General features: G+C 65.1%; 105 protein-coding genes, 2 other RNA genes and 1 pseudogene (2 of these 108 only partly in view). 63 read left to right on the forward strand and 45 right to left on the reverse strand.

Annotated elements, in window-relative coordinates; genetic code table 11:
- A protein-coding gene (locus tag HAP47_RS12275) for an ABC transporter ATP-binding protein (RefSeq protein ID WP_173638016.1) crosses the window boundary here: on the forward strand, positions 1-308 show its 3' end. It extends 1492 nt beyond the left edge of the window; the window shows 308 of its 1800 coding nt (coding positions 1493-1800); the start codon falls outside the window, past its left edge; the stop codon is at positions 306-308.
- A 51-nt stretch (positions 309-359) separates the two neighbouring features.
- Here HAP47_RS12275 and HAP47_RS12280 read toward each other — a convergent pair whose 3' ends face one another.
- Positions 360-1103, reverse strand: a complete 744-nt coding sequence (locus tag HAP47_RS12280; protein WP_173638015.1) for a sulfite exporter TauE/SafE family protein — start codon at positions 1101-1103, stop codon at positions 360-362.
- A 105-nt stretch (positions 1104-1208) separates the two neighbouring features.
- Here HAP47_RS12280 and HAP47_RS12285 point away from each other — a divergent pair, with 105 nt between their 5' ends.
- Entirely contained in the window at positions 1209-1940 is a 732-nt protein-coding gene (locus HAP47_RS12285; protein ID WP_173638014.1) for an alpha/beta fold hydrolase, read from the forward strand.
- A gap of 26 nt (positions 1941-1966) precedes the next feature.
- Here the strand turns inward: HAP47_RS12285 and HAP47_RS12290 are convergent, their stop codons facing one another.
- From HAP47_RS12290 to rnpB, 3 genes are all read right to left on the reverse strand, one after another.
- Positions 1967-2140 (reverse strand): hypothetical protein, encoded by a 174-nt coding sequence (locus HAP47_RS12290; protein WP_173638013.1) that lies wholly within the window; start codon positions 2138-2140, stop codon positions 1967-1969.
- Positions 2141-2247: 107 nt separating this feature from the next.
- Positions 2248-2490, reverse strand: a complete 243-nt coding sequence (locus HAP47_RS12295) for a hypothetical protein (RefSeq protein ID WP_173638012.1) — start codon at positions 2488-2490, stop codon at positions 2248-2250.
- Positions 2491-2656: 166 nt separating this feature from the next.
- Positions 2657-3071: RNase P RNA component class A (rnpB, locus tag HAP47_RS12300), an RNA gene on the reverse strand.
- A 147-nt stretch (positions 3072-3218) separates the two neighbouring features.
- Here rnpB and HAP47_RS12305 point away from each other — a divergent pair.
- Positions 3219-3578: a YciI family protein gene (locus HAP47_RS12305; protein WP_173638011.1), complete on the forward strand. Its 360-nt coding sequence runs from the start codon at positions 3219-3221 to the stop codon at positions 3576-3578.
- A 69-nt stretch (positions 3579-3647) separates the two neighbouring features.
- On the forward strand, positions 3648-4883 hold the full coding sequence (locus tag HAP47_RS12310; RefSeq protein WP_173640533.1) for an RNA polymerase sigma factor: 1236 nt from the start codon (positions 3648-3650) through the stop codon (positions 4881-4883).
- A gap of 2 nt (positions 4884-4885) precedes the next feature.
- Here the strand turns inward: HAP47_RS12310 and HAP47_RS12315 are convergent, their stop codons facing one another.
- The gene (locus HAP47_RS12315; RefSeq protein WP_231168847.1) at positions 4886-5188 is read right to left on the reverse strand and encodes a hypothetical protein; all 303 of its coding nucleotides are present in this window, start codon (positions 5186-5188) and stop codon (positions 4886-4888) included.
- A gap of 186 nt (positions 5189-5374) precedes the next feature.
- Entirely contained in the window at positions 5375-6226 is an 852-nt protein-coding gene (locus HAP47_RS12320) for an N-acetylmuramoyl-L-alanine amidase (RefSeq protein ID WP_173638010.1), read from the reverse strand.
- A 478-nt stretch (positions 6227-6704) separates the two neighbouring features.
- Between HAP47_RS12320 and rsmH the strand changes: the two genes are divergently transcribed.
- From rsmH to ligA, 21 genes and pseudogenes are all read left to right on the forward strand, one after another.
- The gene (gene rsmH / locus HAP47_RS12325) at positions 6705-7700 is read left to right on the forward strand and encodes a 16S rRNA (cytosine(1402)-N(4))-methyltransferase RsmH (protein ID WP_173638009.1); all 996 of its coding nucleotides are present in this window, start codon (positions 6705-6707) and stop codon (positions 7698-7700) included.
- A 2-nt stretch (positions 7701-7702) separates the two neighbouring features.
- Positions 7703-8155 (forward strand): cell division protein FtsL, encoded by a 453-nt coding sequence (ftsL, locus tag HAP47_RS12330; RefSeq protein WP_173638008.1) that lies wholly within the window; start codon positions 7703-7705, stop codon positions 8153-8155.
- Between the two features lie 11 nt (positions 8156-8166).
- Positions 8167-9924 carry a peptidoglycan D,D-transpeptidase FtsI family protein gene (locus HAP47_RS12335; RefSeq protein ID WP_173640532.1) on the forward strand — a complete coding sequence of 586 codons (1758 nt, stop codon included), beginning with the start codon at positions 8167-8169 and terminating at the stop codon, positions 9922-9924.
- Between the two features lie 49 nt (positions 9925-9973).
- On the forward strand, positions 9974-11431 hold the full coding sequence (locus HAP47_RS12340) for a UDP-N-acetylmuramoyl-L-alanyl-D-glutamate--2,6-diaminopimelate ligase (RefSeq protein ID WP_173638007.1): 1458 nt from the start codon (positions 9974-9976) through the stop codon (positions 11429-11431).
- Positions 11428-12861, forward strand: a complete 1434-nt coding sequence (locus HAP47_RS12345) for a UDP-N-acetylmuramoylalanyl-D-glutamyl-2,6-diaminopimelate--D-alanyl-D-alanine ligase (RefSeq protein WP_173638006.1) — start codon at positions 11428-11430, stop codon at positions 12859-12861. The genes HAP47_RS12340 and HAP47_RS12345 overlap by 4 nt, the downstream gene beginning before the upstream one ends.
- A gap of 10 nt (positions 12862-12871) precedes the next feature.
- Positions 12872-13978: a phospho-N-acetylmuramoyl-pentapeptide-transferase gene (gene mraY / locus HAP47_RS12350; protein WP_028332550.1), complete on the forward strand. Its 1107-nt coding sequence runs from the start codon at positions 12872-12874 to the stop codon at positions 13976-13978.
- An 8-nt stretch (positions 13979-13986) separates the two neighbouring features.
- Entirely contained in the window at positions 13987-15387 is a 1401-nt protein-coding gene (gene murD / locus HAP47_RS12355) for a UDP-N-acetylmuramoyl-L-alanine--D-glutamate ligase (RefSeq protein ID WP_173638005.1), read from the forward strand.
- Positions 15388-15902: 515 nt separating this feature from the next.
- Complete coding sequence (gene ftsW, locus HAP47_RS12360; protein ID WP_173638004.1) at positions 15903-17054, forward strand: putative lipid II flippase FtsW; 1152 nt, start codon at positions 15903-15905, stop codon at positions 17052-17054.
- Positions 17055-17158: 104 nt separating this feature from the next.
- Positions 17159-18259 carry an undecaprenyldiphospho-muramoylpentapeptide beta-N-acetylglucosaminyltransferase gene (gene murG, locus HAP47_RS12365; RefSeq protein ID WP_173638003.1) on the forward strand — a complete coding sequence of 367 codons (1101 nt, stop codon included), beginning with the start codon at positions 17159-17161 and terminating at the stop codon, positions 18257-18259.
- A gap of 37 nt (positions 18260-18296) precedes the next feature.
- A complete protein-coding gene (locus tag HAP47_RS12370; RefSeq protein WP_173638002.1) occupies positions 18297-19136 on the forward strand; it encodes a class I SAM-dependent methyltransferase in 840 nt (279 codons plus the stop codon).
- A 186-nt stretch (positions 19137-19322) separates the two neighbouring features.
- Positions 19323-20726, forward strand: a complete 1404-nt coding sequence (murC, locus tag HAP47_RS12375; RefSeq protein WP_173638001.1) for a UDP-N-acetylmuramate--L-alanine ligase — start codon at positions 19323-19325, stop codon at positions 20724-20726.
- 271 nt (positions 20727-20997) lie between these two features.
- Positions 20998-21915 (forward strand): UDP-N-acetylmuramate dehydrogenase, encoded by a 918-nt coding sequence (gene murB, locus HAP47_RS12380; protein ID WP_173638000.1) that lies wholly within the window; start codon positions 20998-21000, stop codon positions 21913-21915.
- Positions 21915-22901: a D-alanine--D-alanine ligase family protein gene (locus tag HAP47_RS12385; RefSeq protein WP_173637999.1), complete on the forward strand. Its 987-nt coding sequence runs from the start codon at positions 21915-21917 to the stop codon at positions 22899-22901. The genes murB and HAP47_RS12385 overlap by 1 nt, the downstream gene beginning before the upstream one ends.
- A 125-nt stretch (positions 22902-23026) precedes the next feature.
- Positions 23027-23295: pseudogene (locus tag HAP47_RS12390) on the forward strand (hypothetical protein); the annotation flags it as partial.
- On the forward strand, positions 23235-24242 hold the full coding sequence (locus tag HAP47_RS12395) for a cell division protein FtsQ/DivIB (protein WP_173637998.1): 1008 nt from the start codon (positions 23235-23237) through the stop codon (positions 24240-24242). The pseudogene HAP47_RS12390 and the gene HAP47_RS12395, both read left to right, overlap by 61 nt.
- The gene (ftsA, locus tag HAP47_RS12400; protein WP_173637997.1) at positions 24239-25555 is read left to right on the forward strand and encodes a cell division protein FtsA; all 1317 of its coding nucleotides are present in this window, start codon (positions 24239-24241) and stop codon (positions 25553-25555) included. Before HAP47_RS12395 ends, ftsA begins: the two co-directional genes overlap by 4 nt.
- A gap of 89 nt (positions 25556-25644) precedes the next feature.
- Positions 25645-27429 (forward strand): cell division protein FtsZ, encoded by a 1785-nt coding sequence (ftsZ, locus tag HAP47_RS12405; RefSeq protein ID WP_173637996.1) that lies wholly within the window; start codon positions 25645-25647, stop codon positions 27427-27429.
- A gap of 351 nt (positions 27430-27780) precedes the next feature.
- Entirely contained in the window at positions 27781-28743 is a 963-nt protein-coding gene (gene lpxC, locus HAP47_RS12410; protein ID WP_173637995.1) for a UDP-3-O-acyl-N-acetylglucosamine deacetylase, read from the forward strand.
- A 244-nt stretch (positions 28744-28987) separates the two neighbouring features.
- Positions 28988-29896, forward strand: coding sequence for an outer membrane protein assembly factor BamD (locus HAP47_RS12415; RefSeq protein WP_371821762.1), 909 nt, complete (start codon positions 28988-28990; stop codon positions 29894-29896).
- Positions 29897-29909: 13 nt separating this feature from the next.
- A complete protein-coding gene (recN, locus tag HAP47_RS12420) occupies positions 29910-31580 on the forward strand; it encodes a DNA repair protein RecN (protein ID WP_173637993.1) in 1671 nt (556 codons plus the stop codon).
- A 7-nt stretch (positions 31581-31587) separates the two neighbouring features.
- The gene (gene ligA, locus HAP47_RS12425; RefSeq protein WP_173637992.1) at positions 31588-33735 is read left to right on the forward strand and encodes an NAD-dependent DNA ligase LigA; all 2148 of its coding nucleotides are present in this window, start codon (positions 31588-31590) and stop codon (positions 33733-33735) included.
- Positions 33736-33890: 155 nt separating this feature from the next.
- Here the strand turns inward: ligA and HAP47_RS12430 are convergent, their stop codons facing one another.
- Positions 33891-35183 (reverse strand): multidrug effflux MFS transporter, encoded by a 1293-nt coding sequence (locus HAP47_RS12430; RefSeq protein ID WP_173637991.1) that lies wholly within the window; start codon positions 35181-35183, stop codon positions 33891-33893.
- Between the two features lie 281 nt (positions 35184-35464).
- Positions 35465-37294 carry an aminopeptidase P family protein gene (locus HAP47_RS12435; protein WP_173637990.1) on the reverse strand — a complete coding sequence of 610 codons (1830 nt, stop codon included), beginning with the start codon at positions 37292-37294 and terminating at the stop codon, positions 35465-35467.
- A gap of 187 nt (positions 37295-37481) precedes the next feature.
- Between HAP47_RS12435 and HAP47_RS12440 the strand changes: the two genes are divergently transcribed.
- Complete coding sequence (locus HAP47_RS12440; protein WP_173637989.1) at positions 37482-37667, forward strand: hypothetical protein; 186 nt, start codon at positions 37482-37484, stop codon at positions 37665-37667.
- 18 nt (positions 37668-37685) lie between these two features.
- Here HAP47_RS12440 and HAP47_RS12445 read toward each other — a convergent pair whose 3' ends face one another.
- Entirely contained in the window at positions 37686-38192 is a 507-nt protein-coding gene (locus HAP47_RS12445; protein ID WP_176396218.1) for a hypothetical protein, read from the reverse strand.
- Between the two features lies 1 nt (position 38193).
- Positions 38194-39081 (reverse strand): 50S ribosomal protein L11 methyltransferase, encoded by an 888-nt coding sequence (locus HAP47_RS12450; protein WP_173637988.1) that lies wholly within the window; start codon positions 39079-39081, stop codon positions 38194-38196.
- 171 nt (positions 39082-39252) lie between these two features.
- Here HAP47_RS12450 and HAP47_RS12455 point away from each other — a divergent pair, with 171 nt between their 5' ends.
- Entirely contained in the window at positions 39253-39417 is a 165-nt protein-coding gene (locus tag HAP47_RS12455) for a Flp family type IVb pilin (protein ID WP_173637987.1), read from the forward strand.
- 273 nt (positions 39418-39690) lie between these two features.
- Here the strand turns inward: HAP47_RS12455 and HAP47_RS12460 are convergent, their stop codons facing one another.
- Positions 39691-41292: a phytoene desaturase family protein gene (locus HAP47_RS12460; RefSeq protein WP_173637986.1), complete on the reverse strand. Its 1602-nt coding sequence runs from the start codon at positions 41290-41292 to the stop codon at positions 39691-39693.
- A gap of 177 nt (positions 41293-41469) precedes the next feature.
- Between HAP47_RS12460 and HAP47_RS12465 the strand changes: the two genes are divergently transcribed.
- The gene (locus HAP47_RS12465) at positions 41470-43734 is read left to right on the forward strand and encodes a spermidine synthase (RefSeq protein WP_173637985.1); all 2265 of its coding nucleotides are present in this window, start codon (positions 41470-41472) and stop codon (positions 43732-43734) included.
- Between the two features lie 113 nt (positions 43735-43847).
- On the opposite strand, the gene HAP47_RS12470 is transcribed toward HAP47_RS12465, so the two are convergent.
- Together HAP47_RS12470 and HAP47_RS12475 are read right to left on the reverse strand one after the other, a co-directional pair.
- Positions 43848-44702, reverse strand: a complete 855-nt coding sequence (locus HAP47_RS12470; protein WP_231168848.1) for an alpha/beta hydrolase — start codon at positions 44700-44702, stop codon at positions 43848-43850.
- A gap of 257 nt (positions 44703-44959) precedes the next feature.
- Positions 44960-45751 (reverse strand): L,D-transpeptidase, encoded by a 792-nt coding sequence (locus HAP47_RS12475; RefSeq protein ID WP_173637984.1) that lies wholly within the window; start codon positions 45749-45751, stop codon positions 44960-44962.
- A 346-nt stretch (positions 45752-46097) separates the two neighbouring features.
- On the opposite strand from HAP47_RS12475, the gene HAP47_RS12480 reads away from it, so the two are divergent.
- Positions 46098-46427, forward strand: coding sequence for a hypothetical protein (locus HAP47_RS12480; RefSeq protein WP_173637983.1), 330 nt, complete (start codon positions 46098-46100; stop codon positions 46425-46427).
- 60 nt (positions 46428-46487) lie between these two features.
- Here the strand turns inward: HAP47_RS12480 and HAP47_RS12485 are convergent, their stop codons facing one another.
- From HAP47_RS12485 to HAP47_RS12505, 5 genes are all read right to left on the reverse strand, one after another.
- Positions 46488-47249, reverse strand: a complete 762-nt coding sequence (locus HAP47_RS12485) for an ABC transporter permease (protein WP_092115897.1) — start codon at positions 47247-47249, stop codon at positions 46488-46490.
- Entirely contained in the window at positions 47246-48169 is a 924-nt protein-coding gene (locus HAP47_RS12490) for an ABC transporter ATP-binding protein (RefSeq protein WP_173637982.1), read from the reverse strand. Before HAP47_RS12490 ends, HAP47_RS12485 begins: the two co-directional genes overlap by 4 nt.
- A gap of 439 nt (positions 48170-48608) precedes the next feature.
- On the reverse strand, positions 48609-49301 hold the full coding sequence (locus HAP47_RS12495) for an OmpA family protein (protein ID WP_173637981.1): 693 nt from the start codon (positions 49299-49301) through the stop codon (positions 48609-48611).
- Entirely contained in the window at positions 49298-49711 is a 414-nt protein-coding gene (locus tag HAP47_RS12500; protein WP_173637980.1) for a hypothetical protein, read from the reverse strand. The genes HAP47_RS12495 and HAP47_RS12500 overlap by 4 nt, the downstream gene beginning before the upstream one ends.
- Before the next feature lie 76 nt (positions 49712-49787).
- Entirely contained in the window at positions 49788-52373 is a 2586-nt protein-coding gene (locus HAP47_RS12505) for an ATP-dependent helicase (RefSeq protein ID WP_173637979.1), read from the reverse strand.
- A gap of 293 nt (positions 52374-52666) precedes the next feature.
- On the opposite strand from HAP47_RS12505, the gene HAP47_RS12510 reads away from it, so the two are divergent.
- Positions 52667-52840 carry a DUF1328 domain-containing protein gene (locus HAP47_RS12510; protein WP_024580088.1) on the forward strand — a complete coding sequence of 58 codons (174 nt, stop codon included), beginning with the start codon at positions 52667-52669 and terminating at the stop codon, positions 52838-52840.
- Positions 52841-52868: 28 nt separating this feature from the next.
- On the opposite strand, the gene HAP47_RS12515 is transcribed toward HAP47_RS12510, so the two are convergent.
- Positions 52869-53357: a thioesterase family protein gene (locus tag HAP47_RS12515; protein ID WP_173640530.1), complete on the reverse strand. Its 489-nt coding sequence runs from the start codon at positions 53355-53357 to the stop codon at positions 52869-52871.
- Between the two features lie 160 nt (positions 53358-53517).
- Between HAP47_RS12515 and HAP47_RS12520 the strand changes: the two genes are divergently transcribed.
- A complete protein-coding gene (locus HAP47_RS12520) occupies positions 53518-54942 on the forward strand; it encodes an FAD-binding oxidoreductase (RefSeq protein ID WP_173637978.1) in 1425 nt (474 codons plus the stop codon).
- 247 nt (positions 54943-55189) lie between these two features.
- On the opposite strand, the gene HAP47_RS12525 is transcribed toward HAP47_RS12520, so the two are convergent.
- From HAP47_RS12525 to HAP47_RS12565, 9 genes are all read right to left on the reverse strand, one after another.
- Positions 55190-56878 (reverse strand): SulP family inorganic anion transporter, encoded by a 1689-nt coding sequence (locus HAP47_RS12525; RefSeq protein ID WP_173637977.1) that lies wholly within the window; start codon positions 56876-56878, stop codon positions 55190-55192.
- Positions 56879-56975: 97 nt separating this feature from the next.
- Positions 56976-57965: a hypothetical protein gene (locus HAP47_RS12530; protein ID WP_231168849.1), complete on the reverse strand. Its 990-nt coding sequence runs from the start codon at positions 57963-57965 to the stop codon at positions 56976-56978.
- A 22-nt stretch (positions 57966-57987) separates the two neighbouring features.
- The gene (locus tag HAP47_RS12535; RefSeq protein ID WP_173637976.1) at positions 57988-58770 is read right to left on the reverse strand and encodes an HvfC/BufC N-terminal domain-containing protein; all 783 of its coding nucleotides are present in this window, start codon (positions 58768-58770) and stop codon (positions 57988-57990) included.
- Complete coding sequence (bufB, locus tag HAP47_RS12540; protein ID WP_173637975.1) at positions 58767-59666, reverse strand: MNIO family bufferin maturase; 900 nt, start codon at positions 59664-59666, stop codon at positions 58767-58769. Before bufB ends, HAP47_RS12535 begins: the two co-directional genes overlap by 4 nt.
- Before the next feature lie 102 nt (positions 59667-59768).
- Positions 59769-60026 carry a BufA2 family periplasmic bufferin-type metallophore gene (gene bufA2 / locus HAP47_RS12545; protein ID WP_021077200.1) on the reverse strand — a complete coding sequence of 86 codons (258 nt, stop codon included), beginning with the start codon at positions 60024-60026 and terminating at the stop codon, positions 59769-59771.
- A gap of 182 nt (positions 60027-60208) precedes the next feature.
- On the reverse strand, positions 60209-60472 hold the full coding sequence (gene bufA2 / locus HAP47_RS12550; RefSeq protein WP_173637974.1) for a BufA2 family periplasmic bufferin-type metallophore: 264 nt from the start codon (positions 60470-60472) through the stop codon (positions 60209-60211).
- Between the two features lie 322 nt (positions 60473-60794).
- A complete protein-coding gene (locus HAP47_RS12555) occupies positions 60795-62585 on the reverse strand; it encodes a thioredoxin domain-containing protein (protein WP_173637973.1) in 1791 nt (596 codons plus the stop codon).
- Positions 62586-62682: 97 nt separating this feature from the next.
- Complete coding sequence (locus HAP47_RS12560; protein WP_173637972.1) at positions 62683-63147, reverse strand: DoxX family protein; 465 nt, start codon at positions 63145-63147, stop codon at positions 62683-62685.
- 134 nt (positions 63148-63281) lie between these two features.
- Entirely contained in the window at positions 63282-64013 is a 732-nt protein-coding gene (locus tag HAP47_RS12565; protein ID WP_173637971.1) for a cytochrome c biogenesis CcdA family protein, read from the reverse strand.
- A 190-nt stretch (positions 64014-64203) separates the two neighbouring features.
- Here HAP47_RS12565 and HAP47_RS12570 point away from each other — a divergent pair, with 190 nt between their 5' ends.
- Positions 64204-66249, forward strand: coding sequence for an adenylate/guanylate cyclase domain-containing protein (locus HAP47_RS12570; RefSeq protein ID WP_173637970.1), 2046 nt, complete (start codon positions 64204-64206; stop codon positions 66247-66249).
- Positions 66250-66498: 249 nt separating this feature from the next.
- On the opposite strand, the gene HAP47_RS12575 is transcribed toward HAP47_RS12570, so the two are convergent.
- Genes HAP47_RS12575 through HAP47_RS12585 form a run of 3 tightly spaced genes read right to left on the reverse strand, consistent with a single transcriptional unit; the run spans position 66499 to position 70239 of the window.
- Complete coding sequence (locus HAP47_RS12575) at positions 66499-67536, reverse strand: A4/G1 family peptidase (RefSeq protein ID WP_173637969.1); 1038 nt, start codon at positions 67534-67536, stop codon at positions 66499-66501.
- Entirely contained in the window at positions 67533-68423 is an 891-nt protein-coding gene (locus tag HAP47_RS12580) for a phosphatase PAP2 family protein (RefSeq protein WP_173637968.1), read from the reverse strand. Before HAP47_RS12580 ends, HAP47_RS12575 begins: the two co-directional genes overlap by 4 nt.
- 43 nt (positions 68424-68466) lie before the next feature.
- Positions 68467-70239 carry an adenylate/guanylate cyclase domain-containing protein gene (locus HAP47_RS12585; protein ID WP_173637967.1) on the reverse strand — a complete coding sequence of 591 codons (1773 nt, stop codon included), beginning with the start codon at positions 70237-70239 and terminating at the stop codon, positions 68467-68469.
- Between the two features lie 699 nt (positions 70240-70938).
- Between HAP47_RS12585 and HAP47_RS12590 the strand changes: the two genes are divergently transcribed.
- Positions 70939-72231, forward strand: a complete 1293-nt coding sequence (locus HAP47_RS12590) for an MFS transporter (RefSeq protein WP_173637966.1) — start codon at positions 70939-70941, stop codon at positions 72229-72231.
- A gap of 4 nt (positions 72232-72235) precedes the next feature.
- On the opposite strand, the gene HAP47_RS12595 is transcribed toward HAP47_RS12590, so the two are convergent.
- Positions 72236-72847 (reverse strand): TetR/AcrR family transcriptional regulator, encoded by a 612-nt coding sequence (locus HAP47_RS12595; protein ID WP_173637965.1) that lies wholly within the window; start codon positions 72845-72847, stop codon positions 72236-72238.
- A 172-nt stretch (positions 72848-73019) separates the two neighbouring features.
- Here HAP47_RS12595 and HAP47_RS12600 point away from each other — a divergent pair, with 172 nt between their 5' ends.
- A complete protein-coding gene (locus HAP47_RS12600; RefSeq protein ID WP_173637964.1) occupies positions 73020-74252 on the forward strand; it encodes a cytochrome P450 in 1233 nt (410 codons plus the stop codon).
- Positions 74253-74440: 188 nt separating this feature from the next.
- Complete coding sequence (locus tag HAP47_RS12605) at positions 74441-78196, forward strand: AsmA family protein (protein ID WP_173637963.1); 3756 nt, start codon at positions 74441-74443, stop codon at positions 78194-78196.
- Positions 78197-78264: 68 nt separating this feature from the next.
- On the opposite strand, the gene HAP47_RS12610 is transcribed toward HAP47_RS12605, so the two are convergent.
- From HAP47_RS12610 to ssrA, 6 genes are all read right to left on the reverse strand, one after another.
- Positions 78265-78618 (reverse strand): VOC family protein, encoded by a 354-nt coding sequence (locus HAP47_RS12610; RefSeq protein WP_173637962.1) that lies wholly within the window; start codon positions 78616-78618, stop codon positions 78265-78267.
- Between the two features lie 55 nt (positions 78619-78673).
- Positions 78674-78949 (reverse strand): ribbon-helix-helix domain-containing protein, encoded by a 276-nt coding sequence (locus tag HAP47_RS12615; protein ID WP_173637961.1) that lies wholly within the window; start codon positions 78947-78949, stop codon positions 78674-78676.
- Positions 78946-79134 (reverse strand): DUF4169 family protein, encoded by a 189-nt coding sequence (locus HAP47_RS12620; RefSeq protein WP_173637960.1) that lies wholly within the window; start codon positions 79132-79134, stop codon positions 78946-78948. The genes HAP47_RS12615 and HAP47_RS12620 overlap by 4 nt, the downstream gene beginning before the upstream one ends.
- Positions 79135-79409: 275 nt before the next feature.
- The gene (fumC, locus tag HAP47_RS12625) at positions 79410-80825 is read right to left on the reverse strand and encodes a class II fumarate hydratase (RefSeq protein WP_231168850.1); all 1416 of its coding nucleotides are present in this window, start codon (positions 80823-80825) and stop codon (positions 79410-79412) included.
- Between the two features lie 176 nt (positions 80826-81001).
- A complete protein-coding gene (locus tag HAP47_RS12630) occupies positions 81002-81523 on the reverse strand; it encodes an SspB family protein (protein ID WP_173637958.1) in 522 nt (173 codons plus the stop codon).
- Positions 81524-81666: 143 nt separating this feature from the next.
- Positions 81667-82033, reverse strand: a transfer-messenger RNA (tmRNA) gene (ssrA, locus tag HAP47_RS12635).
- 101 nt (positions 82034-82134) lie between these two features.
- Between ssrA and HAP47_RS12640 the strand changes: the two genes are divergently transcribed.
- The 12 genes from HAP47_RS12640 to HAP47_RS12695 all read left to right on the forward strand — a co-directional run bounded on the left by HAP47_RS12640 (position 82135) and on the right by HAP47_RS12695 (position 92697).
- Positions 82135-82746 carry a chromate transporter gene (locus HAP47_RS12640; protein ID WP_173637957.1) on the forward strand — a complete coding sequence of 204 codons (612 nt, stop codon included), beginning with the start codon at positions 82135-82137 and terminating at the stop codon, positions 82744-82746.
- Positions 82743-83276 (forward strand): chromate transporter, encoded by a 534-nt coding sequence (locus HAP47_RS12645; protein ID WP_173637956.1) that lies wholly within the window; start codon positions 82743-82745, stop codon positions 83274-83276. The genes HAP47_RS12640 and HAP47_RS12645 overlap by 4 nt, the downstream gene beginning before the upstream one ends.
- A gap of 93 nt (positions 83277-83369) precedes the next feature.
- Positions 83370-83870, forward strand: a complete 501-nt coding sequence (locus HAP47_RS12650; RefSeq protein ID WP_173637955.1) for a tripartite tricarboxylate transporter TctB family protein — start codon at positions 83370-83372, stop codon at positions 83868-83870.
- Between the two features lie 7 nt (positions 83871-83877).
- Complete coding sequence (locus HAP47_RS12655; protein WP_210285226.1) at positions 83878-85392, forward strand: tripartite tricarboxylate transporter permease; 1515 nt, start codon at positions 83878-83880, stop codon at positions 85390-85392.
- A 186-nt stretch (positions 85393-85578) separates the two neighbouring features.
- A complete protein-coding gene (locus tag HAP47_RS12660) occupies positions 85579-86559 on the forward strand; it encodes a tripartite tricarboxylate transporter substrate-binding protein (protein WP_173637953.1) in 981 nt (326 codons plus the stop codon).
- 177 nt (positions 86560-86736) lie between these two features.
- The gene (locus tag HAP47_RS12665) at positions 86737-87531 is read left to right on the forward strand and encodes a thymidylate synthase (protein ID WP_173637952.1); all 795 of its coding nucleotides are present in this window, start codon (positions 86737-86739) and stop codon (positions 87529-87531) included.
- A gap of 8 nt (positions 87532-87539) precedes the next feature.
- Positions 87540-88025, forward strand: coding sequence for a GNAT family N-acetyltransferase (locus HAP47_RS12670; RefSeq protein ID WP_173637951.1), 486 nt, complete (start codon positions 87540-87542; stop codon positions 88023-88025).
- Positions 88025-88537 (forward strand): dihydrofolate reductase, encoded by a 513-nt coding sequence (locus tag HAP47_RS12675; RefSeq protein WP_173637950.1) that lies wholly within the window; start codon positions 88025-88027, stop codon positions 88535-88537. Before HAP47_RS12670 ends, HAP47_RS12675 begins: the two co-directional genes overlap by 1 nt.
- 144 nt (positions 88538-88681) lie before the next feature.
- On the forward strand, positions 88682-89824 hold the full coding sequence (hflK, locus tag HAP47_RS12680) for an FtsH protease activity modulator HflK (protein ID WP_173637949.1): 1143 nt from the start codon (positions 88682-88684) through the stop codon (positions 89822-89824).
- On the forward strand, positions 89821-90720 hold the full coding sequence (hflC, locus tag HAP47_RS12685) for a protease modulator HflC (protein WP_092115851.1): 900 nt from the start codon (positions 89821-89823) through the stop codon (positions 90718-90720). Before hflK ends, hflC begins: the two co-directional genes overlap by 4 nt.
- Positions 90721-90812: 92 nt before the next feature.
- The gene (locus HAP47_RS12690; protein WP_092115850.1) at positions 90813-91013 is read left to right on the forward strand and encodes a DUF2065 domain-containing protein; all 201 of its coding nucleotides are present in this window, start codon (positions 90813-90815) and stop codon (positions 91011-91013) included.
- A gap of 187 nt (positions 91014-91200) precedes the next feature.
- Positions 91201-92697, forward strand: coding sequence for a Do family serine endopeptidase (locus HAP47_RS12695; RefSeq protein ID WP_173637948.1), 1497 nt, complete (start codon positions 91201-91203; stop codon positions 92695-92697).
- 159 nt (positions 92698-92856) lie between these two features.
- On the opposite strand, the gene serB is transcribed toward HAP47_RS12695, so the two are convergent.
- On the reverse strand, positions 92857-93774 hold the full coding sequence (gene serB / locus HAP47_RS12700) for a phosphoserine phosphatase SerB (RefSeq protein WP_173637947.1): 918 nt from the start codon (positions 93772-93774) through the stop codon (positions 92857-92859).
- Here serB and miaA point away from each other — a divergent pair.
- From miaA to ilvC, 8 genes are all read left to right on the forward strand, one after another.
- A complete protein-coding gene (gene miaA, locus HAP47_RS12705; RefSeq protein WP_173640528.1) occupies positions 93773-94702 on the forward strand; it encodes a tRNA (adenosine(37)-N6)-dimethylallyltransferase MiaA in 930 nt (309 codons plus the stop codon). The genes serB and miaA overlap by 2 nt on opposite strands.
- Before the next feature lie 357 nt (positions 94703-95059).
- Positions 95060-96835, forward strand: coding sequence for an acetolactate synthase 3 large subunit (locus tag HAP47_RS12710; protein WP_173637946.1), 1776 nt, complete (start codon positions 95060-95062; stop codon positions 96833-96835).
- Between the two features lie 153 nt (positions 96836-96988).
- Complete coding sequence (locus HAP47_RS12715) at positions 96989-97975, forward strand: threonine dehydratase (protein WP_173637945.1); 987 nt, start codon at positions 96989-96991, stop codon at positions 97973-97975.
- 21 nt (positions 97976-97996) lie between these two features.
- Entirely contained in the window at positions 97997-98539 is a 543-nt protein-coding gene (gene ilvN / locus HAP47_RS12720) for an acetolactate synthase small subunit (RefSeq protein ID WP_016841057.1), read from the forward strand.
- 3 nt (positions 98540-98542) lie between these two features.
- Positions 98543-99238, forward strand: coding sequence for a class I SAM-dependent methyltransferase (locus tag HAP47_RS12725; RefSeq protein WP_050628421.1), 696 nt, complete (start codon positions 98543-98545; stop codon positions 99236-99238).
- A gap of 43 nt (positions 99239-99281) precedes the next feature.
- Positions 99282-100160, forward strand: a complete 879-nt coding sequence (locus HAP47_RS12730) for an EamA family transporter (protein ID WP_173637944.1) — start codon at positions 99282-99284, stop codon at positions 100158-100160.
- Between the two features lie 7 nt (positions 100161-100167).
- The gene (locus HAP47_RS12735; RefSeq protein ID WP_173637943.1) at positions 100168-100776 is read left to right on the forward strand and encodes a LysE family translocator; all 609 of its coding nucleotides are present in this window, start codon (positions 100168-100170) and stop codon (positions 100774-100776) included.
- 150 nt (positions 100777-100926) lie between these two features.
- Entirely contained in the window at positions 100927-101946 is a 1020-nt protein-coding gene (ilvC, locus tag HAP47_RS12740) for a ketol-acid reductoisomerase (protein ID WP_173637942.1), read from the forward strand.
- Between the two features lie 170 nt (positions 101947-102116).
- Here the strand turns inward: ilvC and HAP47_RS12745 are convergent, their stop codons facing one another.
- Positions 102117-103223 (reverse strand): DUF2336 domain-containing protein, encoded by a 1107-nt coding sequence (locus HAP47_RS12745; RefSeq protein ID WP_173637941.1) that lies wholly within the window; start codon positions 103221-103223, stop codon positions 102117-102119.
- A gap of 180 nt (positions 103224-103403) precedes the next feature.
- Complete coding sequence (locus HAP47_RS12750) at positions 103404-104423, reverse strand: adenylate/guanylate cyclase domain-containing protein (protein ID WP_173637940.1); 1020 nt, start codon at positions 104421-104423, stop codon at positions 103404-103406.
- 134 nt (positions 104424-104557) lie between these two features.
- Here HAP47_RS12750 and HAP47_RS12755 point away from each other — a divergent pair, with 134 nt between their 5' ends.
- Together HAP47_RS12755 and HAP47_RS12760 are read left to right on the forward strand one after the other, a co-directional pair.
- Positions 104558-104956, forward strand: coding sequence for a lysozyme inhibitor LprI family protein (locus HAP47_RS12755; protein WP_224924529.1), 399 nt, complete (start codon positions 104558-104560; stop codon positions 104954-104956).
- Between the two features lie 27 nt (positions 104957-104983).
- Positions 104984-105217 (forward strand): hypothetical protein, encoded by a 234-nt coding sequence (locus HAP47_RS12760; RefSeq protein WP_173637939.1) that lies wholly within the window; start codon positions 104984-104986, stop codon positions 105215-105217.
- Between the two features lie 22 nt (positions 105218-105239).
- Here the strand turns inward: HAP47_RS12760 and HAP47_RS12765 are convergent, their stop codons facing one another.
- Positions 105240-105860, reverse strand: coding sequence for a hypothetical protein (locus HAP47_RS12765; RefSeq protein ID WP_173637938.1), 621 nt, complete (start codon positions 105858-105860; stop codon positions 105240-105242).
- Between the two features lie 110 nt (positions 105861-105970).
- On the opposite strand from HAP47_RS12765, the gene HAP47_RS12770 reads away from it, so the two are divergent.
- Both HAP47_RS12770 and HAP47_RS12775 read left to right on the forward strand, forming a co-directional pair.
- Positions 105971-106672, forward strand: coding sequence for a TetR/AcrR family transcriptional regulator (locus HAP47_RS12770; protein WP_173637937.1), 702 nt, complete (start codon positions 105971-105973; stop codon positions 106670-106672).
- Positions 106673-106836: 164 nt separating this feature from the next.
- Positions 106837-108549, forward strand: a complete 1713-nt coding sequence (locus HAP47_RS12775) for a sulfatase-like hydrolase/transferase (RefSeq protein ID WP_173637936.1) — start codon at positions 106837-106839, stop codon at positions 108547-108549.
- Positions 108550-108663: 114 nt separating this feature from the next.
- On the opposite strand, the gene HAP47_RS12780 is transcribed toward HAP47_RS12775, so the two are convergent.
- The 3 genes from HAP47_RS12780 to HAP47_RS12790 form a co-directional block, all read right to left on the reverse strand.
- On the reverse strand, positions 108664-110214 hold the full coding sequence (locus tag HAP47_RS12780; protein WP_173637935.1) for an ABC transporter permease/substrate-binding protein: 1551 nt from the start codon (positions 110212-110214) through the stop codon (positions 108664-108666).
- Positions 110211-110999 (reverse strand): ATP-binding cassette domain-containing protein, encoded by a 789-nt coding sequence (locus HAP47_RS12785; protein ID WP_173637934.1) that lies wholly within the window; start codon positions 110997-110999, stop codon positions 110211-110213. The genes HAP47_RS12780 and HAP47_RS12785 overlap by 4 nt, the downstream gene beginning before the upstream one ends.
- A 168-nt stretch (positions 111000-111167) precedes the next feature.
- Positions 111168-111383 (reverse strand): hypothetical protein, encoded by a 216-nt coding sequence (locus HAP47_RS12790; protein ID WP_074131807.1) that lies wholly within the window; start codon positions 111381-111383, stop codon positions 111168-111170.
- A gap of 225 nt (positions 111384-111608) precedes the next feature.
- On the opposite strand from HAP47_RS12790, the gene HAP47_RS12795 reads away from it, so the two are divergent.
- The 4 genes from HAP47_RS12795 to HAP47_RS12810 form a co-directional block, all read left to right on the forward strand.
- A complete protein-coding gene (locus tag HAP47_RS12795; protein ID WP_173637933.1) occupies positions 111609-112445 on the forward strand; it encodes a metal-dependent phosphohydrolase in 837 nt (278 codons plus the stop codon).
- Positions 112446-112646: 201 nt separating this feature from the next.
- Positions 112647-113279 carry a hypothetical protein gene (locus tag HAP47_RS12800; protein ID WP_231168851.1) on the forward strand — a complete coding sequence of 211 codons (633 nt, stop codon included), beginning with the start codon at positions 112647-112649 and terminating at the stop codon, positions 113277-113279.
- 41 nt (positions 113280-113320) lie between these two features.
- The gene (locus HAP47_RS12805) at positions 113321-113593 is read left to right on the forward strand and encodes a DUF3551 domain-containing protein (protein ID WP_173637932.1); all 273 of its coding nucleotides are present in this window, start codon (positions 113321-113323) and stop codon (positions 113591-113593) included.
- A 77-nt stretch (positions 113594-113670) separates the two neighbouring features.
- Positions 113671-113755, forward strand: partial view of a DUF3551 domain-containing protein gene (locus HAP47_RS12810; protein WP_173637931.1) — the 5' end (the start) only. The gene runs 179 nt beyond the window's last position; only the first 85 of its 264 coding nucleotides appear in the window; the start codon lies at positions 113671-113673; its stop codon lies off the right edge, out of view.

The following is a 113755-nucleotide window of genomic DNA, read 5'->3' on the forward strand; positions in this document are numbered from 1 at the left end:
TGGCGCTGGCACGCGCCTTCCTGGCCGATGCGCCGATCCTGATCCTGGACGAGGCGACCTCGAGCCTCGATTCGGAATCCGAGGCGCTGATCCAGCAGGCGATGGAGCGGCTGATGAAGGGCCGCACCTCGATCGTGATCGCACACCGGCTGTCGACCGTGCGCAGCATGGATCGCATCCTGGTGTTCGATCGCGGCGAGATCGTCGAGCAGGGCACGCACGACATGCTTGCGGCACGGCAGGGCGGCATTTACCGCGGCCTGTTCGAGCGGCAGGCGACCGAGTTCGGCCAGGCCGCGGCGGAGTAAGGCAGTGGCGCGTGGCTGATGGACCGATGTCCGTCAGCCGCGCGCTGTCGGTTATTTCGGCGCCAGCCCGTTCCACACCAGCGCCACGCCGGACAGGAACAGCAGCACCAGCACGACGTCGGAGAAATTGCGGTCGCTGAGTGCGTGATACAGCCGCGCGCCGAGCCAGGCGCCGAGCAGCGTTCCCGGAAACGCGCAGGCCACGAGCCAAATCAATTCGGGCTTCACCAGGCCGCTTGCGATCTGGACCAGGAGCGCGGCCGCCAGGATCGTGAAGTTGAAGATCTGAAACACGCCGCGGCGCTGCTGCTTGCCCCAGCCGCGCAGGCTCGCCCACAGGATCGGAAGCGGACCGGACAATCCGGCGAGGCCGCCGAGGATGCCGCCGGCAAATCCGATCGCGCCGTCGGCCCATTTGCCGCCGAAGGCGATCGACATCGGCTTGCGCTGCAGGAACAGCAGGGTCGGGAACATCAGCAGGAAGACGCCGATCGTCAGCTTGAAGACCTCGGGGTCGGCGCGGGCGATCAGTAAAATGCCGATCGGCACGCCGGCGAGGCCCGCGATGACGAACGGCCAGACCAGGCGGAAATCGATGGTCTTCCAGATCGACGGCAGCGTCGACACCTGCGCGATCACCGAACAGACCAGCACCAGCGGCACCGCAAGCGTCGGCGGCAGCACATAGAGCCAGATACCGAGCGCCATCAGCGCGGTGCCGAAGCCGGCAAGACCGGAAACGAAACCGCCGGCAAGCGCGCCGAAGAACAGGACCGCGTAGCTTGCCGGGTTCATCCTCGTCTCGTTGTTTTGTTCATTGCCGCGACGTTTACACGACGCGGGTGGCGGGTACACTTCAAAATCGAGGCTCATCAACGATAATCGGAATGGAGCATCCCCATGACTGCGAGTGTGTCGACTGCGCGTTCGTCCAAAACCTTTCTGGTCTGTCACGGCGCCTGGTCGGCCGGATGGGCGTGGAGGAAAATGCATCCCCTGATGCAGGCCGCCGGGCACCGGCTCGTGACCCCGAGCTACACGGGGCTCGGCGAGCGCGCGCACCTTGCGCATCAAGGGCTCGACCTCGAGGCGCATATCCAGGACGTGCTCGGCGTCATCTCCTACGAAGATCTGCACGACATCGTGCTGGTCGGCCATTCCTATGGCGGCATGGTCGCGACCGGCGTCGCCGACCGGGTGCGCGAGCGCATCGCGCAGCTGATCTATATCGACGCCTTCGTACCGCGCGACGGCCAATCCCTATTCGACCTCAACGAGCCGGCCATCGAGACCATGCGCGAGCTCGCGCGCGACGCCGACGGCTGGCGCATCCCGCCGATGCCGACGCCGCCGGATACGTCTCCCGCAGATGTCGAATGGCTCACCGCGCGCCGCGTCGACATGCCGATCAAATGCTTCGAGCAGAAGCTGAAGCTGCAACATGGCGAGACGAATTTGCCGCGCAGCTACATCTACGCCACGCGCACCACCCAGGCCGATACGTTCGGCCAGTTCGCCAGGCGCATCAAGAATGAAGCCGGCTGGCGCTATTTCGAGATCGACGCCAGCCACTCGCCGAACGTCACGGCGCCCGAGGCATTGATGGCGCTGCTGCAGGAGATCGTGGCCTGACGTCCGAGCAGTTGCGGCGCCTAGTCTTATGCGTCGTCATCCTTGAGCCGAATGCCTTCGGCCCGCAGAGCCGTAAGCAGAGCCGCGATATCATCGGACTCCATGCTGGTCGGGCACAGACCGTTGAGTTGTTCGGTGGTGATCGTGCCGGTGCTCTTGGCGATGTCTCGTGCCTTCGCCATGATCTTCTGAAGGTCCATCTGCGATCCTCCGCGAGGGAACATTCTAGGAAATGGGATGCTCTGGTGGTGGCGCAATTGACGCTAGCGGTCGCATTTGGGCGGCGACAACGGCTTTCGTGCCGGCGCTACTTTGGCCTGAATCTCAATGTTGCGGCGCCGAACCGCGCGGTCGTCTCGACGGATACTGGTGAGGGGGCTGGCCTACGCATCAAGCGAACGACATCAACATACTTAGTGTCCTTGCGATGCTGTTCGAGGTTCTTACACAGCGCGTCTACCTTCGCAGGTTCAAAGTCGATTTCAGCCGGATCAAGCTGCAAATCCGTTTCCACCACGAGGACTATCGTTTTTCCGGTTTCGTCGAGCATGTACTCAATCCAACACGAGTGTGCGTTTTGATCAGTGATCATCGGTCGCCCCAGATTTCGCGCTGAATGGTCGGCTTTGGCAATGCAGTTACTTCGCGTCGTATTGTGTGCGAGGTCAATATGGCGAAGGGCCCGGCGTGTTACGCCGAGCCCTTCATACTCCAAAAATATCAGCCGGCCTGTAAGCCGGGTTCTGTAGGGCACCATTCTTGCGAATGGTACGCGACGGCCATTCCTCTGGGACAAGGTTTGCACCTCGCCTCAAGCAACCTACCCGGACAGCGGGCCTGACATCGCCCTGCGGTGTTATCGCGCGTGCGCGAACTAACCGCGTTGCCGTCCCTATTCGGTTTTGCTCCCGGTGTGGTTTGCCATGCCGTCTCCGTTGCCGGAAACGCGGTGCGCTCTTACCGCACCTTTTCACCCTTGCTTCCTCCGAGGAGGGAGCGGTTCGTTCTCTGTGGCACTTTCCCTGGGGTCGCCCCCGCCGGACGTTATCCGGCACCGCATGTCGATGGAGCCCGGACTTTCCTCCCCCGCGGCCTTTCGGCACCAGCGGGAGCGGCCGTCCGGCCGACTGACTCCCACGGCATGGGCGTTTCCGCCCGATCCGTCAAGCGGATAACGGCGGCCAGGGCGGACAAAATAATTTATCCTGAAGATGTCGTTTGACCTGTCGCCCGTTCGACTGGGTGTCGGCGATCCAGCCGATCAAGAGGAGAGACGAGATGCAATATTTGCTGCTGATCTACCGGAGCGACGCGCAGTACGCCCACATGACCGCTGACGACCGCAAGGCATTGACGGCGGAGTACGGCGCCTACACCCAGTCCATCATCCAGAGCGGGCACTTCAAGGCCGGCGACGGGCTGCAGCCGGTGTCGACGGCAACCACCGTGCGGGTTCGTGACGGCAAGACGCTGACCACCGATGGGCCGTTCGCGGAAACCCGCGAGCAGCTCGGCGGCTACTATCTGGTCGAGGCCAAGGATCTCGACACCGCGCTCGGCCTCGCGGCGCGGATTCCCGGCGCCAGGGATGGCTCGATCGAGGTCAGGCCGGTGATGATCTACGACAACCCGCGATGACCCCAGTTTCGCAACATGAATGCAGCGGCCGCGTCACCTGGCGCGGCCGCTGAGCGACAATTGATGGCCATGACACCCAGCCAGATCGAGAAAATTTTCCGCGACGAGGCGGGCCGGGCGCTCGCAACGCTGATCCGTCTCGTCGGCGATTTCGATCTCGCCGAGGATTCCCTGCAGGATGCCTTCGCGGTCGCGCTGCAGCGCTGGCCGATTGGCGAATTCCCTGCCAACCCGCGCGCCTGGCTGGTCAATGTCGGCCGCAACAAGGCGATCGACCGCGTCCGCCGCGCGGTTTCGTTCCGCGGCAAGCAGCAGGAATTGACGCATCACTTGTTGTTGGATGCGGAGGCGTCGCCCGAGCCGGCCGATGCGACGCTCGACGACGACATGCTGAGGCTGATCTTCACCTGCTGCCATCCGTCGTTTGCCGCCGAGGTCCAGGTTGCGCTGACCTTGCGCACGGTGTGCGGCTTGACCAGGGCGCAGGTCGCGCGCGCGTTCCTGGTGAGCGAGGACGCGATGGCGCAGCGGCTGTTGCGCGCCAAGCAGAAGATCAAGCTCGCAGGCATTCCCTATGAGGTGCCGGAGCGCGAGGCGCTGGAGCCGCGCCTCACGGGCGTGCTTGCCGTGATCTATCTCGTCTTCACCGAGGGCTATGCCGCGACCGCCGGCGAGGATCTGATGCGGCCCGATCTTGCGCGCGAGGCGATCCGGCTGGCGCGGCTGCTCGATCGGCTGATTCCGGCGCGCGGCGAGATCAAGGGCCTGCTGGCATTGATGCTGCTGCACGATGCGCGCCGCGCCGGCCGCCAGACCGCAGGCGGCGACATCGTGCTGCTCGAGGAGCAGGACCGTTCGCTGTGGGATTTCCAGCAGATCGCCGAAGGTGTGAGGCTGGTCGAGGAGGCGCTGCAGATGCCGGGCCGGCCGCAATCCTACGCGGTGCAGGCCGCGATCGCCGCGCTGCATGCGCGGGCGCCCAGCTACAAGGATACCGACTGGCCGCAGATCGCCGGTCTCTACGAGGTGCTGCTCCGCATCAGCCCGTCACCGGTGATCGAACTCAATCATGCCGCTGCGGTGTCGATGGTCGACGGCCCGGCGCGTGCGCTCGATCTTATCGACGCTCTGGACGCGCGCGGCAGCCTGAGGGGATACGACCAGCTGCCCGCGGTGCGCGCCGATCTGCTGCGCCGCCTCGGCCGCAAGGACGAAGCGCGGCAGGCCTATCTTGCCGCCGCCGCTGCGACGCAGCTTGAGCCGCTGCGGCGGCTCTACGCGCGCCGCATCGCCGAGATGAGTTGACATCACCTCATCGCGTGCGTGGTCCGTGAGGGCGCGCCGTTCACGTCAACGATCGTTAGCGTGCCGCGCGGCGTTGAACGCTCAGTACCTGTCTTGGCCTTGGCACCCGTGGATTGCCCTGTCGTCGTTCCACTCGACATGCCGGTCGTGGTGCCGGGCGCCATCATCTTCTTCTGCGCATGATGGACCTTGTGGGTCTTGTGATGGGTCGACATGGACTTGTCCTGGGTCGACATCGCACCTGCGGCAACTGGAGCTGCGATGAGGCCGATGGCGACAGCTCCGCTGATGAGTGCTTTGAACATGGACGGATCTCCACTCAGACCGCCCCAAATAAGAAGACGGGACCCGGAAAAAAAGTTCCAGTTTGCGCGTGAGGATTTGGCCGGTAGCGTCATTACGAGCGGAGCGAAGCAATCCATCGCGCCGCACGCCGAAACGTGGATTACTTCGTCGCTTCGCGCCTCGCAATGACGATGGAAAGACCGAGCCTACCTCGCCGCATCCGGCGGCAGGCTCTCGAGTAGCGCGTGCAGCGTCGCCATGGTGGAGAGGTCGGCGATTCCATCGACGCGCTCGGGGCGGAAGTGACGCTGGAAGGCGGTGACGACCTCCATGGTCGGGCCGTCGAACTTGCCGTTGGTTGGGATGTTGTAGCCGTAGCGCCGGAACGCGGCCTGCATGGCGGAGACGCTGTCGCTGATCGCACCGAGCTGCAGCGCGTCGCCGCGCACGATCGGCGCCGGCTGCACCCAATGCCCGACGCCGGAATTGGCCAGCGAGTGCCAGGGGAACTTCTCGCCGGGATCCTTCTTGCGCCCAGGCGCCACGTCGGAATGGCCGAGCACGCGATGCGAGACCACCTTGCGGCGAAGCATGATGCCGCGGCACAGCGCGATGACGGCCGCGATCTGCCGCAGCGGGAAGTCGGGATAGCCCCAATCGTGGCCGCGATTGACGATCTCGACGCCGATCGAACAGGAATTGATGTCGTCCTCGCCGGCCCAGGCGGCGACGCCGGCGTGCCAGGCGCGCTTGCTCTCCGGCACGCATTGCACGATGCGGCCGTCCTCGAGCACGATGTAATGCGCCGAGACCTCGGTGCCTGCCGTGCAGAGCTGGGTGATCGCGCCCTCGACATCGGGCATGCCGGTGTAGTGCAGCACGATCATGTCGGGCTGACGGTTGTTGGCGCGATCGCCGAAATTCACCGACGGGATCACGTCGGAGGCGATCGAGGAATCCGGCGTGAACGTCTCCACGTCGGCCACGCCCTTCGGAACAGGAAGGACGCGCTGACGCTTCGAATCAGCGTTGCCGGACGAGGACGAACCAGAAGCCATACGAATCACTCAAAACCCGAACCAGGAGAAAGCATTTTGACATATGGATAAACAAATAGGCGTTTACTATTCCTTTACCGTGAGGGCCGCGCAATCGGCCTGCCGGTTCCAGGGGCTGCTCCGTGAGCCGCGCAATGATGCCCGAAGCGAGGGCCGAGAATATCACTCGAATGCGGGTCAAAGTCGCGCGATTGCGCTAACCGATCATCAACGTTTTCTTAACGTTAAGTGCCGTTACTGAGAGGTGAAGTGCCGAACCGGTTTCGGGGGACGGCCAAGGTCCGCTGTTGCGCGAAATCCCATGGAAACCCTCCCAATTCCGGTCGGATATCAGGATTTGCGGCCGAGGACGGGAGTTGGCGCTGGGATCACGCAGCGGCCTTTTTGCCGGAACAGCCAGCGCGAGGATTCGAGACGCAATGAGTCGGCGCGCAGCCAGCTTGCATGCCAGTTTCGCGGCCCTGTCCGGGGGCGGCGCATGAGCGAGCGTGCTCCCCGTCACATTTCCGTGCTGGGCCGCGAGGCGGTCGCCTATCTCGCGCCGCGCGCCGGCGGGATCTATGTCGACGCAACCTTCGGCGCCGGCGGCTACAGCCGCATGATTCTCGATGTCGCCGGTACGCGCATCATCGGCATCGACCGCGACCGCACCGCGATAACAGGCGGCTTCGATCTGGTCGACGGTGCGGGCGGCCGGCTGACGCTGGTGGAGGACCGCTTCTCTGATCTCGCCGAGGTCTGCGCATCGCAGGGGGTGGATCAGGTCGACGGCGTCGTGATGGATGTCGGCGTCTCCTCGATGCAGCTCGACCAAGCCGAGCGCGGCTTCTCGTTCCGCCTCGGCGGTCCGCTCGATATGCGGATGGCACAAAGCGGCCCGACCGCGGCCGATGTGGTCGCAACCGCGTCCGAGAAGCAGCTCGCCGACATCATCTATATCTTCGGCGAGGAGCGCCATTCGCGCGGTGTCGCGCGCGCCATCGTCGCCGCGCGCAAGGACGCGCCGATCACCACGACCGAGGCGCTCGCCGACATCGTCGGGAAAGTCGTGCGTGCCAAGCCGAACGAGATTCATCCGGCCACGCGGACCTTCCAGGCGCTGCGCATCTTCGTCAATGAAGAGCTCGATGAGCTCTACCTAGCGCTCGCTGCGGCCGAGCGGGTGCTGAAGCCGGGCGGGCGGCTTGCCGTGGTCTCGTTCCATTCGCTGGAAGACCGCATCGTCAAGAATTTCCTCACAGAACGCGGCAAGGTTTCCGGCGGCTCGCGGCATCGGCCCGAAGTGGCGCAATCCGTGCCGAGCTTTCAGATCCTGACCAGGCGCCCGGTGACACCAGGCGAGGCCGAGATATCGGCCAATCCGCGCGCCCGGTCGGCCAAGTTGCGCGCGGCCGAGCGCACCGCGGCGCCGGCGCATGCGGACGACGACCTGCCGTCGTGGCCACGGCTGTCCGACCTGAAGCGGGGAGGCTGACGATGCGCCTCCTCCATCTCCTCGTCATCGGCATGCTGATCTTCGCGGCATCCTATGTCTACCGCATCAAGATGGAATCGACCGCGCGCGTCGAACGCGTGCTGCAGCTCAACGCCGAGATCCGCGAGCAGCGCAATGCGATCGCCACCTTGCGCGCCGAATGGGCCAAGCTCGACGCGCCGCTGCGGCTGCAAGGACTTGCCGAGCGGCATCTGCCGCTGAAGCCGGTCAACGCCAACCAGTACGATTCCCTGAAGAACCTGCCGGAGCGGCCGCCGAGCTTCGCGCGGCCCGGTTCGCGCGATCCGATCGGCGCGATGATCGACACCATCGAGGCCGCCGCCGCGCCCGACAGCACGACGGGATCGATCGACAAGCCCGCGACCGGCCAGCCGGCCGCCGACCAGCCTGCGCCCGCAGAAGATTCCGAGCAGGGCGGGGGAGATCAGCAATGACGGGACCTGGCATGACCGATCCGGCAGCCGCCAGCAAGCCGGCCGCAAAATCCGCTGAACCCTGGCGCACGCGGCTGATCCGCACGCTGCTGTACGGAAGCAATGTCGACCGCGCCGCGAAGGCGCGCGCGCGCGTCGGTCTTGCGATCCTCGCCTTTGCCGCGGTCTATTGCGTGCTGGCCGGACGGCTGGTGCTGTTCGCCGTCGGCGCCGACAGCCATGGCGCGCGGCGCACCGCCTCGCAGGACGCGATCGCAACCGCCCGGCCCGACATCACCGACCGCAACGGCGAAATTCTCGCCACCGACGTCAAGGCGCCGAGCCTGTTCGCCGAGCCGCGCCGCCTGATCGACAAGGACGAGGCGATCGAGCTCTTGACCGCGGCCTTGCCCGACCTCGACACCAGCGAAGTGCGCGACCGCCTGTCCTCGCGCAAGGGCTTCGTCTGGCTGAAGCGCGAGATCACGCCGAAACAGCAGCTCGACATCCACCGGCTTGGCCTTCCCGGCGTCGGCTTCCTGCGCGAGAACAAGCGCGTCTATCCGACCGGCAACGAGGTCGCCCACCTAATCGGCCTCGTCAACATCGACAACCAGGGCATCGCCGGCATGGAGAAGTGGCTGGACAATAACGGTCTGGCCGATCTGCATCGCGCGGGCTTCGCCACCGACCGGCTGCAGAAGCCGGTGGAATTGTCGGTCGATCTGCGCGTCGAGCACGCGCTGCGCGACGAACTGATCAAGGCGAAGGAGAAGTTCAAGGCCAAGGCCGCCTCCGGCCTCGTCTCCAACGTGCGCACCGGCGAGATCGTGGCGATGGTGTCGCTGCCGGATTTCGATCCGAACAATCCGAAGGAAGCGCACGATCCCGACCGGATCAACCGCCTGACCACCGGCGTCTACGAGATGGGCTCGACCTTCAAGGCGTTTACGCTGGCGATGGCGCTGGATAGCGGCCGGTTCGATCTCAACTCGATGTGGGATGCGCGCGGCCCGCTGCACTACGGCAAGTTCGCGATCCATGACGATCACAACCTGGGCCGCATGATCAACATGAAGGAGGTGTTCTACTATTCCTCCAACATCGGCGCCGGGCGCATTGCGCTGGCGATGGGCGTCGACGCGCACAAGGCCTTCCTGCGCAAGATGGGGCAGCTCGAGCGGCTGCGCACCGAATTGCCGGAGAGCGCCTCGCCGATCGTCCCGAAGAAGTGGGGCGAATTGAACACCGTCACCATCTCGTTCGGTCACGGCATCGCAGTGGCGCCCCTGCAGGCGGTGATGGGCATCGACGCGCTGGTCAATGGCGGCTATCTGATCCCGCCGACCTTCCTGAAGCGCACCGAGCAGGAGGCGATGGCGCTGGCCAAGCGCGTCATCAAACCCGAGACCTCGGACAAGATGCGCTATTTGATGCGGCTCAACGCCGAGGTCGGCACCGCCAAGAAGGCCGACGTCAAGGGCTACTATATCGGCGGCAAGACCGGTACCGCCGAAAAGGTGATCAACGGCCGCTACGCCAAGAAGCGCGTGCTGAACGCCTTCACCGCGATCCTGCCCGCCGACAATCCGAAATACCAGCTGCTGATCATGCTCGACGAGCCGCAGCCCCTGAAGGAGACCTACGGTTTCATCACCTCGGGCTGGAACGCGGTGCCGACCGGCGGCAACGTGATCGCCCGAATTGCGCCGCTTTTGGGCGTTGAACCGCGATTCGACCTGCCGCCGTCCGACCGCCTTATTCTTGCGGCATCCAGAACAACCCAGTAAGGCGTATCATCACGCGGCGCCAGAACGGCGCCGGCCAGACTGGAAGATCATGAGACTTCGCGACCTCTTCAGCGCCGATGCCACGATCGATCCGAGTGCCGACGCGATCGTTGTCGGAGGGCTTGCGGTCGACAGCCGTGCGGTGAAGCCGGGCGACCTGTTCTTCGCGCTGGCCGGTAGCAGGACCGACGGCGCACGCTTCGTCGACGCGGCAATTGCCGCGGGCGCGGTCGCGGTCGCCAGCGACCATCTGCCGCAAGGTGACGGCCGCGTCCCGTTCGTGATCACGCCGAATCCGCGCCGCGCGCTGGCGCTCGCCGCCGCCAAATTCTTTCCCCGCCAGCCCGCGACGATCGCGGCGGTGACCGGCACCAGCGGCAAGACCTCGGTCGCGGCATTCACGCGCCAGATCTGGCAGCGGCTCGGTCAATCCTCCGCGAGCATCGGCACCATCGGTCTCGTCTCGGACAAGCGCACCGTCTACGGCTCGTTGACCACGCCCGATCCGATCGCGCTGCATCGCCAGCTCGACGAGATCGCGCGCGACGGCGTCACGCATCTGGCGTTCGAGGCGTCCTCGCACGGCCTCGACCAGTATCGCCTCGACGGCGTGCGCATCGCGGCCGGCGGCTTCACCAACCTGTCGCGCGACCACATGGATTATCATCCCGATGTCGCGCATTACCGGAACGCAAAGCTCCGGCTGTTCCGCGATCTCGTCGCGGCCGGCGGCGCTGCTGTGATCTCGGCCGATCACGACTGCTCGCGAGAGGTGATCGATGCAGCACGGGCGCGCGGCCTGCGCATCATCACGGTCGGCCGCAATGCCGATGCCGGCGATGGCATCAAACTCACCGATGCCGCGATCGAAGGCTTTGCCCAGCAGCTCGCGATCGAGCACCGCGGCCGCAAGTACGCGATCCGGCTGCCGCTGGTCGGCGAATTCCAGATCGAGAACGCGCTGGTCGCGGCGGGCCTTGCGATCGGCACCGGCAGCGCCGCCGATGACGTGTTCGGCACGCTCGAACATCTCGAAGGCGCTAAGGGCCGGCTCGAATTTGTCGGCGAGCACAATGGCGCGCCGATCTTCGTCGACTATGCCCACAAGCCCGATGCGCTCGCCAAGGCGCTGCAGGCGCTGAGGCCCTATGCGAAGCGCAGGCTGGTCGTGATCTTCGGCGCCGGCGGCGATCGCGATGCCGGCAAGCGTCCGATCATGGGCGCGATCGCAGCCGAGAATGCCGACCAGATCATCGTCACCGACGACAATCCGCGCGGCGAGAAGCCCGAGGAGATCCGCGCCGCGATCTTGGCGACGGCAAAGGGCGCGCGCGAGATCGGCGACCGCGCCGCCGCGATCCGCGCCGGGATCGCCGGCCTCGAGCCGGGCGACGCGTTGGTCGTGGCCGGCAAGGGTCATGAGGTTGGGCAGATCGTCGGCAACACGACGCTGCCGTTCAGCGATCATGAGGCGGTCGCGAATGCGTTGGCCGAGGAGGGCGCATGAGCACGATGTTGTGGACCTCGGATGCGATGGCGCAAGCGATGCGCGCCGCCACGCAAGGCGCGCTGCCGGAGGGCGTCACCGGTCTTTCGATCGACAGCCGCACCGTTGCAAAAGGCGAAGCCTACTTTGCGATCAAAGGCGACGTCCATGACGGCCATGCCTTCGTCGCGGCGGGGCTGAAGGCCGGCGCCGGGCTCGCAGTAGTCGAGACTGCGCAACGCCACAAATTTCCCGCCGACGCGCCGCTGCTCGTCGTCGACGACGTGCTCGCCGGCCTCGTCGAGCTCGCGCATGCCTCGCGCGCGCGGCTCAACGCGCAGATCATCGCGGTGACCGGTTCGGTCGGCAAGACTTCGACCAAGGAGGCGCTGCGCCGCGTGCTGTCGGCGCAGGGCGAGACCCATGCCTCGGTCGCATCGTTCAACAATCACTGGGGCGTGCCGCTGTCGCTGGCGCGCTGCCCGGCGAGCGCGCGCTTCGCGGTGTTCGAGATCGGCATGAACCATGCCGGCGAGATCACGCCGCTGGTCAAGATGGTGCGGCCGCATGTTGCCGTCATCACCACGATCGAGCCGGTGCATCTGGAATTCTTCGCGGGTATCGAGGCGATCGCCGACGCCAAGGCGGAGATCTTCGCCGGGCTCGAGCCCAATGGCGCGGTGGTGCTCAACCGCGACAACGGGCAATTCTCGCGGCTGCAAAAGCAGGCGAAGAAGGCCGGCATCTCGCGCATCGTCTCGTTCGGCACCGACAAGCGCGCCGAGGCGCGGCTGATCGACCTCTCGCTGCACGCGACCTGCTCGGCGGTGCATGCCGATATTCTGGACCATGACATCACCTACAAGATCGGCATGCCCGGCCGGCACATGGCGATGAACTCGCTCGCGGTGCTCGCAGGCGCCTCGCTGCTCGGTGCCGATATCGCGCGCGCGGCGCTGTCGCTGTCGCAGCTCGAGGCGCCGACCGGCCGCGGCCTTCGCCGCACCCTCGAGGTCGGCCATGGCGAGGCGACGCTGATCGACGAGAGCTACAACGCCAACCCGGCCTCGATGGGCGCCGCGCTCAACGTGCTCGGCCAGGCCCCGACCGGACCGCATGGCCGCCGCATCGCCGTGCTCGGCGACATGCTCGAGCTCGGGCCGACCGGGCCCGACCTGCACCGCGGCCTCAACGAAGCCGTGACCGCCAACCGCATCGACCTCGTATATTGTTGTGGTCCGCTGATGCGGAATCTGTGGGATGCCCTTTCCACAGGCAAGCGGGGAGGCTATGCCGAGAGTTCGGCGGCGCTCGAAGCGCAGGCGGTCGCTGCGGTCCGTGCCGGTGACGTGATCATGGTGAAGGGCTCGCTGGGATCGAAGATGAAGCTCATTGTCAGCGCCCTGGAAAAACGCTTCCCCGACAAGGCCGCGCACGAAGAAGCGGTATAGGACTTTTTGAATGTTCTACTGGTTGATCGAACTGTCCAACACCGTTCCGGGGTTTGGGGCATTCCGCAGCGCTCTGAACGTGTTCCGCTACATCACCTTCCGCACCGGCGGCGCGATGGTGACCGGCGCGCTGTTCGTATTCCTGTTCGGGCCCTGGATCATCGATCATTTGCGGCTGCGGCAGGGCAAGGGCCAGCCGATCCGCACCGATGGTCCGCAGTCGCATTTGATCTCCAAGAAGGGCACGCCCACCATGGGCGGGCTGATGATCCTGTCGGGGCTCGTGGTGTCGACGCTGCTCTGGGCCAACCCGCTCAACCCCTACGTCTGGATCGTGCTGGCGGTGACGCTCGGCTTCGGCTTCGTCGGCTTCTATGACGATTATCTGAAGGTCACGAAGCAGTCGCACAGCGGCTTCGCCGGCAAGCTGCGGCTCCTGATCGAGGCGGTCATCGGGCTCGCCGCCACCTACGCGCTGGTCCGGCTCGGGCGCGACGTATCTTCGACCTCGCTCGTGATTCCGTTCTTCAAGGACCTCGTGATCAATTTCGGCTGGTTCTTCGTGATCTTCGGCGCCTTCGTGATGGTCGGCGCCGGCAACGCGGTGAATCTCACCGACGGCCTCGACGGTCTTGCCATCGTGCCGGTCATGATCGCGGCAGCGAGCTTCGGCATGATCTCGTATCTCACCGGCAACGCGGTGTTCTCGGACTACCTGCAGATCAATTACGTCGCCGGCACCGGCGAACTGGCGGTGCTATGCGGCGCGGTGCTTGGCGCAGGTCTCGGCTTCCTCTGGTTCAACGCGCCGCCGGCCTCGATCTTCATGGGCGACACCGGCTCGCTTGCGCTCGGCGGCATGCTGGGGGCCACCGCGGTAGCGGTGAAGCATGAGATCGTGCTCGCCGTGATCGGCGGCCTGTTCGTGCTGGAGGCGGTCTCGGTCATCGTGCAGGTCACCTCATTCAAGCTCACGGGAAAACGCGTGTTCCGGATGGCGCCGCTGCACCATCATTTCGAGCAGAAGGGCTGGACCGAGCCGCAGATCGTGATCCGGTTCTGGATCATCTCGGTGATGCTGGCGCTCGCCGGCCTCTCCACCCTCAAGCTGCGCTGAGCGTCGACATGATCCCGGTCACCTCCTTCTCGGGCAAGACGGTCGCGGTGTTCGGGCTCGGCGGCTCCGGGCTCGCGAGCTGCCAGGCGCTGAAGGCCGGTGGCGCCGAGGTGATCGCGGCTGACGACAGTGCCGACAACGTCGCCAGGGCGGCGCAGGCCGGCTTCACCACCGCCGATCTGCGCACCGTATCGTGGGCGAATTTCGCCGCGCTGATCCTCACCCCCGGCGCGCCGCTGACCCACCCGGCGCCGCACTGGAGCGTGCTGAAGGCGCGCGAGGCCGGTGTCGAGGTGATCGGCGACGTCGAGTTGTTCTGCCGCGAGCGGCGCCGTCACGCGCCGAACGCGCCGTTCGTCGCCATCACCGGCACCAACGGCAAGTCGACCACGACCGCGCTGATCGCGCATCTGATGAAGGTCGCCGGCTACGACACCCAGATGGGCGGCAATATCGGCACCGCGATCCTGTCGCTGGAGCCGCCGCGGATCGGCCGCGTCCATGTCATCGAGATGTCGTCCTACCAGATCGACCTGGCGCCATCGCTCGATCCCTCGGTCGGCATCCTGATCAATATCAGCGAGGACCACATCGATCGCCACGGCACGCTGGAGCACTACGCCGCGGTGAAGGAGCGGCTGGTCGCGGGTGTGCAGCAGGACGGCACGGCGATCGTCGGCGTCGACGACGGCTGGTGCCGCGACATCGCCGACCGGCTCGATCGCGCCGGCAAGCGCGTGGTGCGCATCTCGGTGAAGAACCCGCTGCCCGACGGTCTATATGTCGAGCACGAGACCATCGTGCGTGCGTCGGGCGCGGCGCGCAGCGAGATCGCGCGGCTCGGCGGCATCGGTTCGCTGCGTGGCCTGCACAATGCTCAGAACGCCGCCTGCGCCTCGGCCTGTGCGCTGGCGATGGGGATCGCGACCGATGTCTTGCAGAACGCCCTGCGCAGCTTCCCGGGTCTGGCGCACCGCATGGAACAGGTCGGCCGCCGCGGCAACGTGCTGTTCGTCAACGACTCCAAGGGCACCAACGCGGATGCGGCCGCGCATGCGCTGTCGTCGTTCGCCGACATCTACTGGATCGCCGGCGGCAAGCCGAAGGCCGGCGGCATCACGGGCCTGACCGAATACTTCCCGCGCATCCGCAAGGCCTATCTGATCGGCGAGGCGGCGCAGGAGTTCTCCGGCACGCTCGGTGACCGCGTCCCGCACGACATGTCCGGCACGCTCGACGTCGCGATCGCCAGCGCCGCGCGCGATGCCGAGGCGTCGGGACTTAGCGAGGCCGTCGTGCTGCTGTCGCCAGCCTCCGCCTCGTTCGACCAGTACCGCAATTTCGAAATCCGCGGCACCGCCTTCCGCGACATCGTCCAGGCGCTGCCCGGCGTCAAGCCGGTGGTGTAGGGACAATCTCTCCGTCATTCCGGGGCGTGCGAAGCGCGAGCCCGGAATCCATTTCACCGCTTGTCTTGTGGCACGATGGATTCCGGGTTCGACACTGCGCGTCGCCCCGGAAGGACAAGGGGAGAGGCCTGCGCTTCCGCCACTGAATTGCCCGACGTGGCGTCTCTGGAATACTGGATCGCCCGATGCGCGGGCGATGACAGCGCGTGGTGTGAGCCTGAATCGAGAACCATCCTCATCGTCGTCCTGGCGAAAGCCGGGACCCATTACCCCGAATCTCAATTGTTGCGCGACGCCGGGTGCCACGATCCCGTTCACAATCAAAAGCGGTGGCTATGGGTCCCGGCTTTCGCCGGGACGACGATTGTGTGTGAGGCGTCTGCATGCCCGGATGACGACACCGAACGCGCCGCGAGCCCTCAAATGACCTCCCTCAAAAGTTACCCATCCCGTTAACCCCTTGGAAACCATCCTGCGCCACGAATGGACGTTATCTCTGCCATCTGGGGACGCCCATGCTCGCCCGTGACCAACGCACCCCGTTCTCGGACTGGTGGTGGACCGTCGACAAGCTGCTGCTTGTCGCGATCGCCGCGTTGATGCTGGCCGGCGTCATCCTGTCGCTGGCCGCGAGCCCGCCGGTCGCGACCCGGATCGGGCTCGATCCGTTCCACTTCTTCAACCGCCATGTCATGTTCCTGGTGCCGTCGCTGATCGTGCTGATCGGGGTGTCGTTCATGACGCCGCGGCAGATCCGGCGCACCGCGCTGATCGTGTTCGCGGTCTCGATCGTGCTGATCGTGCTGACGCTGCTGATCGGGCCCGAGGTCAAGGGCTCGCGGCGCTGGATCACGCTGCTCGGCGTCAACATCCAGGCCTCCGAAGCCGCCAAGCCCGCCTTCGTGATCGTCGCGGCCTGGCTGTTTGCGGAATCGACCAAGCGGCCGGAGATGCCGGCGACCTCGATGGCGCTGGTGCTGTTGATGATGCTGGTCACGCTTCTGGTGATGGAGCCCGACTTCGGCCAGACCATGCTGATCCTCACGGTGTGGGGCGCGCTGTTCTTCATCGCGGGCATGCGGATGATCTGGGTGTTCGGGCTCGCCGGCGCTGCCGGCGCCGGCCTGTTCGGCGCCTATCTTTTAGTGCCGCACGTCGCGGGCCGCATCAAGCGCTTCATGAATCCTGCTTCCGGCGATACCTTCCAGGTCGACACCGCGATGGAGGCGTTCTGGAACGGCGGCTGGTTCGGGCTCGGGCCGGGCGAGGGCATCGCCAAACGCAGCCTGCCGGACAGCCACACCGACTTCGTGTTCGCGGTCGCGGCCGAAGAGTTCGGCATCATCCTCTGCCTGATGCTGGTCGCGCTGTTCGGCTTCATCGTGATCCGCACGCTGACCCGCGCCTATGCCACCGAGGACATGTTCTCGCGCTTTGCGGCCTCGGGGCTCGCGATCCTGTTCGGCGTGCAGGCAACCATCAACATGGCGGTCAATCTGCAACTGATCCCGGCCAAGGGCATGACGCTGCCGTTCATCTCCTATGGCGGCTCCTCGTTCGTCTCGCTCGCCTATGGGGTCGGCATGATGCTGGCGCTGACGCGGCAGCGGCCGCGCACCGAGATCGAATCGATGGAAGGCGCCAGCGCCCGGCGCGCCTACGCATGAAGCTTCCCGTCGTCATTGCGGGGAGCGCCATGGATTGCTTGCGCCTTCGCCGAGGCTTCGGCGGACAAGTCGCTTCGCTCGCAAGGACGGTATAAATTGTTGCCATGGCTGAGTCCCCTCTGATTCTGCTGGCGGCCGGTGGCACCGGCGGCCATTTGTTCCCGGCCGAAGCGCTCGCCGTGGAACTGATCAGGCGTGGCCTGCGGGTGCGGCTCGCGACTGACGGCCGCGCGTTGCGCTACTCCGGCCTGTTCGGCAGGGAGAGCATCGAGCTCGTGCCGAGCGCGACCGTGCGCAGCCGCAACCCGATCTCGCTGGCGCGGACCGTGCTGATGCTCGGCTACGGCACGCTGGTCGCCGCCAATGTGATGCGTCGGCTTAAGCCGTCGGCCGTCGTCGGCTTCGGCGGTTACCCCACCTTGCCGCCGCTGATCGCGGCGCGGATGCTCGGCGTTCCCGGCATCATCCATGACGCCAACGCGGTGCTCGGTCGCGCCAACCGCTTCCTCTCCGGCCGCGTCAACGCGATCGCGACCTCGCTGCCCGGCGTGCTCGACCGCGATCCCGCGCTCGCCGGCAAGGCGACCACTGTCGGCACACCGATGCGGCCGGCGATCCTCGCGGCGGCAGCGGTGAAATACACCCCGCCCGAGGTGAACGGGCCGCTGCGCCTGCTGGTCGTCGGCGGCAGCCAGGGCGCGCGGGTGATGAGCGACATCGTGCCGCCGGCGATCGAGAAGCTCGAGCCGGCATTATGGAGCCGGCTGATCATCACCCAGCAGGTGCGCGAGGAGGACATGGCGCGGGTGCGGGCGGTCTATGACCGGCTCAAGATCGATGCCGAACTCGCGCCGTTCTTCCCTGACCTGCCGGCGCGGCTGGCCTCGAGCCAGCTCGTGATCTCGCGCTCCGGCGCCGGCACCGTCGCCGAGCTCGCCGCGATCGGGCGGCCCTCGATCCTGGTGCCTCTGCCGGGCGCGATCGATCAGGACCAGTTTGCCAATGCCGGCGTGCTGTCGCAGGCGAACGGCGCGTTGCGCATCACGCAGAGCGACTTCACGCCGGAACGGCTCGCCGCCGAAATCTCGGCCTTCGCGGCGGAGCCCGAGAGACTGACCGCAATGGCGGAAGCCGCGCGCAGTGTCGGGCGGCTCGATGCCGCCGAGCGGCTGGCCGATCTGGTTGCCAAGGTGGCCGGGATTTGATGCGCCAATCCGGCAGGACGCCGGGGGAGACTTGATCATGACGGGTCTTTTGATTCACTCCGTCTCGGAATTCTCGGACCTGATCCTCGAAGCGCTGCGCCTGGCGGACGCGCAAAATATCGTCGAGATCGGTGCGGAGTATGGTGGCATGTCGGCGCTGCTCTCCGATCACTGCCGGGCCCGCGGCGGCCAGCTCACCAGCGTCGATCCGGCGCCGAAGCGCGAATTCCTCGACTGGGTCAACGCCAATCCGGATGTGCGTCACGTGGCGAAGACCAGCCTCGATGCGTTCGGCGAACTTGATGCGGCCGATGCCTGGATCGTCGACGGCGACCACAATTGGTACACCGTGTATCACGAGCTCCGGCAGATCGAAGCGATCAGCCGCCGTGACGGCAAGCCCGTGCTGGTCTTCCTCCACGATGTCGGCTGGCCCTGCGGGCGGCGCGACGCATATTATGCGCCCTCGCAAATTCCCGCCGAGCATCGCCATCCGCATAGTTTCGACGCTGGCGCCACGCTGGATCGCGAAAGTCTGGTGGAAGGTCGTGGATTTCGCGGCATGGGCCAGTTCGCGTTTGCTACTCATGCCGGCGGTGCGCGCAATGGCGTGATGACCGCAATCGATGACTTCCTGGCGGAGGAGCTTGCGCAGGGCAGGGAGCTCGGTTTCGCCGAGATCCCGGCCGTGTTCGGCCTCGGCGTGCTGTTCGACATGAACGCCGCCTGGAGTGCATCGCTGGCCGAGCTGGTGCTGCCCTATCACCAGAACAAGCTGCTGCGTGCGCTCGAGACCAACCGCCTGCGCAATTATCTTCGCGTCATCGAGATGCAGGATGAGTTCGCGGCGCGCGCTGTGCGGTCGGGAGCGGCGTAGCCGCCGGGCCGGGATGGAGATGTCCGTGACGTCAGATCACCAGCACCGGCCGGTAGCTGACAACAGCGACATTTCCACGGCTGCGGGGTGGAAAAAGCCCTTGTCACGCATGGGAAAAGCGGGGCATCCAGTACTCAGCGCGACCGAGGTGAGGCGCGCACCGACGATGATATCAGGAACCGGATCATGAGACTGCCGCGCGAGATCGGACCCATTCACTTCGTCGGGATCGGCGGCATCGGCATGAGCGGTATCGCCGAGGTGCTGATCAATCTCGGCTACACGGTGCAGGGCTCCGATGCGTCTGATAATTACAACCTCGACCGGCTGCGCAAGAAGGGCGCCAAGATCTCGGTCGGCCACACCGCCGAGAATGTCGATGGCGCCGATGTCGTCGTGGTCTCGACTGCGATCAAGCGCGACAATCCCGAGCTGATGGCGGCGCGCGCGCGGCGCATTCCGGTAGTGCGGCGCGCCGAAATGCTGGCGGAATTGATGCGGCTGAAGAGCTGCGTCGCGATCGCCGGCACCCATGGCAAGACCACTACGACCACGATGGTGGCGACGTTGCTCGACGCCGGCGGGCTCGATCCGACCGTGATCAATGGCGGCATCATCAATGCCTATGGCTCCAATGCGCGGCTCGGGGCCGGCGACTGGATGGTGGTCGAGGCCGACGAGAGCGACGGCACCTTCCTGAAGCTGCCGTCCGATGTCGTCATCGTCACCAACATCGATCCCGAGCATCTCGATCACTTCAAGACCTTCGAGGCGATCCAGGACGCATTCCGCAATTTCGTCGAGAACGTTCCGTTCTACGGCTTTGCCGTGATGTGCACCGATCATCCGGTGGTGCAAACCCTCGTCGGCAAGATCGAGGACCGCCGCATCATCACTTACGGCCAGAATCCGCAGGCCGACGCGCAGCTGCTGGAGCTGACGCCGATGGGCGGCGGCTCGAAATTCAAGGTCGCGATCCGTGATCGCAAGTCGGGCGCGACGCACGAGATCGCTGACATCATGCTGCCGATGCCGGGGCGCCACAACGCGTCGAACGCGACGGCGGCGATCGCGGTCGCGCATCAGCTCGGCGTGTCCGACGACGTGATCCGCCAAGCCATGGCCGGCTTCGGCGGCGTCAAGCGGCGCTTCACCAAGACCGGCGAGACGAACGGCATCACCGTGATCGACGATTACGGCCATCATCCGGTCGAGATCGCGGCCGTGCTGAAGGCGGCGCGGGAATCCACCAACGGCAAGATCGTCGCCGTGGTGCAGCCGCACCGCTACACCCGCCTGCAATCGCTGTTTGAGGAATTCTGCACCTGCTTCAACGATGCCGACGCGGTCGTGGTCGCGGAGGTCTATCCGGCCGGCGAGACGCCGATCGCAGGCATTGACCGCGATCATTTCGCCGCCGGCCTGCGCGCCCACGGCCATCGCAACGTCGTTCCGCTGCCGAACGCCGGCGAGCTCGCGAAGATCGTTCACGGCATTGCCAAGTCCGGCGACCTCGTCGTCTGCCTCGGCGCCGGCAACATCACGCAATGGGCCTACGCACTGCCCGGCGAATTGAAGGCGCTGGGGTGATGATGTTCGTTGCTGATCACGAGCACCGCCCGTGCGGCTCACCCCTCTCCCTAACCCTTCCCCGCAAGGGGGGAGAGAACCCTTCCGCCGGTGCCTGCCTGACTCGTGCAACGGGTGAGAGTGCGGCCCTGACGTTAGGTGAGGTGAGCACGCTCATCCGGCTCCCTCCCCCCTTGCGGGGGAGGCTTGGGGAGAGGGGTAAGCCCCAGACGCTGACGCCAGATGCAATGCAACGCGATCTCAATCGAGCTCGTGAGCCGGTTGTCGCAGCATGACCTTCCCGGACATCACGCCCGACCTGAAAGCCGCGATGCCGGAGCTGCGCGGGCGGCTGCTGGCGAACCAGCGGCTTGCCGAGCTGACCTGGTTTCGCGTTGGCGGCCCGGCGCAGGTGCTGTTCACGCCGGCCGATGAGGACGATCTCGCTTATTTCCTGAAACGGTTGCCGCAGGAATTGCCGGTCTATGTCGTCGGCGTCGGCTCCAATCTGATCGTGCGCGACGGCGGCATCCCGGGTGTCGTGATCCGGCTGGCGCCGCGCGCGTTCGGCGAGACCAGCGCGGCCGGGGATGTCGTCACCGCCGGCGCCGCGGCGCTCGACAAGCGCGTCGCCGAGACGGCGGCAGCGGCAAACATCGGCGGCATGGAATTCTTCTTCGGTATTCCCGGCACGGTCGGCGGCGCACTGCGCATGAACGCCGGCGCCAATGGCGGCGAGACCAAGGACGCGCTGGTGGAGGCCACCGGCATCGGCCGCGACGGCACGAAGCATACCTACAGCAATGCCGACATGAAGTTCGTCTATCGCAACTCTGGCGTCGATCCGTCGATCGTCTTCACCTCGGCGCGCTTTCGCGGCAGGATCACCGATGCGGACGCGATCCGCGCCCGCATGAACGAGGTGCAGGCCCATCGCGAGACCGCGCAGCCGATCCGCGAGAAGACCGGCGGCTCGACCTTCAAGAATCCGCCCGGCAACAGCGCCTGGAAGCTGATCGACGCCGCCGGTTGTCGTGGCCTCAAGGTCGGTGGCGCGCAGGTGTCGGAGATGCACTGCAATTTCCTGATCAACACCGGCAGCGCCACCGGGCATGACATCGAGACGCTCGGCGAGACGGTGCGTGAACGGGTCAAGCAGACCAGCGGAATTGAGCTGCACTGGGAAATCAAGCGGATCGGGAAAAGCTGATGCAGGTGACCATTCTGTTCGGCGGCACCAACAAGGAACGGCTGGTCTCGGTGGCGAGCGCGCAGGCACTGCACCGCGCACTGCCCGACGCTGACCTCTGGTTCTGGGACGTTGACGACACCGTGCATGCGGTGACGTCCGAGCAGCTGCTCGGCCACACGCGACCCTTCGAGATCGACTTCAAACCCGATGGTCGGGGCATCGCGCTCGACCGGGCACTCGACCAAGCAAGCGCCGAGCGGCGCGTGCTGGTGCTCGGCCTGCACGGTGGCCGTGCCGAGAACGGCGAATTGCAGGCGATGTGCGAGATGCGTGGCGTCGCGTTCACCGGCTCCGGCTCGGCGTCGTCGCATTTGGCGTTCGACAAGCCATCGGCGAAGCGCTTCGCCGCGATCGCAGGCCTCAACGCGCCGCAGGGCATATCGGTCGCACAGCTCGATGAGGCGTTCGCCCAGCACGGCAGGCTGATCGCAAAGCCCGCCAAGGACGGATCGAGCTACGGGCTGATCTTCGTCAACGCGAAACAGGACCTCGTCGCGGTCCGCAATGCCGCGAGGCATGAGGATTATCTGATCGAGCCGTTCGTGTCGGGCGTGGAGGCGACCTGCGGCGTGCTCGAGCAATCCGACGGCATGGTGTTCGCGCTGCCGCCGATCGAGATCGTGCCGGCGGAGGGGGGCTTCGACTACACGGCCAAATACCTCCTGAAGTCGACCCAGGAGATCTGCCCCGGCCGCTTCGCGCCCGAGGTCAGCGCCGCGATCATGGACCATGCGTTGCGGGCGCATCGTGTATTGTCCTGCTCCGGCTACTCGCGCAGCGATTTCATCGTGTCGGCCAATGGCCCGGTCTACCTCGAGACCAACACGCTGCCCGGGCTCACCGCGGCATCACTGTACCCTAAGGCCTTGAAAGCACAGGGCATCGCCTTTGCCGACTTCCTTCGTGACCAGATCGAGCTCAGCCGCCGCCGCGCCAGGAGTTAAGGCCAACCGGGCGGGAACCCGCCCGACTCGGCCGGATGGAACCCGGGCGCTGTTGCTAAAATGCTAACGGGTTCGCGGCAAAGTATTCAGAGCGTTGATCAAAATACACTCCAGGCTGAACTCCTTTACCATTTGTTTACCAGGAAGCCCGAAGGTTAACGCTGGCGGCGCATGTAGCGCTTGGCTGCCGGGGCGTGAGCTGTCGCGGATTACCGCTTCGAGGATCGCAACCAGGGAACAGGGGGCCTCTCTAATCCCACCGGTCTAGCCGAGACGTGATTTGTGCCGGGACCCCGCAGGGTTTGCGGGCGCAACATGTGACGAGCTCGTGCAATGGATGGTGCAGGACGCCTCACCCGATCGCTGCGATCGCTGGGGCCTCAAGCTGACCTGAGAGCAGCCGCTATTGGAGCGGCAGTGCTGCTGCGCGAGTATGTCGGCGCCCATCTCGCGCGTCGCCGCCGACGTCCCGCCAAGCGGCCGCAGGTGATCGATCGCGAGCCGCCGAACCGCTACATCCTGCTGGTCGAACGCTATCTGCCGCGCCGTATCGGCCTGGTCGCGACGCTCGCGATCCTGTTCGGCAGCCTGGGCTTCGGCATCGTCAGGGGCGGCCATCTCGAGGAGTTCACCACCGCGCTCAGCGACACCCGCAACGCGCTGGCCAATTCCGCGGGCTTCCGCATCACCACCGTCGGCATCAACGGCCGCAAGCAGCTGAGCCAGGACGAGGTGCTTGCGATCGGCGGCGTCAACGGCCGCTCCTCGCTGCTGTTCCTCGACGCCGACACCGTGCGCGCCAAGCTGAAGGCCAATCCCTGGATCGCCGACGCCACGATCCTCAAGCTCTATCCGGGCCGGCTGCAGATCGACATCGTCGAGCGCACCGCCTTCGCGCTGTGGCAGCAGGATGGCCGCCTGTCGGTGATCGCCTCCGACGGCGCGGTGCTCGAGCCCTATGTCTCGCGCCGCTTCCTCAATCTGCCGCTGGTGGTGGGCAAGGGCGCGGACACTCGCGCCCAGGACTTCCTGGCGCTGCTCGACCGTTATCCGCAGGTGCGTTCGGTGACCAAGGCCGCGATCTTTGTCGGCGAGCGGCGCTGGAACCTGCGCCTCAAGGACGGCCTCGACGTCCGCCTGCCGGAGAACGACGTCGGCAACGCGCTGGCCGCGCTCTCCAAGCTCGACAAGGACGAGAAGCTGTTCTCGCGCGACATTGTCGCCGTCGACATGCGCCTGCCGGATCGGCTGATCGTGCAATTGTCCGAGGAAGCCGGCAAGGCGCGCGACGAACTGTTCAAGGACAAGAAGTCCAAGAAGAAGGCCGGGGACGCTGCATGACCGGCCTCGATCGCAATTTGACCCCGAAGACGCGCCCGATGCAGAAGCGCACCGCGATGGTGGCTTCGCTCGACGTCGGCTCCAGCAAGATCGCCTGCATGATCGCGCGGCTCAGGCCGTCGCCGCCGAACGAGGCGCTGCGCGGCCGCACCCATGCGGTCGAATTGATCGGCTACAGCCAGATCCAGTCGCGCGGCGTCAAGGCCGGCTCCGTCGTCGATCTCGCCGAATGCGAGAAGGCGGTCCGCCATGCCGTGGCGCTGGCCGAGCGCATGGCCAAGGTCCGTGTCGAATCCGTCCTGCTGTCGGTCTCCGGCGGCAGGCTGCATGGCCAACTGGTTGAGGCCGCGGCCGATATCCACGGCGGCTCGGTGACTGCGGACGATATCAGCCGCGTCACCTCGGCCGGCATGCGCCACGCCGCCGGCGCCGGCCGCACCGTGCTGCACGCGCTGCCGGTCGGCTACGCGCTCGATGGCGTCAAGGGCATCCGCGATCCCAGAGGCATGGTGGCGCGCCAGTTCGGCGTCGACATGAATGTCGTGACGTCGGACGCGACGGTCGCCAAGAACCTGATGCTGGTGGTCGAGCGCTGCCATCTCAACGTCGAAGCGATGGCGTCGAGCCCCTATGTCGCGGGCCTGTCGGTGCTGACCGATGACGAGGCCGATCTCGGCGCCGCCGTCGTCGAGATGGGCGCGGGCTCGACGACGATCGCGACTTACTCCGGCGGTCGCCTCGTGCACGCATCCGGATTTGCGCTCGGCGGGCAACACATCACGATGGATCTTGCGCGCGGCATCGGCGCGTGCATTGCGGATGCCGAGCGAATCAAGACTTTATACGGCACGGTGCTGACCGGTGGTTCGGACTCGCGCGAGCTGATGTCCGTTCCCACTGCAGGCGATGATCGGGAGACTCCGCAAATCGTGTCCCGCGCCACGATCGCCAACATTGTCCGGCATCGCGCCGAGGAGATTTTCGAAATGGTCCGTGACCGGCTCGCGGATTCTCCCTTTGCGGCAGAGACGAGGGCGCGCGTCGTGCTGAGCGGCGGCGCGTCGCAGCTCACCGGCACCGTCGAGCTCGCCACCCGTATCCTGAACCGTCAGGTCCGCATCGGCCGCCCGCTCGGCTTCGGCCGGCTGCCGAATGAGGCGAAGGGCGCGTCGTTCTCGGTGCCGACGGGCCTCTTGGTCTATCCGCAATACGCACATCTTGAACATGTCGAACCGCGGCGTACGCGGCAGCTCAGGACAGGGACAGACGGTTACTTCGGAAAGGTCGGACGATGGCTTCGCGAGGGCTTCTGATGACCAAACCCCGGCTCATTGCATTTTCACCAGCTCCTGCGGCCAGCGGCCGGGACGAACCAACGCGCGCATAATCGAGAGAGGCAACCATGGCACTCAATCTGACACCCCCTGACATCAGCGAGCTGAAACCGCGGATCACCGTCTTCGGCGTCGGCGGCGCGGGTGGTAATGCCGTCAACAACATGATCACCGCCGGGTTGCAGGGCGTCGACTTCGTCGTCGCCAACACCGACGCGCAGGCGCTGACCATGTCGAAGGCGCAGCGCATCATCCAGATGGGCACCCAGGTCACCCAGGGCCTCGGCGCCGGATCGCAGCCCGATGTCGGCGCTGCGGCCGCGCAGGAGGTCATGGACGAGCTGCGCGACCACCTGACCGGCGCCAACATGGTGTTCGTCACCGCCGGCATGGGCGGCGGCACCGGCACCGGGGCTGCGCCCGTGATCGCCAAGGCCGCCCGGGAAATGGGAATCCTCACCGTCGGCGTGGTGACGAAGCCGTTCCACTTCGAGGGTCAGCGCCGGATGCGCACCGCCGAGCACGGTATCTCCGAGCTCCACAAGGTGGTCGACACGCTGCTGATCATTCCGAACCAGAACCTGTTCCGGGTCGCCAACGAGAAGACTACCTTCGCCGACGCGTTCGCGATGGCCGACCAGGTGCTGTACTCGGGCGTCGCCTGCATCACCGACCTGATGGTCAAGGAAGGCCTGATCAACCTCGACTTCGCCGACGTCCGCGCCGTGATGCGGGAAATGGGCAAGGCGATGATGGGCACCGGCGAGGCCACCGGCGAGAAGCGCGCGCTGACCGCCGCCGAAGCTGCGATCGCCAACCCGCTGATCGACGATAGCTCGATGAAGGGCGCCCGCGGCCTGCTGATCTCGATCACCGGCGGCAAGGACCTCACTCTGTTCGAGGTCGATGAAGCCGCAACCCGCATCCGCGAAGAGGTCGATGCCGACGCCAACATCATCGTCGGCGCCACCTTCGACGAATCGCTCGACGGCGTCATTCGCGTCTCGGTGGTCGCAACCGGTATCGAGCAGGCCGCGATCGCCTCCCGCGCCCAGGCTCCCGCGCAGCAGCCGGGCGGCTCGCCCGAGAGCCGGCTCGCCGATCTGACCGCTCGCCTGCGTGCCGACAATCAGCGCATGGCCGAGCGCGCCCAGAAGCTGGAACCGCCGACCGGCGTGACGGTTGCTCCGATTGCAGCGCCCGCCGCTCCGCAGCAGCGTCCGGCCGTCGAGCGCGCCGCGCTCGCGGCAATCGCTGCCGCGGTTGCCCCGGACAGCGCACCGGCTCAGGCGCCGATGCAGCCGGGGTCCTACGGTGACGTCACCGTGCGCCCGATCGCCCAGAAGCCGACGTTGTTCCCGGACCACGAGGCGGCCCGCGCCGAACAGCACGAGCCGATGCCGCCCGAGACCTTCATTCCGCAGGCGGCGGAGCGGTCGCCGGTCCGTGCCCCGCGGATGCCGAAGTTCGAGGATCTGCCGATGCCGGCGCAGGCCGAGATCCGCCAGGCCAGCGGTGACGGCGAGGCGGAGCACCCGCAGAAGACCCGGCTGTCGCTGCTGCAGCGGCTGGCCAATGTCGGCCTCGGTCGCCGCGACGAAGAGACCGAGCCGCCGATCGCGGCCCGTGCCTCGGGTCCTGCGATGCCGACGATGCCACCGCTGCCCGACCGCAAGCCGGCCCGCAGCGTCGCCCAGCAGATATCGGCGAACGAATCGCCGGTATCTGAATATGCGAAGCGCCCGGCACCGCAGGGATTGGATGCCCATGGCCGCCAGGCGCCTGTTGCCCCGGCGCCACAGGGTGACGACCATCTTGATATCCCGGCCTTCCTGCGCCGGCAGGCAAACTGAAGTTTGTTACAACCTTGGCGACGAAGAAGGCCTCGGCGGGGAACCGCCGAGGCCTTCTCCTTTTGGCGGGCAGGCGGTTGCATCAGGTAAACAAGCAACTGATTTTAAATGATTAATTATTGTTTTGGTGGTCAGATGGCCACTCGCCGAAGGCCGTTTTCGCTGCCGCAATTGGATTAACCTTGGGCGCGAATGCGGCGGAGATGGGGTAACAATCGGTAAAGAAGCGTGAGTTGGCGCCATTTGGGGCTGTGACTATGGTCTGCCGGGACTTGGGGAGCTCATGCGAGTCGGCCTTGGGGAAGTTTGGCCACTTGATGTTGAGCGAAGTCGGGTAGTGGGCATTATCGAATGAAGTTCAGCCGTCAGACAACGCTTCGGTCGCAAGCCACCGTGACTGGCGTAGGCGTTCATTCCGGTCTTCCTGTTAGTCTCACGCTGGGACCTGCACCTGTCGATGCGGGTTTTATTTTCGTCCGCACCGGTCTCGAGGGTGCCGACCGCGAAGTTACCGCCACCGCCGACGCTGTGATCGCGACCGAGTTCGCGACGGTTTTGGGTGACCGCGAAGGGCCGCTGGTTTCGACTGCGGAGCATGTTCTCGCCGCGCTGCGCGGCATGGGCGTCGACAACGCCACGATCGAAGTCGATGGGGCAGAAGTTCCGATCATGGACGGTAGCGCTGCGGCGTTTGTCGCTGCCATCGATCAGGCTGGTATTGTGACCCAGCCCGGCGTCCGCCGCTTCATCCAGGTGCTGAAGCCGGTGCAGGTCAAGATCGGCGATGCGATGGGCGAACTGCGTCCGTTCGCCGGCGGGTTCCGCGCCGAAGTCGAAATCAATTTCGCCAACAAGGTGATCGGTCACCAGACCTACTCCTTCGATCTGTCGCCGGAAGGCTTCCGCCGCGAAGTCGCGCGGGCCCGCACCTTCGGCTGCATGAACGACGTGGCGCGGCTGTGGGGCGCTGGCTTCGCGCTCGGCGCCTCCTTCGACAACACGGTGGTGTTCGACGAGGCCCGCCTGCTCAATGCCGAGGGCCTGCGCTACGCCGACGAGTGCGCCCGCCACAAGGTGCTCGACGTGATCGGCGATCTGGCGCTGGCCGGTCTGCCGCTGCTCGGCAGCTACCGTTCGGTCCGCGGTGGCCACAAGCTCAACAACGCGGTGCTGAAGGCGCTGCTCGCCGACCGCAGCGCCTGGCGCGTGGTCGAATCGGAGACCGCCCGGCGGCCGGTCCGCGGCCATGTCGAAGCCGGTGCAAGCACAGTGGGCGGCCTGGTCGCCCCGGCCTACGGTCCGGACGTGTCCTGATCGCCGCAGGCGGTCGGCCCGATTTCCGTAATAACCACAGCAGGCTGTGAGCTTCGCCGGGTCGCCTTATTCCCGGCGGATTGGCTCCCTATTCGGTTGGTCGACGGTCATTTTTCGGTTAAACAGGCCCGCGGTTGCCTTGATCCGGCGCCAACGGCACGAGAGATATTGCATCCGTGATCGCGGTTCATGGGTGGAGTGGGGTCGCCGTTAACCGCATCAAAGGCGTCAGGTTTTACAATCCATGTCGGCAATGCGTATGGCGCTCGAACAACGCAATTCTTCTGACGTCTCCGGCCTGACCAAGGCCGCGCGCACGCTGCGCTTCGCGGCGGGCCTGATCGTGCTGGCGTTGCCGCTCTCAGGCTGCGGCACCGGCGCGCTTTGGGACAAGTTCATGGCCAAGGACGACACCTTCGTCGATGAGCCCGCGGACAAGCTCTACAATGAGGGCTTGTACATGATGAACGAGAAGAAGGACTTGAAGGCCGCTTCGAAGAAGTTCGAGGAAGTCGACCGTCAGCATCCCTATTCGGACTGGGCGCGCAAGTCGCTCCTGATGTCGGCCTATTCGTACTATCAGGCGGGCGACTACGACAGCTGCATCGGCTCGGCGACGCGCTACGTCACGCTGCATCCCGGCAGTCCGGACGCGTCCTACGCCCAGTACCTCATCGCGGCATCGCATTTCGACCAGATCCCGGATATCTCGCGCGACCAGAGCCGCACCGAGAAGGCGATCGCGGCACTCGAAGAGGTGGTGCGCAAATATCCGACCTCCGAATACGCCACCCAGGCCAAGAACAAGATCCAGGCCGCGCGCGACCAGCTCGCCGGCAAGGAGATGGCGGTCGGACGCTACTACGTCGAGAAGCGCGACTACACCGCCGCGATCAACCGCTTCAAGACCGTCGTCACCCAGTACCAGACCACGCGCCACGTCGAAGAGGCGCTCTACCGGCTTACCGAGGCCTATATGGCGATCGGCATCGTGGGCGAGGCGCAGACCGCCGCCGCGGTGCTCGGCCACAATTTTCCGGACAGCCGCTGGTACAAGGACGCGTATAATCTAGTAAAGTCCGGCGGTCTCGAGCCGAGCGAGAATCAGGGATCCTGGATCAGCAGGACCTTCAAGAAGATAGGTCTCGGCTAGGAATTGTCCTCGCATGCTGGCCCGTCTGTCGATCCGTGACATCGTCCTGATCGAACGGCTCGATATCGAATTTTCCCGTGGCCTGGCGGTGCTGACCGGCGAAACCGGCGCCGGCAAATCCATCCTGCTTGATGCCTTTGCGCTGGCGCTCGGCGGCCGTGGCGATGCCGGACTGGTGCGTCATGGCGCCGAGCAGGGGCAGGTCACCGCCACGTTCGATGTCCCGAAGGGGCACCCGGCCGCCAGGATCCTGGCCGAGAACGGCCTCGACGACACCGGCGAGATGATCCTGCGCCGCGTGCAACTCGCCGACGGCCGCACCCGCGCCTTCATCAACGACCAGGCGATCAGCGTGCAGACCCTGAGGGCGGTCGGCGCGGCTCTGGTCGAGATCCACGGCCAGCACGACGAGCGCGCTTTGGTCGACGCCTCCACCCACCGCCAGCTGCTCGACGCCTTCGCCGGCCACGAGAAGGACGTCGCCGCGCTGGAAGCACTGTGGGATATCAGGCGGACCGCCAACGCTGACCTCGACGGGCATCGCGCCGGCATGGAGCGCGCCGCGCGCGAGGCCGACTATCTGCGCCATGCCTCCCAGGAGCTGAAGGCGCTGGCGCCGAAGGAGGGCGAGGAGACCGAGCTCGCCAACCGCCGCACCACCATGATGCAGGGCGAGAAGGTCGCGACCGATCTGCGCGAGGCGCAGGAGGCGATCGGCGGCTCGCATTCGCCGGTGTCGGCCCTGTCCGCGGCAGTACGGCGGCTGGAGCGGCGTGCTGCCAATGCGCCCGGCCTGATCGAGCCGGCGGTCAAGGCGATCGATATCGCGATCAATGCGCTGGAAGAGGCCGACCAGCATCTCCACGCCGCACTGGCGGCGACCGATTTCGATCCGGCCGAGCTCGAACGGATCGAGGAGCGGCTGTTCGCGCTGCGCGCCGCCTCGCGCAAATATTCGACGCCGGTCGATCTACTGGCCGCGCTGGCGGCGCAATACGCTGATGACGTCGCGCTGATCGATGCCGGCGCCGATCAGTTGAAGAAGCTGGAAGCGGCCGCAGCCGAGGCCGACAAGCGCTATGCTGCCGCGGCGGCAAAGCTGTCGGCGGCGCGCGCCAAGGCGGCCGAGAAGCTCAACAAGGCCGTCAATGCCGAGCTCGCGCCGCTCAAGCTCGAGCGCGCGAAATTCATGACGCAGGTCGAGGCCAATGCCGCCGCGCCGGGACCGCAGGGCATCGACCGTGTCGAGTTCTGGGTGCAGACCAATCCGGGCACCAAGCCGGGGCCGATGATGAAGGTCGCCTCCGGCGGTGAGCTGTCGCGCTTCCTGCTGGCGCTGAAGGTCGTGCTGGCCGATCGCGGCTCGGCGCCGACTTTGGTGTTCGACGAAATCGACACCGGTGTGGGCGGCGCGGTGGCGGATGCGATCGGCTCGCGGCTGGCGCGCCTCGCCGGCAAGGTGCAGGTGATGGCGGTGACGCATGCGCCGCAGGTCGCAGCCCGCGCCAGCCAGCATCTTCTAATCTCCAAGGATGCGCTCGACAAGGGCAAGCGGGTCGCCACCCGCGTCAACGCGCTCGCCGCCGATCACCGCCGCGAAGAGATCGCACGCATGCTGGCCGGCGCCGAGATCACTGCGGAGGCGAGGGCAGCGGCGGAGCGGCTGCTCAGGGCGGCGAGCTAGTTTGCCCATGGCTGCCAAGGCGAAGAAAGCGCTGGTCGACGTCGACAAGCTCACCAAGGCCCAGGCCAAGGTCGAGTTGATGCGGCTTGCGCTCGAGCTCGAGGGCCACGACAAGCGCTATTATCAGGACGACGCGCCCAGCGTCACCGATGCCGAATACGACGCGCTGCGGCAGCGTTACAACGCGATCGAGAAGCGTTTCCCTGAATTCGTCACCGCGGAATCTCCCTCGCACAGGGTCGGTGCCGCGCCGTCGGGGCGCTTCAGGAAGGTCCGCCATTCGGTCCCGATGCTGTCGCTCGACAACGCGTTTGCGGAAGCTGACGTGGTCGACTTCGTCGGACGCATCACGCGCTTCCTGAAGCTGCCGGACGACAAAATCGATTTCTCGGCCGAGCCGAAGATCGATGGGCTCTCGATGTCGCTGCGCTACGAGGGCGGCGAACTCGTCACTGCGGCGACGCGCGGCGACGGCGCCGAAGGCGAGGACGTGACCGCGAACATCCGCACGCTGGAGGATGTGCCGCAGAAGCTCAAGGGCCGCAACGTGCCCGAGATCTGCGAGGTGCGCGGCGAGGTCTATATGACCAAGAAGGCGTTCCTGGCACTGAACGAGCGGCAGAAAGCTGAAGGCGGCACCATCTTCGCCAATCCGCGCAATTCCGCGGCCGGCTCGCTGCGGCAGAAGGATCCTGGTATCACGGCCTCGCGGCCGCTCGGTTTCTTCGCCTACGCCTGGGGCGAGATGAGCGCGATGCCGGAAGAGACACAGACCGGCATGATCCACTGGTTCGAGCGCTGCGGCTTCAAGACCAACCCGTTGACCAAATTGTGCCACTCGGTCGACGAACTGATCGCCTTCCATCGCAAGATCGAGGAGCAGCGCGCCGAGCTCGACTACGACATCGATGGCGTCGTCTACAAGGTCGATCGCATCGACTGGCAGGAGCGGCTCGGCTTCGTGTCACGCACGCCGCGCTGGGCGATCGCGCACAAATTCCCGGCGGAGCGCGCCATGACCGTGCTGCGCGACATCGAGATCCAGGTCGGGCGTACCGGCTCGTTCACGCCGGTCGGCAAGCTCGAGCCGGTCGGCGTCGGCGGTGTGATCGTGCAGAACGTCACGCTGCATAACGAGGATTACATCAAGGGCATCGGCAACAAGGGCGAGGTGCTGCGCGAGGGACGCGACATCAGGATCGGCGACACCGTGGTGATCCAGCGCGCCGGCGACGTGATCCCGCAGGTCGTCGATGTCGTGATCGACAAGCGGCCGAAGAGCGCGAAGGAGTTCCACTTTCCGAAGAAGTGCCCGTGCCCGCTGCACACCGACGTGGTGCGCGAGGAGACCGCGACTGGCGAGGAGGGCTCGCGGCTGCGCTGCAGCGGCGAGTTCGCCTGTCCGTTCCAGAAGATCGAGCACCTCATTCTGTTCGTGTCGCGACGGGCGTTCGACATCGACGGCCTCGGCGTGAAGCAGCTGCAATATTTCTTCGACGAGGGCTGGGTCAAGGAGCCCGCCGACATCTTCACGCTGCCGAAGCGCAACGCCAAGCTGAAGCTCGAGGACATCGAGGGCTATGGCGAAACCTCGGTACGCAATCTGTTCGCCGCGATCGACAGCCGTCGCCGGATCGGGCTGGAGCGCTTCATCTATTCACTCGGCATGCGCCATGTCGGGGAGACCACCGCGCTGGCGCTCGCGCGCGGCTACGGCTCGTGGGAGGCGTTCCACGATGCCTGCCTCAAGGTCGCCAAGGGCGACGAGGAGGCGATCGCCGAGATGGACGCGCTCGACCAGATCGGCGACACCGTGATCAAGAGCATCGCGGACTATTTCGGCGAAAGCCATAATCGCGGCATCGTCGAGCGTCTGACCAGGGAGCTCGACGAGATCATCGACGCCGAGAAGCCGAAGAGCAATTCGGCGATCTCTGGGAAAACCGTGGTTTTCAGCGGGTCGCTGGAAAAGATGACGCGTGACGAGGCCAAAGCTAACGCCGAGAGGCTCGGCGCGAAGGCCGCCAGCTCTGTGTCTAAGAAGACAGATTACCTAATTGCGGGACCCGGTGCGGGCTCGAAATTGACGGATGCCCAAAAACACGGCGTCACCGTGCTGACCGAAGACGAGTGGCTGAAGCTGATTGGAGCGTAAGGCGCGGCGCTGCCGCACTTGCCGCTGTCGTCCTCCGCGAAAGCGGGGGACCCAGTATTCCAGAGGCCGCAGTGATTCACCCGATAGGCCGCGGCGTACTGGATCCCCCCCTTTCGCTGGGGATGACGAGGCGAAAGCGTGGGCACGTGTGCAACTCACATCATTCCCTGCTCATCCTCCTCGGCCTGCGCGATCAGCTCTTCGCTCACCACCACGTTCCGCCGCGGTACGACGAAGATCATGGTGCAGGAGCAGGCGATCGAGATCGCGAAGATCGCCGATGTCAACGGCAGCGTGGTGGTCGAGTGGCCGCCGAGATAGGCGCCGAACTGCGAGATCAGCGAGCCGATGCCCTGCTGCAGGAAGCCCATCGCGCCGGAGGCGGTGCCCGCGGCCTCGGGGCGGATGCTGATGGCACCGGCGGCCGAATTGGCCATCACGAAGGCATTGGCGACCATCACGATCATCTGGGTGCCGAACAGCCAGAGCGGCGCCTGGTTCAGCCCGGCGAAACTCCAGATCAGGTTCAGCAGGCTGCCGCCGACCTGCAGCGCGAGGCCGAACCAGATCAGCTTCTCCAGCGAGTGGCGCGGCGCGAACCGGACGCAGAGGAGATTGCCGATGAAGTAGCCGAACCCCGTCATCGCGAACCACGCGCCGTATTCGGCGCTGCTGCGGCCCATCTGGGTCACCACGATATAGGGACCGCCGCCGGCGAAGGCGAAGATGATCTGCGAGGCCAGCACCTGGCACAGCAGATAGCCGACGAAGGCGCGGCTTCGCATCAGTTTGCCGAGATCGCCGCGGAAGCTGGAGCTGTCGGTGCGGTCGCGGCGGGTTTCGGGCAGGGCGAGCGCGATGAAGATCGTGGTGATCAGCGACGCCGCAGTGATGAGATAGAGGATCGCGCGCCAGCCGAATGTGGTTTCCAGCAGACCGCCGGTGAGCGGGCTCACCATCTGCGCGATCATCAGCGCGGCGACGACGAGGCTGATCATGGCGCCGACCCGCTCGCGCGGATAGAGATCGCGGATGATGGCGCGGCTGATCACCATGCCGCTGGCGCCGCCGAGCGCCTGAAAGAAGCGCGCCGCGATCAGTTGCGGCAGAGTCTCGGCGAAGTCAGAGCCGATGCCGGCCACCACCATCAGTCCGAGGCCCGAGAGCAGCACCGGGCGGCGGCCGAACTTGTCGGACAGCGGCCCCATGATCAGCTGCGACAGCGCGATGCCGACCATGTAGAGCGACACGGTCATCTGCGCGATTCCGATGTCGCGGCCGAACGTGGTCGCGAGCACCGGCAGCGCCGGAACCAGCATGTAGAGCGAGATCGGCGCGACGCCCGTCATCACGACGAGCATCAGCAGCATGACCTTCGATGTCGCGATGTCGTTGTCTTTGATGTTCTCTTGGGCCGCGCCGGGCGGCTTGCCCATCACGCCGTGCATTCAGGTCCGATCCAGCATTGTGGAAAGACTGTAGCGTGCCCGTTCGCGCGGAATACGTGTGTTTCGGCATACGCCCATGCGAATTCGGGCGACGAAGCGTGGTGATGTTTCGTCTCGCGCAACATCTACACTGTCGTCCCGGCGAAAGCCGGGACCCATAACCACAGGCGTGTATTGTTGAAGCGCGCTGTGGCCCCAGCGTCATGCAACAGCAGACGGCGGTGGCTATGGGTCCCGGCCTTCGCCGGGACGACGTCGAGTGTGTGGACGTTTGGGCGCTGCTACTTCAGCGCCGCCGTCGCCTCATCCAGCCACAGCTTGGTGGCGTTGTCGTCGAGATGCGGGCGGACCACGCGCGCGACGCGGGCGTGGTAGTCGTTAAGCCAGCTCAATTCGCCTTCGCTCAGCATGTTGACCTCGATCAGGCGGCGATCGATCGGCGCCAGCGTCAGCGTCTCGAACGCGTTGACCGGCTTCTCGGCGCCGGCAATGTCGGTGCCGATCACCAGCTCGAGGTTCTCGATCCTGATGCCGTAGGCGTCGGTCTTGTAGTAGCCTGGCTCGTTGGACAGGATCATGCCGCGCTTCAGCGGCGTGGTGCCGAGCTTCGAGATCCGCGCCGGCCCTTCATGGACGCTGAGATAGCTGCCGACGCCGTGGCCGGTGCCGTGCTCGAAATCGATCCCGGCCTGCCAGAGATATTGCCGCGCGAAGCTGTCGAGCTGCGCGCCGGTGGTGCCGTCGGGGAAGATCGCGCGGGCGATCGCGATATGGCCGCGCAGCACGCGGGTGAAGCGGTCACGCATCTCGTCGGTCGGCTTGCCGATCGCGATGGTGCGGGTGACGTCGGTGGTGCCATCCTCATATTGCGCGCCGGAATCGATCAGCAGCAGATCGCCGGGCTCGATGCGGCGGTTGCTCTTACGCGTCACGCGATAATGCACGATGGCGCCGTTCGGCCCGGTGCCGGCGATGGTCGGGAACGAGACGTCCTTCAGCGCGCCGGTCTGGCGGCGGAAGGTTTCCAGCGCCTCGACGGTGTCGATCTCGGTGAGGTGGCCCGAGGGCGCCTCGCGGTCGATCCAGGCGAGGAAGCGCACGAGCGCCACCGCGTCGCGCTGGTGCGCGGTGCGCGTGCCGTCGATCTCGGTGAGGTTCTTGACCGCCTTCAGCAGGCTGACCGGATCGCTGCCGCGCACCGGCTTGCCGCCGGCGCCGGAGATCAGGCGGCTTAAGGCGTCTGCCGCGGTCGCGCTGTCGAGTGCGATCGAGGCGCCGCGCTTGGCGAGTTCGGTCAGTTTTGGCGTCAGCGCCGCCGGTTCCTCGACATCGGCGGATTGCTCGAGATGGTCGCGGGTCGCGTTGGCCAGCTTGCGATGATCGATGAACACCAGCGGCCGGCCTTCCTTCGGCACCAGCGCGTAGGACAGCGGCAGCGGCGTATGCGAGACGTCGGCGCCGCGGATGTTGAAGGTCCAGGCCACAGCGTGGCTGTCGGAGAGCACCAGCGCATCGACGCCGAGCTTGTTGATCTCGAGCCGGATGCGCTTCAGCTTCTCGGCCTCGATCTCGCCGGAGAACTGCGCGCCGTGGATCGCGACCGGGCCGAGCGGCGGTGCCGGCCGTTCGTGCCAGATCGTATCGACCGGGTTGCCGTCGACGGCGACCAGCTCGGCGCCGGCCTTGGCGCAGGCCGCCGCCAGCCGTTCGGCTGCCGCAGAAGTGTGCAGCCACGGGTCAAATCCTAGGCGGTCGCCGGCTGCCAGATGCCGGGTCAGCCAGTGCTCCGGCGGCGGATCGACCAGCGGTTCGACCTGCCAGGCCTTGCGGTCGACCTGCTTGCCGGCCTGCAGCGTGTAGCGCCCGTCGACGAACAGGGCGGCTTCCTTGCTCAGCACGATCGCGAGCCCGGCCGATCCGGTGAAGCCGGTCAGCCAGGCAAGCCGCTCTTCGGACGCCGCAACATACTCATTCTGCTGCTGATCGGCGCGGGGAACCACAAACCCGGTCAGCTTGCGCCGCGCTAATTCCTCGCGCAGCGCGCTTAAGCGCGCGGTCAGCGCCACGCCGCCTTCGGGCTCTTCGAACGTCTGGAAATGGGCTTCGAACATTGCCTTTGCACTCTCTTCGGATGCAGCATGAGCTTCGCGCCGACGCGCTGAGGCATGACCACATTTTTGGCATAACTTATGCTTGAATCATGGCATAGTGGAAGTGACCGGACGATGTCCACCATCGCCGGTCAAGTGTACGGGGGGTGTCCAGGAGTGTCTCAACTCAACGGTGAGGAGATGCACGATGCCTGCATTCACGTTTGAGAAGATCTCGCCGCCGGTTCGCCGCGGGCCGATCGCGCCGGTCGAGCAGAAGCAACGTGGCGTCATCGTCCAGATGCTCGACCGTTTGGTCGAGGCGCGGGCCAGGCGCGCGGCCGCTCAAGGCAAGGCCGACACGGCCGGCCGCGATTCCGCTGCACCCGAATAACCAATCCGCAGATCGCGTTTACGGTGCGAGGTCGGACGCCTTCGCCACGGTTACATTGATGACCCTGGTGCCCTCGAGTTCACGTACGATCCGTTCATCGGGGCCGACGACACTCAGATCGAATTCGCGCTCCGGCGTCAGCAGCGTCATGCGCTGACCGACGATCACGACGACGGTCATGTCGAGCGGCTCGCCGGATATCGCCCATTCCCTGAGTTCGTTGCGAAACGGCTCCCTGCGCCAGGCATTCGGGAAGCCCGGATCGCATCTGACCTCGAGGCCATCATCCGACGTTGTCAGGACGAGCTTCGATCGGGAGGGCTTCCAGTGCTCCTCCAGCAGCTCGTTGACCAGCCAGACGCAGCTGAACGCGCGGCACTCCGCCGGCCGGCTTGGATAGATCCGGCAGCCCCCCCCCGGCTTGCAATGCGCACACCATGCGTTGGCCGGCTTCGCCAGCTCCTCGATCGCCATCACCTTGCAGCAGAGCGTGCAGTCGTCGCACTGTCTGCCGGTCGCGGTCATTTCACCTGACGGAGCGCAGCAGCAGGCTGCTCCAGCCCTCGATCTTCAGATGCCGCAGCGGCACCAGCCCGCGGGCGCGATAGGCGGCGATGACCGCCGGTGCCTGATGCGTCAGCAAGCCCGAGAGGATGACCTGCGCCGACGATGCGAGGTGCCGGGCCATGGGCCCCGCCAGCTGGCGCAGCGGATTGGCGAGGATGTTGGCGAGCACCAGATCGAACGGCCCGTCCTCGGCAAACCGCGGCGATGCAAAGCCGGTGGCACGGATCACATCCACCAGATGTCCTGCCCCGTTCAGCCGGGCATTCTCCTCGGCGACCCGTACCGAGGGCGGGTCGATGTCGCTCGCCAGCACCTTGCGATGCTGGGCCTTGGCGGCGGCGATCCCCAGCACGCCGGTCCCGGTGCCGAGATCGAGCACCCGGCGGGGCTGATAGGCCTTCAGCACGTGGTCGAGCAGCAGCAGGCAGCCGCGCGTGGTGCCGTGATGGCCGGTGCCGAAGGCGAGCGCCGCCTCGATCTCGATCCCGAGCTTGTTGGGCGGTATCTTGTGCCGGTCATGCTGGCCGTGGACGATGAACCGGCCGGCCGCGACCGGGACCAAATCTTCCAGACTGGCCTTGACCCAGTCCTTCGCCTCGACGGTGTCAAATACCAAAGTTGATGCGATATCCTGTCGCACCACGGCCTGGCCGACCAGCTCGCGCAGTAAGGCCTGGTCCGGCGCCTCGGCAAAATGGATGGTGACGTCCCAGCGGCCGTCGGGCCGCTCGAAGGCCGCAAAAGCCGCCTGATCCTCGAAATACAGCTCGGAAAGCGCGTCGACCACACGCTTTGCGGTCGGTTCGTCTGGAAGGGTGATGCTGGCGCGGTGTGTGGATGGGGTCATCGGATGCCGGTAGCGTGGATTTTGTTAAAGTTTCAAGCCGGATTCAATCGAATATCGCGAGAATTGATAGGTTCCCGATTCAGACAACCTTAGATACCGCCGTATTAGTACGGAGGCGGAACTCGGGAGCTCCCTTGGTTCCAAGGCATCACAACCCAGGGCAGGGCTGCAATGAAGACTCTTTTCGTTAGGTTCTTGAAGAATGAATCCGGCGCGACCGCCATCGAATACGGACTGATTGCGACCGGCATCGCCATCGCCATCATCGCCGCGGTGAATGGCGTCGGCACGAACTTGAGCGGGACGTTCAGCACGGTCGCGAGCTCGCTCAAGTAATTTCGGCGGCGTTCTCGAGTAAGCACCGGGCAACGAGGCCCGGTGTTTTCTTTTTGACAGGTTGCCCACAGAGCCTCACGCAGCCTGTCCACAAGGCTTCCAGCGCGTTGTCCCGGGGTTGTCGGCCTCCGTTCCACAGGCAGTCCACCGGGATACGCACCGATTGTCCCGCCGAGGGACACCGGGCCTGCCTGCGGCCGACCCACAGCTTCTCAACAGACCTGTCCACAGCTTGGCCCGGCCATGACTGCGCCGCCCGATGCGCCCTCCGCTCTATGCGAACAGCGCGCGATGGTCGGCGAGGACGGCCCGCGCGGCGTTGTGGCCGGGGGCGCCGGTGACCCCGCCGCCGGGATGGGCGCCGGAACCGCAATGGTAGAGACCGCGCAGCGGTCCGCGGTAATCGGCATGGCCGAGCATGGGACGCGCCGAGAACAATTGGTTCAGCGTTAGCGCGCCGTGAAAGATGTCGCCGCCGAGCAAGCCGAACTGCCGCTCGAGGTCGAGCGGCGACAGGATCTGGCGGCCGATCACACTGCTCGCGAAGCCGGGGGCGTAATTATCGACGGTTGCGATCATGAGGTCGGCGACCTCTTCGCGATGGTCGTCCCATGATTTGCCGTCGGGCAATTGCGGCGCGACGTGCTGGCAGAACAGGCTCGCGACATGCTGGCCCGGCGGGCTCAAACTGTCGTCGAGCGTCGAGGGGATCAGCACCTCGACGACGGGCGCGCGGCTCCAGCCGAATTCGCGCGCATCGCGCCAGGCACGATCCATGTAGCCGAGACCAGGCGCGATGATGATGCCCGCCGTGAGGTGATCGCCCGGACCGGGCAGCGCGGTGAACGAGGGCAGGGCCCCGAGCGCCACATTCATCCTGAACGTGCCGGAGCCGTTCTGCCATCGCTCGATGCGCGTGCGGAATTCGCTTGCCAGTGCGCCTTCCGGCACCAGGCGCGTGTAGAGCAGCTTCGGGTTGACGTTGGAGACGACATATCTGGCGCTGATAGTCTCGCCACTGTCGAGGATGACGCCGGTGGCGCGATCCTTCTCGACGATCACCTCGCGGACAGGCGCATCGGTTTCGATCTTGACGCCATGGCTGCGCGCGGCATGCGCCATCGCCTGGGTAATCGCGCCCATGCCGCCGATCGCATGGCCCCAGACGCCCTTCTTGCCGTTCACCTCGCCGAACGCATGGTGCAGCATCACATAGGCCGAGCCGGCCGCGTAGGGGCTGGCATAATTGCCGACGATGGCGTCGAAGCCGAACAGCGCCTTGACGAGGTCGTTCTCGAAACGCTCGTCGAGCATCTCGCCGGCCGAGCGTGTGAACAGGTCGAGCAAATTGCGCTGCTGCTCGAGCGACAGCCGGCGCAGGATGTTGGCGGTGCCGAGCGCGTTGAAGGCCTCACCCATTGCGCCGAGGCCGAAGCCCTCGACCAGGTTCGGCGGCGCACGCAGCACGAACTGGCGCAGCACATCGGCGATGGCTTCGAGTTCCCCCGAGAACACGCCGATCGTTGCCGCATCCCGCTGGCTGAGTTTCTCGACCGACGGCTGGGTGCGGCCTTCGCCGGTCAGCAGGTAACTGCCGTCGGGTGCGGGGAGGAAGTTCTGCGCGCGGCGTTCGACGATCTTGAGGCCGTGCTCGGCAAGTTTCAGGTCGGAGATGATTTGCGGGTTGAGCAGGCTCACCGTGTAGGCGGCGACCGAATTGCGGAAGCCCGGACAAAACTCTTCGGTGACGGCGGCGCCGCCGACCACCTTGCGGCGCTCGACGACCCTGACCTTGAGCCCGGCCATCGCGAGATAGGCCGCGCAGGTGAGGCCGTTGTGCCCCGCACCGATGATGACGACGTCTGTTTCGTTCATGTCCGCTTCAAGAGGCAGTGATTAGAGCACGTGCTGTGGCGCCGCAGCGCCCCGTCGTCAAGTCCGCGTGACTGCGGTTTCTTGTCCGTGATACTGCCGTATGCTCAATCCCAATCCCCGGTGCGGTGCGCCGGACCGTCCGCCTCCGGCGCCCGCCGGGGCCATGCCGGAGCTTTCATGACATCTGAGCCGTCCGCCTCGCGAAACCGGCTGGTGCTGGTTGTCTACACCGCGGCGATCTTCGTCAGTGCCCTGTTGCTGTTCTCGGTGCAGCCGCTGTTCACCAAGATGGTGCTGCCGCGGCTCGGCGGCTCGCCGGCGGTGTGGTCGGTGGCGATGGTGTTCTTCCAGTCGCTGCTGCTCGGCGGCTACGCTTACGCGCATCTCTTGATGAAGCTGAACAGCCGTGTGGTGCCGATCGTGGTGCATCTCGTGGTGCTCGTCGTCGCGCTGCTGACATTGCCGCTCTCGATCAGGAGCGGCTGGGGCGAGCCGCCGACCTCGGGCTATGCGGTCTGGCTGCTCGGCCTGTTCGCGGTCTCGATCGGCCTGCCGTTCTTCGCGCTCGCCGCCAACAACCCGCTGCTGCAGGCCTGGTTCGTGCGCACCGGCCACCCCAACGGCCCCGATCCGTATTTTCTCTATGCGTCCTCGAACATCGGCAGCTTCCTGGCGCTGCTGTCCTATCCGGTGCTGCTCGAGCCGATGTTCACCTTGCGCACCCAGAACCTGATCTGGACCGGCGGCTATGGGCTGCTGATCGTTCTGATCGCAAGCTGTGGCGTGCTGCTGTTGCGGTCGCCGGCCTATGCCGCCGCACGCGACGTGCAAGGTGATGATGCCAACGCACCGGCGCCGTCCTGGTCGCTGCGGGCGCGCTGGATCTTCCTGGCTGCCGTGCCGTCCGGCCTGCTGATCGCAGTGACCGCGCATATCTCGACCGACGTCGCGGCTGCTCCCTTGCTCTGGGTGCTGCCGCTGTCGCTGTATCTGTTGACCTGGGTGCTGGTGTTCCAGTCGCGGCCGCTGCTGGCGCACAAATGGATGCTGCTGGCGCAGCCGCTGGCGATCGCCGGCGTGGTTATTCTTCTCGCGGTCGGCGGCGAGCAGAACCTGCTGCTCACGCTCGGCGGCCATCAGCTCTGCTTCTTCATCATCGCGATGGCCTGCCACGGCGAGCTCGCGCGCACCCGTCCCGCGGCGAAATATCTCACCGGCTTCTATGTCGCGCTGTCGTTCGGCGGCATGGTCGGCGGCCTGTTCGCGGGGCTGATCGCGCCGTTCACCTTCTCATGGATCGCCGAATATCCGATCCTGCTGGCGCTCGCGGCGCTGTGCCGTCCGCCCGGCGGCGCGGAGCGGCTGCCGCGCTGGAGCGCCTGGTACTGGCCGTTACTTGCGGTGCTGGCGGTGGCGCTGATCGCGCCGAGCTATTCGGCCGGCGACATCTTCAACTGGTTCGACGACCACCGGGTGTGGGTGATCGGCGCAGTCGGCGTGCTCTCGGCGCTGCTCGCGCTCGCACTGAATGCCAATCGCTGGAAGATCTTCGCCACCGTCGTGGTCGCGCTGGTGGTGCTGCGCGCCTATCCATCCGACGATGGCCGCGTCGAAACCGTGCGCAGCTTCTTCGGCGTGCACAAGATCGTGGTGACGCCGAACGGGCAGTATCACGTGCTGATGCACGGCACCACGATCCACGGCGCCGAGAGGTTCAAGAACGACGACGGCACGCCGGTCACCGGAAAGCCGGAGCCGATCAGCTACTATCACAAGGACGGCGGCATCGGGCAGGCCATCACCGCAATGCGCGAGCGCAAGGGCGCGCCGCTGAAGGTGGCTGTCATCGGCCTCGGCTCGGGGACGCTGACCTGCGCCTCGGCCCCCGGCGAGGACTGGCGATTCTTCGAGATCGACCAGTCGATGGTCGATACCGCGCGCGACCCGAAATACTTCACCTACATCCAGAGCTGCGAGCCGAACCTGAAGCCCGTGATCGGCGACGCGCGGCTGACCTTCGCCAAGGAGCCGGACGGCGTCTACGATCTCATCATCGTCGACGCCTATTCGTCGGACGCGATCCCGATCCATCTTGCGACCGAGGAGGCGATGGCGATCTACAAGGAGAAGCTGGCGCCGCAGGGCGCGGTCGTGATGCACGTCTCCAACCGGCATCTCGAACTTGCCAGCGTCGTGGTCGGCATCGCTGACGCCAACGACATGAAGAGCTGGGTCTACAGCGAGGATTCCGGCCGCGACAACGAGTACATCTTCTCGACCTCGGTCGTGGTCTCCGCGCGCGAGGACGCCGACGTCGGCAAGCTTGCGTCGTCCGATGTCTGGACCGAAACCGACGCCAACGAGAAGCAGTGGGTCTGGACCGACGATTATTCGAACGTGCTGGGCGCGGTCTACCGGCGCCTGCGTGACGGCGAGCAATAGAGCGTTTTCGAGCGAAGTGGACGCCGGTTCGCGTGAAGAAAACGCGTCAAAACAACAGCTAGAGCTTCGGTTCTGATTCAATCAGAACCGAAAATGGTCTGGGCGGTCGTTCGCTACTTGTTGTCGGGGGCCGCCGACTTGTCCTTGTCCTGGCTCGACGCCGAAGCCGCCAGCAGCGGCATGGTCGGCGTGCTCTCGCCGGCGTCCTCGTCGAGGAATTGCTCGACCTTTGCCTGGATCGTCGACTTCGCGCTGTCAGGGCCGCGGTCGCTGAGGTCGTTGTGCTGGAATTCGGTTCTGACCACCTTGATGCCGAGTCTGGCGCAGGTCTCGTCGTCAGGCACGACACCCGGGTCTGCCTTGAACACCGGATCCCTGGAGCGGAACGACAGGATCTTGATCTTGCTGTCGGTGATGAAGGGGACGCGCAGATTGTCCAGCGTCACGACCTTCTTGACCAGGTCGGGATGCTGCCTGGCGAAGAACATCGAGATGTCGCCGCCATTGGAGTGGCCGATCAAGGTCAGCGCGCGATAGTTTGCGTTCGGATAGAGCTTCTTCAGCTCGTCGATCGCATACATGATGTTGAAGACGCCGCGATTATATTGCATGCGGCGGCCGACATATTCCTCGCCGACCTTGGTCACCATCGGCGCATCGGTGTCGAGATCATGCTGAATGCTCACCACAAGGTAGCCGCGTGACGCGAACACGTTAGTGAGGAACGAGTACTCGGTGTTCCTGACGGTGTTGCCGTGGCTCAGGATCGCGACCGGCAGCTCGATCATCTCGGCCATCGCCTGCATTTGCCGGTCGCGCCGGACCGCGACCTCGACCGTGACGTCGCGATCGTCGCGCAGGACGTCGTGGAACGTCAGCGTCGTGTGACGGATGGCCCATCTGTCCGTCGTGAAATAGCCGGCCATCGCCACGATGCACAGGCAAAGGACAATGATGCCCCGTTTCATGTCGACCTCTGATATTGCCTACGCGACCCGCGCTTCTCGCCCTGGTTTCATGGGGCATTCCGCGTGAATCGGCCTCCAGGGGCCGGGCGGGCGCTCTTGCCGCCGAATATCGGGCTAATTTTACAATCAGATGACGGCGCGACGACGGGCCACGGCGCACGACGACGCGGGCCTTTTGCGACGGTCACAAGCGGGTGAGGGGAGCGTGAACTGACGCCGCGCTGCCTGCGGCGCCGTCAGCGGATCAGGAGAGCTGTTCAGTCCTGATAGTTGTTGCCGTAGAAGCCGCGCTGCTGCTGGTAGTACGGCCGCGGCTGGTAGTAGCCTTGCGGCGCCGCCGCGTAGCCCTGGTTGCCGTAGTATTGTTGCTGGCCATAGGCCTGCGCGTCGTAGACGCGACGGCTTGACGGCGGCGCCGGGTAGCGCTGCGCGGTCGAGCTGCCGTCGGCCGGATAGATGTAGCCGTCGTCGGCGCGGGCCTGCGCCGGATATTCGCGCGGCTGCGGTGTCAGGACGACCGGGTCGCCGGCGGCGGCGGTGCCGTACTGCTCGTCCTGCTGCGGCGCACGGCGGGCGACGGCGGTGCCGTTGCGCCCGCGCGGATTGCGCGCCAGCGCGACCTGCGCCGAGCCGGTCAGCGTCACCGTGGTATTGAGCACGCCTTCCTTCTGGACCAGGGCGTAGAGCGTCGATGCGTTGTCGCGCGACAGCCGCACGCAGCCATGCGAGGCCGGCGTGCCGAGGCGGCCGACCGAGTCGGTGCCGTGGATCGCGTGCCCGATCTTGGTGAAGAAGATCGAGTGCGGCATCGGCGCGTCGTCGAATTCCTTGGAGTAGTGATCCTCCTCCATGCGGAAGGCGCGGAAGGTGCCGTTCGGCGTTTCGCGCGAGGGGATGCCGCTCGAGACCGGCCAGTGATAGCGCGCGACGCCGTCGACCGCGACGGTCATCTGCTGGTTGTCCTTGTCGATGGTGATATCGACCTTGGCCTGCGCGGCGCCGGCCGCAAAAAGCATTACGGAAGTGAACGCAATGAGGAACGAACGCATTTTACCTTTGGCCTCCAGGCCTGATCGCAATGCCGCGGCTCTCCGTCCCCGGCAACCAATATGCACGGAATCCGAATTTGGTTCCAGTGGCGGATCTGGTGCATCGTTAATCCCGCACGCGGCGCAAACAAGGCCGAAGCCGGGCTGGCCTGTCGCGGCGGACTGACATTTTCGCGAGCAGGCCGCGACAACGGCCCCGATCGGTCAGGAGCATGATCCGGAAAAGTGCGCGGCGGTTTTCCGAATAGATCATGCTCGAGCGATACCTCACGCAACCATCTGGCCGCATGGGCGTTTCACAATCCCGCCCCGGCGGCGCATTCGCGCCGCGCATCAAGGATCCAAGATGAACAACACCAAGGTAAAGACCGCGGCCGTCGTCCCAGCCGGCCTCTCCGCGCGGCTCCTGCTTGCGGCCGCAGCTCTCGCTTTGGCGCTGGCGACTGCCCCCCATGCCGGCCATGCCCAGGGCATCGTCCGCGGGGCTCATGAAGGCGCCTATGAGGGCAACCGGGCCGCCGGTCCGATAGGCGGCGTGGTCGGCGGTGCCGTCGGCGCCGGCGTCGGTGGCGCGATGGGCGCGGTCAAGGGCGTGTTCGGTATCCCGGATCGCGGCTACCGCCGTGGCTACCGCTGCCGCGGCTATTACCGCCACGGCCATTTCCACTGCTACTGATTGGTATCGTCATTCCGGGTTCGCGCTAAGGCGCGCCCCGGAATGACTTGCTTTCGCAAGTCAGTTCTTCAGCCGGTAGCCGGTCCGGAAGATCCAGGCCACGATCACCATGCAGGCGATCAGGAAGCCCGCGGTCATGCCGAGGCTGAGCCCGACGCTGACATCGGCGATCTCGTAGAAGCTCCAGCGGAAGCCGGAGATCAGATAGACCACGGGATTGAGCAGCGTGATGGTGCGCCAGCCCGACGGCAGCATGTTCACGGAATAGAAGCTGCCGCCGAGGAAGGTCAGCGGCGTCACCACCAGCATCGGGATCATCTGCAGCTTCTCGAAGCCGTCGGCCCAGATGCCGATGATGAAGCCGAACAGGCTGAAGGTGACGGCGGTCAGCACCAGGAAGGTCAGCATCCACACCGGATGCTGGATATGCAGAGGTACGAAAAGTCCGGCGGTGGCCAGGATGATGAGGCCGAGGACGATCGACTTGGTGGCGGCCGCGCCGACATAACCGATGACGATCTCGAAATAGGAGATCGGCGCCGACAGGATCTCGTAGATCGTGCCGACGAATTTCGGGAAGTAGATGCCGAAGGAGGCATTCGAGATGCTCTGGGTCAGCACCGAGAGCATCACGAGCCCCGGCACGATGAAGGTGCCGTAGCTGACGCCCTCGACCTCGGTGATGCGCGAGCCGATCGCGGCGCCGAACACCACGAAATACAGCGAGGTCGAGACCACCGGCGAGACGATGCTCTGCAGCAGCGTGCGCCAGGTGCGCGCCATTTCGAACAGATAGATCGCCCGGATTGCGCGGTAGTTCATGGCGCCCTCACGAGGCTGACGAAGATGTCCTCCAGCGAGGATTGCTTGGTATCGAGATCGGAGATCCGGACGCCGGCATTGCGCAGATCGTTGAGCAGGCTGGTGATGCCGGTGCGATCACCCTTGGTGTCGTAGTCGTAGGTCACCGCGTGGCCGTCGTCGGAGAGTTTGAGATTGTAGCTGGCGAGCGCCTGCGGAACGGCGTCGAGCTTGCTCTGCAGCTGCAGCGTCAGCTGCTTCTTGCCCAGCTTCTGCATCAAGGTCGCCTTGTCCTCGATCAGGATGATCTCACCCTTGTTGATGACGCCGATGCGGTCGGCCATCTCTTCGGCTTCTTCGATGTAATGCGTGGTCAGGATGATGGTGACGCCGGCCGCCTGCAGCGTGCGGACCACTTCCCACATCCCCTTGCGCAACTCGACGTCGACGCCGGCGGTGGGCTCGTCGAGGAACAGGATCTGCGGCTCGTGCGAGAGCGCCTTGGCGATCATCACACGGCGCTTCATGCCGCCCGACAGCGTGATGATCTTGTTGTCCTTCTTGTCCCACAGCGACAGGTCCTTGAGCACCTTCTCGATATGGTCGGGGTTCTTCGGCTTGCCGAACAGGCCGCGGCTGAAGCTGACGGTGGCCCAGACCGACTCGAAGGCGTCGGTGTGCAGTTCCTGCGGAACCAGCCCGATCATCGACCGCGCCGCGCGATAGTCCCCGATAATGTCGTGTCCGCCGATCGAAATGCGGCCCTCGCTCGGATTGGCAATGCCGCAGATGATGCTGATCAGCGTGGTCTTGCCGGCGCCATTCGGTCCGAGCAGTGCGAAGATCTCGCCGCGATTGATATCGAGATTGATGCCCTTCAGCGCCTTGAAGCCGGAGCCATAGGTCTTTGACAGATTGGATACGGAAATGATCGGCGACATGAAGGATCGGATGCGTGAGGGAAGGACGCGCGCGGATGGGGGCCCGGGGCGGGGCGTGATGCGGGTTCAGCCCAGATAGGGACGCACGGTCCGTTCTGCAATCGGTCGGCGAGGGAGAAATTTATTCTGCGGCGTGCACCGCTCCCGCTTGCGGGCCGGGCCATACGGCGCTTGCGGCTTCTGCAACTGACGAGTCCACCGTGGCCGGGCTATCGAACGAGGCTGATAACCTGCCGCCTTAGGGGTGCACCGCCAAAATATCGAAAACAACCCCATGCAAAGGATCCGGCGGCTGCCGGCGGACATTTGCAATTTGACCAGTCGGGCAAATCAGCGGTACTCTTCTAGTATTCCGAAGTCGTGAGGGCGCCCCTCGCTCCGTGGCCATCGCATACGGGCGGGAGGGGACGCGGTTCCGACGCCCCGCTATTCAATCCAATCAGTGCCGCTTCGCCGGTTTCGCCGGCTTCTTGGCGGCCGCCGCCGGGGTGGGGTGCGCTGGCGGCGCGGTATCGGCGACCTTGGCGATCAGCATGATCTGCACCTGGTTGTTGACCAGCGCGTTGGGGCGGGCGGGGTCGAGCAATTGCTCTTCGCCAAGCCCGACCGACTGCAGGCGCTTCGCCGTGATCTTGAAGGTGTTGACCAGGATGTCGCGGATCGCGTCGGCGCGCCGCTGGCTCAGCAGCACGTTGTTCTCGCGCCGTCCGGTCGATTCGATGTGACCGACGATCAGGAACGTGTACGGCAGCAGCGAGGCGTGCGTCAGCGCATCGGCGATGCGCCCGACGGACTGGTATGAATCCGGCAGCACGATCGGCGTGTCGATGTCGAACTGGATGTCGGCATTGAATGTCGGCAGGTTGGTCAGGTCGGGGGCGATCGGCGGGCGCTTTTGCGGCGGCGGCTCGTTCTTCGATCGCGACCGCGATCGTTCGAGCACCTGCTGGCGCAATGCGGGGACATCGATCGTTGCGTCCGTCTCGTAATGATTCAGCTTGGCGATGACGTCGTCGCGCGTGATCGCAGTCTGCGCCTGTGCAGGGGCGAGCGGCATCGCCAGCAAGACCAGCGTGCCGACCACGGCCAGAAGGTCAAGTTCGCGCAAGCCTCGCGTCTTCAGGCGCATCATTGATACCCCGCGTCATTGATCGCCTGGGCGCAATTGCGGCTGAGGCCCTTGGCGCCGACGAGGCAGGGCACCGATTTGCTGGTCTCCTTGGTCGAGCCGCCGCAGACCTTGACGATCTCGCGAGTGCATGCGTTGGCAACGGTCACGCGCGCCGCGATCCGCTTCTGGATCGCATCGAGGGTGGAGAAGTAGCTCTCCTTGCACTGCGGCGAGATCACGTCGCGGTTGCGCGACAGGCACTCCTTGAGGCGGTTGGAGTCGAGATTGACGCCGCGGCAATTGGCGGTGATGTCGGCGCCGCAGGCCTTGGCGAGCTGCGCTGCGGAATCGCCAAAGCTGATCGTCTCCGCGACCGCCAGCGACGGCGCAGTGAGCGCGATGACAAAAAGGAAAAACCCACCCCGGACCATGGGACCATCTCAACCCGTGAAATCAGCGATGGTCAAGGGCTACGAACAGGGAAGGCCGCCAAGGAAGGCCGCGATCTCACGCCCGTTCCACAAAGCTGTCGACCACCTTCTTCTCGCCGGCCTTTTCGAAGGCGATGGTCAGCTTGTTGCCGTCAACTTTCACCACATGACCGTAGCCGAATTTCTGGTGAAACACCCGGTCATCCAGCGAAAATTCCGACGTCGTGCCCGTGGACTTGGCCACCAGCTCGCCCTCGATCACCATGGGGCCGCGCTTGGTGCGGCTGAAGCTGTCGGACGAAAAGTTGGACTGCCGCTCCTCGAAGCCGCCTCCGCCGCTGCGTCCCCCGCCGCCGCGATTGCGGTTGGCCTGGGCGCGCTGCCAGCCCGGGGTCGAATAGCTCGAGCCGAATGATTCGAGGTTGTCGAAGCGCGAGGCGCCATAGCCGCCGCTGCCGCCCCAGCCCGATCCACCCTTGGATTCGGTGATCTCGACATTGTGCGCCGGCAGCTCGTCGAGGAAGCGCGACGGGATCGTGGTCGACCAGGTGCCATGGATGCGCCGGTTGGTCGCGAAATAGATTTTTGCGCGGCGGCGGGCGCGGGTCAGGCCGACATGGGCGAGGCGGCGCTCCTCCTCGAGCCCGGCGCGGCCCTGTTCGTCCAGTGTGCGCTGGCTCGGGAACAGGCCTTCCTCCCAGCCCGGCAGGAACACGTTGTCGAATTCGAGGCCCTTGGCCGAATGCAGCGTCATCAGCGACACGGCTTCGTCGCCGGCCTCGCCGTCGCGGTCCATCACGAGCGAGATATGTTCGAGAAACCCTTGCAGATTCTCGAATTCCTCCATCGAACGCACCAGCTCCTTGAGGTTGTCGAGCCGGCCCGCGGCGTCCGCCGAGCGGTCCTTCTGCCACATCTCGGTATAGCCGCTCTCGTCGAGCACGATCTCGGCAAGCTCGGTATGCGAGGTGACCTCGCGCTGGGCGCGCCAGCGATCGAACTGCATCACGAGATCGCGCAACGCCCCGCGCGCCTTCGGCTTCAGCTCGTCGGTCTCGACCACGGCGCGCGCCGCTTCGAACAGCGGAATGCGGCGCTTGCGGGCATGGTCGTGCAGCAGCTGCACGGTGGCATCGCCGAGCCCTCGTTTGGGCACGTTGACGATGCGCTCGAAGGCGAGATCGTCGGCCGGCGAATTGATGGTGCGCAAGTACGCCAGCGCATCGCGGATTTCGGCGCGCTCATAGAATCTGGGGCCGCCGATCACGCGGTAGGGCAGGCCGAGCGTGACGAAGCGGTCTTCGAACTCCCGCATCTGGAACGAGGCGCGGACCAGGATGGCGACGTCGTTGAGGTTTTCGCCCGTGCGCTGCAGCTCCTCGAGCTCCTCGCCGATCGCGCGCGCTTCCTCCTCCGAATCCCAGGAGCCGGTGACGGTGACCTTCTCGCCGTCAACATCTTCGGTGCGCAGCGTCTTGCCGAGCCGGCCCTCATTGTGTGCGATCAGATGCGAGGCCGCGGCCAGGATGTGGCCGGTGGAGCGGTAATTGCGCTCGAGGCGGATGACCTTGGCGCCGGGGAAATCGTGGTCGAAGCGCAGGATGTTGTCGACCTCGGCGCCGCGCCAGCCATAGATTGACTGGTCGTCGTCGCCGACACAGCAGATGTTTTTCAGTGGCGCCGCATTCTCCGTCATTCCGGGATGCGCTGAGAGCGCAGACCCGGAATCTCGAGATGAGTCCGCTTCACCACTGGATTCCGGGTTCGACTCCTCGAGGCGTCCAGGAATGGCGGGAGAGGTGATGTCTCCCGGAATGACATCAGCGAGTGATCGCCCCGGCCGCGACGGCGCCTGCGACAGCAGCCGCAGCCACAGATATTGCGCGACGTTGGTGTCCTGATATTCGTCGACCAGGATGAACTTGAAGCGGTTCTGGTACTGCCGGAGCACGTCCGGATTTTCGCGGAACAGCCTGATGTTCTCGAGCAGGAGGTCGCCGAAATCGGCCGCGTTGAGGATCTTCAGCCGCTCCTGATAGGTCGCGTAGATCTTGCCGCCCTTGCCGTTGCCGAACGAGGCGGCCTCGCCGGCGGGCACCTGCGACGGCGACAGCCCGCGATTCTTCCAGCTGTCGATCAGCCCGGCCAGCATCCGCGCCGGCCAGCGCTTGTCGTCGATGTTCTCGGCCTGCAGCAACTGCTTCAACAGCCGCACCTGGTCGTCGACGTCGAGCACCGTGAAGTTGGATTTGAGCTGCACCAGCTCGGCGTGGATGCGCAGGATGCGGCCGCCGATCGAGTGGAAGGTGCCGAGCCACGGCATGCCCTCAACCGCCTGGCCCAGCATCTGGCCGAGCCGCAGCTTCATCTCGCGCGCCGCCTTGTTGGTGAAGGTCACCGACAGGATCTCTTGCGGCCGCGCGCGGCCCTGGCTCAGGATATGCGCGATGCGCGTGGTCAGAACGCGGGTCTTGCCGGTGCCGGCGCCGGCGAGCACCAGAACGGGGCCATCGAGCGTCTCGACCGCCTCGCGCTGCTCCGGATTGAGGCCGTTGAGATATTGCGGAGCGCCCGCCGCGGCCCGCGCACGCGCGGCGATGCCGCCAGCCACCGGCTGGTGCTCGGGAACGCCGTGATGGGGCAGTTTGCTCGGCTCGGTCATTGGCGAATCGTCTCGGCCCCACGATGGCACCGTGGGACGGTGAAGGGGAGCCTTCTTAACAGGGATTGAAGGCCATATAGGGCCTGATCGGCCGTTTTGACAGGTTTTATCGCGGCCGACTGGAACGGTTTTGGCAGCAGCGCACGATCGGTCTGGTTCCTGAGATCGGCGAAAATTTCGAGGTTTCGCGGTCTGGAACCAGCGTTTCCCCGCAGGATTGTTTCAACAAATGCGGCGCCGGGCAAACGCCCGCGCCAGGAATCAAACAAGGACACGAAGCGAGAGGTTTGATCATGTTGAGCTGGGTCGTCACATTCCTGGTCATCGCCCTGATCGCGGGCGTTTTGGGCTTCGGCGGCATCGCCGGCGCCTCGATCGAAATCGCCAAGGCGATCTTCTTCATCGCCATCATCCTGTTCCTGGTGTCGGCGGTGGTCGGATTGGCGCGCGGCCGCACAAGGGTCTAGCGAAAGGCTGGGTCTAGCGAAGGTCTGGTTATTTCTTCGAGGGCATCGCCACGTTGCGGCCGATGCCCTCGGGACGCGGCACGCCCGCATAGCTATCCACGATCTTCCGAACGCGGGTCCGGACGTCGGGTGGGAATGGCGCCACCTTGCGCGACTCCATGTCGATGTGCAGCGTGAGGTTCTCCGAGGTCGCGGACAGCCAGCCCTCGGTGGCGTGGCGCAGCTCCTCGAACGTATGCAGCCGCTTCTCGTCGGCGCCGAGCAGGAAGACCGAGACCTGCACGGGATCGCCGAGATGAATCTCTCTCAGATAGCGGACGTGGCACTCGGCCGTGAAGGTCGAACAGTGCCGTTCCTTCATGTAGGCCGGCCCGATGCCGAGCTGCAGCCACATCTCGTCGATGGCGCGGTCGAACATCACATTGTAGTAGGCCATGTTGAGATGGCCGTTATAGTCGATCCATTGCGGCTCGATCTGCATCACGGAAGATTTGAACGGGGCGGCCGGTAGTGGCATCTCGCTCGTGGCAGTCACTGAAGTCATCATCCGTCCCCGGTTCGTTGGCGTTCGAGCATGAGCTTTTCTGTGACTCCGGCGTCCACTTTTTCAAGTCAGGCTCTCTTGACCCCTTATACAAGCTTTGCCACGGTCGGCTAAAGCCGGGAGGAAATTTGACGTGGCGACAACGATTTCGAGCAATCTGACGCGACCTGAGCCGCAGGCCCTGAAGCGCGCGATCGACGCGCTGGCGGCGCGCTTCGGCAACCGGCTCGTGACGTCGCAGGCCGTGCGCGAGCAGCACGCCCATACCACCACCTGGCTGCCGACCCAGCCGCCCGATGCTGTGGTGATGGCGCAGGAAACCGCCGACATCCAGGACGTGGTGCGGATCTGCGCCGCCAATCGCGTGCCAGTCATTGCCTTCGGCACCGGAACCTCGCTGGAGGGGCAGGTCAACGCGCCGGCGGGCGGTGTCTGCATCGACCTGCGCGACATGAACAAGGTGCTCGCGGTGCATGCCGAGGACCTCGACTGCGTGATCCAGCCCGGTGTGACCCGCAAGGCGCTGAACGAGCATCTGCGCGACCAGGGCCTGTTCTTCCCGATCGATCCCGGCGCCGATGCCTCGCTCGGCGGCATGACCTCGACCCGCGCCTCCGGCACCAACGCGGTGCGCTACGGCACCATGCGCGAGAACGTGCTGGCGCTGAAGGTGGTGCGTGGCGACGGCGAGATCATCACGACCGGCACGCGGGCCAAGAAGTCGTCGGCCGGTTACGACCTGACGCATCTGTTCATCGGCGCCGAAGGCACGCTCGGCATCATCTCCGAGCTCACCATCCGCCTCCGCGGCATTCCCGACACGATCGCGGCCGCCGCCTGTTCGTTCGAGACGGTTCGGGGTGCCTGCCAGGCCACGATCCTCGCGATCCAGACCGGCATCCCGGTCGCGCGGATCGAGCTGCTCAATGCCGCGCAGGTGAAGGCCTGCAACAACTATTCAAAACTGTCGCTGCCGGAGACGCCGCTGCTGCTGCTGGAGTTCCACGGCAGCGAGGTCGAGGTCGCCGAGCAGTCGAAGAATTTCCGCGACATCGCGGCTGAGTGCGGCGGCGGTGACTTCAGCTGGACCACCAAGCCGGAGGACCGCACCAAACTGTGGCAGGCCCGGCACGATGCCTATTGGTCGGTCAAGGCGATTCGTCCCGGCGACAGCATCGGCGTGGTCGCGACCGACGTCTGCGTGCCGATCTCGCGGCTCGCCGACTGCGTCACCGAGACCGAGGACGATCTGAAGCGGCTCAACCTGCTGTCGCCGATCGTCGGCCATGTCGGCGACGGCAATTTCCACTGCTCGCTGGTCTGCGACGTCAACGACAAGGACGAGATGGCGCGCGGCGAGGAGTTCATGCATCGGCTCGTCGAACGGGCGCAGGCCATGGGCGGCACCTGCACCGGCGAGCACGGCATTGGCCAGGGCAAGCAGAAATATCTGAAGGCCGAACTCGGGGTGGAGGCACTCGACGCGATGCGGGCGCTGAAGCAGGCACTCGATCCGCAGAATATCTTCAATCCCGGCAAGATCGTTCCTACGGCTTAACCGATCGGATATTCCGGCCACAGGACGTTGCGATGTCGTGGTTCAGCAAGGCCAAACGGAAGGATATCCGGGACGATCCCCTGGCGTAGCCGCTCGGCGACATCGAGGCTGCGCACAGGATCCGTGCGATCTGCCGCGATGCCGCGGGCTGCGCCGAGGCGGTCGTGCGGAGACACCCCCACCCCGGCCCCCCGCAAGCGGGAGAGGGAGCACAGCGCCTTCGCGGCGGCAGCAATCAAGCCAATCCCTAGCTCTGTCCGCCCAGCTTACGGACAGCTTCATCGACGCTGTGGAAGACGTGGTCCCTCTGCAGCACGCCGTAGAGATCGAAGCGCTCGAACGCCTCCTGCGCGCGGGTGGATTCGAGCCGCGCCACCGCCACGGTCACGCCGTCATCGCGGCACTCGCGAAACAGGTCGCGCAGCGCCTGCGCCGCCGTGAAGTCGATCTCGACCATGCCGCTGGCCTCGATCACCAGCAGTTTCGGCTTGGGTGTCGCGCGGCCGATGGACTTGAGCACGCCGCTTTGGAATCCTTCCGCGTTGAGGAACGACAACGGCGCCTGCAGGCCGACAACGGCAATGCCGGGCTTGCGCTCGCCGGTGACGTGCGGCCCCGTCGGCCACCAGATCGTGGTGCCGGGCACATGGACGAATTCCACCAGCTGGCCGCGCGTCGTTGTCCAGATGCCGTGCAGCAGCGACAGCGCGATGCCGACCGCGACGCCTTGCTCGATCGGCAGCACGATGATCGCGGCCGCCGTCGCCACCACCAGCAGGAACTCGTAGAACGACTGGCGGTAGATCGCGACGATCTGCTTCACCCGAATGATGCGCAGCGCCACGAACAGCAGGACCCCGCCGAGCGCCGCATCGGGCACGTGCTGCAGCAGCGTCGCACCGAACGCCAGCAGCGCGAGCACGATGGCGGCGGCGAACAGCCCGGCGAGCTGCGTGCGGCCGCCGGTCTCCGACACGATACCGGTGCGCGGCGGGCTGGCGTTGACGGGGAAGGCGCCGAACAGGCCGGCGAGCAGGCTGCCGGCTCCGGCGCCGACGAAGTCGCGATCGACGTCGGCGGGCTTGTCCGGATCCGATGGAAACGAGCGCGTCGTCGCCGCGGTCTGCACCATGACGACGATGGCGATCAGGATCGCCAGTGATGCCAGCTTCGCCCATCGCTCCGGCGCGATGTCCGGAAACGTCGGCGTTGGCAGCGACCCGGACACGGTGCCGACCACCTTGACGCCCTTGCTTTCGAGATGGCCGGCGATCACCGCGATGGTGGCCACGACAAGGCCGATCAGTGCGCCCGGAATTCGCGCGCTGATCTTCTCCGATCCGGCGACCAGTGCCAGCACGCCGAGACCGATCGCCAGCGTGTAGGCATTGGTCTGGCCGATCTTCTCGCCGAGGACCCCGAGCTTGTAGAGCGTCGGCCCGTCCGGCGTGGTCAGGCCGAGCACGCCGGGCAGCTGCGAGACCAGGATGTGGACGGAAATGCCGGCGAGGAAGCCGACCGTCACCGGCGTCGACAGCAGATTGGCGATCCAGCCGAGCTTGAACAGGCCGCCGGCGATCATGATCGCGCCGACCATCAGCGCCAGTGCCATCGCCAGCGACTGATAGTCGGGTGTCCCAGCGGTCGCCATCAGCGCCAGGCCGGCCGCGAAGATCGGCGTGATCGTGGAATCGGCGCCGCAGGACAGGAAGCGGTTGGCGCCGAACATCGCAAAGCCGAGCGAGCCGGCCATGAAGGCAAAGAAGCCGATCTGCGGCGAGAAGCCGCCGAGCCGCGCGGTCGCCATCTGCTCGGGGATCGCGATTGCGGCGAGCGTCAGCCCGGCGATCAGATCTCCGGGCAAATTGCTCGGCCGAAACGCGCTGAGCGAACGGAAGATCGGCCAGTTGGCGCGTGTCTGATGAACGTCGGCCATCGGTCTCCCATGCGGATTGCGGCGATTCCCCGATAGTCCGACATCGCGCCGGTAAAATCCAGCGGCGTAGGGCTGTGCGCAGCCGCGAAGCGGGTCGCTATCCCGCGCGCGCCTCCGTGATTGCCTTGCGGATATCGGCGAGCGGCGCGCTGTCGTCGAATTCGACGCTCTCGCCCTGCAGCCTGACGCCGAGATCGCGCCACAGCGCGGCTAGATCGGGCGTCACGGGCCTTGATCCCCATTGGTCGTGCAGCCGCGTCAGCACGTCGACGCCGACGGCCTTGTCGGCGGTCGAGAGCACGCGCGCGATCGGCCAGTCCTTTTCGTGGTTGCCGCCGGCGACGAGCACGCCGCGCATGGCATCCTGCAAGCCGAATTTGTTGCCGGTGCGCTTGCGGATCTCGACATCGGCGAACAGGCAGAACATCGCGCCACCCCAGTATTTCCGGCCCCAGGTGTCGGTATTGTCGAGGCCCTCATCGCCGGCCTGCGGCAGGCCCCTGGGCATGTCGCGCAGCATCGCCAGCCAGATCTCCCGCGCCGTGAGATCGCCGGCCTGCACCCGCGCGATCGGCTCGACATAAACCGCGAGCCCCTCCGACAGCCAGGCGTAGCGGTCGTCGAGATCGGGCAGGGCGGTGTGCACCATCTCGTGCACGATCACCCAGTCGCGCTTGAGATCGTCGACGCCCGCGTCGCGACCGATCGGCAGCCGGATCGCGGCGCCGCGATAGCCCCAGGTGGTGCCGCCGCGCACGCGCGAACCGTCGACCGGCACGATCAAGAGCCGCAACGAGCTGACGGGAAACCGGCCGTAATAGATCGAGACCGCGCGGGCGGACGCCTTGATCCAGTCGAATACTTTTTCCTTCGGCAGCGCCATCTCGCCGGGTGCGAACCCGACATGGATGGTGGCGCCCGCGACGTCGAGATCGGTCTTGGGCAGCCGATCGAAGGCGTCGTAGGGCATGCCCTCGCCGCGCATGAACTCGGACTGCGCCCTGACGTGGCACGATGCGATGCCGATGAGGATTGCCGCGACCAGCATCGCGCCAGCGATCACGCGATATGTCGGGATGCCTTTCATCGCGGCGTGCTGCGCGCCCCTATTAGCGAACGGATGCTGCCGTCAGAAGTCCGGCCGTGATCCAGCCATGCAGATAGCCCGCGCCGCGCGCTGCGGCGTTGTCGGGATCGTCATAGGTCGCGAGCATCTCGCAGAGCACGCCGAACGGAACGCCATCGGAAGCTTCGTCCCACATCATCGCTTCCTCCGTCGGTAGCTCGCGGAACATCGGCGTTGTGTCCTGACGCCAGATCAGCAGGCGGGCGGGTTCGGCGAGCGTCTCCGCCTCAGGCGGCGTCTCGTCATTCTTCAATGCCATCCAGACCGCTGCGGCATTGGTCGACAGGTCGACCCTCGCAGCGCTCGGATGCGGCTGGAACACGAGGTCGTTCCAGACCTCGGGCGCGAAACCGGCCATCGCCTCCAGCGCCAGCACGGCGCCTTCACTCGCGTCGAAAGCGCCGTTCAATGCCTTCTCCAGCGCGGCGAGGTCAGCGAGCACGGGATGGTTGCTGTAGGGGGCGGTGGCCTTCAGGAAATCCGGCAATCCTTGCGAGAACCAGCGCAGGTTCGGATGCTCGGACGGCCGTGCCTTGACGTAGGCATGACCCATCTCGTCGAACATCTCGTCGCCGAGAAAGCGATGCAGCAGCCCGTGGTCGTTGCGCATCGCCTCGACCAGCCGCGAGCCGTAGGCATGGCGATAGACGCCGAACAGCGTCGCGCGCGTCTCCCTGGGGCTGTCGAGGATTTCGGTCAGGATGCCGTCGTCGCCGCTGAGGATGGCGTGCTGAAACTCGCTCTGCTGGCGCGCGAAGTCGCTCATGCCGCCGGCACGCCCGCGGGCAGCACCTGCTCGGCGATCTCGCGGGTGCGGTCGACCTCGCGCAGCAATTCGTCGAGCGGCGGGATGTTGTCGTCGCGCTCGATCATGGTCGAGACGCGTCCGAACCGCTTCAAGGCCGCAACATAGAGGTCCCAGACATCCTCGCACACTGGATGGTCGTGCGTATCGATGATGTGCGTGCCCATATGGCTGTGGCCCGCCATGTGGAATTGCACCACGCGATCGGCGGGAATGCCGTTGAGGAAGGCCATCGGATCGTAGCCGTGGTTGAAGGCGCTGACATAGACGTTGTTGATGTCGAACAGCAGCCAGCAGCCGGAGCGGTGCGACAGCTCGGAGAGGAATTCCCACTCCGTCATCTCGGAATTGCTGAACTGCACATAGGTCGAGACATTCTCGAGCACGATGGCGCGGCCGAGGAAATCCTGCACCAGCTGCACGCGGCTCACGACGTGATCGAGCGCCTCCTGCGTATAGGGGATCGGCAGCAGATCGTGCAGGTTCTTGCCGTGTACGCCGGTCCAGCACAGATGGTCCGACACCCATTTCGGCTTCACGCGTTGTGCGAGGTCCCTCAGGCTCTGCAGATAGTCGAAATTCGGCGGCGCGGTGGAGGCGATCGACAGCGAGACGCCGTGCATCACCACGGGATAGCGCTCGCAGATCCGGTCGAGGATGCGCAGCGGCTGGCCGCCCGGCAGCATGTAGTTCTCGCTGATCACCTCGAACCAGTCGATCGCTGGATTTCCGTTCAGGATCTCGTCGTAGTGCTGGGCACGCAGGCCGAGGCCGAAGCCGAGGAACGGCGGCTTGGCTGATTGCAGCGGGCGCTCTGCGAGCACCGACTTGTCCGGTGATCGGCTCGCAACGTTCATGGCGGCTCCGCGCTTCCGGCGCCAGGATCGTGGCGCCCAACTTGAAAAACTATCATGGAAACGAGGCCCGGCCTACACCGGGCCCCGCTTGGTCCGATCCGTTCACCCGGCCTTGAACTTGCCCTTGGCCGCGGTGCAGTCGGCCTTCGTCATCTCGGCAAAGCCCTGGCCCTTGCAGGCATTCTGACCTTTGCAGGCGTGATTGCCGCCCTTGCAGGCGCTCTGGCCCTTGCATGCATTGGCGCCAACGCATTTGCCTTCGCTCGCAGCGTAGGACTGTGTCGACACCACGGCTCCGGCCAGGAAAAGCGTGGCGGCTGCGGCGGCGAGCGTGGCACCGGACTTGGTTGTAAGCTTCATGAGCGTCTCCTTTTGCAAGATGGTTGAAGAATGCGCCTGCAAGCCGTGTGAATTGGCCGAAGGCTGCACCCAGGGATAGCTACGGATATGCACCGCTTTGGTTACCCATGCTGGGATCATTTGTCCGCGCCGTGGCGCGAAAGGCCCGGCACCATCGCCGGGCCCTCTTGGGACGATTGCGATCAGCTCTTGACGAACTTGCCGCCCATCGCGTTGCACTGCTTTTCGGAGTTCAGCGAGAAGCCGGTGCCCTTGCAGGCGTTCTGGCCCTTGCAGGAATTGGCGCCGCCTTTGCAGGCGCTCTGGCCCTTGCAGGCATTGCCGGCCATGCACTTGCCCATGGCGGCATTGGCGGGCGTCGAGGTGGTCGAAACCACGGAGCCGGCGAGGAACAGGGTGGCCGCAGCGACGGCGAGCGTTGCGCCGGACTTCGAACTCAACTTCATGACGATCTCCTCGATGATTGTTTGAAAGCAAAAAAACATGGCGCCGTGAGCATCCGACGATCGTTCGATCCCGGACCGCACAACGGATGGACATTCGGAGAACAATCAGATCGCAGGGGCGTCCGCGGCGCGGTGCTTCCCGCGATTTGAGTGCTCGTCCAAGATCAGCTACGGGGTATCAGGCGATTTGGTTACAGCGTTTCAAAAGAAAATTTTGTTTGGTCCAGGTCTGACGCTCGGTCCATGTCAAACACCGTGGGCCAAAGAGTATTTCATTGCGCCAGGTCGATCGGTTGGTTGCACTGCACTGTGTGCATTTTAATCAGTTCTGGGCGGCGCGCGCCGGCTTCAGCTTCGCCATCTGGGCCACGTTGGCCTGCAATTCCGCGGCGCTGAACGCCGGGAACGAGCAGATGCGGTTGCTGCAGGCAAAGGCTGCGGGCTCGCCGAGGTCGGGATAGTCGACGTCCGGGTTGGGCAATCTGCCCTCGCGGAGGTCGAGCCATTCGAGCCGCTTGTAGCGGGCGGGCAGGGCGCGGGCGATCGCATGCAGGCGTTGCGCGCGCGTGTCGTCCTTGTGTCCGACGATGGTGACATGCGTCGGCTCGGTGGCGAGTTCCTCATCGGCGAGCAGCACACCGGGCATCGGCCGCGGCATCTCGCTCGAAGCCGCACCGAGATAGCGCATCGCGTGCGCTGCCTGTTCGCGGGTGCCGTCGGTGCCGGTATAGCGATTGAGCATGTTCATGAAGCGCGCGACCTGGATCTGGTCGTCGATCAGCTTCGCGGGCCTGGCGAACACGCCGGCTTGTCCTTCCGGCGTTTTCGAGGTGAAGAAGCCGCCGGCGTCGTCGCGGAACGTCGCGGCGAAGTCGCCGGCTTTCACCGCGGCTGTCAGCCAGTCGCGATTCCCGGTCGCGGCGTAGAGATCGAGCAGGGCCTGTCCCATCGCAACGGTGTCGCCGAGGAAGGGGCCGCCGCGATCCCTGTCGCCATGGCGGAAGCCGCCGTCCGGCAGCGCGCGATTGGCGAGCACCCATTTCGCTGCGCGCTCGGCGATCGCGAGCGCCTTGGGATCGGCGCTCGCGTCATAATAGGCCACGAGGCCTGAGATCGCCCAGCCGTTCTCGCGCGCATAGAGATTCTTGTCGATGCGAGGCAGGCCCAGCTTGCGGCGCGCGGCATCGTCAAGCGCATAATATGCGTGGCCGTCGACGTCATGATCGAGATCGGCGTCCTGGCTGACATAGAAGGCGCCGTCGGGGCTCAGCAGGAAATCCGTCAGGTAACGCTCGACGTTGCGCGCGGCCGCGAGATATTTCGCCTCCTTCCACTGCGCGTAAGCCTGGCTGTATTGCCGCAGATATTGCGACTGGAACGAGATGATCTTCTCGAAATGCGGATGGCTCCAGGAGCCGGCCTCGGAATACTGGAACACGCCGCCCCACACCGGATCGATCAGCGCGATCGCGGCATCGAGCGTCTGCCTTGCGCGCTGTGTTGCCGTCGTGTCGCCGGCTTCGGCTCGGCTGATCGCAAGGTCGAGACTGTCGGCATCGATATATTTCTGGTTCTCGCCCCAGCCGCCGAGCTTGTCGTCGTAGGATTCGTCGAATGTCCTGGTCAGCTCGGTGCGCTGCGCCTTGCTGAGAAAGGCCGATGTGGCGGGCTTGACCTCGAACGCCTCGCCGACCGACGGGCCCGGCGAGGGATCGTCGATGATGGCTTTGAGCAGCGCCTGCATGCGCTCCGGCTCGATGTAGCCCCTGATCTTGGCGATCTCGCTGCCGTCAGGCGCAAACACGATGGTCGCGGGCCAGCCCCAGTCGCCGTAGCGGCTCGAGAGATCCGGATTGGCGTCCTGGTCGACGCGGACCGGGAGATATTTCGCCGCAAGCAGCTCCTGAACCTTGGGGTCGGCGTAGGTCGTCTTCTCCATCACGTGGCACCAGTGGCACCACACCGCCTCGAGATCGAGGATGACGAACCGCTGCTCGGTCGCGGCGCGCGCGAACAGATCGTGGCTCCAGCCGGTCCATGCCGGGGCGTCCGCCGCAAATGAGGGCTGCGCGCTCAACGCCATGAGAACTGCGATGCTGCGGACAAGTCTCATGGCGCGCTCCCGAAGGCGAGGGTCGTTTGAGCTACGGGGCCGCCGGGATCGGGGCTCGCGAGCTCACGGGATTGTGAGCCAGCCTCCCGGGTTACGCTCAGGTCGGCGCCTTCCGGCCCTCGGCCGTGTTAACCAGCAGACGGTCCAGCGAGGCGGCGCCGGGACCTGCGATCGCAAGCCACATGAAGGCGGCGAAGTAAGTCGCCTCCTCGAACCCGAGCAGCGTCTCCAACGAGTCGACGTCACCCCATTTCGCCGACTTGATCGCGACGATCATCACCACCGCGAGCATCGCGGCGGGGATGCGGGTGAACAGGCCGAGGATCAGCATCGCGCCGCCGAAGCATTCGACGCCGGACACGAAGGGAGTGAGGATGGTCGGGAACGGAATGCCCCAGCCGACGAAGTTCTCGGTGACCTGGGCGAGGTTGGTGAGCTTGCCCCAGCCGGCCAGCATGAAGGTGTAGCCGACGATGATCCGCATGATCAGCGGGCCGGCCCAGGAGAAATGCGAGGCGATCCGCGCCGGCAGCAGAATCAGCAGGTTGACGATGAAGTTCATGCGAAACCCTCCCAGTATTCCGCCACGCAACCTGCGCCGGCGTTCGGTGCGAACGCGCGTCAACCGGCACGTGCCAAAAGCTACGGCCGCGTCATGGTGGGAGTTTCGCCTGACATGGCGGGCTTGTTACGCCCCTAGCCAATATTTTGCAGCGCCGGGAAGGTTTCCAGCAGCCAGACGCTGACACCGGACACCGCGCCGGTCAGGAAGCCGATGCCGGTGATCACCATCAGCACGCCCATCACGCGCTCGACCGTGTCGAGGTGGCGCTTCATCCGCGCGAACAGTGAGGAGAACTGCTCGACCAGAAAGGCGGCGACCAGGAAGGGGATGCCGAGCCCGGCGGAATACACCGCAAGCAGGCCGGCGCCCTTGGTCACCGTGGCCTCCGCGGCCGCAATCGAGAGGATCGCGGCGAGGATCGGCCCGATGCAGGGCGTCCAGCCGAAGGCGAACGCCAGGCCCATGACATAGGCGCCCCACAGCCCGACCGGCTTGGGCGCGGTCAGCCGCCCCTCGCGCATCAACAGGCCGATCCGGGTAATGCCGAGGAAGTGCAGGCCCATGATGATGATGACGATGCCGGCCAGGATCGAGAACTCGGCCGACCAGGCGCGCACCAGCCCGCCGACGATCGACGCGCTGGCGCCGAGCGCCACGAACACGGTCGAGAAGCCGAGCACGAACATAACCGCCGAGATCATCACCGCGCGCTTGGAGGCCGCGGTGGCGCCGTCCTGGTTGACCTGCTCGATGGTCGCACCGGTCAGGTAGATCAGATAGGGCGGCACCAGCGGCAGCACGCAGGGCGACAGGAAGCTGACTAGACCGGCGATCAAGGCGGCCGGGATCGTGACGTCGTGCATCAAGGAACCTTCGAGGATAGCTGGCTTGTCTTGGCGTGTACGCGGCCAACAATCCAGAAGTTTCGTCACTGAGGCCTTCAACTATGGTCACAGGCCCGTGTCCGGGTGCTGCGTTGCGTCCCGGGCTGGCGAAACAATCGCGGATATGTTCCGTAATGCGGTAAAGCAACCGCTGATCCGGACCTCATCGATGCGCATCGGCATCCGCAGTGCCATCTCCGCCCTCGTCCTGACCTCGATCGTGGTCAGCGCCGTCGGCGTGCATCTGTTGTGGTGGCGCACCGCACAACGGGTGAGCCAGACGCTGGCCGACACCATCAACGACCAGATCGTCTCCGCGGTCGGCGACGAATTGCAGTCGATCACGACCGAAGCGCGCTCGTCGATGACGGCGGTGCGGACGCTGTTGACCGAGAAGGTGCTGGACGCACGCGACGCGCGCAAGCGGCAGTTCGTGTTCCTGTCGCAGCTGCAGTCGCAACCGACCATCTCGTGGGTTGCGTTCGGCTGGCCGGACGATTCGTTTTTCGGGGCCCACAAGCTCGGCGACGCCGGCGTCGAGATGCTGACCATCTCGCCCGACCGCAAGCTGCGGGCCGATCAATACGACTATGCCGGCATCGACATCAAGCCGAAGGGCAGCACTGTCGAGGACGGCAAATATCTGGTCACGGAGCAGCCCTGGTTTCGCGATGCGATCGCAGCCCGCGACCAGCAATGGTCGACGCTGACGACGCTGCCCCGCGGCGAGCGGCTGGCCGCGATGCTGGCGGTGCCGATCGATGTTGACGGCGAGCGCACCGGCGTGCTCGCCATCATCATCGAGCTGACCCGCGTGTCGAACTTCCTCTCGCAGCTCACGGTCGGCAAGTCCGCGGGCGCCTTCCTGCTCGATCGCGACGGCGGCGTGATCGCGTCTCCCGATGCTGACGCCGACGAGCTGAATGCGCTGAAGACCGACCACCCGCTGCTGCCGGTAGCGGTCGCCGCGGTCAGGCAGGCCGGCAAGGCCTACGATCCCGGCGAGGGCGAGGCGTACCGCTCCCAGGTCACGCGGGACGGGCAGGCCTATCAGGCGGTGCTGACGCCGATCTCGTTCCCCGGCTGGTCGCTGGTGACGGTGGTGCCGGAATCCGAATTCCTCGGCCCGGTGCGGATGACGATCCGCAATTTGCTGATCGGGCTTGCGGCGCTGATCGCGGCCGCCGGGCTGTTGTCGGCCTGGCTGGCGCAGCGCCTGATCGCGGCGCCCCTGATCAAGGTGGTCGGCGAGATCAGGCATGTCGAGCGCTTCGACCTCGACAAGGTCGAGCGGCATCCGTCGCGCCTTGCCGAGATCGAAAACCTGTCGGGTGCGATCGGCGACATGGCGCAGGGGCTCGCCGCGTTCCGTAAATACATTCCGGCCGATCTGGTGCGGCGGCTGGTCAGCGACGGCAATGGTGCGCGGCTCGGCGGCGCGGTACGGCCGATGAGCGTGATGTTCGTCGATCTTGCCGGTTTCACCGGCATGTCGGAACGGCTGGGTGACCGCATCATTCCGCTGCTGTCGCACTATTTCGACATCGTCTCCGCGGCGATCCAGCAGGAGAGCGGCACCATCGACAAGTTCATCGGCGACGCCGTGATGGCGTTCTGGGGCGCGCCGGCGGCCAATCCGGATCATGCCGCGGATTGCTGCCGGGCGGCGCTCGCCTGCCAGCGCGCGGTCGCGCAGGCCGGCCTCGCCGACGACAAGGGAGAGGCGGTCAGGATCCGGATCGGCATCAATTCCGGCGACATGCTAGTCGGCAATATCGGCTCCGAAGTGCGGCTCAACTACACCGTGATCGGCGATGCCGTGAACATCGCAAGCCGTCTCGAGGGCACCAACAAGGTCTATGGATCGACCATCATCATCGGTCCGGAGACGCGGCGTCTGGCCGGCGACCGCATCGTCGTGCGCGAGCTCGACCGGCTCGCCGTCTACGGCCGCGCCGGCGGGCTCGAAATTTACGAATTGATCGCCATGGCCGACGAGGGCGCGATCGCGCGCGACTGGATCGCGTCCTACGAGGCCGGACTTGCGGCCTGGCGCGCCGGTGATTTCACTGCGGCGATCGCGGCGTTCGAGAGGTCCTTGCAACTCCGCGGCACGGACGCGGCCTCAGCGCAGATGATCGCGCGATGCAGGCATCAGCTTGCCAATCCCACCGATGAGGATTGGGACGGCACCACGGTGGCGCGGTCGAAATAGCGGCGTCGCGGATGCCTTGCCTGCGACAAAACAAACCCGACGGGCAACACAGCAAAAACCTGTCAATCGCCTGGTGCAAAGGTATTTCGCTTTATCAGAAGCGTAGCTCAGTGTATGGTTTACCCGTGTCACCCGATCGAGGGGGCTTCGCGGTCGTCACGAACGTGGGTCGAGATTCGGGGGACGCCGAGCGTGGTGCTGACGAGAGCACGCGAAGCGGACGTTGAAGTCGTGTGGTCCTGACGCTAGCTAGCGGAAATAGGTAAGGAACTCCGTCGAATCGATTGGCTTCGCAATGGAGGGCTTCTCGGTCCTTTCCGGGTTCTCCTTCACGACGTACATGTCGATGAGCTTCGCGCCGGAGAGATTGCGCTCCACCATCGCTCCGCTATCCATGTTGATTGCGGATGCGCCGCAGTCGTGGAAGACCACCGTGCCGTAGTCCGGGAGCTGCAGCGGAGTGGGATTTCCCGGGAGGGCCGACCTCTCCATCACCCATTCCGCCGTTGCGCCGGGAATTTTGAAGGGTTGCCCCAGCTGCGTCAGAGGCGCGGTTTGAAAGAACTGCACGGAGCGACTGGTCGTGAGGTTCGCGATCACGAACGACACCCCGGTGCGATCCGGCGCTACCTGCATGAGGCACATGATCAGATCGCCGGCATGAATCTTCGGCGACACGAGCGTGATGGGATGCGCTTGGGCCGGGTCACCCCTTACCCACCATTGCCACCAGGCGAAGAACGACGTCGTCGGGTCGCCCGCGCCCGTGGCAGGGTCGATGTTCTGCGCGGTACCAATTTGCGGCAGCGTCGATCGGTAGTACCGACGTTGTCCATCAAAGCCGATCCACGTCGAACTGTGATATGTTTCGCTGGCCCGACCGCTCGCCGGCTGGGTTGGCGTCGGCACCTGAAACTTCCCCCAGACCGACGAGAATACGGTTCCATCCCTCGGCGTGATGTAGGCACCGGACCAGTTGAGGCTGCTTTCCCGCCGCGGCGATTGGTCGAAAGATCGGCGGAGGCCTGCGGTGACAGGGGAGAGCACTTGGAAATCGAAGGCCTCGAACGCCACTGTCGGACTGAACATCTTCTGCCAGAATGCATACTCGGCCGGCTGCAGCACCGGGTCCGGCCGTCTTGGAAAGCCGAGCGCCTTGAGCTCGTCCTGCGACGCGACCAAGGTGCGAAATCCGTTGGGAGGAAGAACGCTGGTCGTCGAATTCTTGATGACCTTCTTCAGGCCTTCGATGTCGTATGTGGGGCTCCGCCCGTCCCGGATGCTCATTGCCATTCGCCTGCGGCAGCCGTGATGGCGCTGTCAAACATCGGCACGATGGCTGGCGTCAGAATGACGGTATCCAGCAGATCGGCGATTCTGGCGCCGCCTTCTGAATCCTTCGGATAATGCACGCCGGCAATCTCGCGGTTTCGGGCGATCGAATCCGCCAGGATCGACAGGTCGGATTTCCATACGGCCTGGTCAGCCGCGGACATCGGCGTCGCGGCGAACACCCTGAGCATGCAGTTCTTCATGAAATGCGCCTGGGTAGAATGTCCGCTTGGCCAGGATGAGTGACCGGGGACCTGGATCGGCGGCAGCAATGCGGGGCAAATCTGCGACGGCCGAGGCAAATCGTATCTGTCCTTGAAATACAATGCCGCAAAGGACCCAATCAAACTCGCGATATTCAACAGGCGCCAGGTTTGCGTATGCGAGCCGGGCCTCGCGGTCAGCACCGCCAGGAAATCCGTGAAAAATTCAACGTCCTGCGAGAGGATCAGGCCCATCGCATCCGGCCGTTCATCCCGCGCGGCGAGCACAAGGTTGTCTATCTGGGCGGAATAGTTGGCGACCAGGTCGGTCCGAATCTGCGTGAGGGTGGCGTCAGCATCGACGGTTGCTGCCCAGCCGGGGACATTGGCAATGAACTGATGCAGGACACGCCATGCATACCAGTCAGCCGACCATTGTCGGCTGCCGAAATTCGCCGGCGGCGTCCGCCGCAGGCTGCCAAGCTCGTTTGTGCCGGAGGGGTCGAGCCTCGTGACGAACGGTAGGTCGACGCGGTCCGAAATGAACCAGCCACCCCCTCCGACGTTGCCGGTGTTTCCTGTGTTGCCGGTATTGCCGGTATTTCCGGTATTGCCCGTGTTACCCGTGTTGCCCGTCATTGACGTCTCTCCCTTGTTCGGCAGTTGTCGTCAGCAATACCAGTCAATCAGGAAGCCCCGCCGATCGCAGATGGCCGAGCCAGGTCTCCAACGCCTCGCCACGAAACGGGCAGCGAGGCGCGTAGGACGAAATACGGAATCCGGGTTGGATTTCCAGGTAGCGGCGTGCCGCCTCCGCTGCTTCTTCACGACGGCCCAAGGCACCGAGCGTGACGATGAGCAGGCGATGATTGAAGCGAATAAGTCCGTTACGGTTCAGTGCGCCGCGTACCCACTCCAATGCCTGCTCATAGTCGCCATTCACGTAGTGAGCCTGGGCGAACAATCCCTCGTGCCAGAACGAGCGCGCGTCGAGCGGCGAAAGCCGGACGCCCTGCTCACCTTGGCGCAGGGCGGCAGGGCCATCACCAAGAAAGCCGGATGTTGCGCTCGCCATGGTCCAGGCCATGGCTGAACTCGGGCCGGCGGCAATTGCGCGGTCGAGGGCAATCCTTGCGCTTTGAAAGTCATGCAGCAAAAATGACTGGACGTGACCATACACCGCCAACGCGAATGCATCGTCACCGCCTCGTTCGATAGCCTCCTTGGCATATCGCGCACCGGCGACGACATCGCCCTCGGGATCGGGCGATCCGATTTCCCCGATCCGGAATACATACCACAGCGCGACGTAGGAATAGGCCAACGCAAAATTAGGGTCGTATGAAATGGCTTGCTCGAGCAGGCCCCGCGCCTTGGAAAAGGAATCATAGTCCATCCGGTACAACAAATCGAGCGCCTGCAACACGAGATCGTAGGCGGTCAGGTTCTGCGGATGTTTGCGCATCGATCGCATAAGCTCACGCTCGCGAACCTGCGGCGCGATTTGTCTGATGACATTGATGGCGATCCGATCCTGAAGCTCAAAGAGTTCGCGAAGGTCACCTTCGTGCAAGTCCGAACGAATGACTTCGCCCGACTCGGCATCGCTGAGCTCGGTCACGATACGGACCGAGGTCATCGTCCTCTGAATCCCTCCATAGAGGACATAGCGAACTCCGAGCCGACGCCCGATCTCGCGCACGTCGATATTGCGGCCGCTAAAGCCAAGGCTGGACCCGCGTGATACGACGAAAAGCTCCTTGAGCCCGGCAAGGCCGCGAATGATGTCGTCAACGACACCATCAGCGAAATACCCCTCTTCCGGGGTGGCCAGGTTCATTCGGAACGGCAGAACGGCAATCGAGGGACGAGGTTCCGAGCCCACCGGGGCTTCGCCAACAAGCTTCGCGGGCTGCATGGGTCGGTGGAGCGCATACACGCGGACAGGCCGACCCATGTTGCGAAGATGCAGATCGCCGAGATCAATCACGCTGACGTCCAGGTCCTGGCCGATCTGCTCCGCAACGGCGCCCGAAACCACGACGCCGCCCGCTTGCGCATAGCTCTGAAGGCGCGCCGCGATGTTTACGCCCTCGCCGTAGACGTCATCTTTTTCAACGATGATATCCGCGGCATTCAGCCCTATGCGAAAGCTGATGCGCTCGTCAGCGGGCATCCCGGCTGTATTCACGGCCAGAGCTTCCTGCAGCGAGAGGGCACACCGCGTCGCGTCGCGCGCGGTATCGAAGGTTGCAAGGAAGCCGTCGCCGGTATTCTTGATGATCCTGCCGTTTTGCGCCGTGACGCCCGGGTCGAGGACTTCCGAGCGCAATCGCATCAGCCGGGTATGGGTGTTTTCCTCGTGCGCCTCCATCAGGCGCGTATACCCGACCACGTCCGCCGCAAGGATTGCCGCAAGACGTCGGCGAACTTCCGGGACCGATGGGGTCGTCATATTATTGATACTTCTGCAAAATTTACGGATATGCGACTAAAATTTGGCACAAAGTACGGAACTCCAACGGGAAAAGAATATCTTCATCAAGATCATAAAGGAAGGCTCATCCGGCAGCGTGAGCGAACCGAGTGGGCTGGTACAGTATAGTGTTTGCAACCTTCGAGAGGCGTTCGCAGATGCGCAATCGCGATATCCCCGGCGGATGGGGGCGATGCGAGCCAAGCAGCCATTCGCGCCTTGAGCATGCAAGCAAATGCGTCTCTTGACTTCATGGCTGGATCATCGTCGCGGAGCAACTCGTCGCCATTGATTGCGTCAATGCGGGAAGGGTGTTTCTCGCTTCTTCCCGCCGATCATGGGCGAGTTTAGCCGGGGAGCGCGGCGTTACCGCTGGCGCGACCGCCATCGTCGTATCCAGTGCTGCCGGTCGTCCGATGGAGCGTGCTCGGAATTCCGGCAGGCAACAGGAGGTCAGCTGACATGGCCGAGGTATCGACATCGCGCGCAAGTCTGCCGCGCTGGGCCTGACTGTCTATGAATTGCTTCACACAGTTGGGCGGTTGATTTGAACGAATTGACGCGGCCTGATGGAATATACTCGCTCGAAGCCACCTTATCGGTCGATGGGACTTGACCGTCAGCGGGGCGCGGGCTGAAACAGATATTCGTCCTGTAACCTTGGCAACTCAGACCCCCATGCGATTTCCCTTTTTTTACGGCTGGATCATCGTCGCGGTGACCTTCGTCACCATGGCGATCGGCGTCAACGCACGGACGGCATTCTCGCTGTTCTATCCGCCGATCATCTCTGAATTCGGCTGGGAGCGCGGCGTTACCGCGGGCGCATTCTCGTTCGGCTTTATCGCTTCCGCGATCGCGAGCCCGCTGATCGGCCGGCTGATGGACCGCAACGGTCCGCGCGCCGTGATGGTGCTTGGTGTGCTCTTGATGGGCTCCGGCCTGCTGCTGGCGCCGCTGACCACGCAGCCCTGGCATCTCTATCTCACCATTGGCGTGCTGGTTGGTTCCGGCAGCGTCTGCCTCGGCTATTCCGGCCAATCGCTGTTCGTGCCGAACTGGTTCATCCGCCGCCGCGGCCTTGCAATCGGCCTCGCCTTCGCCGGCGTCGGCATCGGCTCGGTGACGCTGCTGCCATGGGTTCAGCACATGATCGAGCACACCGGCTGGCGCACCGCCTGCACCGCGATGGGAATCGTGGTGCTGGTCGCGCTCGCGCCGATCAACCTGTTGCTGCACAAGCGGCCGGAAGACATCGGCCTGCAGCCGGATGGCGATGCGGCGCCGACGGCGACGTCGGCCAGGCCGGCATCGAACATCGTCGATCCGGTATGGGCCGGCACCGACTGGACGCTGTCACGCGCGCTGCGCACCGCGCGGTTCTGGTGGATCGCGACCGGCTATTTCTGCGGCCTGTACATCTGGTATGCGGTGCAGGTGCACCAGACCAAATTCCTGCTCGACATCGGCTTCAGCTCCAACGTCGGTGTCTGGGCGCTCGGCGTCGTCAGCCTGCTCGGCATTCCCGGCCAGATCTGGCTCGGGCATCTCTCCGATCGCATCGGCCGCGAATGGGTGTGGGCGATCTCGTGCCTGGGCTTCGTGATCTGCTTTGGCGCGCTCGTCGCCTTGAAATACTGGCCGAGCATGGCGCTGATCTATCTCATGGTCTTCACGCAGGGCGCGCTCGGCTATGGCCTGACATCGGTGATGGGACCGGTGGTGCTCGAGATATTCCAGGGCAAGCAATACGGCAGCATCTTCGGCACCGTGATGCTGGCCGCGCTCGCGGGCGGAGCCGCCGGCCCCTGGATCACGGGCCAGCTCTACGATCTCTCGGGCAGCTACACGAGCGCGTTCCTGCTCGGCATCGCCGTCAGCCTGCTGTCGGCATTCGCGATCTGGCAGGCTTCGCCGCGCAAGGTCCGTGCCGTCGCCGGCCAGATGCACAAGGCCGCGAGCGCGGCCTGACGCATCAGGCGGATGAAACGCCGATCGCCCGCTGCAGATCGGTGATCGCGCGCAGGCAACTGTCGGCGGGGGTGGTCTCCGGATCGATCAGACGGTGCAGGCGGAAACCATCTTCCAGCGCCAGCACGATCGCGCCGGTCCAGTCCGGATTGAGTCTGGCGTTCCTGCCGCTATTCTTCTGCGCGGTCTCGACGATGTCGGCGATCAGCTTGCGCCGCGCGCGCAGGCGCTTGGCGAGTTCGGGCCGGCGCTTCTCGGCGCGCGCCACGAACAGGATCATCTCCATATGCAGGAGAGGCGAGCGGCCGAGCGGATCCTGCCGGCTGCGGTCCGCGGTGCGCAATGCCTCCAGGAAGTCGGCCAGGTCCGTGTGCTTGGCGAGCAAATCGAGATTGCGCCGGATCGATTGCTCGACGTGATCCCCGAGCATCGCGAAGATCAGCTCGTCCTTGCTCTTGAAGTTCGAGTAGAAGGCGCCGCGGGTGAAACCCGCCGCAGCCGCAATCGCCTCGATGCTGGCGCCGCCGATTCCCTGTTCCTCGAACACCCGCGCCGCCGCTTCGAACAGCTTCTCGCAGGTGTCGTCCCGTGTCGGTCTGGTTCGAACCCTTGACATCGCTGCAGTTTAGGGCACAATGCAATTCGATACAAGAGTGTATCGAGTTGCAGCTGCTAAAACCAGAGTTGCCAAAAACCAAAATAGCCGCACCCGTGCTGGTGCGGTCTTGAGGATGACACCAAGGCGCGCCAGAGTGCAGGCACCGGCGTAGCGCACGAACGAGGTCACCATGAACGAGCAAGTTCAGCCGGCCAGCGGCGAGCCGCTTTTCAATCCACTGGCGCCCGAATTCATTCGCAATCCCTATCCGTATTATGAGCGGCTACGCCGCCTCGATCCGATGCATGTGAACGCGCACGGCGCCTTCGTGGCCAGCCGTCACGCGGAAGCCGGCCTCGTGCTGCGCGACAAGCGCTTCGGCAAGGACTATGTCGAGCGCTCGATCCGCCGTTACGGCCCCAAGATCATGGAGGAGCCGGTCATCCGCAGCATGAGCCATTGGATGCTGCAGCAGGACCCGCCCGACCACACCCGCCTGCGCGGCCTCGTCGTCAAGGCGTTCACCGCACGCCGGGTCGAGGACATGCGTCCGCGCATCCAGCACGTCGTCGACGAAACGCTCGACCGCATCATTCCGCAGGGACGGATGGACCTGATCGAGGATTTCGCGTTCCGCCTGCCGGTGACGATCATCTGCGACATGCTCGGCATCCCCGAGGAGCATCGCGATGCCTTCTACAATGGCTCGCGTGACGGCGGACGCCTGCTCGAGCCGGTGCCGCTGTCGGCGGAGGAGATCAAGCAGGGCAACGCCGGCAACGCGATGGCCGCGATGTATTTCCACCAGCTGTTCGAGCTGCGCCGCAAGCAGCCCGGTGACGACCTCACCACGCAACTGGTGCAGGCCGAGGAGAACGGCCAGAAGCTGACCAACGAGGAACTGACCGCCAACATCATCCTGCTGTTCGGCGCCGGCCACGAGACGACCGTGAACCTGATCGGCAACGGCCTGCTGGCGCTGTACCGCAACCCGGACCAGCTCGCGCTCTTGAAGGCCAATCCCGGCCTGATCACCAATGCGATCGAGGAGTTCCTGCGCTACGATTCCTCGGTGCAGCTGACCGGCCGCGTCGCGCTGGAAGATATCGAGGATCTCGGCGGCAAGCGCATCCCGAAAGGGGAGAGCGTGCTCTGCCTGCTGGGCTCGGCCAATCACGACGAGGCTGTCTATCCCAACCATCCCGAGAAGCTCGACATCCAGCGGCCGAACGTGAAGCCGCTGTCATTCGGTGGCGGCATCCATTTCTGCCTCGGCGCCCAGCTGGCGCGGATCGAGGCCGAGATCGCGATCTCGACGCTGCTGCGCCGGATCCCCGACCTGCGGCTCGATGACGCGGAAAATCCGGAATGGCGGCCGACCTTCGTGCTGCGCGGGCTGAAGCGGCTCCCGGCGAGCTGGTGACATTCCGGATGCGCGGCAGGACAGTAACCCTGCCGCGACGGCCGGTGCGCAGGCACGCTTGAGCGGAAAACCGTCATCCGCCTGACGTCGCAGCGGTATTGCCGCTGTGACTTCGCCATACTTGTCTCTATATTTGGGCTGCTCCGGCCGAGGGTTGAGCACCGCGGAGCGGCTCAAAGGGAGACACCGTGCAGACGACGCTGCTCGGCCTGGCAATTGCCTTCATTCTTGCACTGGTCGCCGCGCTGGTCGGTCCGTATTTCGTTGACTGGAACCAGTTCAGGCCGCAGTTCGAGGCGGAGGCGTCCAAGATCATCGGCACGCCGGTTCGTGTCGCCGGCAATCTCGACGCGCGCCTGCTGCCCGCGCCCTCGCTGCGGTTGAAAACCGTCACCATCGGCGGCGCCAACGACCTCGGCAAGGTCCGGGCCGCCAATCTCGACGTCGAGTTCAGCCTGAGCTCGCTGATGCGCGGCGAGTGGCGCGCCAACGAACTCACCATCAACGGCATGTCGCTCGACCTCGGGCTCGATCCGAAGGGGCGGATCGACTGGTCGCCGTCGAGCGGGAGCTTCAACCTGGCTTCACTGGCGATCGATCGCCTCAATCTGACCGGCCGCGTCGGTCTGCACGATGCCGCAAGCCGCAGCACGCTCGAGCTTAAGGACATTGCCTTCAGCGGCGATGTCCGTTCGCTTGCCGGCGCAGTCCGCGGCGACGGCAATTTCATGTTTGACGGCAACCGCTACCCGTTCCGGATCTCCTCGGGGCAAAGCGCCGACGGCGGCGGCACCCGCCTGCACTTCAACATCGATCCCGGGCAGCGACCGGTCTCGGCCGACCTGGACGGCATCCTGACCTTCGAGGCCCGTGCGCCGCGGTTCGAGGGCACCGTGACGCTGGCTGGAACACCTGGCCAGCGCGGCGGCAGCGACATGCCGCCTTGGCGGATCGCGGCCAAGGTGAAATCGGATTATTCGGCGGCACGTCTCGACCAGGTCGAGGTGAGCTATGGCGGCGAGGACCGCGCGCTGAAGCTCGCAGGAAATGGCGATCTCCGGTTCGGCGCGTCGCCGCTGCTGCGCGCCGCGCTTTCGGCACGGCAGCTCGATGGCGACAAGTTCGCCGCCAAAGATAGCGCCAAGGGTAGCGCCAAGGATACCGCCAAGGACAGCAACAACGGCAATGTCGAGCCGGTCCGCGTGCTGCCGGCGATGCGCGCGGTGTTGTCAGGTCTTCCGCAAAGCCCGATCCCGGCGCAGGTGGAGCTCACCTCCGAGCAGATCATGCTCGGCGGCCGTCCGTTGCAGGACGTCTCGGCAGAGCTGCAATCGGATGCGAAATCATGGACCGTGCGCCGGCTGGAGTTTCGCGCGCCGGGATCGACGCGGGTCTCGATGAGCGGCGCCAGCGCCCAAGCCGGTGCCTCGAGCAGCTTCAAGACCGCGCTCAACATCGAATCGTCCGACCCCGATACGCTGATGAGCTGGCTGCAGGGGCGGGGCGACATCGCCTATCGCAGCCAGAAGCCCCTGCGGTTGCGCGGCGACGTCACGGTGTCGCCGGCCGGTTTTTCGATCGACGCGATGAAGGCGGAAATCGAGGGCGGCACGGTCGAGGGCCGCGTCGCGGTCGCGCATCGCGAGGCGACGAGCGGCTCGAAGGTCGAGGCGCAGTTGAAGGCGGAGCGGCTCGATCTCGATGCGACCGCATCATTCATCCGCTCGCTGGCCGGCCCGCAAGCCGAATGGCCGGACGAGGCGCAGCTGTCGCTCGATGTCGGGCGCGCGATCTCCTCGGGGCAGGAATTGCGGCCGCTTTTGGCGAAGATCGCCTACAGCCCGAAGAACATCGTGCTCGAGCGCGTGAAGATCGGTCAGCCCGACAACGTCACGCTGGATGGCAGCGGCAATTTCGATCGCGCCAATTCGACCGGCAAGCTCGCCGTCGATGCGACCGCCGCGTCGCTTGGCCGGCTGACGGCTATGGTTCAGCCGTTCGCGCCGGCGCTTGCCGCGCGGCTCGGCGTGCTGCGCGCGGATGCCGGTCCGGTCCGTGCCAGGCTCGCGCTCGACCTCGGCAAGGGCAAGGCCGCCGATCGCGTCAGCGCGCGCGCGATGGTCGATCTCGACACGCCGCAACTCAAGGGCAATACGGTGATCTCGGCGACGCCGTCGCTGGCTGCGATCCGTGCGCTGGATGTCGACGCACTTCGCACCAGCGACATCACGGCCGAAGCGAAATTCTCCGCCAGCGAGGGCAATGCGCTGCTGGCGCTGCTTGGGCTCGACCGCGCGGTCGCAGCCGGTGCGGGGTTGACGCAGTTCGAGGGCACCGCGAGCGGCGCGTGGCACGCGCCGTTGCGGCTGAAGGCGCGGCTCTGGGGCGCCGGGCTCGACGCGGATGCGGAGGGGACCGCGGCGCCGTGGTCCAAGGATGGGGCCGGGGAGAGCAAATCGAACGTCAGCCTTCGTGTCCGCAGCGCCGACATCAGTCCGCTGCTCAATCTGAAATCATCCGATCCGGCGGCAAACATCCGCCTGTCATCGCGGGTCACGCTCGCGGGTGACAGGCTGACCTTCGACGATCTCGACAGCATCGTCGCCGGTTCGCGGCTGCGCGGCCGGCTGGCGCTGACGCTCGCCGATCAGAAGAGCATCGACGGCGAAGTCGGCCTCGATCAGATCGCGCTGGCGCCGATTTTCGCGGCGGCGATCGGCGCGGCCGGTCACGACGCGACCGAGCCGCTCGGCCAGGGGCTGACGGGCGCCTGGCGCGGCAAGGTCACGTTCGAAGCACTGCACGGTCTGCTGCCGGGCGGCGCCGAGCTGCAGCCGGTCAGCGGCACCATCAGGTCGGATGGGCAGTCGCTGACCTTCGACGGCGTCAAGGGCAAGATCGGTGGCGGCGAGGCGACCGCCTCCATCGATGCGCGGCAGGGCGTCAATGGACTCGCCTTAAATGCAAATGTGCAGCTTTCGGGCGTCGACGGCTCGGCCTTGCGCTACCGCAGTCTCGCGATGCCCAAGGGACGCGCTTCGATGCAGATGACGTTGTTGACGCAGGGCCGCAGCGCCTCGGCGCTGATCGGTGCGCTGTCCGGCAGCGGCGCCGTGACGCTGGAGGGGCTGAACCTTCCGGGCCTCGATCCGCGCGCGTTCGACGTTGCGATCCGCGCCAGCGATTCCGGGCAGGCGACCGACGATGCGCGGCTGAGGCAGATCGTTGAACCGGCGCTCGCAGCCGGCGGGCTGTCGGTCGCTTCGGCGCAAATTCCCTTCAACATCCGTGACGGCCGGATCCGGATCGGCGTCACCACGCTCGCGGCGAGCGGTGCCAACATTATCGTGTCCGGCGGCTACGACATTCCGGCCGACCAGGCCGACATCCGCACCGCGCTGACATCGACGCAGATCGGCACGGCCACCAGCCGCCCGGAAATCCAGCTGCTGGCGGTGGGCACACCCGACGGATTGTCGCGCAGCATCGACATTGCGGCGTTGTCGTCGTGGCTGGCGGTGCGCGCGATCGACCGGGAGACCAAGCGGCTCGACGCGATCGAGCGGGGCGAACCGGTGCCGCCTCCGACCCCGGCGGCCCTTCCGCCGCCCGCCGCACCGGCGCCGGACGCGTCCAATCCGAATTCGCCGGGAGTGCCTTCTGCCAACTTGCCGGTGCCCGGCCTTGATCCGCGCCGCGTGCCGGCGAAGCCGAAGATCGTTGCGCCGCGGCCGCCGATCGTCCCGCCGGCTGCCACAGCACCTCCAGCCGTGCCGCTCGTGCCGCCTGCGCCGGTTGCGAGTCAGCCGCAGCTGGCGCCGCTGCCGCCGCCGATCGAGGTCAAGCCAGTGCCCGGCGCGGCCAGGTCGAGGCCGCTGCGGCCGCCGCTCTCGCTGACGCCGCAGGTCGCCAATCCGCCGCCGCGGCCGGCAATGCAGAACTAGAAAGCGCTTTCAAGCGAAGTGGGGACCGGTTCGCGTGACGAAAACCCGTCGGAACAGGAATCCAGAGCCTACGATCGGTGCTGGAGAATATTGATCAGCCGGCCGAACGGATCGCGGACGAAGAAGCGCCGCACGCCCCATGGCTCGTCCGCCGGTCCGTATTCGATCGCGATGCCGGCGGCCTGCATCCGGTGCAGCGCTTCGTCGAGGTCGTCTACCTCGATCGAGAGATCAGGCACCGGCGTGCCGGAGCCGCCTTCGGAGGCGAAGCTGATTTGAACCTGCATCGTTTCGGATGAACCGTAAGTCGCAACCCAACCGAAATCCATCAGCGGCTCGAGGCCGAGGATATCGCGATAGAACGACTTCGCTGCCGCGACATCTGATGCGGCAACGTTCGCGACGATGCGATTGACCTTCATGCTGAAGTCCACGCGGCGGAACGACCGTCTGCTGAATCGACGGTCGGCAAGGCCATCAGGCCTGCTGGCGCGTGTCGACCTGTTGCGGCCTGACATCCGTCGGCACGCCCGGGGTGGCGCGCGAACGGAAGTAGTCGAGCACGAAAAGCCGGATCGCAGAGGACAGATTGCCCTGCTGACGGTTGTTGTCGATCTCGCCGACCAACTCCGACAGCGTCATGTTCCGCAGACCGGAAATCTCCTTCATGCCGTTCCAGAAGGCTTCTTCGAGGCTGACGCTGGTCTTGTGACCGGCGACGACGATCGACCGCTTGACGACGGGAGACTTCATGATGCGTCACCACTTTCGATGCGGTGCTGATCGAGCACGCGCGTACTGCGCTCGCCGAGAAATTCGTCACGCGCTCGTTCGGATTTGGTGCGACCGAATAGCGCACGATTGGCTTCGGCCTGCTTTGCTGCTTGTTCGCGCTCACCGCGCTTCTTGAATCGTTTCAGGTTGACCACGTCGCCCATGCTCGTCGTCCTCATCGTCCCCAGAGCGGAATTGGTGATGCATCGTGACGAAAGCAAGAGCGATCGCGCTAAGCGCCCGGCTCGATATCCATCCCGAATCCCCATTTGATGCTTGTGATAGCATCAAAGAATCCGTTTCGCTCTGCGAAAACTAGACGTCTGTACCATGCGCCAGCGCAGAGCTGATAGGCAAACAGCCTTAGCCTTTAGGCGTTATGATCCATAATTATATCACGCGCGCTGACCGTAAATATCCGGACATTGCGCGCTTTGCTTCAGCCGGGGTGTGTCATTTTGTCCGGCTGCACGAGGCGATCAAATTCGTCGGCAGTTACAAATCCGAGCCGCAAGGCCTCTTCCTTCAACGTCGTTCCGCGTGTGTGCGCCGACTTCGCGACCTTGGCAGCGTTGTCGTAACCGATCTTCGGCGCGAGCGCCGTCACCAGCATCAACGAGCGCTGCATCAGCTCGTTGATGCGCTTTTCGTCGGCGCGTATTCCGACAACGCAATGCTCAGTAAATGAGCGGACAACGTCAGATAGCAACTGAATGGAATTTATCATACAATATGCCAACACGGGCTTGTACACGTTGAGCTCGAAATGGCCCTGGCTGCCGGCGACGGTGATCGTGGTCTGATTGCCGAACACCTGGCAGCAGACCATGGTCATGGCCTCGCACTGGGTCGGATTGACCTTGCCCGGCATGATCGACGAGCCCGGCTCGTTCTCGGGCAGCACCAACTCGCCGAGGCCCGAGCGCGGGCCCGAGCCGAGGAAGCGGATGTCGTTGGCGATCTTGAACAGGCCGGTCGCCACCGAATTGATCGCGCCGTGCACCAGCACATAGGCGTCGTTGGAGGCCAGCGCCTCGAACTTGTTTGCCGCGCTGGTGAACGGCAGTTTGGTAATCTCGGCGACATGCCTGGCAAAGGCGTTGGCGAATTCCGGCTTCGAGTTGAGGCCGGTGCCAACAGCGGTGCCCCCTTGCGCCAGCGGGAACAACTCCTTCACCGCCGAGTGCAGCCGCGCGATTCCGCTCTCGACCTGCGCGGCGTAGCCGGAGAATTCCTGGCCGAGCGTCAGCGGTGTCGCATCCTGGGTATGCGTGCGTCCGATCTTCACGATCTTGGCAAACGCTTCCTGCTTCTGGTGCAACGCCCGATGCAGCTCGGTAAGGGCAGGGATCAGGTCGGCGACGATGCGGTCCGCCGCAGCGATATGCATCGCAGTCGGAAACGAATCGTTCGACGACTGGCTCATGTTGACGTGATCGTTCGGATGGATCGGCTGCTTGGCGCCGAGCTCGCCGCCGAGCATCTGGTTGGCGCGGTTTGCGATCACCTCGTTCACGTTCATGTTGGTTTGCGTACCCGAGCCGGTCTGCCAGACGACCAGCGGAAAATGATCGTCGAGCTTGCCCTCGATCACTTCCCTGGCGGCGCTGATGATGGCGTCGGCGCGGCGTGCATCGAGCTGGCCGAGTTCGTGATTGGTTTCGGCTGCGGCGAGCTTGACGATGGCGAGTGCGTGAATGATCGCGATCGGCATCCGGTCGTGGCCGATCTTGAAATTCTGCCGCGAGCGCTCGGTCTGCGCGCCCCAGTAGCGATCGGCGGCGACGTCGATCGGACCGAAGCTGTCGGTCTCGCTACGGGTGGCGGCGTTGGATGGTGTCGTCGATTGAGCCATGGATGCTCTCCGTTGCGTCATCAGAACGTGATCCGGCGGTGCGCCAGCTTTTCGCCGCGGCAACGCGACAGCGTCCGCGCAGAAACACGTTCATGCAGAAGATAGTCCGGGATGACGATCTGTCATCCCGGCCCTCGAAATCATCCTACAAGCTCGAGGATCGATCGGTGTTTAGATTATTTCTTGCGGAAGCGGTCCAGCCGCACGACCTCGGCGCCTTCGCTGGGCTTCGCGGGCTCCTGCTCGGTCTCGGCCGTCTCGGTCTCGACTGCCGCCCGGGCGGCCGGTGCGGGAAGGGGAGAGGCCGGTGCCGTCGCGGGCGGGGCCTCCTCGGACAATGCCTCCGAGACGTCGAACCGCAGATCGAACGGTGCCGACGGATCGAGGAAGCGGGTCACCGCCGCGAACGGCACGTTGAGCCGCTCGGGAATCCCGCCGAACGACAGGCCGACCTCGAACCGGTCCTCAGTCACCACCAGATCCCAGAACTGGTGCTGCAGGATGATGGTCATCTCCTCCGGATACTGCGCGAGCAGCCGCGGCGACAGCTTCACGCCGTCGCCGTGCGAGAGGAAGGTGATGTAGAAATGATGCTCACCCGGCAGGCCATGTTCGGCGGCGTCGGACAAGACCCGGCGCAGCACCCCGCGCAGCGCGTCGCGCGCCAGCACGTCATATCGGATGTGATCGGTCGCCATCGTATTCCTGTCGCTTCGAAAATGCCGGCAAGGCACCGCCGGACCCGTCCGACTCGCCCTTTTGGCCATGCTACTCCGCCGGGACGTGGAAATCAGCAGGGCTGGCATCGGAAAATGCGGGCGGATGCCCGATCGGAAAATAAAGTGGAGGCTTCTGTTGCCAGGTGCCTCCGAACCCCGCCTAACGGAGCTTAACCCGTTAGGACTTTAAGATGGTCTTTCAAACTGCGTTACGCAGCCTGAGCAACCGGAGCAAAGTTGTCGTTGGCAACTATTGCATTAGCCCGATAACGGCGGAACCATACCGAGAAAAAACACGCCCTTTACGCCCTCGTCGATCCTATTTCGCCCCCGCCAAAAGCCACCGAAGCAAGGGGCTCGGGATGGGTTTTGGTGGAGGCGCCGGGTACCGCCCCCGGGTCCGAATGGTTTATTGCGACGGCCATTTATTTCCATAGCCGGCGAACCGGCACCCCTAATATAGGCGGCACGGACGGAGAAAAATAGAGCCGATTCAGGCTTGTTCAGGTGTGAAAACACGCCGATTTGGGTTGGCAGGCGTCCTGGTGCTGTGTCTTGGCACCGTCCTGGTGCCGTTCTAGATTTTGCCCATGCCCCCGGAATCCCCGCCGGCTGCCGCCCCGGCGCCGGATGCTTCCGTACCGTCTCCGCCCCTCCAGCCCGGCCTGCTCGAGCTGTTCCTGGCCTTTGCCAAGATGTCGCTGGCCGGCTTTGGCGGGGTCCTGGTCTGGGCCCGGCGGTCGATCGTCGAGCAGCACCGCTGGATGACGGCGGAGGAGTTCAACGAGACCTTCGCGCTGTGCCATTTCCTGCCAGGTCCGAACATCGTCAACCTGTCGGTGGTATTCGGCTCGCGCTTTCGTGGCATCGCCGGCGGGCTTGCGGCCTTCGCCGGGCTGGTCGGGCCGCCGATGGTGATCGCGACCGTCCTTGCCGCACTCTATGTCCGCTACGGCGATATCGACATCCTGCGCCGGACACTCGCCGGCGTGGCCTGTGCCGCGGTCGGGCTGCTGTTCGCCGTCGTCCTCAAGATGATGATGCCGCTGTTGAAGCGGCGCGATGTCACAGGCCTCGTCATTCTGTCCGCGGTTTTCGTCGCGATCGGTCTGATCCGATGGCCGCTCCAGATCGTGCTGCTGGCAGCGATCCCGCTCAGCATTGCGACCACGGTCCTGGCGCGACGCATGGTGAAGGCATGAGCTCGGGGTCCAGTCCGATCGCAGCACTGGTTTGGACCTTCGGCCTGATGTCGCTGTTTGCGGTCGGCGGGGCCAATTCGGCGATCCCCGAAATGCACCGCGCCGCTGTCGACGTGCATCACTGGCTGACCGACAAGCAGTTCGCCGATGTGTTCGCGATCTCGCAGCTCTCGCCGGGACCGAACGTGCTGATCGTGACGCTGATAGGCTATTCTGTCGCAGGCGTCGCGGGGGCATTGGCCGCGACGGTGGCCATGTGCGGACCGACCGCGCTGCTCGCCTATTATGTGAGCCGCTTCCTCGACCGCTCGCGCGACGCGCGCTGGCCGGCGATCATTCAGGCGGCATTGGTTCCGCTGTCGATCGGCTTGATGGCCGCCTCCGGCCTGATCGTGGCGCAGACATCAGACCAAAGTTGGATCGCGGTCCTGATCACCATTGTCGCAGCCGCGCCTGCCTTTGCGACACGGATCAATCCGTTATGGATGTTGCTTGCCGGAGGTCTCCTGGGTTTTGCTGGCGTTGTCTGACGAAAATCGCTAGCAAGGCTTTCGGTCAACGCACCACAAGCCAAGCCAATCAATCACAACGGGCGGGACAGCCCTGACGGGGGAAGCGAAGTCATGAGCGATACGCCGAGCGAGGCACCGGTCAAATCGATCTTGCCGACATGGGTGCGCGGCCCGCAGGACTTTGTCGGCGGGCTCGCCATGATGGCGGTTGCGCTGTTTGCCTTGTGGGCCTCCAGCGATCTGCAGGGCATGCACGGATTCTCGTTCGGCGCCGGAACCGCGCCGCGCATGTTCGCCGTGCTGCTGCTGTTGCTCGGCGGTGCTGTGGCGCTGGTGGGAGTTATGCGGGATGGTCCGCATATCGCGGCCTATTCCTGGCGCGGGCCGCTGTTCGTGTCGGCGGCAATCGTGTTCTTCGCGGTGGCGATCCGTCCGCTCGGGCTCGTGGTCTCCGCCTTTGCCGCCTTCCTGATCGCGGCGATGGGCTCGCATGAGACGAAATGGATCGAGGCCATCATCGTCGGCGGCTGCCTGACGATCGGTTGCGCGCTGCTTTTCCCCTACGTGCTGGGACTTCCGATGCCGATGTTCCCGCGCTTCCTGATCCAGTGAGGGCGTGATGGAACTGTTTGCCAACCTCGCCCACGGCTTCGCGGTCGCGTTCTCGCCGATCAACCTTCTGATGTGCCTGATCGGTGCGCTGGTCGGCACGCTGGTCGGCGTGCTGCCGGGCATCGGCACCATCGCCACTGTCGCGATGCTGCTGCCGATCACCTTTGGCCTGCCGCCGGTCGGCGCGCTCATCATGCTCGCCGGCATCTATTACGGTGCGCAGTATGGCGGCTCGACCACCTCGATCCTGGTCAACATTCCCGGTGAAGCGACCTCCGTGGTCACCGCGCTCGACGGCCACCAGATGGCACGACAAGGCCGCGCCGGCCCGGCGCTCGCGATCGCCGCGATCGGTTCGTTCTTCGCCGGTTGCGTCGCAACCGTGCTGATCGCCGTGCTCGGCGCGCCGCTGACCAAGCTCGCGCTGGCGTTCGGGCCGGCCGAATATTTCTCGTTGATGGTGCTCGGCCTGATCTTCGCGGTGGTGCTCGCCAAGGGCTCGGTGCTGAAGGCGATCGCGATGATCGTGTTCGGCCTGTTGCTGTCGATGGTCGGCTCCGATATCGAGACCGGCGCCTCGCGCATGGCCTTCAACATCCCGGAGCTTGCCGACGGGCTCGGCTTCGCGACGGTGGCGATGGGCGTGTTCGGCTTTGCGGAGATCATCCGCAACCTCGACGCGGGTGCCGAGGTGAGCCGCGACCTGGTCCAGCAGAAGATCACCGGTCTGATGCCGACCAGGAAGGACTTGGTGGATTCCGCGCCGGCGATCGTCCGCGGCACCATCCTGGGCTCGATCCTTGGCATCCTGCCGGGCGGCGGCGCGGTGATTGCCTCGTTTGCGGCCTATACGCTGGAAAAGAAGATTGCAAAGGATCCATCGCGGTTCGGTCGCGGTGCGATCGAGGGCGTGGCGGCGCCGGAGAGCGCCAACAACGCTGCGGCGCAGACCTCGTTCATCCCGCTGCTCACGCTCGGCATCCCGCCGAATGCGGTGATGGCGCTGATGGTCGGCGCGATGACCATTCATGGCATCGTGCCGGGTCCGCAGGTGATGGTGAAGCAGCCCGACCTGGTCTGGGGCATGATCGCCTCGATGTGGATCGGCAACCTGATGCTGATCATCATCAACCTGCCGCTGGTCGGCATCTGGGTCCGTCTGCTCCGCGTACCGTACCGGCTGATGTTCCCCTCGATCGTGGTGTTCTGCGCGATCGGCATCTACTCGGTGAACAACGCGCCGGTCGACGTCGTGCTCGCAGGTGCCTTCGGTCTGGTCGGCTACTGGCTGATCAAGCACGATTTCGAGCCGGCGCCGCTGCTGCTCGGCATGGTGCTCGGCCCGCTGATGGAAGAGAACCTGCGTCGTGCACTCCTGATCTCGCGCGGCGACTGGAGCGTGTTCCTGTCGCGGCCGCTGTCGGCGGTGCTGCTGGCGATCGCGGCGGGTCTCCTGGTGCTCGCCGTGCTGCCGAACCTGCGTGCGAAGCGCGACGAAGTGTTCGTGGAGTCCGAGGGCTAAAGCGTGATCCGGAAAAGTGTGAAGCGGTTTTCCGGATGGATCATGCTCAACAAATGAGCGCCGGCCTGCGTCGGCGCGCCGCAGGCGGAAGTCGAATCGACACTCGATATCGTCTCATGAAATGAAAATGCCGGCCGATTTGGCCGGCATTTTTATTTGGTCAAAACGTTCCCGGGAGGAATTGAGATGATGTCCATTCGCTCGCTTGCGGGCGCATGCCTTTCGGCATTTGCCGCGCTGGGCGCATTCGCCGTGCCGGCCTCCGCGCAAAACTATCCGACGCGCACCATCACCATGATCGTGCCGTTCGCAGCCGGCGGTCCGACCGACGTCATCTCGCGCATCGTCACCGCACACATGGCGCAGACGCTCGGACAGGGCATCGTCATCGAGAACGTGGTCGGCGCCGGGGGTACCACGGCGACGACGCGCGCCGCCCGCGCCGGCAATGACGGCTACACGCTGGTCACCGGACATATGGGCACGCACGCGGCTTCCGTGCCGCTCTATCCGAAGCTCGCCTATCACCCGGAGAAGGATTTCGAGCCCGTCGCGCTGCTCGCTGGCACGCCGATCCTGATCCTTGCCCGCAAGGATTTCCCGCCGAAGGATCTGAAGGAATTCGTCGCCTACGTGAAGGCCAATGCCGAGAAGGTCAACGCCGCGCATGCCGGCATCGGTTCGGTCTCGCATGCCTCCTGCGAGCTGTTGAACTCGATCCTCGACGTCAAGCCGGTCGGCGTGCCCTTCAACGGCACCGGCCCTGCCATGAACGCGCTGGTCGCCGGCCAGGTCGATTACATGTGCGACCAGATCGTCAACGCGGTGCCGCAGATCAACGCCGGCACCATCAAGGCCTATGCGGTCGCCACCCCCGAGCGCAATCCGTCGCTGCCCAACGTCCCAACCACGGCGGAGGCCGGCCTGCCGGCGTTTCAGGCCCAGGCCTGGAACGCGATCTTCGCGCCGAAGGGAACTTCGCCCGCGATCATCGCCACGCTGAATGCCGCGGCCATCAAGGCGCTCGACGATGAGAACGTGCGCAAGCGCCTGCTCGAGCTCGGCAGCGTGATCCCGGCGCCCGCCAACCGCACGCCGGAGGCGCTGGCGACCCTCGTCAAGAGCGAGATCGCGAAGTGGACCCCGGTGCTCAAGCCGGCCAGTTAAGCCAAGGCGATCAAGCAGATAGATGAGGGGCGGAACACGGGTTCCGCCCCTTGTCGTTTGGCGCAAGGGTGCTCACTTTTCAGGGTATAATCGGTGCAATCCGCCGAATCGGCATGTCGGTTGGCAGCCTCGGCCGTTAAGTTCGCCGCTTCCCCCGAAGGGTCCGAAACCAACGCCATGAACCAGTATCACGACCTGCTCGAACGCATCCTCGCCGACGGCGCGGAGAAGCACGACCGCACCGGCACCGGCACGCTGTCGATCTTCGGCCACCAGATGCGCTTCAACCTCTCGGCCGGCTTTCCGATGCTGACCACCAAGCGGTTGCCGCTGAAGGCGATCGTGCACGAACTGCTCTGGTTCCTCGCCGGCGACACCAACATCAAATATCTCAACGACAACGGCGTCACGATCTGGGACGAATGGGCCGATGCCAACGGCGACCTCGGCCCGGTCTACGGCTCGCAATGGCGCTCGTGGCCCGCGCCCGATGGCCGCAGCATCGACCAGATCACGAACGTGATCGAGATGATCAAGCGTAATCCGGACTCGCGGCGGCTGATCGTAAGCGCCTGGAATCCGGCCGAGGTCGACAAGATGGCGCTGCCGCCGTGCCACTGCCTGTTCCAGTTCTATGTCGCGAACGGCAAATTGTCCTGCCAGCTGTATCAGCGCTCGGCCGACGTCTTCCTCGGCGTGCCCTTCAACATCGCCTCCTACGCGCTGCTGACCATGATGGTCGCGCAGGTCACCGGCCTCAAGCCCGGCGATTTCGTGCACTCGCTCGGCGACGCACATCTCTACTCGAACCATATCGAGCAGGCGCATCTGCAATTGACGCGGCCGACGCGGCCGTTGCCGACGATGGCGATCAATCCCGACGTGAAGGATATCTTCGCGTTCCGCTACGAGGACTTCAAACTCGAGGGTTACGACCCGCATCCGCACATCAAGGCTGAAGTCGCGGTCTGAGGGATTGCATGTCGCTGACCATCCGCCGTGCGCGGCCCGATGAGGCCGGACTGGTGTTCTCGCTGGTCCGCGAGCTCGCCGACTACGAAAAGCTTTTGCACGAGGTCCACGCCAGCGAGGCCGATATCGCCGAGGCGCTGTTCGGCGCCAACCCGCGGCTTACTTGCGACATCGCGGAATGGAACGGCGAGCCGGCCGGCTTCGCGGTCTGGTTCGTCAACTTCTCGACCTTCGCCGGCCGCCACGGCATCTATCTCGAGGATCTCTTCGTGCGTCCGGCGCTGCGCGGCAGGGGCATCGGCAAGGCGCTGCTGGTGCATCTGGCGAAGCAATGCCTCGCCAATGGCTGGTCGCGGCTGCAATGGGCGGTGCTCGACTGGAACGCGCCGTCGATCGCATTCTACAAGTCGCTCGGCGCCGAGCTGATGGACGAATGGACGATTTGCCGCGTCTACGGTCCGGCGCTGTCGGCGCTCGCGGAAGGAGCGCGCTGATGGAGATCGTGCTCGTCGTCGCGGTCGCCGAGAACGGCGTGATCGGAAATGCCAACGCAATTCCGTGGCGGCTGAAGACCGATCAGCAGCGCTTCAAGGCCATCACCATCAACCGGCCCGTCGTGATGGGACGCAAGACGTTCGAATCCTTGCGCAGGCCGCTGCCGGGTCGCACCAACATCGTGGTGACGCGCGATCCGAACTACCGCGCGCGCGGCGCCATCGTCACGTCGTCGTTCGAAAATGCCCGCGCAATTGCGCTTGGTGACGCGCTGCGGCGTTTCGCCACTGAAATTGCCGTCATCGGTGGCGCGGAGATCTATGCGCAGTGGATGGGCACGGCTGATCGGCTGGAGATCACCGAGGTTCACGCCCGGCCGGACGGCGACACACGGTTCGACAAAATCGACGCAAAGGAGTGGGACGAGGTCGCGCGCGTGCGAAATCCGGCAGGTCCGGACGACAGCGCCGACTTCTCCTATGTGACATATCGTCGGCGCCGCCGGGGTTAACCAATGTTTGCATTGACAATTGTGGCCCGGCGCATAGCTCGTCCGGCCAGGAAGCTTGCGTTGTAAGGGCCTGAGCGGTCCCCTATAACCGGGCCGGACATTCGAGGCCGGGCGTCCCGTCCGGACTTGTCGAGGAGATGTTTGATGCCGTGGAAAAATCAAGGCGGGGGGCCATGGGGCTCGGGTCCGAAAGGGCCATGGGGCACAGGTCCGCAGTCGGCCGGGCCAAGGCCGCCGGATCTTGAGGATCTGCTGCGGCGCGGCCAGGACCGGCTGCAGCAGTGGCTGCCCGGCGGTCATTTCAGCGGCATGGGCATCGCGCTGGTGCTGGTCGCCGCGCTGGCGATCTGGTTCGCCACCGGGATCTTCCGCGTCCAGTCCGAAGAGCTCGGCGTCGTGCTGCGCTTCGGCAAATACGTCCGCGATGCGCAGCCGGGCCTGCGCTATCACCTGCCGTATCCGATCGAGACGGTGCTGCTGCCGAAGGCGCTGCGCGTCAACACGATCTCGATCGGCATGACCCTGATCGACGATCCCGCACGGCGCGGCCGCACGATGCGCGACGTACCGGAAGAGAGCCTGATGCTGACCGGCGACGAGAACATCGTCGATGTCGATTTCACCGTGCTCTGGCGTATCAAGCCCGGCGGGGCCGGCGCCTACCTGTTCAACATCCAGAATCCCGAAGGCACCGTGAAGGCGGTCGCCGAAAGCGCGATGCGTGAGGTGATCGGCCGCTCGCAGATCCAGCCGATCCTGACCGGGGCGCGCAACGTCACCGAGCAGAACGTCCAGGAGCTGATGCAGAAGACGCTCGATTCCTACAGCGCGGGCATCCAGATTGCGCAGGTGCAGATGCAGAAGGTCGATCCGCCGGCGCAGGTGATCGACGCATTCCGCGATGTTCAGGCGGCGCGCTCCGACCTCGAGCGCAAGCAGAACGAGGCGCAGACCTACGCCAACCGGATCGTGCCGGAAGCGCGTGGTCGTTCCGCGCAGATCCTGCAGGCCGCCGAAGGCTACAAGGAGCAGGCGGTCGCCGAGGCCAGGGGCCAGAGCGCACGCTTCCTCAAAGTCTATGATGAGTACAAGAAAGCACCCGAAGTGACGCGCGAGCGCATTTATCTGGAGACCATGGAACGCGTGCTCGGCAGTTCCGAGAAGCTGGTCTATGACGGCGGCCAGGGCCAGAACATCGTGCCCTACCTTCCGCTCGGCGAACTGACGCCGCGGCGTCCGCCGGCAGCACCGGCCACGACCGGCCAGCAGCAGGGAGCCACCCGATGAGGTCCCCTGTCACCGGCATTGTGTCCCTGATCGTCCTCTTCATCGTGCTCGCCGTCGGCTACAGCTCGGTGTTCACCGTGCAGCAGACCGAGCAGACCATCGTCCTGCGGTTCGGCGAGCCGGTTGAGGTCGTCACCGATCCCGGCCTGCACTTCAAGGCGCCGTGGAATTCGGTGATCAACGTCGACAAGCGCATCCTCGATCTCGAAAACCCGTCGCAGGAGGTGATCGCCTCCGACCAGAAGCGGCTCGTGGTCGACGCCTTCGCGCGCTATCGCATCAAGAATGCGCTGCGGTACTACACCAGCGTCGGCTCGATCCAGGCCGCCAATCTGCAGCTGACCACGCTGCTCAACGCGGCGCTGCGCCGCGTGCTCGGCGAGGTCACCTTCATCACGGTGGTGCGTGACGAGCGCGAGAAGCTGATGGCAAGGATTCGCGAGCAGCTTGACAAGGAGGCCGACGGCTACGGCATCGAGGTCGTCGACGTCAGGATCCGCCGCGCCGACCTGCCGGAGCAGAACAGCCAGGCGGTATACGACCGGATGAAGTCCGAGCGTCAGCGCGAAGCCGCCGAGTTCCGTGCCCAGGGCGACCAGAAGGCGCAGGAGATCCGCTCCAGGGCCGACCGTGAAGCGACCGTGATCGTGGCCGATGCGAACTCGACCGCGGAGCAAACCCGCGGTGCGGGCGATGCCGAGCGCAACCGCCTGTTCGCCGAGGCCTATGGCAAGGACAAGGACTTCTTCGCGTTCTATCGCTCGATGACGGCCTATGAGAACAGCCTCAAGTCCGGCGACACGCGTTTCCTGTTGCGGCCGGACTCGGAATTCTTCAGATACTTCGGCAATGCGAACGGCAAGGCGCCTGAGGCGGCCGCCGCGCCGAAGCAATAACATCACGACTTGAATCAAGACCTGGCGGCGACGCGGATCACGCGTCGCCGCCACTCAACAACAATAAGCATCGAGCGGGAGGCTGCCATCCGATGAAGTCCATAGCGTTCGGCGACTTCCTCATCGGGTTGGGAATCCTGTTCGTGCTCGAAGGTATCCTGTTTGCGGCAAGCCCCGCCTGGATGCGCCGGGCGATGAAGAGTGCGCTGGCCACGCCCGACAACATCCTGCGCATCGTCGGCATCGGCTCGGCGGTTGCGGGACTGATCCTGATCTGGCTGGTGCGGCGCTGATCATTGCTTGTTCCACCGCGCAGATCGCGCCGGAATGAACATAATCGTGAGCCTCTCGCAGCCGGTTTTTCGCCGAAATGCCCGGGTGAGATGCTTGCGCCATATGCCCGTTCGGGCGCACTCTGTGACCACGGGGCGCATCCTGCGACCAGCTAATTTGAACCCGTTTGCCTGGAGAAACTCCGACATGATCGCTGCCAGACCAGCCCTGAGCCGTCGCCTCCGCATGATGGGAGCTGCGATCTCGATCGGTGCTGCGAGCATGCTGAGCTCTGTGCCGGCGTTCGCACGCGGCCCCGAGGGTATCGCCGACATCGCCGAGAAGGTGATCGACGCCGTCGTCAACATCTCGACGTCGCAGACGATCGAGGCCAAGGACCGGACGATGCCGCAATTGCCGCCCGGCTCGCCGTTCGAGGAATTCTTCGACGACTTCTTCAAGAACCGCCGCGGGCCGCCCGGCAAGGGCGGCGACAAGAGCGGCGAGTTCCAGCCGCGCAAGACCAACTCGCTCGGCTCAGGCTTCATCGTCGACACCGCGGGCATCGTCGTCACCAACAACCACGTCATCGCCGACGCCGACGAGATCAACGTCATCCTCAACGACGGCACCAAGATCAAGGCCGAGCTGGTCGGCGTCGACAAGAAGACCGATCTCGCGGTCCTCAAGTTCAAGCCGCCGAAGCCACTCACCGCGGTGAAGTTCGGCGACAGCGACAAGATCCGTCTCGGCGACTGGGTGGTCGCGATCGGCAACCCGTTCAGCCTCGGTGGCACGGTGACCGCAGGCATCGTCTCGGCCAAGAACCGCGACATCAGCCAGGGCCCATATGACAGCTACATCCAGACCGACGCCGCCATCAATCGCGGCAATTCCGGCGGTCCGCTGTTCAACCTCGATGGCGAGGTGATCGGCGTCAACACGCTGATCATCTCCCCGACCGGGGGCTCGATCGGCCTCGGTTTCGCCGTGCCGTCGAAGACGGTGGCCGGCGTCGTCGACCAGTTGCAGAAGTTCGGCGAATTGCGCCGCGGCTGGCTCGGCGTTCGCATCCAGCAAGTCACCGACGAGATCGCCGATAGCCTCAACATCAAGCCGGCACGCGGCGCGTTGGTTGCCGGCGTCGACGACAAGGGCCCGGCCAAGCCGGCCGGCATCGAGCCGGGCGACGTCGTCGTCAAGTTCGACGGCAAGGACGTCAAGGACCCCAAGGATCTGTCGCGCATCGTCGCCGATACCGCGGTCGGCAAGGAAGTCGACGTCGTCGTCATCCGCAAGGGCAATGAAGAGACCCGCAAGGTCACGCTCGGCCGGCTCGAGGACAACGACAAGGTTCAGCAGGCCAACGCCAAGCCCAAGGACGACACCGCCGAGAAGCCGGTGACCCAGAAGGCGCTCGGTCTCGATCTGGCGGCGCTGAGCAAGGATCTGCGCACCAAGTACAAGATCAAGGACAGCGTGAAGGGCGTCGTCGTCACCGGCGTCGATAGTGCCTCCGATGCCGCCGAGAAGCGGCTATCGGCCGGCGACGTCATCGTCGAGGTGGCGCAGGAGGCGGTGTCCAGCGCCGCCGACATCAAGAAGCGAATCGACCAGCTGAAGAAGGACGGCAAGAAGTCCGTGCTGCTGCTGGTCTCCAACGGCGACGGCGAACTGCGCTTCGTCGCGCTCGGGGTGCAGTAGAAGCGCGCTGACGCCGCGCCCTCATTGTCATCCCCCGCGAAAGCGGGGGATCCAGTACGCCGCGGCCGCTCTTGTTGAGAAAAGTAGGCAACGGCTTTTCCAGGTAACCGGCATCGGTGGATGGGTCCCGGCTTTCGCCGGAACGACAAGCTTCCGAGCCTATTCCGCCACGAATTCGTCGCGCCGATAGCCCTGCGCATAGAGCAGCGCGGTGAGGTCGCCGTGATCGATCCGCGCCGCCGCCGCGGCTGCGACCGCAGGCTTGGCGTGATAGGCGACGCCGAGACCTGCGGCCTGGATCATGCCGAGATCGTTGGCGCCATCGCCCGCGACCAATGTGTCGATGTCGTCGAGGTCGAAGGATTCGGTCAGCTCGACCAGGGTGGCGAGCTTGGTGGCGCGGCCGAGGATCGGCTCGACCACTTCGCCGGTCAGCTCGCCGTCCGCGACCCGCAACTGGTTGGCGCGGTTCTCCTGGAAGCCGATCTTCTCCGCGACCACCTTTGTGAACTGGGTGAAGCCGCCGGAGATCAGGCAGGTATAGGCGCCGTGCGCGCGCATCGTCATGACCAGCGCGCGGCCGCCCGGCGTCGGCGTGATGCGCTTCTCCAGCACCTCGTCGACGACGCGGGCCGGCAGGCCCTTGAGCAGCGCGACGCGCTCGCGCAGCGCCGATTCGAACTCGATCTCGCCGCGCATCGCGCGCTCGGTGATGGCGGCGACATGGGCCTTCAGCCCGGCGAAATCCGCGAGCTCGTCGATGCATTCCTGGCCGATCATGGTCGAATCCATGTCGGCCAGAAAAAGCTTCTTGCGCCGGCCGATCCGAGGCTGCACGACAATGTCGATCGGCAGGTCGCCGCGGGCCTGGCGCAGGCGCTCCTCGATGGCCTTGATGTCGTCCCTGCCGGCGTCTCCGCTGGAATTTTGGCTCTCGAACGGGATGTCGACGGCGACCTCGTTGAACAGCCACTGCGCCGGGCCCGGTGAGGGCAGCACGGCCCGCGCAGCGTCGACGATGGTGGAGTCGAGCGCGGGGCTTGCAGGATTGCAGATCAGCGTGGCAACGAGGGACATGCAGGCGCATTCAGGATTGTTGGACAAGGCAGTGCTTATCGCAGGGCCGACCGCCAGCGGCAAGTCGGCGCTGGCGCTCGAGCTTGCCCAGCGCGCCGGCGGGGTCGTGATCAACACCGACTCCATGCAGGTCTATCGCGACCTCCGGATCATCACCGCACGGCCGACGGCCGCCGAGGAGGCGCAGGTTCCGCACAGACTCTATGGCCATGTCGACGCCGGTGTGAATTTTTCCGCGGGCGCCTGGGTGACTGACGCGGCCAGGGTGCTCGACGAGGCCCGTGCGGACAAGCGCCTGCCGATCTTCATCGGTGGCTCGGGCCTCTACTTCAAGGCACTGACGCGCGGGCTATCGGCGGTGCCGCCGATCCCCCCTGATGTGCGTGACGGTGTGCGCGCAAGGCTGGAGCAGCACGGCGTCGAGGCGCTGCATGCCGAGCTTGCGGCGCGCGATCCGGTGTCGGCCGAACGGCTGAAGCCGCGCGATCGCACCCGCATCGCGCGGGCGCTCGAGGTCGTCGAGGCCACCGGCCGCCCGCTGCCGGACTGGCATCGCGATGGCCTGCCGCCGCTGCTGCCGCCGGGCCAATTCCATGCGCTGTTTCTCGCGCCGGAGCGCGAGCGGCTCTATGCGCGGATCGATGCGCGGTTTGGCGCGATGCTCGATACTGGTGCGCTCGACGAGGTCGCGGCGCTGGCCGCGCGCGGGCTTGATCCGCTGCTGCCGGCTATGAAGGCCCATGGCGTCCCGGCCCTGATCCGGCACCTCAAGGGGGAGATCAGCCGGGCGGAGGCCGCCGAGATCGGCCGGGCCGACACCCGCCACTACGCCAAGCGCCAGTTCACCTGGTTTCGCCACCAGCTCCCGGAATTCGAATGGGTGGTGCCGGAGGTCGCGAAGGGGTGGCTGCAGCAGCAAATCCCGTAGCCCGGATGGAGCGCAGCGCGCCCGTCTGCCATGCGCGTTGCGCCGCGCAAAAACACTCGCCGAACGGTCGGAACCCCGTTACACTTCAAAAATCGCGAAACTGCCTGCCTCGCCTTGACATTCGGGCTTTGGCCGCTATGTTCGCGCAACCTTTGGGAAGACTGGGTCACCTCGTGCGCAACATTATTACCAAGCTGCTTATCGTCGTCGTACCCAGGCACACCGCCGGGGATGGCTAGCGGCCATCCAAATTCGGGCGGTGTGCATGGGGCCTCTAGGGCCCCTTTTTATTGCCCGAAGCAGAACTGACGAGAACTGACAAAAGCCGCGCAAAAACAAGCGCATCCGGAGCGAACCATGACCGACAAGAGCCACGATCCCAATCAGATGACCGGCGCCGCGATGATCGTGCGCGCGCTCATCGATCACGGCGTGCAGCATGTCTTCGGCTATCCCGGCGGTGCGGTGCTTCCGATCTACGACGAGATTTTCCAGCAGAGCGAAGTCGAGCATATCCTGGTCCGCCACGAGCAAGGCGCCGGCCATGCCGCCGAAGGCTATGCCCGCTCGACCGGCAAACCCGGAGTGGTGCTGGTGACGTCCGGTCCCGGCGCCACCAACATGGTGACGCCGCTGACCGACGCGCTGATGGATTCGATCCCGCTGGTCTGCATCACCGGCCAGGTGCCGACCCACCTGATCGGCAACGACGCCTTCCAGGAATGCGACACCGTCGGCATCACGCGGCCCGCCACCAAGCACAACTGGCTGGTGCGCGACGTCAACGACCTCGCCAGAGTGCTGCACGAAGCCTTCTATGTCGCCACCACCGGCCGCCCCGGTCCGGTGCTGGTCGACGTGCCGAAGGACGTGCAGTTCGCGACCGGCACCTATCATCCGCCGCGCAAGTCGGACGTTCACATCTCCTACACGCCGCGCGTGAAGGGCGATGCGACCCAGATACGCAAGGCGGTGGCGCTGCTCGCCAATGCAAAACGTCCCGTGATCTATTCCGGCGGCGGCGTGATCAATTCGGGTCCGGAGGCTTCCAAGCTGCTGCGTCAGCTGGTGGAGGCGACCGGCTTCCCCATCACTTCGACCCTGATGGGACTGGGCGCCTATCCGGCGTCGGGGCCGAACTGGCTCGGCATGCTCGGCATGCACGGCACGTACGAAGCCAACATGACCATGCATGATTGCGACGTCATGCTGTGCGTCGGCGCGCGCTTCGACGACCGCATCACCGGCCGCGTCGATGCTTTCTCGCCGGGCTCGAAGAAGATCCACATCGATATCGACCCGTCATCGATCAACAAGAACATCCGCGTCGACGTGCCGATCATCGGCGACGCCGGCAACGTGCTCGGCGACCTGTTGCAGGTGTTCAAGGCAGAGGCCAAGAAGCCCGACATCAAGGCGTGGTGGCAGCAGATCGCGCAATGGCGCGCGCGCAACTCGCTGTCCTACCGCAAGAACAACGATATCATCCTGCCGCAATACGCGATCCAGCGCCTGTTCGAGCTGACCCGAGGCAAGGACACCTACATCACGACCGAAGTCGGTCAGCACCAGATGTGGGCCGCGCAGTTCTTCGGCTTCGAGGAGCCGCACCGTTGGATGACCTCCGGCGGTCTCGGCACCATGGGCTACGGCCTGCCGGCCGCGGTCGGCGTGCAGGTGGCGCATCCGGACAGCCTGGTGATCGACATCGCCGGCGACGCCTCGGTGCAGATGACGATCCAGGAGATGTCGACCGCGGTTCAGTTCGAGCTGCCGATCAAGATCTTCATCCTGAACAACCAGTACATGGGCATGGTGCGGCAGTGGCAGCAGCTGCTGCACGGCAACCGCCTGTCGCATTCGTACTCCGAGGCGCTGCCGGACTTCGTCAAGCTCGCCGAGGCCTATGGCTGCGTCGGCCTGCAGGCGACCAAGCCGTCCGACCTAGACGGCGCGATCAAGGAGATGATCTCGATCAGGCGCCCGGTGCTGTTCGACTGCCGCGTCGCCGCGCTGGAGAACTGCTTCCCGATGATCCCGTCGGGCAAGGCGCACAACGAGATGCTGCTGCCGGAAGAGGCGACCGACGAGGCCACCGCGAAGGCCTTCGCCGGCGGCAAGGCACTGGTGTGACGATGCGCGACACAAACTCCACTGTCATCGCCCGGCTTGACCGGGCGATCCAGTACGCCGCGGCGCCTCGATTGCTCTCAGGCGTCTCTGGAATACTGGATCCCCGCATTCGCGGGGATGACAAGCGAGAGAACAGAACGATTGGAAGCAAAGATGTTTGATCTCAGCGAGCTCGAGCGCGCGCACAGGATCGTCGGCACCGCGGTGCCGGCGACGCCGGCGTATGCCTGGCCGTTGCTGGCCGAGCGGCTCGGCACCGAGGTCGTGGTCAAGCATGAGAACCACACGCCGATCGGCGCCTTCAAGGTGCGTGGCGGCCTGGTCTATCTCGATCGGCTGAAGCGCGAGCGGCCCGATGTGCCCGGCATCATCTCGGCGACGCGCGGCAATCACGGCCAGAGTCTGGCGTTTGCCGCGAGCCGCCACGGCGTGCCCGCGGTGATCTATGTGCCGCGCGGCAACTCGGTCGAGAAGAACCGTGCCATGCATGCGTTCGGTGCCGAGCTGGTCGAGCACGGCGAGGACTTTCAGGCCGCGCGGGAAGAAGCCGAGCGCCGTGCCCAGTTCGCCGGCCTGCACATGGTGCCGTCGTTCCACCCGGACCTGGTGCTGGGTGTTGCGACCTACGCGCTCGAGTTGTTTCGTGCGGCGCCCGATCTCGGCATTCTTTATGTGCCGATCGGGCAAGGCTCCGGCATCTCCGGCTGCATCATGGCGCGCGACCTGCTCGGCCTGAAGACCGAGATCGTCGGCGTGCAGTCGACCGAGGCGCCGTCCTATGCGCTGTCGTTTGCGGCCGGCAAGATCGTGACCACCGAGACCAGCAACACGCTTGCCGACGGCATGGCGACGCGGATTCCGGACGCCGATGCATTCGCTTTGATCCGCAAGGGCGCCTCCCGCATCGTGCAGGTCACCGACGACGAGGTCGGGCAGGCGATCCGCGCCTATTGGACCGACACCCACAATCTCGCCGAGGGCGCAGGCGCCGCGGCGCTCGCGGCCGCGCTGCAGGAAAAGAGCAAGCTCGCCGGCAAACGGGTCGGCCTGATCCTCAGCGGCGGCAATATCGATTTCGATCTGTTCCGGACCTGGATCGGGACGGATGCTGCGCCGGCCGCCCAGCGGGCGGTGGCGTGAACAGAATGTAAGGGGACGACCATGAACCAGCCCGCATCCGCCTACTTCCTCGAGGAACGTCACGATCCGAACGAGACGCACACGCTGTCCGTCCTCGTGCAGAACGAGCCCGGCGTGCTCGCGCGCGTGATCGGGCTGTTCTCCGGCCGCGGCTACAACATCGAGAGTCTCACGGTTTCGGAAACCGAGAGCCAGAAACACCTCTCGCGGATCACCATCGTCACCACGGGCACGCCGATGGTGATCCAGCAGATCAAGCATCAGCTCGACCGCATGATCCCGGTCTACCGGGTCGTCGACATGACGCTGACCGGCAGCTCGATCGAGCGCGAGCTTGCGATGGTCAAGGTGAGGGGCGGTGGCGATCACCGCGTCGAGGCGCTGCGGCTGGCGGATGCATTCCGCGCCCGGGTGATCGATGCCACGACCGAGAGCTTCGTGTTCGAGATCACGGGCAACTCGTCCAAGATCAGTCAGTTCATCGACCTGATGCGCCCGCTGGGCCTGGTCGAGGTGTCACGAACCGGGGTGGCCGCGATCACGCGTGGGCCGGAAGGGATGTGAATCATGTTGGCGCGCGACTGGTACTACACGCAACGGCGGCAGGTCGGTCTCGATACCGCGGTTGCCTCGATCTATGACGTCAGCGAGGACAGCGATGTCCGTGCCCGCCAGGCGCTGACCATGCTCGGCGTCAAGCCGGGCTGGCGGATCGCCGATATCGGCTGCGGCAACGGCGTGCTGGCGACCGAGGCGGCCCTGATGGGCGCCGAGGTCGACGCCATCGATATCTCGCCGGCGATGATCGGGCTTGCCGAAATCTATGCGCGCGACCGCAAGGCGAAGATCCGGACCCAGCCGGCCGGCCTGTTGTCCTTTGCCTACCAGCCGAATTCCTACGACCTCATCGTCAGCGAGTTCACGCTGCACCACCTGCCGGACTTCTGGAAGGCAGTGGCGCTGTCGCGGATCTTCAACGCGCTGAAGCCCGGCGCGAACTTCTATCTGCGCGACATGGTGTTCGTCAGCATGCCCGACGGCGTCGATCGCGATGTCGAGGGCTGGGCCGATTTCTCGATCAAGAACCACGATTTCGAGCGCGAAAGCGTGATGACCCATATGCGCGACGAATACTCGACCTTCGGCTGGGTGATGGAGCGCATGCTGACCGAGACCGGTTTCACGCTGGTCGCCGCCGACTATCATGCGCCGCTGCACGGCACCTATCTGCTGCGCAAACCGAAGCCGGACGAACAGATCTAGAGGTTGCATCGACAGAGCCAAACCGAACCAAAGAAGAAGAACAATGAAGCCGGCCGATGTTGGCATCGCCGTCATGGTCGCGGTGATCTGGGGACTTGCGTTCGTCGCGAGCCGGATCGCGCTCGATGAGCTGCCGCCCGAATTGATGACGGCGCTGCGCTTCGGCATCGCGGCCGTGCCGTGCCTGTTGCTGCCCAGGCCGGCCCAGGTTTCGTGGCCGCTTCTGATCGGAATCAGCCTGACCTTGTTCCTCGGCCAGTTCCTTGCGCAATCCATCGCCATCGCCCACGGCATGCCGGTCGGGCTCACCAGCGTGATCGTGCAGAGCCAGGCGCTGTTCACCATCGGCTTTGCCGCGGTGCTGTTCGGCGAATGGCCGTCGCGGCTGCAGACCGTGGGCATCGCTATCGCTGCGATCGGCCTGCTGATGATCTGCGGCACCGTCGGATACGATTTCAGCGTCAACGCCTTTGCCATCCTGATGATCTCGCCGATCTCGTTCGCAATCGGAAACCTGCTGCTGCGGCCGGCGCAGGGCGCGCGCATGTTCGACCTGTTCGCATGGCTGTGCCTGTGTGCGGCGATCCCGTTGTTCGGCCTGTCGCTGCTGACGCTGGGCGCGAAGCCGATGTGGCAGGCGCTGTCGCATCTGTCGCCGGTCGGCATTGCCTCGATGCTGTTTGTCGGCACCGTTTCCACCAGCATCGCCTATTGGCTGTGGGGCCGGCTGCTCAGGGATTATCCGGCGGCGCAGGTGGTGCCGTTCGCGCTGCTGGTGCCGTTCGTCGGCTCCGCCGCCTCCAGCATCGTGTTCGGCGAGAGGTTCGGGCCGCTGCGGCTCGCCGGCATGCTCACGGTCATCGCCGGCATCGCCGTGATGCTGCTGTCGAAGCGGCCAAAAGCTCTGCCGAAAGTCGCGTGAGGGCGCTATGTCGAATTCGCTGCTGTTTGCCTTTGTCGTGTTTGCCGTCGCGATGTTCTTCACGCCGGGCCCCAACAACATCATGCTGCTGTCCTCGGGGGTGACCTACGGCTTCCGCCGCACGGTGCCCCACATCGCCGGCATCACGGTCGGCTTCGCCTTCATGGTCGGTGCGGTCGGCGTCGGGCTCGGGGCCGTCTTTATCGCCTATCCGGTGCTGCAGACGATCCTCAAATATGGCGGCGTCGCCTATCTGCTCTATCTCGCCGCCGTCATCGCCATGGCCGAACCGCTCTCGGCGGACAAGGACGATGGGCCCGGCCGCGGCCCGATGACGTTCTGGGGCGCGGCCATGTTCCAGTGGATCAATGCCAAGGGCTGGGTGATGGTGATCGGCACCATCACGGCCTACGCGGCGATTGCCGCCTTCCCCTGGAACATCGCGATCCAGGTCGGCCTGAGCCTGGTCCTGGGGACGGTGTCCTGCATCGTCTGGGCGCTGTTCGGCACCGCCCTGCGGCCGATCCTGACCTCGCCCCGGGCGATCCGCGTCTTCAATGTGGTGATGGCCATCCTGCTGCTGGCCTCCCTCTACCCGGTCTTCATGGACGCATGATGCCGCACCGCGCCATGCGAGATGGGGGTTTCCCCTGAGGGGAAAAATGCTCTAGACAACGCCGGAAATTCGCGGGCGCCCGGCGGTTCTGACCTTCCGAAAGCCTGACTCATCGGCCGATTTTGGCCCCCTTCAAACGAGGAAAACACGATGCGAGTTTACTACGATCGCGATGCCGACCTGAACCTGATCAAGGGCAAGAAGGTCGCCATCGTCGGCTACGGCAGCCAGGGTCACGCCCACGCGCTGAACCTGAAGGATTCCGGCGTCAAGGAAGTGGCGATCGCTCTGCGCAAGGGTTCGGCCTCGGCCAAGAAGGCCGAGAACGCCGGCTTCAAGGTGATGGAAGTCGCCGAGGCCGCCAAGTGGGCCGACCTCGTCATGATGCTGACCCCGGACGAACTGCAGGGCGACGTCTATCGCGAGCACCTGCACGACAACATGAAGAAGGGCGCGGCGCTCGTGTTCGCCCACGGCCTCAACGTGCACTTCAACCTGCTCGATCCGCGTGCCGACCTCGACGTGCTGATGATCGCGCCGAAGGGCCCCGGCCACACCGTGCGTTCGGAATATCAGCGTGGCGGCGGCGTGCCCTGCCTGATCGCGATCGCCAAGGATTCGTCGGGCAACGCCCATGACCTCGGCCTCAGCTACGCCTCGGCGATCGGCGGCGGCCGCGCCGGCATCATCGAGACCACCTTCAAGGAAGAGTGCGAGACCGACCTGTTCGGCGAGCAGGTGGTGCTCTGCGGCGGCCTGGTCGAGCTGATCAAGGGCGGCTACGAGACGCTGGTCGAGGCCGGCTACGCGCCCGAAATGGCCTATTTCGAGTGCCTGCACGAAGTGAAGCTGATCGTCGACCTGATCTATGAAGGCGGCATCGCCAACATGAACTACTCGATCTCCAACACCGCCGAATACGGCGAGTATGTCACCGGTCCGCGCATCGTCACGGCCGAGACCAAGGCGGAGATGAAGCGCGTGCTCGCCGACATCCAGGGCGGCAAGTTCGCCCGCGACTGGATGCTGGAGAACAAGGTCAACCAGACCTCGTTCAAGGCGACCCGTGCCAAGCTCGCCCAGCATCCGATCGAGGAAGTCGGCGCCAAGCTGCGCGACATGATGCCCTGGATCAAGAAGGGCGCCCTGGTCGACAAGAGCAAGAACTAAGCGCCGGACGCGTAGGTGTAGGGTGGGTTAGCGAAGCGTAACCCACCGCGTCTGCGCGGAACGAATTGGTGGGTTACGCCTTCGGCCAACCCACCTTACGCATTGAATTAAAAAAAGGGTGGGCGCGTTGCCCACCCTTTTTCTTTGTCACGGCAAGGCAGCGGCGGCAGCTAGCCAGCCGCCATCGGCTGCTTCTCGATCCTGTTGTGCAGCTGCCAGAACCGCACGGTGCGCTGTGCGGTTTCCAGCGACAGCCGCCGGTAATCACGGTGTGCGACCTCGAGCGTTGCATGGTCGAGCGGATGCGGCAGCGGCCGCTTGCGCAGGATGGCTTCGACCGTCGGCCAGTTGAGCCGCGCCGAGCGGCACGGGATCAGCAGCAGGTCGGAGCGCAGCCCGAGCATCAGGCGCTCGATCATCGCGATCGGCATGTCGTTGAGCACGGCGAGCGCGACCGTGACCTCGTCGAACTTGCCGTCCTCGGCGAATTTGTAGACCGCCGCATCATCGAGCTCGTTCAGCTGCTTCATCAGCTTGACCAGCTCTTCGGCGATGCCGTAGTTGCGGCGGGGAGCCGCGGCCTCTTCCTGCGCGATGTCGTTCAGCACCTGGCTGATCTCCTCGCGCGCCCTGGGCGATGCGATTGCCAGCAGGCGGGCGCGCACCGTTTCCTTGGCGCGCTGCAGCAGGTCGCGCAGCAGCTTGGCCGGAATATCGATGCGCAGCCCGAGGATCTCGACCAGCTCGTCATCGCCTTCTGCGCGGGCGACGATCGAGGAATAGCCGTTGTCGGAGAACTGCGCGCCGGCGTTCTTGGCAAGGCGCCGGATCACCTTGTCCTCGCCGCGGTCGATGATGACGTCGGTAACGGAAGCCGGCAGGTTCTCCCGCGCCGAGATCGCGAACAGATGGTCCTGGCCCTTGCTGGCGGCGATCTCGCGCAGTGCGTCGTTTGAGAGGCGGCTGGAGTGGGTCAGCACGTCGCCGGCGACGCTGATGTCGTCGTCCCAGGCGAGGTGCTGGATCACCTCGAACGGCGCGTAGTCGAGCGGCGCGAGCCGCTTGCTGAGCTCGGCCCGCGCACGCGTCTCGACGCGCGCGACGAGCAGGCAAAGCACGTCGTCGAACACCTTGACCTGCTCATCGTTGAGGCGGTCGCCGTCGTTCAGGAACAGATCGGTGACCTGCCGCAGCGTCTGCACGCGCTTGGCCGACGTCCCGTCCCGGACCGCATCTTCGAGTTCGGCAATAATCGATTGTGACGCCTGTTGCGCCATCGACGGGCAACCTTGTTTTTCTTGGATGACAACTGTTTGCACGATAATGCTAGCGATCTTACACCTGCGTTAAGGTGGAACCCGGTGCAAATACGGGTGCGTCGCATCCTTAACGGGCCCCGACCGGATAAGACGCAATTGGTGCTATCGCCACGATGGCGGTGCGCCTTAAGAGATTGTTTAGGACGATGCGCGCCGCGCGACGGCGAAGATGTCAATCGAGGCGGCGCGCCCGCGCAACTGCGTCGAGCCGAGCGGCTCGATGGCAAAATCCGGGTCCGAGGGCAGCAGGCGAAGCAGCTCGCCCGATATCAGCAGCGGCCGGCCGGCCTCCTTGCAATGCGCCTGCAGCCGCGCCGTGACGTTCACGGTATCGCCGAAATAGGCGATCTGCCGCCGCGAGTCGCCGCATTCGCCGATGACGACAGGGCCGGCATGCATCCCGGCGCGGAACGCCGGCACCACGCCGAACTCCTTGCGATAATGGTTGGCCCGCTTGGCCAGGCGGTCCTCGATCGCGAACACGCAGTCGAGATAACGCCGCGACGGTTGGCCCGTGTCGGCCGGCCAGGTCACGATGACCTCGTCGCCGACATAGGCATGAACCTCGCCGCCATGCGCCACGATCGGCTCGTCGATGTCGAAGAAGAAGCGCGTCAAGAGCTCCTGCACGCGCACCTCGCCCATCGCCTCCGCCAGCGACGTCGAGCCGACCAGGTCGAGGAACAGGAGCACGCGCTCCTCGCGCACCGGGCGGCGATAACGTCCGAGCACGACGCTGAGCAGCGTCCGTCCACCAATCATCCGGACCAGCTCATAGATCATCGTGATCGGGACCGACATCAGGAGGCCGACGCCGATGATCTTCAGGAAGGTGTCGCGAACCCACTTCGCCTCGAGCCCATGCCCGTACAGAACGATCTCCAGCACAACAGCCGAGATTGCAACGACGACGGCCAGGATGACGGAGCGCGCGACGAGCTCGACGATCAACGGCTGCCGCCGCAGCCAGCCGCCGCGTGCGACCAGATAGAGATGCGTCGCCCAGACGATCAGGCTGATGGCGGCCCCCTCGAGCGCGCTGCGCGCATAGTTCGCAACGGAGGCCTCGTCGGATTGGTCGAAGGCGAAGCGAAACAGCCCGCCGACGAGCAGACCGAACACGGCCAAAACGATTGCAGGCGTCACCGTCCGCCGCATGAATCCCTCCATGCCCATGAAATATCGCGCACGGATCGGGAAGGCCAGCCGCGGTGCGACCGATATGAACGGGATGGGCTGCGGCCGCACCAACGTATGGTGCGGCCATAGGATCGATCGGAAGGGAAGGCGGCATGAAATCGGCTCTCACGACAGGCGTGTTCAGGCTCGGGTCCTTGGTTGCGGCCATCTTCATCATCGCCATCTCGTCGGCCTGGGCCGGCGATCAGGGCGATCCCGAACAGTCCTGCGACGGCAATACCTACCAGATGGTCGAGTGCCTCAAGGCCAAGACCGCGCAATGGGACAAGCGGATGAATGTCGCCTATCAGCAGGCGCTGAAGGATGCCGCCGGCGACAAGCAGCGCGAACAGCTGCGCACCGCGCAACGGTTATGGATCCAGTACCGTGACGCGAATTGCCTGTATTACGACCTCGGCGAGGGCACCATCGCCCGCCTCGACGCAGGCGAATGCATGCGCAGCATGACCGAAATCCGTGCCAAGGAACTGGAGAATCTCGGCCATCAGTGAGCCATCTTCCGGTGCCAGGACTTGGTCATGACTGACGGAAAGAGCCAGAACGAACTGACCCAGCTTGCGGAGGAGGCGCTGCGCGCCCAGCCCGGCTGCGAGACCGCCCGCGTACGGGCGGTCGCCGCGCTGCCCGATGGGCAGGTCGGGCGCAACTGGGAGATTCCGAACGTCGTGCTCGGCGACAGCCTGATCAGCGACGTAGACCGTGCGGTGCTATCGGTGCATCGCCGGCTCGGCCGCCAGTTTCACCTTGTGTGATCCGATCTGACCCGGTCGCGCCTCAGCTTGCCTGCGCCGGACGCGGCACAGGCCGCGCGGCCATGCTGATCATCCTGAGCGCGAACACCGTGGCGAGCGGCACGAGGAACAGCGCGTAGAGCGGCATCTCCGGAATCCGCTTGCCGAACGAGACCGTAAACTGCAGCAGCAGATAGTAGCCGCCGATCAGATGCAGCCTGCGCCAGGCGCGCGGGCCCAGCAGCGCAGCCGTACGATCGAACGAGGTCGCGGTCAGCGCGGTGATGGCGAGATAGCCGATACCGCCGAAGATATAGGAAACGATAGAGGTTGCGGCGGCGAAGCCGGCCGGATCGAGCATTGCGAACGCGGTGATCGCGACCGCGTGGATGGCGTGCGAGGCGGCGAAGGTGACGCCCAGATAGCGTCGGTTGCGGCGCTGCCAGTGCGTCCAGGCGTTCGGCCACAGTCGCGCCAGCGCCGCCGCGGAGAAGGCGAAGCAGAACAACAGCAGCGAGGTCCGCGCCGTGAAGCGGATCACCATCCGCACGCCTTCGACCTCGAACTGCCGCATCGCGGCGATCCAGATCGAAAGCCCGATCAGGGTCAGTGTGAGCAGGCCGAACAGCCGCCAGCCCTCGAACCAGTTTCGACGCGTCGCCATATCCTGCCTCCCATCGTTAATGTAATCACCAGTTACATTCCGCGATGGAGTGCGGTCAATCCGTGTAATCGCCGCTTACATTCACAAGCGGGTGATGCTAGAGGTGCGCCATGCGCCGCCCCGCCAAAAAAACGCCGATCGGACGCCGGCCCGCCAAGTCGCGTCCGGCCGTCGCGGCGCGGGCGCCGGCGGCCAAGCCGTATCACCACGGTGACCTCCGTCGGGTCCTGATCGATGCCGCCATGCAACTGGTCGGCGAGGGCGGGCCGGAGGCGGTCAGTGTCCGCGAAGCGGCCCGCCGCGCCGGCGTTTCGCCGGGCGCGCCGTTCCGGCATTTCCCAAGCCGGGATGCCCTGATGAACGCGGTGGCCGAGGAGGCGCAGCGCCGCTTCCGCGCCGAGATCGAGACGGCGCTGGCCGATGCGCCGTCAGGCGATCCGCTCGGCCGCTTCCGCTGCCTCGGGATCGCCTATCTGCGCTGGGCGATGAAGAACCCGACCCATTTCGAGATCATCTCCAGCCGCCGCTTCTTCGACCACGACCGCTCGGCTGGCGTTTCCAGCGACAATGCGGAGTTGATCGGCCTCACCGAGCGCACGCTGGCGGAGGCCTTTTCAGCCGGTCAGCTCTTGGCGCGCGACCCGAAGCAGGTCCAGATCGCCGGCCGCGCGCTGGTCTATGGTTTTGCGCGGATGCATATCGACGGCCATTTGCCGCGCTGGGGCGTCGCCGAAGCGGAGGCCGAGCAGATGGCCGCTGACATCGTCGACCTCTTCATCGCCGGCATTGCAAGGCCTGCGGCGAAGGTCTGAGGCCCGCCGTGCCGGACGTACTCCGGTCAGGCAAATTCATTGCGCGTTCATGACGATTCAATTACGTTTTCATGACACGGCGCAGACTCCGGCTGTGCGGTGTGCCTCCTGGCCATCGCCAGTCAAGGCCGTGGCATTGCGCCGGGTTGTATTGCGTCCCGCCCATGGCGCCCGCGCCTCAGCAAAACTCTTCCGTTGCCGCGCTGGCCGGCGGTCTTGCCGCGATCGGCATCTGGCGGCTGATGGCGGTCGCCGCCCCGCATCTCGGCGCGCTGATCCTGATGCTGCGGACTGAGACCGATTTCGGCTCGCGGCTCTGCTTCCTGCTCTCTTGGGGAATCCTCAACTTCCTGTTCGTCGCGCTGCTGCGCCGGCCGGCGCTGTCGGGCGCGCTGTCGCTGACGTTGGTCGTGGTACTGGTGCTGCTGTCGCGGTTCAAGCACGACGTGGTGCAGATGACCGCGAACTTCGTCGACCTGATGGTGATCGATCGCGACACCGCGGCGTTCCTGCTCACGATCTTTCCGAACCTGCGCTGGTCGATCATCGGCGCCGGCCTCGTCACGCTGCCGTTGATGTACGCGCTGTGGTGGCTCGATCCGTTCCGTATCCGCCGCCTGCCGGCCGCGGCCGCCTGCCTTGCCTGCACGGCGGCGCTCTCGGGCTACGCCTTCGCCTGGCCGGATGAGGCCTGGCGCGGCTATTACGACGACGGCTATCTGTCGAAGTTCGCGCGCTCCGGTGTGACGGCGGTGTCGGACTTCGTCGCCTATGGCTTCATGGAGTCGGATCCGAGCGCGAGCGATCAGCTCAAGATGCCCCTGGTCGACGCCTGCCACCCCGCCGGTCGGCGGCCGAACATCATCATGATCCATGATGAATCGAGCTTCGACATCCGCGCCGCGTCCGGCGTCAAGGTTCCGCCGGGCTATGGCAGCCAGTTCAAGTCCTATGACGGCATTGAGCGAAAATTCCTCGCCGAGAGCAATGGCGGGCCGAGCTGGTTCACCGAGTACAACGTGCTGGCGGGATTGTCCTCGCGCTCGTTCGGCCGGTTCGCCTATTTCGTCACCCGCATCGCATCGGGCCGGGTCGAGCGCGGCCTGCCGCTGGCGCTGCGCCGCTGCGGCTACGACACGCTGTCGCTCTATCCGGCGTTCGGTGCCTTCATGAGCGCGCGCAGCTTCCAGACCACGACCGGCATCCAGCAATTCTACGACGCGCACGACCTGCATGCGAAGGACGTCGAACCCGACAGCTTCTTCTACGACAAGGCGCTGAAGCTGATGGCCGAGCAGAAGACGCTCAGCGCGCCGCTGTTCACCTTCGTCTATCTCGCCGCCAACCATTTCCCGTGGGAGAGGAAATTCCGTCCCGAGCTGCTGCCGGCATGGAAGCGGCCGGGCAACTCGCCGTCGGTCGACGAATATCTGCGCCGGCAGGCGATGAGCGCCAGCGACTATGCCGGCTTTGTTGCCGCGTTGAAGAAGAGGTTTCCGGCGCAGCCGTTCCTGATCGTGCGCTATGGCGATCATCAGCCGGAGTTCTCGCCGCAGCTGCTCGATCCCGGGCTCGACGAGGCCGGCATCGGCAAAAAGCTGATGGATTACGATCCGCGCTACTACGCGACATATTACGCGATCGACGCCATCAACTTCGAACCGGTGAAGAGCCCGACGGTGATGGACACGATCGACGCAGCCTATCTGCCGCTGGTGATTCAGGAAGCCGCGGGCATTCCGCTCGATCCGTCGTTCGAGGAGCAGAAGGCGATCATGCTTCGCTGCAACGGCGCGTTCTATTCCTGCAAGGACGGCGCAGAAGCGCGCCGCTTCAACCGCCTGTTGATCGACGCGGGGATCATCAAGGGATTGTGAGATGCAACACGCGTCCGCCGCCGTCATTGCGAGCGGAGCGAAGCAATCCATCCATCAGCATGCGCGGGACGATGGATTGCTTCGTCGCTTTCGCTCCTCGCAATGACGATGGGGTTATTTCGGCCCTACCTTCTCCCACAGCCAGCGCGCCACGGCGTCGGGCGACGATGATGCGTCGTTGCCCGACGCGCGCAGGTTGGCCTCGCGCATCACGGCGATGCCGATCTTGCCGAGCAGCGGCCGCAGCGCCGCTTTGAGAGTCTCGTCGTCGCGCCGCTTTGGCGACAGCAGCACGATCGCGTCATAGGGCGGGATCGCGTGCCTGTCGTCCGCGAGCGTAACCAGGTCGTATTTCGCGATCAGCCCGTCGCTGGTGTAGCCCGCGATGACGTCGACCTCGCCGGAGGCGACCGCCGCATACATGAAATCCGGCTGCATCTGGCGCTGGGCGCGGAACGTCAGCCCATAGGCCTTCCGGATGCCGGCCCATTCCGGCCGCGAGAAGAATTCATAGTCGCCGGCGATCGACATCGTTGCGGCGTGCGATGCCAGGTCGGCGATCGAACGGATGCCGAGCTGATCGGCGCGCTTCCTCGGCATCACCAGCGCATAGGCATTCTCGAAGCCGAGCTCGCCGAACAGCGTGATGCCCTGCTTCGCCAGCGTCGTCTTCAGTTCGCCCAGCAGCTCGGCGCGGGGCCTGACCTCGGTGTGGTGGAACTGGTTCGCCCACAGTGTGCCGGAATAGTCGACATAGACGTCGATATCGCCGGCCGCGAGCGCATCGAAGATCACGTTGGAGCCGAGGCCGGCGCGGGTCGTCGTCGGCAGTCCGGCGGCTTGCAGCCGTTGTGCCATCAGCGCCGATAGCACATATTGCTCGGTGAACGTCTTGGCGCCGACGACGTAGCGCGCCTGCGGCCGCGCGATCGCAGGTACCAGCGTCGCCGCGATGAGGGCGGCAATGCCGAGCCCGCCAAGTGCGGTCCGGACGCGGCTGCGATTGCGCAAGCCGTTCTCGATCAGCGCCAGCAACTGGTCGACGACAAGCGCGAGCACGGCGGCGGCGAAGCAGCCGAACAGCACGAACACCCAGTTCTGGGTCTGCAGGCCCGCGAAGATGTAGTTGCCGAGGCTGGTCTGGCCGATCGGCGTCGACAGCGTCGCGGTGCCGATCACCCACACCGCGGCGGTGCGGATCCCCGCCATCATCACCGGCAGCGCCAGCGGCAGCTCGACCATGGTGAGCGATTGCCGCGGCGTCATGCCGACGCCCTGGGCAGCCTCCAGCACCGCCGGATCGACGCCGGAAAGGCCGGTGATGGTGTTGCGCAACACCGGCAGCATCGAATAGAGCGCGAGCGCCAGCACCGCCGGCAGGAAGCCGAAGGCGGAGAAGCTGAAGCCGAGCCACGCCGCGGTCAGCGCCGTGAGCGCCAGCAGCAACGGATAGAACAGCGCGAGCAGCGCGAGACCGGGTACCGTCTGCACGATGCTGGCAAGCCCGAGCAGCATGCCGCGCAGCACCGGCCGGTTGCGCGCGATGATCGCAAGCGGCAGGCTGATCAGCAGTCCGAGCGCCAGCGCGGCGACGCTGACCCGGACATGGTTGCCGAGATAGTCGGGCAGATGCGCGAGCGCCTCGCTCCAGCGTGGATCGCTCATGCCGTGCCGTCCCGCGGCAGTAATGCGCCCAGCCGTTCCGCCTGTCGCCGCGGCGTACGCAAGAGTTCGCCGACATAGGCGTCGGTGTTGCCCGCAAGCTCCGCCGGCGTGCCCAAAGCGAGCAGCTTGCCGCCACGCATCACCGCGACACGATCGGCGAGCAGCAGCGCCTCGGTCATGTCGTGGGTGATCATGACCGTGGTCAAGGCGAGTTCGCGATGCAGGGTGCGATAGTCGTCGCCAAGCGCGTCGCGGGTCAGCGGATCGAGCGCGCCGAACGGCTCGTCCATCAGCACGATGCGCGGCTTCGCAGCCAGCGCGCGCGCGACGCCGACGCGTTGGCGCTGGCCGCCGGAGAGTTCGTGCGGCAGGCGGTCGCGATGTTGCGCGCGGTCGAGCCGCACCAGGTCGAGCAGTTCGTCGACCCGCGCCGAGATCTCGGCCCGCGGGCAGCCGAGCAGCTTCGGCGTGATGCCGACATTGCCGGCGACGGTGAGATGCGGAAACAGTCCGCCGCTCTGGGAGACATAGCCGATGCGGCGCCGCAACAGGATCGGGTCGATGCGGCTGACGTCTTCGCCCTCGATGGCGATCCGGCCGCGGTCGGCCTCGATCAGGCGGTTGGCGAGCCGCAGCAGCGTCGTCTTGCCGGAGCCCGAGCCGCCGACAACAGCCAGGAATTCACCCTCGGCCACGTCAAGCGAGACGTCGTCGACCGCCACCACGCGACCATTGTCAAAACTCTTGCCGACATGCGCGTAGGCAATCAGCGGCGTTGCGGGCATTCTCGGGCCATTCCTGGGCGACCTCACGTCTCACCATCGTGAATGACAGTGATAGCCCATAAAATGGACTTTGACTCGAGGTGCACGCGCCTGCATCACGCGGTTTCGCAGGCCGTTCCAGTCGGGCACGCGAAGCCGGTCAGCCCCTTCGGGGGCTGTGAGCACACATCACACTTCGTTCTTGGGTACGTATTTGCCCATGATGCACTTATAGCTCTGCAAGCGCCAATCGTGATACGGCCCCTTGGCGAGCCAGTCGGCGATGCCGATCTGGGCACTCACAGCGCAGGCGCCCATGGTGATGCCGGATTGGTCGCTGTTGGTGACGACCTTTTCCATGCAGAGCTGGGCATTGCAAAGGATGGCGACGAGCGTAACAAGCATGATGGTCTTTATCCGTAAGATTAACCCGGCTGAACCGAATCATGCACGCTTCATGCCATTATCAGCGGTTTTGGTGCCGCAGCCGGCAAGACCGGGAAAGTACGGCGGAACGAATCACGCGCTCGCCGGCGCGTAGCCCCACGCCCGCAGATGCGCTATAGTTCTGCCCAACTACGAGGTGAGATCGGGGCGAGCGAGGAACGTTGCGCGGTCGGGGCTGCATCGATGATGACGTTACCTGAGTTGGCGGCAGGTGCTTTGGAGAAGTTTCTCTCCACGCACGTTAGCCGCACCTTTGGGGCTTCGCAGGCGCGCTTCGGCGAACTCCTGCCGGCCGCAGCCCGCATTGCGCTTGAATGCATCGGCAACAGCGATGCGCTCTACCACAATGTCGAGCACACCATGCTGGTCACGCTGGCCGGGCATGACATCATCCGCGGTCGCGCGTTGCACACCCATGTCACCGCGGAGGATTACACGCACACGATCATCGCCTGCCTGACGCACGACATCGGCTATGTGCGCGGCCTGCTGAAGGGCGATGGACCGGATGGTTATGTCGTCGATGCCTCCGGCAAGAAGGTCGTGCTGCCGCGTGGCTCGTCGGATGCCGGCCTGATGCCGTATCACGTCGACCGCTCGAAGCTCTATGTGCTCGACAGGCTCGAGGCCGTCCTCCCGCTCGATCGCGAGCGTGTCGCGCGCAACATCGAAGGCACGCGGTTTCCGGCACCCGAAGGCCTGCAATATGACGACGAGGCGGCGATCGTCCGGGCCGCCGATTTCATCGGACAGCTCGGCGATCCCAACTACATCAGGAAAGCCAACGCGCTCTATCACGAGTTCGAGGAAGTCGGTATCAACCGTCAGCTCGGCTATGAATCGCCGGCCGATATCGTCGACCGCTATCCGCAATTCTACTGGAATATGGTCGCGCCGCACATCCAGGGCGCCATCAACTGCCTGAACATGACGGCAAGCGGCCGTCAGTGGATTGCGAATCTCTACAGCAACGTCTTCCGCGCCGAGCGCGAGGTCACCCTGTCCGGCCCGCAAATCTGACGCGCGGCACCAGCGGCGCGGCCCTTCAGCACGGCTCGCTGCATTCCCCGGTCGATTGCGGGGCGTCCACATTTCGGCCTGCTTCATCGTTGCACAGTCCGTGGAAATCGGCGACCTTGCGCCATGGACCTCTCCATCGACCGTGTTCTCCACCGTTTCAGCATGATCTCCCGCTGCGTTCAATTGATTGCGATTGCTGTCGTGTGCTCGCCTGCGCTCGCCGTTGCCGCCGGCCCGGTCTACGACGTCGACCTGTATGCGTTGATGTCCGGCACCTGCCGCAATGTCACGGTCGCCGGCCGCAGCTATACCTGCAAGGCGGTGGCCTACTTCCACACCCTGCGCGGCCGTTCCGAATTCACCGTCGTGCTCGACGATCCCGCCGACAAGAGCCACATCGTCTCGTTCTCCGGCGAGAGCACCGAGCGCACCCAGGACAATCTGTTCGAGCTCGCGGTCGACCGCATGTTGCTGAAGTCGAGCGACCGTCCGCGTGTCGATGGTCTGCCGGTGCCGCTGGTCGAGATGTCGACAGGCTCCTGCCGCCAGGTCGGAAGCTTCATCACGCGGCAGGTGTCGACCATCACCTGCGCCGCCACCGATCAGAACGGCAAGCGGTACGAGTTGAGCTTCGAGTCGGATGGTTCGCCGATGACCTTGCGCCGGCTGCGGCAATCGACGCTGCCGTCGGAACGGCAACGGGCACGCCAGATCGCACAGCTCGAATGCCGCCTCAGGGCGCGGGCCGCGCAGGTTCTGCCGCGGGACACCACGGCCTTCATCATCCGTTGTCTTGGTGAGGACGACGGCAAGCCGGCCGGCGAGCAGCGATAGCCGCGCGCCCGGCGTCCCGGACCATGCTTGAGGAGAATTCGATGCGCTTGAAATTCACCATCATCGCCGCTATCGGCGTTGGCATCGCCGGGCCCTCCGCCGCGCAAATGTACGATCCGAATTATCCGGTCTGCATGGAAGTCTATGGCGGCAGGCTGATGCCGGAGTACATCGATTGCAGCTTCACGTCGCTTCCGCAATGCCAGGCAACGGCCTCGGGACGATCGGCGACATGCTCGGTCAATCCCTTCTACAAAGTTCCAAAAAAGCCGACCAGGGAGCGGGGTCGACGACAGCGTCAGCCTGTCAACTAGCGCGCCGTCGCGTCGCTGGCGCAGTTGACTAACTCCTGTTGTTGTGGGGAAACCTTCCGAGCGACAAGGAGAGACCGATGCGCCTGAAACTGTTCGCGATCGCCGCAGTTGCGGTCGCCCTGGCCGGACCTGCCGCCGGGCAGGCCTACGATCCGAACTATC

The sequence above is a fragment of the Bradyrhizobium sp. 41S5 genome (assembly GCF_011516665.3).
GTDB classification, from domain to species: domain Bacteria; phylum Pseudomonadota; class Alphaproteobacteria; order Rhizobiales; family Xanthobacteraceae; genus Bradyrhizobium; species Bradyrhizobium quebecense.

What these genes read in the sequence shown, in the direction of transcription:
- HAP47_RS12280 (WP_173638015.1), bottom strand. Translation starts at nt 1,103, where the DNA reads ATGAACCCGGCAAGCTACGCGGTCCTGTTCTTCGGCGCGCTTGCCGGC.
- HAP47_RS12285 (WP_173638014.1), top strand. Translation starts at nt 1,209, where the DNA reads ATGACTGCGAGTGTGTCGACTGCGCGTTCGTCCAAAACCTTTCTGGTC.
- HAP47_RS12290 (WP_173638013.1), bottom strand. Translation starts at nt 2,140, where the DNA reads ATGGACCTTCAGAAGATCATGGCGAAGGCACGAGACATCGCCAAGAGC.
- HAP47_RS12295 (WP_173638012.1), bottom strand. Translation starts at nt 2,490, where the DNA reads ATGCTCGACGAAACCGGAAAAACGATAGTCCTCGTGGTGGAAACGGAT.
- HAP47_RS12305 (WP_173638011.1), top strand. Translation starts at nt 3,219, where the DNA reads ATGCAATATTTGCTGCTGATCTACCGGAGCGACGCGCAGTACGCCCAC.
- HAP47_RS12310 (WP_173640533.1), top strand. Translation starts at nt 3,648, where the DNA reads ATGACACCCAGCCAGATCGAGAAAATTTTCCGCGACGAGGCGGGCCGG.
- HAP47_RS12315 (WP_231168847.1), bottom strand. Translation starts at nt 5,188, where the DNA reads ATGTTCAAAGCACTCATCAGCGGAGCTGTCGCCATCGGCCTCATCGCA.
- HAP47_RS12320 (WP_173638010.1), bottom strand. Translation starts at nt 6,226, where the DNA reads ATGGCTTCTGGTTCGTCCTCGTCCGGCAACGCTGATTCGAAGCGTCAG.
- rsmH (WP_173638009.1), top strand. Translation starts at nt 6,705, where the DNA reads ATGAGCGAGCGTGCTCCCCGTCACATTTCCGTGCTGGGCCGCGAGGCG.
- ftsL (WP_173638008.1), top strand. Translation starts at nt 7,703, where the DNA reads ATGCGCCTCCTCCATCTCCTCGTCATCGGCATGCTGATCTTCGCGGCA.
- HAP47_RS12335 (WP_173640532.1), top strand. Translation starts at nt 8,167, where the DNA reads ATGACCGATCCGGCAGCCGCCAGCAAGCCGGCCGCAAAATCCGCTGAA.
- HAP47_RS12340 (WP_173638007.1), top strand. Translation starts at nt 9,974, where the DNA reads ATGAGACTTCGCGACCTCTTCAGCGCCGATGCCACGATCGATCCGAGT.
- HAP47_RS12345 (WP_173638006.1), top strand. Translation starts at nt 11,428, where the DNA reads ATGAGCACGATGTTGTGGACCTCGGATGCGATGGCGCAAGCGATGCGC.
- mraY (WP_028332550.1), top strand. Translation starts at nt 12,872, where the DNA reads ATGTTCTACTGGTTGATCGAACTGTCCAACACCGTTCCGGGGTTTGGG.
- murD (WP_173638005.1), top strand. Translation starts at nt 13,987, where the DNA reads ATGATCCCGGTCACCTCCTTCTCGGGCAAGACGGTCGCGGTGTTCGGG.
- ftsW (WP_173638004.1), top strand. Translation starts at nt 15,903, where the DNA reads ATGCTCGCCCGTGACCAACGCACCCCGTTCTCGGACTGGTGGTGGACC.
- murG (WP_173638003.1), top strand. Translation starts at nt 17,159, where the DNA reads ATGGCTGAGTCCCCTCTGATTCTGCTGGCGGCCGGTGGCACCGGCGGC.
- HAP47_RS12370 (WP_173638002.1), top strand. Translation starts at nt 18,297, where the DNA reads ATGACGGGTCTTTTGATTCACTCCGTCTCGGAATTCTCGGACCTGATC.
- murC (WP_173638001.1), top strand. Translation starts at nt 19,323, where the DNA reads ATGAGACTGCCGCGCGAGATCGGACCCATTCACTTCGTCGGGATCGGC.
- murB (WP_173638000.1), top strand. Translation starts at nt 20,998, where the DNA reads ATGACCTTCCCGGACATCACGCCCGACCTGAAAGCCGCGATGCCGGAG.
- HAP47_RS12385 (WP_173637999.1), top strand. Translation starts at nt 21,915, where the DNA reads ATGCAGGTGACCATTCTGTTCGGCGGCACCAACAAGGAACGGCTGGTC.
- HAP47_RS12395 (WP_173637998.1), top strand. Translation starts at nt 23,235, where the DNA reads ATGGATGGTGCAGGACGCCTCACCCGATCGCTGCGATCGCTGGGGCCT.
- ftsA (WP_173637997.1), top strand. Translation starts at nt 24,239, where the DNA reads ATGACCGGCCTCGATCGCAATTTGACCCCGAAGACGCGCCCGATGCAG.
- ftsZ (WP_173637996.1), top strand. Translation starts at nt 25,645, where the DNA reads ATGGCACTCAATCTGACACCCCCTGACATCAGCGAGCTGAAACCGCGG.
- lpxC (WP_173637995.1), top strand. Translation starts at nt 27,781, where the DNA reads ATGAAGTTCAGCCGTCAGACAACGCTTCGGTCGCAAGCCACCGTGACT.
- HAP47_RS12415 (WP_371821762.1), top strand. Translation starts at nt 28,988, where the DNA reads ATGTCGGCAATGCGTATGGCGCTCGAACAACGCAATTCTTCTGACGTC.
- recN (WP_173637993.1), top strand. Translation starts at nt 29,910, where the DNA reads ATGCTGGCCCGTCTGTCGATCCGTGACATCGTCCTGATCGAACGGCTC.
- ligA (WP_173637992.1), top strand. Translation starts at nt 31,588, where the DNA reads ATGGCTGCCAAGGCGAAGAAAGCGCTGGTCGACGTCGACAAGCTCACC.
- HAP47_RS12430 (WP_173637991.1), bottom strand. Translation starts at nt 35,183, where the DNA reads ATGCACGGCGTGATGGGCAAGCCGCCCGGCGCGGCCCAAGAGAACATC.
- HAP47_RS12435 (WP_173637990.1), bottom strand. Translation starts at nt 37,294, where the DNA reads ATGTTCGAAGCCCATTTCCAGACGTTCGAAGAGCCCGAAGGCGGCGTG.
- HAP47_RS12440 (WP_173637989.1), top strand. Translation starts at nt 37,482, where the DNA reads ATGCCTGCATTCACGTTTGAGAAGATCTCGCCGCCGGTTCGCCGCGGG.
- HAP47_RS12445 (WP_176396218.1), bottom strand. Translation starts at nt 38,192, where the DNA reads ATGACCGCGACCGGCAGACAGTGCGACGACTGCACGCTCTGCTGCAAG.
- HAP47_RS12450 (WP_173637988.1), bottom strand. Translation starts at nt 39,081, where the DNA reads ATGACCCCATCCACACACCGCGCCAGCATCACCCTTCCAGACGAACCG.
- HAP47_RS12455 (WP_173637987.1), top strand. Translation starts at nt 39,253, where the DNA reads ATGAAGACTCTTTTCGTTAGGTTCTTGAAGAATGAATCCGGCGCGACC.
- HAP47_RS12460 (WP_173637986.1), bottom strand. Translation starts at nt 41,292, where the DNA reads ATGAACGAAACAGACGTCGTCATCATCGGTGCGGGGCACAACGGCCTC.
- HAP47_RS12465 (WP_173637985.1), top strand. Translation starts at nt 41,470, where the DNA reads ATGACATCTGAGCCGTCCGCCTCGCGAAACCGGCTGGTGCTGGTTGTC.
- HAP47_RS12470 (WP_231168848.1), bottom strand. Translation starts at nt 44,702, where the DNA reads ATGAAACGGGGCATCATTGTCCTTTGCCTGTGCATCGTGGCGATGGCC.
- HAP47_RS12475 (WP_173637984.1), bottom strand. Translation starts at nt 45,751, where the DNA reads ATGCGTTCGTTCCTCATTGCGTTCACTTCCGTAATGCTTTTTGCGGCC.
- HAP47_RS12480 (WP_173637983.1), top strand. Translation starts at nt 46,098, where the DNA reads ATGAACAACACCAAGGTAAAGACCGCGGCCGTCGTCCCAGCCGGCCTC.
- HAP47_RS12485 (WP_092115897.1), bottom strand. Translation starts at nt 47,249, where the DNA reads ATGAACTACCGCGCAATCCGGGCGATCTATCTGTTCGAAATGGCGCGC.
- HAP47_RS12490 (WP_173637982.1), bottom strand. Translation starts at nt 48,169, where the DNA reads ATGTCGCCGATCATTTCCGTATCCAATCTGTCAAAGACCTATGGCTCC.
- HAP47_RS12495 (WP_173637981.1), bottom strand. Translation starts at nt 49,301, where the DNA reads ATGATGCGCCTGAAGACGCGAGGCTTGCGCGAACTTGACCTTCTGGCC.
- HAP47_RS12500 (WP_173637980.1), bottom strand. Translation starts at nt 49,711, where the DNA reads ATGGTCCGGGGTGGGTTTTTCCTTTTTGTCATCGCGCTCACTGCGCCG.
- HAP47_RS12505 (WP_173637979.1), bottom strand. Translation starts at nt 52,373, where the DNA reads ATGACCGAGCCGAGCAAACTGCCCCATCACGGCGTTCCCGAGCACCAG.
- HAP47_RS12510 (WP_024580088.1), top strand. Translation starts at nt 52,667, where the DNA reads ATGTTGAGCTGGGTCGTCACATTCCTGGTCATCGCCCTGATCGCGGGC.
- HAP47_RS12515 (WP_173640530.1), bottom strand. Translation starts at nt 53,357, where the DNA reads ATGCCACTACCGGCCGCCCCGTTCAAATCTTCCGTGATGCAGATCGAG.
- HAP47_RS12525 (WP_173637977.1), bottom strand. Translation starts at nt 56,878, where the DNA reads ATGGCCGACGTTCATCAGACACGCGCCAACTGGCCGATCTTCCGTTCG.
- HAP47_RS12530 (WP_231168849.1), bottom strand. Translation starts at nt 57,965, where the DNA reads ATGAAAGGCATCCCGACATATCGCGTGATCGCTGGCGCGATGCTGGTC.
- HAP47_RS12535 (WP_173637976.1), bottom strand. Translation starts at nt 58,770, where the DNA reads ATGAGCGACTTCGCGCGCCAGCAGAGCGAGTTTCAGCACGCCATCCTC.
- bufB (WP_173637975.1), bottom strand. Translation starts at nt 59,666, where the DNA reads ATGAACGTTGCGAGCCGATCACCGGACAAGTCGGTGCTCGCAGAGCGC.
- bufA2 (WP_021077200.1), bottom strand. Translation starts at nt 60,026, where the DNA reads ATGAAGCTTACAACCAAGTCCGGTGCCACGCTCGCCGCCGCAGCCGCC.
- bufA2 (WP_173637974.1), bottom strand. Translation starts at nt 60,472, where the DNA reads ATGAAGTTGAGTTCGAAGTCCGGCGCAACGCTCGCCGTCGCTGCGGCC.
- HAP47_RS12555 (WP_173637973.1), bottom strand. Translation starts at nt 62,585, where the DNA reads ATGAGACTTGTCCGCAGCATCGCAGTTCTCATGGCGTTGAGCGCGCAG.
- HAP47_RS12560 (WP_173637972.1), bottom strand. Translation starts at nt 63,147, where the DNA reads ATGAACTTCATCGTCAACCTGCTGATTCTGCTGCCGGCGCGGATCGCC.
- HAP47_RS12565 (WP_173637971.1), bottom strand. Translation starts at nt 64,013, where the DNA reads ATGCACGACGTCACGATCCCGGCCGCCTTGATCGCCGGTCTAGTCAGC.
- HAP47_RS12570 (WP_173637970.1), top strand. Translation starts at nt 64,204, where the DNA reads ATGCGCATCGGCATCCGCAGTGCCATCTCCGCCCTCGTCCTGACCTCG.
- HAP47_RS12575 (WP_173637969.1), bottom strand. Translation starts at nt 67,536, where the DNA reads ATGAGCATCCGGGACGGGCGGAGCCCCACATACGACATCGAAGGCCTG.
- HAP47_RS12580 (WP_173637968.1), bottom strand. Translation starts at nt 68,423, where the DNA reads ATGACGGGCAACACGGGTAACACGGGCAATACCGGAAATACCGGCAAT.
- HAP47_RS12585 (WP_173637967.1), bottom strand. Translation starts at nt 70,239, where the DNA reads ATGACGACCCCATCGGTCCCGGAAGTTCGCCGACGTCTTGCGGCAATC.
- HAP47_RS12590 (WP_173637966.1), top strand. Translation starts at nt 70,939, where the DNA reads ATGCGATTTCCCTTTTTTTACGGCTGGATCATCGTCGCGGTGACCTTC.
- HAP47_RS12595 (WP_173637965.1), bottom strand. Translation starts at nt 72,847, where the DNA reads ATGTCAAGGGTTCGAACCAGACCGACACGGGACGACACCTGCGAGAAG.
- HAP47_RS12600 (WP_173637964.1), top strand. Translation starts at nt 73,020, where the DNA reads ATGAACGAGCAAGTTCAGCCGGCCAGCGGCGAGCCGCTTTTCAATCCA.
- HAP47_RS12610 (WP_173637962.1), bottom strand. Translation starts at nt 78,618, where the DNA reads ATGAAGGTCAATCGCATCGTCGCGAACGTTGCCGCATCAGATGTCGCG.
- HAP47_RS12615 (WP_173637961.1), bottom strand. Translation starts at nt 78,949, where the DNA reads ATGAAGTCTCCCGTCGTCAAGCGGTCGATCGTCGTCGCCGGTCACAAG.
- HAP47_RS12620 (WP_173637960.1), bottom strand. Translation starts at nt 79,134, where the DNA reads ATGGGCGACGTGGTCAACCTGAAACGATTCAAGAAGCGCGGTGAGCGC.
- fumC (WP_231168850.1), bottom strand. Translation starts at nt 80,825, where the DNA reads ATGGCTCAATCGACGACACCATCCAACGCCGCCACCCGTAGCGAGACC.
- HAP47_RS12630 (WP_173637958.1), bottom strand. Translation starts at nt 81,523, where the DNA reads ATGGCGACCGATCACATCCGATATGACGTGCTGGCGCGCGACGCGCTG.
- HAP47_RS12640 (WP_173637957.1), top strand. Translation starts at nt 82,135, where the DNA reads ATGCCCCCGGAATCCCCGCCGGCTGCCGCCCCGGCGCCGGATGCTTCC.
- HAP47_RS12645 (WP_173637956.1), top strand. Translation starts at nt 82,743, where the DNA reads ATGAGCTCGGGGTCCAGTCCGATCGCAGCACTGGTTTGGACCTTCGGC.
- HAP47_RS12650 (WP_173637955.1), top strand. Translation starts at nt 83,370, where the DNA reads ATGAGCGATACGCCGAGCGAGGCACCGGTCAAATCGATCTTGCCGACA.
- HAP47_RS12655 (WP_210285226.1), top strand. Translation starts at nt 83,878, where the DNA reads ATGGAACTGTTTGCCAACCTCGCCCACGGCTTCGCGGTCGCGTTCTCG.
- HAP47_RS12660 (WP_173637953.1), top strand. Translation starts at nt 85,579, where the DNA reads ATGATGTCCATTCGCTCGCTTGCGGGCGCATGCCTTTCGGCATTTGCC.
- HAP47_RS12665 (WP_173637952.1), top strand. Translation starts at nt 86,737, where the DNA reads ATGAACCAGTATCACGACCTGCTCGAACGCATCCTCGCCGACGGCGCG.
- HAP47_RS12670 (WP_173637951.1), top strand. Translation starts at nt 87,540, where the DNA reads ATGTCGCTGACCATCCGCCGTGCGCGGCCCGATGAGGCCGGACTGGTG.
- HAP47_RS12675 (WP_173637950.1), top strand. Translation starts at nt 88,025, where the DNA reads ATGGAGATCGTGCTCGTCGTCGCGGTCGCCGAGAACGGCGTGATCGGA.
- hflK (WP_173637949.1), top strand. Translation starts at nt 88,682, where the DNA reads ATGCCGTGGAAAAATCAAGGCGGGGGGCCATGGGGCTCGGGTCCGAAA.
- hflC (WP_092115851.1), top strand. Translation starts at nt 89,821, where the DNA reads ATGAGGTCCCCTGTCACCGGCATTGTGTCCCTGATCGTCCTCTTCATC.
- HAP47_RS12690 (WP_092115850.1), top strand. Translation starts at nt 90,813, where the DNA reads ATGAAGTCCATAGCGTTCGGCGACTTCCTCATCGGGTTGGGAATCCTG.
- HAP47_RS12695 (WP_173637948.1), top strand. Translation starts at nt 91,201, where the DNA reads ATGATCGCTGCCAGACCAGCCCTGAGCCGTCGCCTCCGCATGATGGGA.
- miaA (WP_173640528.1), top strand. Translation starts at nt 93,773, where the DNA reads ATGCAGGCGCATTCAGGATTGTTGGACAAGGCAGTGCTTATCGCAGGG.
- serB (WP_173637947.1), bottom strand. Translation starts at nt 93,774, where the DNA reads ATGTCCCTCGTTGCCACGCTGATCTGCAATCCTGCAAGCCCCGCGCTC.
- HAP47_RS12710 (WP_173637946.1), top strand. Translation starts at nt 95,060, where the DNA reads ATGACCGACAAGAGCCACGATCCCAATCAGATGACCGGCGCCGCGATG.
- HAP47_RS12715 (WP_173637945.1), top strand. Translation starts at nt 96,989, where the DNA reads ATGTTTGATCTCAGCGAGCTCGAGCGCGCGCACAGGATCGTCGGCACC.
- ilvN (WP_016841057.1), top strand. Translation starts at nt 97,997, where the DNA reads ATGAACCAGCCCGCATCCGCCTACTTCCTCGAGGAACGTCACGATCCG.
- HAP47_RS12725 (WP_050628421.1), top strand. Translation starts at nt 98,543, where the DNA reads ATGTTGGCGCGCGACTGGTACTACACGCAACGGCGGCAGGTCGGTCTC.
- HAP47_RS12730 (WP_173637944.1), top strand. Translation starts at nt 99,282, where the DNA reads ATGAAGCCGGCCGATGTTGGCATCGCCGTCATGGTCGCGGTGATCTGG.
- HAP47_RS12735 (WP_173637943.1), top strand. Translation starts at nt 100,168, where the DNA reads ATGTCGAATTCGCTGCTGTTTGCCTTTGTCGTGTTTGCCGTCGCGATG.
- ilvC (WP_173637942.1), top strand. Translation starts at nt 100,927, where the DNA reads ATGCGAGTTTACTACGATCGCGATGCCGACCTGAACCTGATCAAGGGC.
- HAP47_RS12745 (WP_173637941.1), bottom strand. Translation starts at nt 103,223, where the DNA reads ATGGCGCAACAGGCGTCACAATCGATTATTGCCGAACTCGAAGATGCG.
- HAP47_RS12750 (WP_173637940.1), bottom strand. Translation starts at nt 104,423, where the DNA reads ATGCGGCGGACGGTGACGCCTGCAATCGTTTTGGCCGTGTTCGGTCTG.
- HAP47_RS12755 (WP_224924529.1), top strand. Translation starts at nt 104,558, where the DNA reads ATGAAATCGGCTCTCACGACAGGCGTGTTCAGGCTCGGGTCCTTGGTT.
- HAP47_RS12760 (WP_173637939.1), top strand. Translation starts at nt 104,984, where the DNA reads ATGACTGACGGAAAGAGCCAGAACGAACTGACCCAGCTTGCGGAGGAG.
- HAP47_RS12765 (WP_173637938.1), bottom strand. Translation starts at nt 105,860, where the DNA reads ATGGCGACGCGTCGAAACTGGTTCGAGGGCTGGCGGCTGTTCGGCCTG.
- HAP47_RS12770 (WP_173637937.1), top strand. Translation starts at nt 105,971, where the DNA reads ATGCGCCGCCCCGCCAAAAAAACGCCGATCGGACGCCGGCCCGCCAAG.
- HAP47_RS12775 (WP_173637936.1), top strand. Translation starts at nt 106,837, where the DNA reads ATGGCGCCCGCGCCTCAGCAAAACTCTTCCGTTGCCGCGCTGGCCGGC.
- HAP47_RS12780 (WP_173637935.1), bottom strand. Translation starts at nt 110,214, where the DNA reads ATGAGCGATCCACGCTGGAGCGAGGCGCTCGCGCATCTGCCCGACTAT.
- HAP47_RS12785 (WP_173637934.1), bottom strand. Translation starts at nt 110,999, where the DNA reads ATGCCCGCAACGCCGCTGATTGCCTACGCGCATGTCGGCAAGAGTTTT.
- HAP47_RS12790 (WP_074131807.1), bottom strand. Translation starts at nt 111,383, where the DNA reads ATGCTTGTTACGCTCGTCGCCATCCTTTGCAATGCCCAGCTCTGCATG.
- HAP47_RS12795 (WP_173637933.1), top strand. Translation starts at nt 111,609, where the DNA reads ATGATGACGTTACCTGAGTTGGCGGCAGGTGCTTTGGAGAAGTTTCTC.
- HAP47_RS12805 (WP_173637932.1), top strand. Translation starts at nt 113,321, where the DNA reads ATGCGCTTGAAATTCACCATCATCGCCGCTATCGGCGTTGGCATCGCC.